Raw genomic sequence first — 115,343 nt, 5'->3', positions numbered from 1 at the left:
GGTAAATGATATTGCAAAAAAATATGCCGTGCCTTTTTATGCATTGCAAACCGGTAATGCGGTAAGTGGTGTTGATATGGGCAGCAGGAAAGTGATTGCGCTTACAAAACCATCTATCGCTATGATAACAGGCACAGGTGTTAATGCTACTGATGCAGGTGAAGTATGGCACTTATTAGATCAACGCATGAACATACCTGCAACACACCTGGAACCTTCTATGTTTAACCGTGCCGATCTTACACGATACAATACTCTGATACTGGTGGGAGGTTCTTATCCCGAATTGAATAAAGAAAAATTAAAGAGCTGGGTAAATGCTGGTGGTAATTTAATTTTACTGGAAGAAGCGGTGCAATGGGCATCGCAGAATGGCATAAATACAGTAACATTAAAAAAAGTAAAGAGCCCGGTGGATAGTGCCAAAAGAATTGCTTACGGTGAAGAAGAAGAAATAGATGGCGCACAACAAATGAGTGGTGCTATCTTTAGTGCTGATGTGGATCTGACGCATCCGCTGGCATTTGGATACAATGAAAAAACCATCAGTTTTTTTAAAGCTAACAGGGTGTACATGGAAAAAAGTAAAAATCCCTTTGCCACACCATTTTATTATAAAGAAAACCCTTTGCAAAGCGGCTGGATCAGTAAAGAAAATAGTGATGCGATAAAAAATGCAGCTGCGGTAATTGTAAATACTGCAGGTAGCGGAAGAATAATTAATATTGATAACAATCCTAACTTCCGGGCATTTTGGTTAGGTGGCACCAAACTGATGATGAACGCAATTTTCTTTGGAAAGATAATTGATGCTGCAAGTGGAAGAACGGAAGAATAAATCGTTTTCAACTTCAACTCCAATACAAGAGTGCCCGGGTAAACCGGGCACTCTTTATGTAAAAACTATTTCTTTTTCTTTATTTTTTTCTTACTTCTTCCAGCGCTTTAATATAGGCCCTCATCAATTTTGAATAATAAGCTGAGCTTTTGGTAACATATTTTTTGTCTGTTGTTCTGTCCTTAACATAAAATATATCAGATGAGGCATAGGTGGAATTATGGGATGCACCGGTTGATGTATTAACGGTTGTTTTGGTGGAATAGTTTAAATCATGATCAAAAACAAATCGGTAACTGCTTACAGGATATGCAGCAAGCTCACTGTTATTAATGATCTTGTAAGCACCGAAATAATTGTCTTTAAAATTACTCTTTAGATATTTATTATAAGCCCTGTCGTGGCTGATTACCAGTAAAGTGTCGCTGGTAGTTCCAAAGTCTGGTGGTATTTGCCCGGCCTCCTTAGTAAAGGTCATGTGCTTGGTATGAGAACTTGCAACAGCCATAAAAAAGAATACGGCTATTGTTACAACAGAGAGTGCATTTTTAATAACTGGTTTCATATGTGTAGTTTAAGGTTTTAGAAAAAAAGCTGTTAGCGAATAAGGCAATAATAGAAAATGTACAATAGGTAATAATATCTTTGATATCTCCGGTACCATTAATGATCTCCAGCGACTGCAATACCTCAAATGCAACAAATGATATCAACACTACAATAAGCCATGGAATATGTATTTGCCTGTTCCAGATAATAAGGATGCAGGATAAAAATGCATATGCCCACAGGCCGTCGGGTAAATGGTTGATAAATAATGCAGGCAATTTTTTAAAAGCGGGGAGTGCATAAATTAAAACTCCCAGTATAATCGGGAGCAGCACGTTAAGGAGAAGGTCAGTTTTGTGAGATTTACGCATTAGTTATCGCTAATAGTACTTCGGTATCAATAATACGGATTTTTAGTGAAGATTAAAATAAGATGTAAGGTTTTAATGTTATTTTAATTCGATCACTACTCTGAAAATAAGTTTTTTTTCTGATCTGCCTTTTACAACTCCGTCAGTATAAAATACTTCAAAGGGTTGATTATAACCTTGCTTTTTTAATTCCACCAAAGCATCTAATGAAAATGAAACGGGATTAAAAGTGCCCATCCCTTTACTGCTTACAAATACACGGTGTTGTTCATCTTCAACCGTCAACAGGCTGGGGCAATCGGGGCAGGGGGTATCCCTGAAATATCTTACCGTTAAAGAATCGCCGGCTTTTATGCTGTTTAACTTTATAATGATCTCGTTTGTGCCAAATTGATTGAACTCCTTGATTTTTGTCTTATTATAATACACATGCCAGAAGTCGATAGTATCTGCTTTAGTATTTTGGGAAAATACACCGAAGATTAAAAAAATAAATAATAGCTTTTTCATTTTTTTGTTTATTATGATCTGTTATTCAGTATCGATAATTTTCCTGATGATCTGCTGTTTGTTTTTCCTCGCTTTTTTTACTCTGTCAGATTTTATCTTGCCTGAAAATTTGCTTTTATCAGAATTGAAGTGCATTTCTCCGTAAGCTAACCATGAACCTTGCTTAATCATAAGGCCATTGTATGGACAATGCTCACGACCGCAATTGTGTTTTGAATAGTCACCGAAATTTCTATGCCTGATTTTTTTGTCCGCTAATATTTTTTGCTGATTTGCTTTTATCGTATTCCAGATACTTTCTTCATCGCCTTTTGTGACCTCCTGTCCAATAATTGAAACTTCAAAATAAGTTTTCGGATCTTTAAGTTGTAAGAATTCGAAGGTTTTTTTAAAAATTTTATGAGCACAGTCTCTGACTTCTATTTTATCTGTAAGTTGCAATTTTTCATTTTCTATAATAGAACGATACAATCCAAGGGTATTAAAATCACTATATTTTTTATAATTATCAATGAAGAAAAAATATTCTTCTTTAGTAAGTGTGCTGAATTTTCGTGCAATTTTCATACTTTAAATGTTGTCAATAAAAGCCAGATATAATGGAGTATCTTTTAAATTTCTCCTTTAAAAATAACTCTAAATAAAATAAGCAAAAAATAATTCTTATTCATTCCTGTAAATCATGTAAACAAAAAAGCCACACCAGGTGCAGCTTTTTGTATAAACAATTTTGTAATCAATTTATTTTCTTTCCCCTCTTCCAGAACTAAAACTTCTTCTGCCATTTCTATCCTGCGAAGCATTGCGGTTATTGCCCCCACCTCCGCCACGGCTTTTAAAATTTGGGCGCTGGTGAGGTTTTGCTGCAGGCGCAGATGGCTGTGCAGTTGGAGATAACGGGTAAGGATGCTCTGTAAACTGCGGAATAGTTTTACCGATCAGTTTTTGGATATCCCTTAATTCTGTTTTCTCATCTGCATCGCAGAAAGATAATGCAATACCTGTATTACCAGCTCTGCCTGTACGGCCGATACGGTGTACATAAGTTTCCGGCACTTCAGGTAATTCAAAATTAATTACGTGGGTTAAGTCATCAATATCAATACCTCTTGCGGCAATATCTGTTGCTACCAGCACACGCAGGTTGCCATTTTTAAAATTACTCAGTGCATTCTGTCTTGCATTCTGCGATTTATTGCCGTGTATAGCTGCAGCAGTAATGTTTTCGTGGTGCAATACTTTTACTACTTTATCAGCACCATGTTTGGTACGTGTAAAAACCAAAGCACTTACTAATGCCGGGTCTTTTAATAAATGAATGAGTAATTTATTTTTATCTTGTTTGCCTACATAAAATAATCCCTGCTCAATAGCATCAACGGTAGATGATACCGGGGTAACTTCTACTTTTGCTGGATTGGTTAACAACACATTTGCCAGTTTTTGTATTTCGGGCGGCATGGTTGCGGAGAAAAATAAGGTTTGCCTTCTTTCCGGTAAACGTACAATTACTTTTTTTACGTCGTGAATAAAACCCATGTCTAACATGCGATCGGCTTCATCCAAAACAAAAATCTGTAAATGGCGCAGGTTGATAAAACCCTGGCTCATCAGGTCTAATAATCTGCCGGGTGTGGCAATTAAAACATCCACGCCTTTTTTTAAGGCATTGGTTTGATGCAGTTGCGATACACCACCAAAAATTACCGTATGTGTAATATTGGTGTTTTGTCCGTAAGCGGCAAAGCTTTCACCTATCTGGATGGCCAACTCTCTTGTTGGTGTAAGTATCAATACTTTTATACCAGGTATATTTTGTTTTTGCTGATACAGTAATTGTAAAATAGGAATGGCAAATGCGGCCGTTTTACCGGTACCGGTTTGTGCACAACCTAAAAGATCCTGCTGCTTTAATACGATGGGTATGGCCTGCTGCTGAATAGGGGTGGGTTTGCTATAGCCTTGCTGGTCTAAAGCTTTAAGTATGGGTTCAATTAACCCGAGACTGTTAAAATCCATTAATAATGGTTTATGATGTATGGCTGAAAGGACGTTGTATTTTCTGAGATCAGCGAAGGAAATTTGTTTGTACCACCGGCTTACAACCTGCCGTATTGTTGTGTGGAGAACTGCGAAGATAGGGTATTCCGATTTAATGGGTTTTGTTTGGCAACCCTGGAGTAAATTTGCTGCTTCAAAAACAGTTGATACGTTTATGAATGAAATACAACATTGTGCCATTGATATAGCAGCCGGTTGTAATTATGATTGGGTGGTTGAAAACCTGGTGAATGGAAATTTATTAAAACCATACATCAATTTGCCCCCGGCAGCTGGTGCATTGTATTCTCATATCGCCATCAATAAAATTATTGAAGAAGAATTACTGCACGACCATTTTGAAATTACCACTGCTAACAACAAAAGCCTTAAAAGCATGAGCAGCGGCGAACAGAAAAAAGCTTTGCTGCAATACATCATTAGTAAAAAGCCGGGTTTTATAGTAATTGATAATGTACTGGATAATTTAGATACTGCCGCACAGGAAAATATTATTGCTTCTTTAAAAACAATTGCTGCCACTACTTTAATAGTCCAGGTTGTAAATCGTAAAAAAGATATACTGCCTTTTATTGAAAAAATATTTTCTATACAAAATAACATCATCATAAAAGATGAAAGTATTGTATCTTATTTAAATGCGGCAACAACAATTCATGCCAATCATTTTTTCGAAAATATTCCTCCTGCATTACATGCCTACACATTACCAGCAGGCCCGTTGGTACAATTGCATGATGTATCTGTAAGTTATGAAGAGCGGCAAATTCTTGATCAGATAAACTGGACGATCAATGCTGGTGAGTTCTGGCAACTGGCAGGACCAAATGGAAGTGGCAAAAGTACCATACTTAGTTTGATAACCGGTGATAGCCCTAAAGGCTATGGACAAGACCTGGTACTGTTTGGTATTAAAAAAGGCAGTGGCGAAGCGGTTTGGGATATTAAACAAAACATCGGGTATCTGAATGCTACCATGGCGCAGTTTTTTTCACGTTTAGATTCTGTAGAGAAAATGGTGCTATCCGGATTGTTTGATTCCATCGGATTGTATGTGGTGCCTAATGAAACACAAATTAAAACGGCACAGGCATGGCTGCAGCTGATTGGTTTGTATGAAGATCGTAATAAACCTTTTTGTTTTTTACCATTGGGAAAACAGCGTATGGTGCTGGTGGCAAGAGCTATGATAAAGCATCCGCCTTTGCTGATATTAGATGAGCCGGCATCGGGCCTGGATGATTACAATATCATGTTATTCACAACACTTATTAATAAAATTGCCGCAGAAAGTAATACGGCAATTCTCTATGTATCGCACCGGCCCGAGGCAGGTTTAACGCCCCGCTTTGTATTCAATCTTTTACCTGGTGAAAACGGATCAACAGGTGTAATTCAAAACAGTTAACTACAACTAAAAATCATCATCGGTTAAAACTGTTGCATCTTTATCGCCTAAAACAATTTCAACCGTATAGTTGCCCGAATCATCTTTCACCATCACTACGGATGCAGCATATCCTGCGGTTATTTCTTTTTTTGCAGGGAATAAAAAAGTACAGGCATTGGTTTTAATACCAGCATCGGGTTCTGTTGGGGTGCCGGTTAAACCAAAAGCACCACTGGTATTATTTAAAGTTATTTTTATTGCTGCCAGTTGTTTGCAAAGCTCATTATACTTTGCTTTGGCTTTAGCAAAATCTTTGGTGATTAAATAAGGTGCGATATAGCTTAAATAAAAAGCTTCATCATCAATGATGTAATCTTGCTTAAGTGCCAATGGAAAACTGATGATGCTTTTGTTTCTCAATGCATCGGTAGTATCATCAGATGGATTATCTATTACCTGTCCCATTAAAATGTCAAGATCAGTTGCAGACTGTTTAGCAACTAATGCAATGGCTTCGGCCAATGTTTTTGGCATAACGGAAATGGCTATACCTTTATCGTCGGTAATACTTGTTACAGTAACCGGGTATCCATCGTTCCAGGTGCCTTTTATACAATAGCCGGCGGAATTTATCCTGTATCCCTTGCCTGTAAATCTTCCTTTAAGATAATCACCATTGTATAATTCATTCTTGCCATTGGCAAACCAGGCTTTGCCGGTAAATAATCCTTTATCAGCTGTTGCGCCATAATAAATGGATTTTGTTTTCAGGTTAATGCTCAGGCAACCGGTGCCGTTTAAAAAATCATTCAGGTAATTGCCTTCATCATAAAAATCGCCTATTCTGTAATAGTAAGCATAGCCGTTAACGCCTTGCTTGGTGAGCGAGCCTATAAAGCGGCTGGAATCATCCTGCATTATAATTCCATTTTCAAATATCCCTTCTTTATAAAATCCAAAGTATCTTTTTTTAGTACCAAAGTCGTACACAAAACCAGTATCATATAAACTCTTGCTGGTTTTGTTTAATGCGCCTATTAAAATTTGTTTGCTGGTTTTTTCAGCATAAAAATCACTGCTGTTTAAAAAACTTTTATAGTTTCCGGTAGTGGCAGTTTCCCAGGTACCGTCTTTCCATCTTCCCTGGAACAATTTTTTGGTATCCAGTTCGTATTGATACCCCAACCCGTTTTTTTTATCTTCTGCATAAATATTGTCATTCACAGTTCCTGCATTACCGGGAATAAAAATACAGCGGCCATTAAACTTATCGTCTTTCCATTCTCCTTGTAACAGGGCATTGTCTTTATAAATTAATACTCCTTTACCTTCTTTTTTACCATCAACAAAATCGCCTGAAAAAATATTGCCGTTTTTACTGAGATTAGCCCCTTTGCCGTTCAGCTTTCCGTTTTTCCATTCGCCGGTTAAAAAGGCGCCTTCTTTAAACACAATAGTACCCTTACCGCTATACATTCCGTTTACAAAATTGCCTGCATAACGTAAGGCATTACCATTGCTGTAAATGGCAATGCCTGTTCCATTGGGTTGTTTGTTTTTTATTTCGCCTATATAAGTGATATCCTCTCCCCAGGCATCTTTAAGGCCGGTAATTTTTCCGGTAGAGGTTTGGGCAAATACTAAAGCGGTAACTGCAATAAGCAGGCTGGATAAAAGTAACTTTTTCATGCTGGTGTAATTTGAATGGTGGTATCGGGTACAGGTAAAACTGTTTTGTGTTGTAAAATTGCTGTTTTAAAACGATTAATGCAATACCCACCAGCACGTAAACTTGTAAATAGCATTTGATAAGGTAAAAATTCAGGGTGAGTCTTAACACTGTTTTGTATGCATATAGCCAGCTGATAAGCTCAAATCATGGCGATACCTGATTTTGGTCATAGTAAAAAAACAGGAGGCACTATAGATTTGGAGTATAAAATTTACTACAATGAAAAAGATAATAGCTCCGGTAGACTTTTCTGATGTTGCGGCTAATGCAGCCATCTTTGCCGGTAACCTGGCAGAGTTTTATGGTGCCGAATTATGGCTTTATCATAGTTACGAAATGGTTATCCCCGTAACAGAATATGGCTACTCCTATGTAAGTATTGTTGAAATGCAGGAAGCCGCCGAGCATGAACTGAACGCTTTTAAAGATAAAGTACAGGGTGCTTTAAGGCGTACTATCACTATCAATATTAAGGCAGAGAATGCTACATTAACAGAGGGCCTTACAGCATTATGTGACGAAGTAAAACCAGAGTTTGTGGTGATGGGACTGTCTGGAAAAAATGCACTCACCAGGCTGGTGGTGGGCAGCAATACCATAAGAGCTATACACCAGCTTACTTACCCTGTATTGGTGATACCACCTAAAGCTGCCTTTACACCGGTGCGTAAAATCGGTTTTGCCTGCGATTATAAAAAAGTATTGGAAACCACACCTGTACAACCGTTAAAAAAATTAGTACTTGACTTTAATGCCGAATTATATGTGCTGAATATTGAGTATAATAATACCATGACCTCTGACGAAAAGTTAAAGGAAAGCCAGCATATAAGTGAGCTGTTGTATGATTTAAAACCAGCTTACCAAACTATTATTTCCGGGGATATTACCAATGGCATCAACTGGTTTGCAGATAAAGAAAAAATAGACTGGATGGTAATGATACCCAAAAAACATAACCTGGTAGAAAAAGTTTTTGGCAGAAGCCAAACCAAAGAATTGCTGCACCACACACATTTGCCTGTGCTTTGTATGCATGAATAATTTGCCATATGAAATAGCGAAAGCCGTTCTCCACACTGTTGGGAACGGCTTTTTATTAAGTGTAAAAATCCCACAGCAAAAATGCCGTGGGACCATAGATAAGGCTGTGGTTAATGGATATTAAAGCGCACTGCCCGATCAACGTGAAATATATAGGGTTTTATCTGAGCCTTTTAAATAAATGGGGGCTGGATGAAAATCCTGCCCCGTTTAAAATCCAATATCCTATGAAAAACCGATGTAAAAGTAATACCGCCCTACCACTGTTTTAGCCCAAGTAGCTGAACTATACCTGTAAGTAGGTCAATTGTCATTTTAAGTAGACAAAGGATACCACACAATTTAAAAAGGGTTATTTTTATACCTGATTATGCCTTATCCTCTTACTTATATGCTTGCAGACGATGATGAACTGTACAGGGAGTACACCCTGCAGCAGTTGCATAATATTGCCGGACTGGAATGCCTTTGTGTTTGCGAAAATGCATTAGCTACAAGAGAGCAGTTACAGCATTTTCAACCCGACCTGCTGATACTGGATGTGGAAATGCCCGGGCTTACAGGGATACAACTGGCAAAAAGTATTAAACAGTTACCGCTTACTATTTTTATCACTTCTCACCCCAGCTATGCAGCAGATGCTTACGAACTGGATGCTGTGGATTATTTAGTAAAACCGGTGCCACCCGAAAGATTATTGCGTGCTATTGACAAAGTAAGGGTGCTGGCATCTATTAAAGCCAACACTTCTGCCGGAGAGGGGTTTCAACAAAAGGATGCAGAATCTTTTTTTATAAAAGATAAAAATACCTTTTTAAGAATTACTTATACTGATGTGCTGTATGCAGAGTCGCTGGGTGATTTTGTAAATATTTTTTTGCAAAACGGCGAAAAGAAAATTGCATTGGTAAGCATGAAAAACCTGGAACAGCAATTGCCACCCAATCTTTTCATCCGTATCAGCCGTTCTCATTTAGTGAACCGGCAAAAAGTAACTGCTGTAGATACGGATACTGTTCACATCAATAAAATACAATTGCCCATTGGTAAAACTTATGCAGAAGAAGTGATGAATGCTATTATCGGCAACCAGGCCATTAAACGTTTTATTTAATCTTGTTGTAGTAAATATGAAAAAGTTGTTGCTGATTGTTGCAGTTTTATTGTACTGGCCTTGTGCTGCACAGGTTAATAAAGAAGTGGATAGCCTGTTGAAAGTACTGGATACCGAAAAGCAGGATAGCAATATTCAACGTACACTAAATCGCATTGGTAATTATTATATCGATAACAATCCTACTAAAGCGATTGAATATTTAGAACGTTCTGCCGAGTTAGCCAGGCAATTAAATTTTTCCTTACGTTTAGCCAATAACTATTATGACATTGGTTTTTGTTATTTACTAAAAAGTGATTTTGATAAATCCCTGAACTTTTACCAGCAAAGTGCAAAGATCTATGAAACATTGAAAGATAATCATCGTCTTGCAAATGCATACATGTCGATGGGAAATGTTTTTTTTCAAAGCAAATCACTGCCTAAAGCAGATGAATATTATGATAAAGCCGAAGCTATTGTAAAACAAACAAAAGACAGCGGGCAACTGGCTTCATTATATGCAGAGCGGGGCAATATGTACGACCAGGAGCAGCACTATGATTCAGCTATAGCTTTTATGCAAAAAAGTATTGCGATAGCAAAGCTTATTAATGATGATTTTATGGTGACCAATGGCCTTAGTAATATGGGGCTTACTTATAAACATAAAAAAAATACTGCCCTGGCATTGCAGTACTTTGATACGGTATTAAAAAAATACAATGCCATGAAAGATCCGCCGGTAGATAACCTGGCCATTGTGTTTAATAATGTAGGTGCCACGCAATCGCAGGCAGGCAATTATACAAAAGCGATTGATGCATTTAATAAAAGTATCGGTTATTCAACACAAGAGGGGTTATCTGCGGTGCTTATGGAAAACTACCGCAACATGGCCGATATGTTTGCCGATATGAAAGACTATAAACAGCAAAGTATTTATCTTACTAAATACCATCAGCTTAAAGACAGCCTTTATAGTAACGACAGTAAAAACCTGCTTACACAATTAGAAGCTGATTACCAGTTAGAGAAAAAAAATATCAGCCTGGTAAAACAGGAGGCGGAAACCACTAAACAAAAAAGTCAGCGTAATATTTTTATCATCATTGCAATTGGGGCTGCATTGCTGTTAGCAGCTCTTGGTTTTTTTTACAGAAGAATAAAACAGAACAATATTTTATTGCAGGAAAAAAATATCCAGATCAACAAACAAAAAGACGAACTGCAAACACTCAATCATGTAAAAGACAGGTTGTTCTCTATTATCAGTCACGATTTGCGCAATCCATTGGTTACACTAAATGGTTATCTTTCCCTTGCAGAAAACACTTCTTTGCCCGAAGAGAAAAAAGAAAAATTCAGACAGCAGACACAGCAGGCCGTTAGCCAAACCAGCAATATGCTGGATAATCTTTTAGTATGGGCCAATATGCAGATCAAGAATACTAAACCCACTATCACAAATATAAATGTAGAAGATTGTATAGATGATGCTATTGGTGCAGCAAGGGCGCAGGCCACACAGAAAAATATTCTTATTGATAAAAATATTATCACCACTATGGCAACTGCCGATCATAATATTATAGAGATAGCACTTCGTAATATTATTACCAATGCAGTAAAGTACAGCCAGGCAAACGGGCATATTACCGTGAGCAGTTTCAGCGATCAATTCCACACTTTTATTGCTGTAAAAGACGAAGGCATTGGTATGAGTAAAGATAAAATTGAAGAACTGCTTAATAATGAAGCAGAAAGTAAAACCGGCACACATGGAGAAAAAGGCAGTGGCCTCGGACTCTTCCTGGTAAAAGAATTATTGCAAAAAATAAATGCCGTCCTTTTAATTGAAAGTGAGGAGGGTAGTGGCAGTAGCTTTATAATACAACTGGGCGCCGGATAATTTTTTTCTAAAATTTATTTTCATTTCCCTTATCTTCATAGCACTAACCGCCTAATTCAGATTGTCCTACCCTTACGTAAACTAGCTGTTTTTACCCTATTTACTGTAGAGCATTTATTTGCCCTTAACCTTAGTATTAAGCATTGCTATAGAATTCCTTAACTGGTAGTAAAATTTTTATTGCCTAAACTATTCTTATTTATGGGACATGAAAAATTAAAGAGAAAAGATTTTTTTAAGAACCTGGCTGGTTTTAAAAAGAAATTATCTGATGATGTACTTACTGAAGAGCCACCGGGAGGCCCCGATCCGCTGTTTGACAAATATGCCCGTAAAACTTTAGGGCCAAGGCAATACAGCGAAGTAGTGCAGCTACCCGTTGCCGATGATGTTGATTCTTTACGTGTGGGTAATATTACCAGTGGCCTTACACCATATGCAGGCACATGGACGGCATGGGAAGTAACGCACTTATTACGACGCACAAGTTTTGGTATTAAGAAAACCGACCTGGAGGCGTTGGTTTTATTAACACCATCTGCAGCAGTAGATGCATTGCTAAATATCAGTGCGCCTGTATTGCCTTCGCCCACACCACTCAATTACTACCAGGCTACTTTAGCAGATAGCGGCGGTATTGCCCTGGGTGCAAGCTGGACAGCTAATAATCTTACGTATGTAAATGCCAATGATGGTACTAATAATAGTTACAGGCAGATCAGCTTAACAAGCTGGAGCTGGGGATTGTGTATTGATGATGGTGCTACTATACGGGAAAAAATGACACAATTCTGGTATCATTTTATCCCGGTAAATTTTGATGATATCAGGAACCAGCAGAATAATTCTGCTACCATGTGCAGTGATTATATGAATTTATTAAGAACCAATGCACTCGGTAATTTTAAAACCTTGATTAAAGCCATTGCAAAAACACCGGCCATGCTGGTATTTTTAGGTAATCAGTATAGTACAGCATCGGTGCCTAACGAAAATTTTGCACGTGAGCTGATGGAATTATTTACATTGGGAAAAGTGCCTACGCAAAATTATACCGAGCCTGATGTTATTGCAGCATCAAAAGTTATATCAGGTTGGCGGGTGCCCAGTTTTATTGCAGCCTATCCTTTTGCGCCGGGCTTTAATGCTTCCTATCATAATCAAAGCAACAAACTGTTTTCTTCTTTTTTTGGTAATACCACTATCACTAATCAGGCCGGTGTAAATGGTGCCAATGAATTTGATCTTTTCTTTGATATGCTTTTTACGCAGCAGCAAACCACTATTGCAAAATATATCTGCCGCAGGCTCTACCGTTTTTTTGTGTATTATGATATTGATCCTAATATTGAAACAAATGTTATTGCTCCTTTATCTGCATTACTCATCAGCAATAACTGGGACATCGCTCCTGTGATGAGTACTTTATTAAAGAGCGAACATTTTTTTGACGTAGCCAACAAAGGTGTGATGATAAAGAGCCCTGTAGATTTTATTACAGGAGCATTGCGTACTTTAAATATTAATACCACAGCTGCCGCCGGTGCAACGCAGGTGGCCAATCAATATGCTATCTGGAATTATTTTCAGAATTATGCTAACAATAACCTGGAGCAGGGACTTGGCCTGGTGCCCAATGTATCGGGGTGGAAAGCCTATTACCAGGACCCTACCTATTACCAAAACTGGATCAACTCCAATTCTATACAACGCAGGGCAACATTGCTTACAAGTTTTATAAATGGTTTTACCGTAGGCGGCCTCAGCATTAAATTCGATCCTATTGCTTATGTACAGCAATTTCCCAGTGCTACCATACAGGATCCTGATTTACTGATCAATGCAATTGTACCTTACTTATTTGCAGTTGACCTGCCTGCTACGTATAAGAGTGACACTAAAATTCAAACGCTTTTAGCTGGCCAGGTAACCAATAGTTACTGGACCACGGCATGGAATAATTATGTGGCCTCGCCAACAACAGCTAATGCCAATATTGTTAAAACCAGGCTCAATTCTTTATTCACCACTTTTCTGCAACTGGCAGAATTTCAATTAATGTAGTCTTCTTAAAATAAGAAATTATGAACCGTAGAAAATTTTTAGGTAACACTGCACTCTTTACTGTGCCAATGATGATTTCTGGTATACCTGTTTTTGCCGGCGATGGTGCATTGCATCCTTTTTTACAGGCGCTGACTTTATCTAATGCCAATTGTGGCCGGGTATTAGTGATCATACAAATGAATGGTGGTAACGATGGTTTGAATATGGTGATACCATTGGACCGGTACACCGAATTGAATAATGCCAGGCCAAACCTTTTAATTCCCTCAGGTTCTGTGCTGGCGCTGAATGGTACTACCACTACAGGCCTTCATCCTGCAATGACGGGGCTTAGAGATTTATTTAATGATGGAAAAGTAAACCTGGTGCATGGCGTGTCTTATCCTAATCCCAACTTCAGTCATTTTCAGGCACAAGACATCTGGTTTACAGCAACCAGCACCTTACCTTCTCCTGATACAGGCTGGCTGGGCAGGCAATTAGATACCACTTATCCCGGATTTCCCACTGGCTATCCCAATGCTACCAGTCCTGACCCTTTGGCTATACAAATCGGTGGTGCGTTGCCGTTATCATTACAAGGCCCTAATATCAATATGGGGTACAATGCACCCAATCCTGCTGCATTGATAAATGTGGCTACTGCCACACCGGCATCTGCACCTGCAAATGATTATGGCAGGGAGCTTACATTTATACGCATGATGAAGGATCAGAGTAACGCATATGCCTCCAGCATTTCAGCTGCTTATGCGGCGCAGGTAACATTATCTACCATGTATGCTGCATCAGGCAATACCTTATCTGACCAGCTTAAAATTGTAGCCCGGCTTATAGGTGGCGGATTAAAAACGCCGGTTTATATTGTTAATCACCCTGATACTTTTGATACGCATGTGGACCAGGTGGTAGCAGGTAATACTGCAACTGGCTATCATGCAAATGTGTTATCTAAATTATCTGTTGCTATTGCTGCTTTTCAAAATGATATTACTTTAATGGGTAAGGCCAATAAAGTAACCGGGATGACCTTTAGTGAATTTGGCCGCCGTGTTATTGCTAATACCAGTGTGGGTACCGATCATGGTTCAGGTGCACCGGTGATTTTCTTTGGGGCTGTTTTAAATGGTGGCGTTACCGGAACTTCTCCTGTATTGCCCACCAATCCAACAGCAAGTACGCAGGTACCACTGCAATACGATTTCAGGCAACTATACACTACCGTTATGCAAAAATGGTTGTGCATGACAGCGGCAGAATCGCAAACTATTTTAGGAGGTACTTACGCTACTGTGCCCATCTTTAATGAAATAGTATTGCCATTAGATGGCATAGAACTGAATGCCGGATGGGACGGAGAATTTGCCAAACTGGATTTTGAAGTTTTTGAAAATGATAAATATGACACTTTTGTTGTGGAGCGTTCTGTAAACGGTACCGATTTTCAACCACTGAATACGTTGAAAAATACCAGTAATTTAAATCAGCAGAAATACGTGTATAAAGATAGCCGTATAAGCGCTCCGCAGGTTTTTTACCGTATAAAAGGTATTACCAAACAAGGTATGCCTGCCTACTCAAAAATTGTAAAACTTAAAAATACTAATAAGCAGGAGATAAGAGTATATCCAAATCCGGTAACTAATTATACTATCAACATAGAATTTTTAACACGGGTAAATGAAAATGTAGAGATTACTATTTACGGCGCCAGGGGCGAAAAATTATATTATAATCAGGTCAACCCGAGAGGCAATGTGTCCATTAGTTTTAAAGTACCCAATTTCTTTGATGTAAAGACATTGTATATTTTAAATGTTACTTACAGCGGTACAGTAATTAATGAAAAAATATTGTTTGAATAAAATAACTAACCTGAAAAACTAAACTCAAAACTGAAATCCTCTTTCTCGTTTTACATAGCGTAAAATGCGGAAAGAGGATTTTTTATTGAATGCATATTTGCTCTGTTATGGAATTAAATCCCCGGTAATTAACAACAGCTTTGTAAAAACAACTTTTTTTTTCATCCCCTATTATCTAACTTCCATAAATTAAAATAGCCTGATGAAAAAAATGCAAATCTTGGTACTAGCGCTTACACTTTGTTTTTCGTTATTGAGTGTAAAGTCTTTTGCAGGTGATGAGCCCGCAGATACGGTATACACAGGTATTTATGTAACCAGCATACATGATATCGATTTTAAACAGAAAGAATATACCGTTAACTTCTGGCTGTGGTTAAAATACAAAAACAAAAAGTTCGATTTTTTGCAAAACCTGGAAGTGCCGCAAGCCAAAAGTGTTGCCAGGTCTTTTTCTACAATAGACTCTTCCGGTGGTAAAATATATATCCTGATGAAACTCCAATGTGTGATGAAAGATTCCTGGAAGATCGGCAATTTCCCTTTCGACAGGCAAAACCTCAGGCTCTCCATTGAAAATTCACAATTTGATTCGCACGCATTGATCTTTGTACCGGATACACTAGGTAAGCATTATGATGCCAGGTTTACTTTAAGCGGATGGAAGATTGACAGCTTTAATATTTCTACCGGCACCAAAATTTACGAAACAGGATTTGGAGACGAAAGCCTCGATAAACCGCATACAGAATACAGTAACTATAAAGTTAAGATAGGCCTTGAGCGGGAGGCTACAGGCTTATTCTGGAAAATGTTTTTGGGCATGTATGTAGCCTTCCTGATTGCATATATATGTTTCTATATTCATGCTGATGGCATCGACTCCCGTTTTGGCTTAAGTGTGGGGTCTCTGTTTGCCGTAATTGGTAATAAATATATTATTGATTCTGCTTTACCTGAATCCTCCTCTTTTACTCTGGTTGATACCTTGCATGGCCTTACCCTCTTTTTTATATTTTCTGTAATTACCTGTACCGCATACACGCTAAAGTTGGTAAAGCAGGATAAAATTAAACAAGCCAGGCGGTTTGACCTGGTTGCGGCGCAGGTGTTACTGCTACTTTATGTGGTGTTCAATATCTATTTTATTTCGCAGGCTAGTGCAACATAACATAAAGTAAATAGGGGCCAGGATAAAAATCCAGCCCCGCTTTTAAATCCAATATCCTATGAAAAACCAGGTACAAAGTTAACAGGTAAAAAAGCTACAGGCGTTATACCATTTGATCATTATGTTGTATAATTCCCACATTATGTAATTTCCACTTATACGGCTACCCTGAAACCTGCTTACTTCTCCGCAATGGATACGTAAAGCTGTTCTGCCATAGTAGTATGTGACTGACAACAGCATTTTTCAACCTTACATAATTTATAGATTTACTTGTATAATTCCCACTTTGTAATGCCGTTATTTATAAAAAGAGATACCTGGTTTTTGATAAAATATCCGGATTTATTTTGTTGTAATGCAGGCTGGTACTGGTTATTAATATTGTACAGGTATTTTGGATTATTCGCAGAATGCTATACAAAAGTAGAATCACATCACTGTCATAATGCTTGGAAAAATATACATGGCATAAATGTTGACCAATATGCAATAACAAAAATTATATACAAAAATGACAAAGATTAATTTGATCCTGACAGCTGTTATTGCAGTGACGGGATTTACAGCATGTAACAATGCAAGCACAGAAACTGCAAAGCAGGATGCTGTAAATTTGAACAACTATGTTGATTCAGTAGAGAACCTTACTCCTGTTTATACAGTTGCTAACTGGTCAGCACTGGACAATGGTTACCAGGAAAAAGCCTTACAGGCAGAAAAAACAGTAGCCACCCTTGAAGCTGCAGATAAAGCTAAACTGGAAGAAAGCAAAGCAAAGTATGCTGCTTTAAAAGCAAAGTATGAAGCCAAGCTTAAAGAAAACGAAATGGCAGCTAAAACGGCAGCAACAACGCCGGATTACAGGCAGGTGTTAAGAACCAAATTATTTGGAGAAGGCAAAGTAGGTGCTGATATGAAATTTGAATCAGTAACCGCAGATAATATATTAGGTGTATACAAGAATTTTGTAAATACTGTTGCTGATAATAAAGACAGTTATACCCGTGAAGACTGGGACGAAATAAAAGTATTGTACGAAGCACTGGATACCAGGAAGAATGTGGTTGAAAAAGATCTTTCCGGTAGTGACAACTTAAAGATAGCAGGCTTAAAGATTAAGTTTGCCGCTATTAAAGCAACACACAGAGGCGGTACCAAAGGTGCAGAAAATGCCGCTGCAAAAGAACAGTAAGCAATAAGGATTATAATTTAAAAAGAACGTTTCAGTAAACTGAAGCGTTTTTTTTTTGCGTGAGACGTGAATGGTGAATCGTGAGTGTGGTTTTTGAGTTGAATAGCTTTTAGTTTATAGTACTTTTCTAATTTACGTCTCACAATTCACGATTGACAAAAAAAAGGGGCCAGGATAAAGATCCAGCCCCGGTAATAACTCCATTTTCTATAAGAATCCAATTCCCAATAAAACTCCTGCAAAGTTATCAGTACATATATAGCAAGTATTATATAATGAACTGTTTAAGTTACATAATTCACACATTTCTTATCAATCGTCAATGGTGAATCGTCAATCGTGAATTGCCAACAATTCATTAATCATGTTTCATTATTCAAGTTTCACCTTTCTGCCTTACGCTAAACATTCTCCTTTCATTAACAAACTTTAGCAATAACTACCCGTCTATAGCACAGGATTTGTATTAATTATTGTACTAAAAATCACTAAACATGAAAAATTTAAAATTTGCAATTGTACTTTTTATTGCGGTCTTGGGCTTTACGCCTGCTGCCGAGGTAAAAGCGCAATCTGTATCTGTAAACTTTTCCTTATTCCAACGGGAGCTGGGGCCTCACGGCCGATGGATGACCAATCCCCGTTTTGGAGAAGTTTGGATTTATAATGATCCGGGATTTAAACCTTACTATACCGATGGCCATTGGGAATACACTAACTATGGATGGTCGTGGGTGTCTGATTTTGATTGGGGATGGGCACCATTCCATTACGGCCGCTGGGAGTATGATCCTTCTTATGGGTGGATGTGGATACCAGGTTACGACTGGGGAGCAGCATGGGTAAGCTGGAGTGAGTATGATGATTATTATGGCTGGGCTCCTTTAGGTTATGGCGTTAATGTAAATGTTTCTTTTGGCAGCATTCCTTACGATCGCTGGACTTTTATTCCGAGAAGAAATATCTGCGACCGTGATATCAATCGTTACTACGTATCACCCGACAGAAACCGGGGTTTTAGAAATGCAGTGGTGATCAATAATTATTACGGTGGTAATGGAGACAGGGGAAGATTTATGAGAGGACCGGAAAGAAATGAAGTGGAACGTTATACGCACAACAACATACAGGAACGCAGGATTGATGACAGGGAAAGACAAGGACGCTGGACTGCAAACAACGATAACAACCGTCGGGATAACGGAAATAATAACAATGGCGGCAGAAGAAATGACCAGCAGGCAGGTGGTGCCAGTAATAACGGTAATGGCAATAATAATGGTCGTTGGGGAAACAGGGATGGCCAGGTAAGAGGTGACAATAATAACAATCCCCGGGACAATGGAAATAATAACGGCGGAAGAAGAAATGATCAAACTGTAAGAGCTGACGATCAGCAAAGAGATCAGAATTTTCCGGGAAGAAAACCCAATATTGATAATAACAATGGACAACCCAACAGGGATATCAATAATCCAAGGCAGAATGATAACAGGTTTCCAGGAAATGGTATGCCTGATGAAAAAAGAACGAACAGGGATAATAATCCACAGGGAAACTTTCCGCAACAACAGGACGCCCAGAGACAACAGCAACAACAAATAGAAAGGCAACAACAGGCACAAAGGCAACAGCAGCAGCAAATGGAAAGACAGCAACAAGATGCTCAGAGACAACAGCAACAACAAATAGAAAGACAGCAGCAGCAAGCCCAGAGGCAGCAACAACAGCAGGTAGAAAGACAACAAAGACAACAGCAACCTGCAATGGAACAACGGAGAGACCAGGGTGGACAAAGATCAAATGGCAATGGCCAGGGTGGTAATGATAATCGTGGCGGTTGGGGAAAAGGAAGACGAGGCTAATAATTTCTAAATAGTGTACAGGTAATATTCCCCGGTTGGTTAATTCCAGTCGGGGAATATTTTTATACGGTTATTCTAAAATGGTGGGCAATGATGTTCATTTTTTTGTTCAGGTAAAAGCGATGTGCATCATACCGGTGATGGGCAGAATTTAAATGAATGGTTTTAATGATTTTTTCTTTTGCGATGTTTACCAAATGATCAAACAATATTGCGGCATAACCTTTTTTTCTTGCAGACGCAAGGGTAACAAAATCATCAAAGTCAATAATCATTCCATCATATAACGTGGTGGTAAACCTGAAGCCGGCAGCACAAACAGCTATACCATCATCTTCAATATACAAAAGATGATAACCTTCTTTTTTCATTTGTACAATTGTAGTAAGAAAACTGTCGGTACTGTGGTGCGGCCTTAGTTCTTTCATTACTTCAAAGCATTGTAAAAGATCTTCCGCTGTTAGCGCTTCTTTTATTTTCATGGTGCAGCAATTTTATTAATTCATATTCCTGTACTCATTCGGAGATCTCCCCACACGTTGTTTGAACAAGCGGCTAAAATGCTGTGGGTATTTAAAGCCTAATTCATAAGCAATTTGATTAACCGATTTATTCTGGTCAAATATTTTTTCTTTTGCCACATCAATTACTTTTGATTGAATATATTCCTGTGCTGTTTTGCCTGTTTCTTTTTTTATCAGGTCGCCAAAATAGTTGGCTGATAAATTCAGTTCACCGGCACAATAACCCACGGAAGGCAAACCTGTTATTTGTGGTTTGTCCGTTTGGTAATAATCGTTCAACAGCGCTTCAAATCTTTCTAAAATACCTTTATGCACTTTGTCCCGTGTAATAAACTGGCGGTCGTAAAAACGTATGCAGTAATCTAAAAGCAGTTCAATATTAGATACAACGAGTTTTTTGCTGTGCTTGTCAATGTTTTGCTGCAATTCGTATTCAATCTTTGAAAAGCAATCCAGTATGATCTTTTTTTCACGGTCTGATAAATGCAATGCTTCATTCGATTGGTAAGTAAAAAAACTATAGTCCTGGATATGCCGCCCAAGATGAGTGCCATGTATTAAATCAGGATGAAATACCAGCGCATAACCTTTTGGCTGATAAATTTCTCCGGTATTATCCACGCTAACTACCTGCCCGGGTGCAATAAATACCAACGTACCTTCCTGGTAATCATAAGTGTTTTTGCCATACCGCAGATCGCCGCATTTTACTTCTTTTAAAAATACGGTATAGAAACCAAAATACATGTTGGAGGCCCGTCGTGGCGCTGCTTTGGATAGATCAACAACACTCACCAACGGATGCAGTGTTTCATTATTATTGAACACATTATAATCATTGATTGTTTCAAACCTTCGTATGTTATCCATATGGATGTAATTTAGTAATTCAAAATTACTGATTTATTAATCTCCCGGTTAACAACCAGACCCCAATCAGTAATGTTGGTAGATTAATCCGTAATTTATATACCATGTAAGCTGTAAAAGCCTCCCACCTTTGTGTTGAAAATGAAAATTAATTATGAAAAAGGTTACATTAAATAATGGAGTAGAAATGCCCATGCTTGGTTTTGGGGTTTTCCAGGTAACAGACCTGGCAGAATGTGAAAGAAGTGTGGTAGATGCTATTGCAACCGGCTATCGTTTGATTGATACTGCGGCATCATATATGAACGAAGAGGCAGTTGGCAGAGCTATTAAAAGTAGCGGCGTAAACAGGGAAGAATTATTTATCACCACAAAACTCTGGATACAATCAGATGGTTATGACGGAACAAAAAAAGCATTTCATAATTCACTAAAAAAATTACAATTAGATTACCTTGATCTATATCTTATACACCAGCCATATGGCGATGTGTATGGTGAATGGAGGGCTATGCAGGATTTATATAAAGAAGGAAAAGTGAGGGCAATTGGCGTAAGCAATTTTCATCCTGACCGGTTGATGGATTTGATTGTTCACAACGAAATTGTTCCTGCAGTTAACCAGCTTGAAACACATCCCTTTCATCAGCAAAATGAAACACAGGAATTCCTGGTTGAAAATAATATACAGATAGAATCATGGGGGCCATTTGCAGAAGGTAAAAACAATCTCTTTCACAATGAACTATTACTTTCTATTGGAAAAAAATACAACAAATCAATAGCACAGGTGGTGCTTAGATGGCTTACTCAACGTGGCGTTATTGCCATTCCAAAATCTGTTCGCAAAGAAAGAATGCAGGAGAATTTTAATAGCCTTGACTTTGAACTGAGTACTGAAGACATGCAAGCTATCAAAACATTGGATACAAATGCCAGCAGTTTCTTCGATCATCGTGACCCGGCAATGGTAAAATGGCTGGGGGAAAGAAAACTGGAAGTATGATCAAATACAAAATCTCTAAAATAAAAAAAATGAAAAAAGTACTGCAAGTAATGATTTTATTTTCTGTTGCTATCTTTTCAAAAGCAGTAGCACAAGATGTTACTGTATTTCCAAAAGGTGAAATATCTGCAACTGATAATCACACAGGAACTGTTTGGCTTAAAGAATTAAATGTGCCTGACAGCATATTTAATTACAGCCTTGCACATGCTACGTTTGCACCGGGCGCTAAACTCGATTGGCATATGCATCCCGGCGGGCAATACCTTTTAATTACTGAAGGCACAGGTTATTACCAGGAAAGAGGAAAGCCCATACAAATTGTTCACAAAGGAGATGTAATTAAATGTCTTCCGGGAGTAGAACATTGGCATGGTGCAACACCGGAAACCAGCTTTGGGTACATAGGCGCTACCCCCGTACAAAAAGGGAAAACAATCTGGTTAAAAAGAGTAACGGATGAAGAATACAAAAGCATAAAATTTACTCCTGCAAATGAAGAACAGGAAATTAAAGATATCTCGAAACAGAAATGGAGTTGGATGGCAGACAAGAATGTCGATTCTTTAAATGTGCTGTTTGATGAAAAATCCATGTTTATTCACATGGGAGGAAGTTGGGGAAAAACCCAGGAACTATCTACTATAAAAAGCGGTGGTATCTGGTATAAGAAAGCTGAAGTGTATTCAGTATCTGTAAATATCATTGGTAACACTGCCATACTGTTAAATGACATTGATCTGCTGGCTGTAGTTGGCGGTAATGAAGTTACCCACGCTTTCATGGTAACCGAAGTATATACTAAAGAAAACGGCAAATGGAAGATGGGTTCTCTCACTTTTTCACAATTGCTCAGGCCGGTAAAAATGAAGTAATAAATGGCCTCTTCCGTTTAAATAAAATTAGAGTCATTTCGATTAATTACAAATTCAATTAACAGAAAAAATAAGTTATGAACCGTCGGAAACTTTTTAAAAATGGATTGGCATTAGCAGGAGGTTCTTTGCTGTCAACTACCGGTATAGCACAGTCGCAAAATAAAAATTCTCAAAATGAGGCGCCAGGCAATTCTCCCAAACGCCGCAAATTGGGCGGAACGCTGGAAGCTTCCAGTATCGGGCTTGGCGTTCAGAATATGAGCCGTACCTATCAAACAACGATTCCTTCCCGTGCCGAAATGCTCAACATCATCCGGGCGGCTTTCGATCATGGTGTTACTTTGTTTGATACAGCGGAAGCATATGGCCCTTTTGAATGTGAGCGGATACTCGGTGAAGCCATTGCACCTTTTAGAAACAAAGTTGTTATCGAAACAAAGTTCGGCTGGAACATCGACCCTAAAACCGGTCAGCGTCTCCCTGGTTTGAACAGCCGTCCCGAACACATCAAAGAGGTTGTGGAAGGAATGTTGAAACGCCTCCGCACCGATCGTATTGATTTATTATATCAGCATCGGGTAGATCCGAATGTTCCGATTGAAGATGTTGCCGGAGCAATCAAGGATCTTATCAGGGAAGGAAAACTGTTGCATTATGGGCTTTCCGAACCAGGCCCACAAACAGTAAGACGAGCACATGCCATTCATCCTGTTACAGCTATCCAGAACGAATACTCGCTTTTATGGCGGGGGCCTGAAAAGACAATCATTCCGCTCTGCAAGGAACTCGGTATCGGTTTTGTCTGCTGGAGTCCTCTTGGCGTGGGATTTTTAACCGGAGCCATTGATGCAAATACAAGGTTTGCCCAGGGCGATATCCGCGGTGGGGAATCCCGTTTCTCGCCGGATAATTTACCAAATAATCTTGCACTGGTTGAGCTGGTAAAAAACTGGGCTACACGTAAACAAGCTTCCCTTGCTCAAATTTCTTTGGCATGGTTGCTGGCGCAGCAACCGTGGATAGTACCCATACCAGGCACAACACAGATGGCGCATATGCTAGACAACACCGGCGCTGATAATATTCGCTTTACCACCGCTGAACTTGATGAATTTAATACCTCACTAGCTAAGATTGAAATTAAAGGTGAGCGGCTGCCAAAATTTGTACTTGATTTTTCCGACGTAGAAGCACCACAAAAAAAGTAAAGCGCTCTCAATATGAAAAATACGCTTGTTCTATGTGCAATCTTCAGCCTGTGTATAGTGTACAGTTGTTCTGATGCACAAAGTGGGCTCTCCAAAAAAATATTGATTGTGTATTTGTCACGAACAAATAACACAAAGTAATAGCAGAAATCATTCAGCGAAATGCGGGAGGCACATTGATAGCGCTTGAAACGGAGAAAGCTTATCCTGAAAACTATCAGCAAACAGTGCAACAGGTGGTAAAAGAAAATGAAACAGGTTATTTACCTCCTTTGAAAACAAAGATTGATAGTATTGAAAACTATGATTTTGTATTTGTAGGATTTCCTACCTGGGATATGAAAATGCCACCACCAATGAAAAGCTTTTTGAAACAATACAACTTTAGTGGCAAAACGTTTATTCCCTTTAATACAAATGCCGGCTATGGCGTGGGAACTGGTTTTGAGACAGTAAAGGAACTATGCCCAAATAGTAAAGTGTTAGAAGGGTTTGAAATGAAAGCCGGTGCGGAACGGGATGGCCAATATCTTGTGATCAAAGGCGAAAAGGCTGAAGAGGCGCAGGAGAAAGTAAAAAACTGGTTGAAGAAAATAAAACTTATTCAATAGTAGGGTAGTAGTTTTATACTGTGATAAAATAGATACTTTTAACTAAATATTTTATTTTAAAGTATTCAAATTTACCTGATGTTTAAAAACCTGTTCAGCAATCCATCATTTCTTTTACTTTTAGCCGGCAATTTTTATTGTATATGGTATTACGAAAATAATCCCGGTGCATTTGCTACGGTAGTATGGATATACTGGTTCCAGAGTATCACTATCGGGTTATTTAATTTTATAGAATTACTTACCATGAAAAATTTTGATGGTAGTAGTTTTAAACTGAATGATCAACCTGTAACTGGCAGTAATCAAGGCTGTGCGGCCTGGTTCTTTTTAGTGCATTATGGATTTTTCCATTTAGGATATGCTATTTTTTTATTGATACAGATTGGTGTACGCTCAGTAAATAAAGCAGTACTGTTAATTGGCGTGGCAGTGTTTTTCCTGGAAGTTGTCCTTAATTTTATAAGACAAAAACAAATGGAAGGTAAAGTTACGTTTAATATGGGCGCTATGTTCATGCTGCCTTACCTGCGTATTATACCTATGCACCTGATGATATTGCTACCTGCTTTTTTGGGTTGGAAACCTTCCCTGATCTTTTTGTTATTAAAAATGGGAGCAGATATTTTATCTTTTCTTTTTTATCATAAGATATATGGGAAAAATAAAATTGCTGATAGCATGCAGTAATAAAATATGATCATTTTATTTTTATAGCCTGTTGTAAAGGATTTATGTTTTAACTTTCCGGCATGAAAAAATTATGCCTTATTCTTTTTATACTCTCCGTTAATTATTGTACAAAAGCCCAAACCGATCCGGTTGATTATGTAAATCCTTTAATGGGAACAGACTCTAAGCCCGATCTTAGTAATGGCAATACCTATCCTGCTATTGCTGTACCATGGGCTATGAATATGTGGACACCGCAAACCGGTAAGATGGGAGATGGCTGGCAGTATCAATACGCTGCTGATAAATTACGTGGCTTTAAACAAACACATCAACCTTCGCCCTGGATGAATGATTACGGGCAGTTTGCTATTATGCCTGTTACTGGTGCTATGCGCTTTACACAAGACGACAGGGCAAGCTGGTTCACTCATAAATCAGAAACTGTAACACCTTATTATTACAACGTATACCTTGCCGACCATGATGTAACTACAGAGATCACCACTACTGAACGTGCTGCAAGTTTTCGTTTTACTTTTCCAAAAACGGATAGTGCTTATGTGGTGCTTGATGCATTCAACAAAGGTTCTTATGTAAAGATCATTCCTTCGCAAAATAAGATCATTGGGTACAGCAGTAAATACAGCCGTGGTAAAATGCCAGGTTTCAAAAATTATTTTGTTTTGTATTTTGATAAAGCATTTACTATTTCAAGTGCATGGCATGGCAACCAGTTAGCAAAAGATACATTAGAATTACAGGCCGATCACGTTGGTGCTATTGTAGGCTTTAAAACCAGCAAAGGAGAAAAGGTAAATGTTAGAGTGGCCTCTTCATTCATCAGTATTGAACAGGCAGAATTAAATTTAAAAGAAATTGGCAATGATAATTTTGAAACCGTAAAAGCAAAAGCCAAAAAAATATGGAATCAGACTTTAGGAAAAATAAAACCTGAGGGTGGTACAGTTGACCAGTTGCGTACTTTTTATTCCTGTTTGTACAGAACATTATTTTTCCCTAATAAATTATACGAAAAAGATGCGGCAGGTAATATAGTTCATTACAGTCCTTATAATGGAAAAGTAATGCCGGGTTATTTATTTGGTGGTACAGGATTCTGGGATACCTTTCGTGCATTATATCCCTTTCTCAATTTAGTATATCCTTCTATTAATAAAGAAATGCAGGAAGGCTTAGTGAACGATTATAAAGAAGGCGGTTGGTTGCCTGAATGGAGCAGCCCGGGTTACGCAGATATCATGATCGGCAATAACTCTGCATCTGTGGTATCGGATGCCTATATGAAAGGATTGCGTGGCTATGATATCAATACTTTGTATGAAGCTTTGCAACATGGCGCTAATAACGAAGGACCGATAAGTGCAGTAGGGCGTAAAGGCGTGAGTTACTATAACAGTTTAGGTTATGTGCCTTATGATGTAAAGATTGACGAGAACACAGCAAGAACATTAGAGTATGCGTATGACGATTTTACCATTTTTCAACTGGCAAAAAAATTGAACCGTCCCGAAGAAGAGATCAGGCTGTATGCCAAACGTTCGCAGAATTATAAAAATGTTTTTGATCCGCAAACCAAATTAATGCGTGGCAAAAATGCGGATGGTAATTTTCAAACGCCATTCAATCCATTTAAATGGGGCGATGCATTTACCGAAGGCAATAGCTGGCATTACAGCTGGAGTGTGTTTCATGATGTAAATGGGTTGATCAATTTAATGGGCGGAAAAAAAATGTTTGTGCAAATGCTGGATAGTGTATTTAGTTTGCCACCCATCTTTGATGATACCTATTATGGAGATGTGATACACGAGATACGGGAAATGCAGATTGCCAATATGGGCCAGTATGCGCACGGCAACCAACCCATACAACACATGATATACCTGTATAATTATGCAGGTGAACCATGGAAAGCGCAATACTGGGTACGGGAAGCGATGAACAGGTTGTATAAAGCCACACCCGATGGGTATTGCGGCGATGAAGATAACGGGCAAACATCCGCATGGTACGTATTCAGTGCAATGGGTTTTTATCCTGTTTGTCCTGCTACCGATCAGTATGTATTGGGTGCGCCATTATTTAAAAAGATAACGATTAGTTTAGAGAATGGTAAACAGTTTATTATTAATGCACCCACAAACAGTGCCGATAATAAATATATTCAAACTGCAAAATTAAATGGCGTTGTATATGATAAAAACTGGCTCAGTCATTTTGATATTTTAAAGGGCGGCAACTTTACAGTAACGATGGGTGCAGTACCTGCTTTGGGTGGCCGTGGCACAACCGATAGCGCATTTCCATATTCGTTTAGTACAGATAAGGAAAATGAAAAGTATATAAAGTAACAAGGGTTACTTTATATACTTTTCGCCGTTTAAAATTAATGGTAATATTATGCGGTCTGCTGCTGCAGCATTTCACGCAACTGTGTACGGGAGCGGCTGAGCTGAGATTTTGAACTGCCTTCTGTGCAACCTAAGATACCGGCAATTTCACGGTGATTATAACCCTCAATTACAAACATGGTAAAAACAGTGCGGTAGCCGCTCGGTAATTTGGTCACAATTTTTACAATATCTTTTTGTGCAAGGGTATCAAATATATTCGTTTCACCATCTTCAATATACGGACTCAATTCTGTTTGATGATTGTGTGTTTTTTTTACAGTACTTCTGAAATGGCTTACCGCTGTGCGGAACATAATTTTTTTCAACCAGCCTTCAAAACTTCCTTCTCCCCGGAATTTATCCAGGTTGCCAAATATTTTTATAAAACCTTCCTGCAACAGGTCTTCTGCATCAGCTTTACTTTTAGCATAGCGAAGGCATTGTTTGTACATGGCAGGCGCAAATTGCAGGTATAATAATTCCTGCATCCTCGGGTTCCCTTTCATCGATTCGCTGATGATCAATTCCAGCGGTATTTCATTTTTATATTCTGTTTGCATGGTGCGTTCTATTAAAGCACTGTTGTTGAAATAAGCGGCCTGCATGTTCAGCGGTGATAATTTTACGCTGTATTACAATTGCGGCAGGCGGGTTAGTAAACCGGTATTTCAAAACGAAATACACAACAGCCGGTGTGAAAGTAGTAGTGTTGAAGCTAAAAAGAATATTTAGAGCGGTTTAATTTGAATAATGTGGGAATGATGTAAGATTTTATAAAATTTGTGTAAGATTTTAGTAGTATAAATGCAAATCGGTATTATTATTTTGCAATAATGCTAATGTTGCCAGGCGGCAAATAATATTTTTTTTACTTAAAGCGATATACTTTATGAGATGATCTTAGTTAAACGAATTCCTGAATTTCAGTGGTGTTACATTTGTTTTACTCTTGAATAATTTGTTGAAGGATTGTGGATATTCAAAGCCTAATTGATAAGCAATTTCGCTGACTGATAATGAAGTAGTGGTTAAAATTTCTTTTGCTTTTTCAATCAGTTTATTATGTATGTGCTGTTGTGTATTTTGCCCGGTAAGTGTGCGTAGCATATCGCTTAAATAATTGGGTGATACATGTAATTGTGCGGCAATAAATTGTACGGTGGGTAATCCTGATTGCTCTACTTTACCGCCATTAAAATAATCTGTAAGCAAATCATCCATTTGGGTAAGTAAATCGCTGCTGGCAGTTTTACGGGTAATGAATTGCCGGTTGTAAAAACGGTTGGCATAATTCAGCAATAATTCCAGATGCGATACCATCACATCCTGGCTGTAATGATCAATAGAAGAATGATATTCGAGAGCGATATTTTTGATAAGCGAATCAATCATGTTGTCTTCCTTATCCGATAAATGCAAGGCTTCATTAACATCGTAAGAAAAGAAACCATAATTTTTAATATTCTTTCCTAAAGGATAATGGCGGATCAAGTCCGGATGAAATAATAATGACCAACCCAAACAATCCCTGCTTGCATCATCGTCTACTGCAATTACCTGGCCGGGAGAAATAAAGCCCATGGTCCCTTCATCAAAGTCGTAATAATTTTTTCCATAACGCATCTTTCCTTTAAAACTTTTTTTAATGGAGATGATATAAAAGTTAACTGCAAAGGCCCTGCTATAATCGGCTGCAATATTTTTTACATCGGCATGCTGTATCAGACTGATCAGGGGATGCCCGGGTTTTGCAAACGAAAAAATACGATGCCATTCCGATATGGAATTAATGAGTTGCGGTGGTTGAGTTGCTTTTTTCATCTTGTCGTAAATGGTGAATGATGAACCGTCAGACGTGAATAGATCACTGCTTTATTTAGTATTCACTATTCACGTCTGACCATTCACGTATCACATTACAAAGTTACATCTTCCCGTCATGTGATTATTTATCAATCATTGTCATGCTAAGGGAATCATAACGATCGCCTGTTGAAACACCCAATGGTACAATGTTTTCTAATTGCTGCATTTCATCGGCATTTAAAACTACGTTGGTTGCTGCAATATTTTCCTCAATATATTTTATACGTTTGGTACCAGGTATAGCAACCGCTCCTTTTGCAATTACCCAGGCCAATGCTAATTGAGAAGCAGTGATGCTTTTAGTGTTTGCAATGCTTTGTATCGCATTCGCCAGTTCCAGGTTTTTATAAAAATTTTCTCCCTGGAATCTTGGAATTGTTTTTCTGAAATCATTCTCCGGAAAATCCTCAGGGCTTTTGATTTGCCCGTTTAAAAATCCCCGGCTTAATGGGGAATAGGCCACAAAGCCAATACCCATTTCCTGTAAGGTTTGCATAATACCTGCTTCTTCCACAGTTCTTTCAAATAAAGAGTATTCTGTTTGTACAGCGGTTAACGGATGTATGGCATGTGCTTTTTTTATGGTAGCAGAAGATACTTCAGAAAGGCCAATGTATTTTACTTTTCCTTCTTTTACCAATTCAGCCATAGCGCCAACGGTATCTTCAATGGGCGTATTGGGATCAAGGCGATGTAAATAATACAGGTCAATATAATCAGTACCTAAATTTTTTAATGAACGTTCCGCTGCTTTTTTTACATAATCCGGTCTGCCGTTTATCTGCCAGGTTAGTTGTTCATTATCATCTATTTCAAAACCAAATTTAGTAGCGATGATATAAGCATCCCTGTTTCCTTTGATGGCTTTTGCGATCAACCTTTCATTTTGTGTATTGCCATATAGATCTGCCGTATCTAAAAAATTACCACCCAGTTCCAATGAACGGTGAATGGTTGCAATGGATTCAGCTTCATTGGCTTTACCATAAATATCATTGCCTGCAATCTGGCTCATGCCCATGCAACCCAATCCCTGTAATGGAACAATAAGCCCCTGGCTTCCTAATGCTGTTGTTGTAATACTGCTCATAAATTATTGTTTGAATTTTTTATTAATAATTGATGATGCAAAGTTGATACAACGTGCAATAGAAAAAGTATCCAAACCACTTCCCGTTGTGTCCAAAACAAGGAAAGATGAAAACAAGTACCGCTCATAACAACAATACTAATTTTACTTTTTCGCCATCTTATTGAATCACTTGCTTTTATGGTATCATAAAAAATGTTCATAAATTTTTATGTAAAAAAGCTTGCATTTTTTTTTATGGAAGCTTAATTTCAACGTCCCGAAGTAAAATAACACTAACAACTCTTCTTAAACTTTAGCCAGCGGCTATAACATTGCAGCAACGGATATCTTTCAGCACGGGTTTCTATTTTCTCCTCTGCGTCCACAGTATTTTTAAATGCTTACAGGTATTTTTTTAATTGATCTTTTATTCATTGAAATAAAACGTCAAACTGTACCGGCGTGAATGGTATAGAACAATTGATCACCCAAAAACAAAAAATTTATGGAAAGAACAAACTGTAAACATGAATTGCCCGAATTATTGGAATGAAATTGTATCACTATTAAATTTTAGTAAGTATGAAACATCAACAAAGTAACGGACATGCCGATGCATTGGCAGAACCTAACTCTGCCAGTTCCGTGCCCAGTCCGTTTATTAAAAAGCCCAAAAAAACATCCCCGGAGAAAGAAGAAAAAAATGATGCTGTTACGGAAGAATATTTTGCAGTAACCGAACAGGACGAAATGAGTACCGCCATGATGCAGGAGGAAATGGAAATGAGTGCCGACGGCACCGCTGCCACATTACCAATTCCGCCTATACCCATTATTAAAAATAAAGTATTTGGCCGTTACCGCGGGCAATTGGGAAATTTTGAACTTGAACTTAGAGTGGATATTGATGGCGCTACTCCTTTACAAAAAGTAAGCGGAGATTATTACATGATCTCCGGGCAAACAAAATCTTACTTTGGCTCTTTTATAGCTGATAGTATTACCACCACCATCGTAAATGGCATTATTACCATTACGGGTAACACTGCCACTACCTGGGGCACTTCTTATACCAAACTTAAAATAGCGATCAAGCAAACCCTGGTATTTCAGCCATTGGCACCTGCTATGCTGCAATGGTTTCATGTAAGCACCGGTGCGCCAGGTGCTATGTATGTATGCAATAATTTCAGTCGTGCATTCCGGACCGTTAGATTAGAGCAGGACCGTACCTCGGGTGTGGTACCTTTTGTTAATTACAACACGGGATTATTGCCTTCCGGCGGGCCGGCAAGAGTATTAAGTATCAATGCTGCATATGGCGAAGCAGGAGTGGAAATGAATACTGCAGGTATCAGCAATGTGGTACCTATGGCATTGGCAGGGGCCGATGCTAAATGGACCAATGCCGAATTGCATAATGCCATGGTAAATCATTTCAGCCTGTACCAGAATAATCCTGCATGGGATGTTTGGTTATTACATGCTTATGAACATATAAACGGGCCAGGGTTATATGGTATCATGTTCGATCAAACCGGCTTGCAACGCCAGGGTGCTGCAGTATTTTACAGGGGTATCGGCGGCGCATCTGCAGAGCAACAACGATTGCAGTTATATACCTGTGTGCATGAGTTAGGGCATTGCTTTAACCTGTTGCACTCATGGCAAAAAAGTTTAGCTACACCGCCAAAGCCAAATATCCCAAGTTCTTTATCATGGATGAATTATCCATGGGGCTATCCAGGTGGTGCTGTAGCATTCTGGAGTCATTTTGCGTTCCGCTTTGATCCAACAGAACTCACACATATCCGCCACGGTTTCAGGAATAATGTGATCATGGGAGGTAATCCATTTACAGTGGGTTCTTCATTGCAGGATATCGGTTCATTATTTGAAGATAATATTGACAATACCACCAATCTTGAATTGCAACTGGAAGCTAAGAAAACATATATGCTGGGCGAACCTGTTGTACTGGAAACAAAATTAAAAACCACCAGTACAAAAAATAACAGGGTAAACAGCAGCCTGCATGTAAACTATGGTTTTGTAACCATCGGCATTAAAAAACCAGGTGGCGAAACATTAGTGTACGAGCCATTGGCTGAAATGTGCATCGAGCCGGAACATACTGTTTTAAACAGCAGCAACCCCGGCGTATATGAAAGTTCGTATATTGGTTTCGGTAAGCAAGGCTTTATTTTTGACCAGGCAGGTAATTACCAGGTACGTGCCGTATATTACCACGAAGACGGTTCAAGAATTGTATCAGATACTTTAACACTAAGGGTAAAATATCCTTCAGGCAAACATGATGACGAAGTGGCTGACCTGTTACTTACAGATGAAGTGGGTTATTTATTTGCTTTTATGGGTTCTGATGCACCTTACCTGAAAAAAGGTAATGATGCCATTAATACCGTAGTGGATAAATATAAAGATCATCCGTTGGCAGTATATGCACAATTTATCAAAGGTGTGAATGAACAACGCACTTTTAAAACTATTACTGCTGATAAAACAATGGAAGTAAGGATGCCTGATTTTAATGCCGGAGAAGTGTTGCTGAATGAGGTAATAGAAAAATCAAAACAAGGAAAGGGACTGGATAATATCAGCCTGAACCAGAGTATGCAGATACTGGCCAAAGCATATCAACGGGAAGGCAATATGAAAGCTGCAGAAAGTACAGTGAAAAATTTAGTGGCACATTTTAATAAACAACCTATCAAACAGGAAGTAAAAGAAATGATAGCTAAAGATGCCGCCCAAATTTTAGCACCGGAAAAAGAAGACAGAAAACGTGATACAGGGTTTGATAACCCGTAAGTGTAGTGATGTCACGAAAAAAATAAGGGCAGCTGTTACGCTGTCCTTATTTTTTCGGGCTACTTTTCTTCGGCCTTTGTAAGCACAAAAGGAGTTCCAGCCCATAACTCTTCTGGCTTTGTTTCTTTAATGGCTCCGCTGAAGATAATTTTTTTACCTGCTTTTTGTAATGCGGCGGGCAGATTGCAGGGTAACAGCGGCATCGTATTGCCTTTGTAATGAATGCCGAAATTTACATTATCTAATAAAAATATTTCGCCTTCTTTTTTATCGATGGTAGCTACTGTTTTAAGATCACTGTGGCAATCCGTTTCTTTTAATTCTCCTGCTTTGGATGCGTACTTTTTATTACTGTTGCTCATGGTACAACTGATTAAAAGCGTGAAAAATAATAAGTACCTGTACATATAGTAAAATACAAATTAATTGTTGCTTTTAAAAGTAAATGCTGATTTATCTTTTGTGTAATGCTGAAGAACTTATGCACAAAAAAAAGCTGCAACAGTCATTTAAAACTGTTGCAGCGTAAAATAAAAATTCAATTATAAACCGGCTATTAATTCAGTAGCCATTTTTACATAGTCATCGTTCTGTGCTTTAGTAGCATAATCCTTGCACAATAAAGCGGCAGCTTTTGCAGCCGTTTTATCCCCCAGTTTTTTGTGGATACGTGCTTTTAATAAATACATCCAGAAAGCATCTTTATTGGTTTCCAAAGCTTTATTCACCCAGCTTAAGGCCTGGTTTAAATCTTTGCCATTATCGTAATAATAAGACGCAGCGTTGAAATAAGGCTTGTTATCCTTATTCATGGCATTGTCTATCTGCGCCATTACATTGGCATCAGTACCGGTGGTGATAGGAAATTGAAGGTAAGTATGCTCCCACATCAATTCTACATTGCAACTGTTGCCGGTGATATTAGCAAAATTGATAGTGAAATTTTCAATAGTATAAGGCATGGTTACTACATCAGCTTCCACACGTACCACATCGTTTTCAACTTTATATAAAGATGGCTGATTTACGTTAACATCTTTTGAAATAATGATGGTCCACGTTTTTTCACCTGGAATAGTAAGCAAACCATATTTGCCTGCTTTAATAGCTTTGCCGCCAATGGTTACATCTTCACTAAAAGTAAGGGTAGTAGCACTGTTGGCACCGGTGCGCCATACTTTACCAAAGGGAACCAGGTCGCCCATTACTTTTCTTCCTTTTACTGAAGGGCGGCTGTAATTTAATTCAATAGCGCCCACACCAAAATTTTGTTTTATGGTTTGTGTGGGAGAAGGTTGTGGTGTGGTTAATGTTTGTGCATCAGCAAAATTTAATGCAAACAAAACCGTTGCGATCAATAGTATCTTTTTCATTTTTAGTTTTTTAGTGAGCAAATGTAAGTAATATGCCAATGTGAGTGGCACAAGGTTTAATAAATCGGTTAATGTTTTTCAGATAAATAATGTTGCTTCAATACATCTTCGCCATACTCATTGCCTTTCTCTCTCCATATTGCATGGATATGATTGGCCTTACCGCCAAATCCTGAATTATCAAATTCAATCAAAAACGTTGGGCCATTTAATACATAGTAATGTGCTTTGGTCTCATCGTAATCTCCGATCCAGCCAAAATAAATTTTATCAATACCGGCTTTTATAATTTTATCATATTCCGCAACAGCCTTATCATATTCTAAATTAAAAACAAATTCACGGATGATGTATTGCAATACTGCCTGTTGCTCTTTCGTCATTTCTTTTGCCTGTAAGCCCCAGTTATCAATTAATCGTTTGCCACTTTCTGCAGCTGTGATAATATCTTTTGGTACCGCCGTACTCATAGTAGCTTTTTGTTGTTGGGCAGGGGGTAATAAATGAATGAGTTTAATACCCAGGTCTTCTTCCTGCCCCAGTATGCGCAGGCCGGCATATTCCATGATCTCGTATTCTGCAGGATCGGTACCCACAAATAAAGGAGTTACCGAAAGTTTATCTTTTACAAAAGTAAAATTGAGCGAAAGATGATGGCCTTCTACTTTGTACCCCCATACATCATCTGCAGGGTTACCAAAAAATGCCAGGAAATAATTTCCGGTAGACCATTTAAGATCTTTAATAAAACCATAGGTAGAATCGGGGATCATATTTTTATAATGCAGGCTATCATAAAAACGATTCAGCAAATTATCCAGTTGCATAATACTGGTTGCTTTAAGATATCCCTGCGAACTAAGTGATGCCGACAATATGCGGTGAAATAATTTGCGCTGGCTCTCCGTCATATTCGTTACACTCATACCCGCTCTCGCACGTAAACCCACAGGTAGATTATTCCATTTCATTCTTGCAGTATCTGCAAAAGAAAGCAGCGCTTCGTGCCGGTGCATTTTATCCAATGAATTAACAAAAGCAAGTGCGGCTTGTTTTATTTCGCCATTGTAGGTGGATTGGCTTTTAGTTATTGTTGGTAACAATGACATTGCAAAGAAGGCAATTAAAAAAAGATTTTTTTGAGGCATGATAAGTTTTGGTTTGAAAAATGAAAAGAAGCGGCCAGTTTTGGGAGGGAGAAGATCGTTTGGGATAACAATATAGAACCTCTTTTGCACAAATCATAATTACAGTTGCCGGCTTCTGCATTTTCTATTATTCCGATATGAATAAAAATATTCTTGCTGTAATCCTATTTTTTTATTCAGCCCCGATTTGCTAAATTGTGTAACTCATCTATCCTCCTCCCACTGAAGCCGACTAACGAAGCTGTTATAAAGCAACAACATTTTTAAGCACTTATTTATTGTATTCAAATCTCTCTGCAACATGAAGAAAATTGTAGCTATTATTATTTTTAGTTGTATAGTCAATACTGCAAGTAGTCAATGGTCGGCAGACCCAACCATCAATGAAGAAGTGTCTTCATATACTTCTTCGGTAATACTCACTTCACCCACCAGTACCGGGGGCACTTTTATAAGTATGTACAAACCCAATGGCAGCAATTTTGATATGGTAGTACAATACATAAATGCTGCGGGGGTAAAACAATTTGGTAGTGATGGTATTATTCTTACCAGTTACCCTGCTAACAGCGCTACGTTTGTATATAATGTTATGACAGATGCACAGGATAATTTTATTATAGCTTTCCAGGATCAGCGTTCGGCAAGCTTTTCGGCGGTAGCCTATAAAATAAATACAGCCGGACAATCATTATGGGAAACCACACCCGGCACCGGAGATGGATTATTATTAGGTGTTGGCCTGGCACCTTATCCCTGCCAGCTAAGCAATGGCGATTATATTTTTGCCTGGAGTAATACTACGAATAACAAAATTGATTATCAAAAAGTGACTGCTGCAGGGGCATTAGCATGGGGTAGTGCATTAGAAATAAATCCTATTATAGCGGGAAGGCAGATCACCAGGCCACAACTGGTGGCACATACCGGCGGTAAATGGGGCATGGTGTTTCAGCAACGGAATGGCACTGTTGGTAATCCCTTACCCAGTACCTTATACGAAAAACAATTTGACAGCGATGGCAATACTTTGTGGACAAGCAATCCTTTATCTAATTATGTAACGGCTACAGTAAGATATTATTCCGTGACTTCACTGGCGGATGTTACTTATATCGGTTACTATGCTAACCCTAATTTACAAAACCGCTTTGATGGTTTTGTGCAACGTGTTGATGGTGACGGTAGTTTACCCTGGGGTATTAACGGCAGCGATTTTTCAACCGAGCAGGTAAATTATGAAATGAATATTACGATTGTATACAATGCTATACTGCAGGAAGTGTGGGCAGTGCAATCTTTTACCGATATCAACCAGGTTACTTACGGCATCTATACACAGCGATTTGCTGCAGCAACAGGAGCAAGACAACTTACAGATAATGCCAAAGAATTAATTCCGCTATCTGCCAACAGGGAACAAACCTGGCCTACCAGTATGGGCTTGTGCAGCGATGGTAGTTTAATGTTTATGTTTTACAGTGATGTTACCAATAATATTTACGCCACTAAAATAGATGCCAACGGTAATTTTATATGGCCGGTATGGCCCGTTACCCGCCTGGTAATTGCCGGCACTGCTAATACCAAAGCCAGGTACAATTTTTCTGTGGCAGCAGATATTGGCGTTGCGGTATGGCAGGAAAACAGGAGTGGTAACACCCTGGCATATGCGCAAAATGTTAATTGCATGGGAGTAATTGGCCCGCTGGCAGTACATTACGAATATTTTACCGGCACCAAAAATGGTAACAATCATATACTGAACTGGAAAGTATATGCCGAAAATTCGGCTAAGGGAACAATGATATTGCAACAAAGTGCCGATGCCCGCAATTTTAAGGATATTTACAGCATTACAGCAACGCCGGTACAAATGCTGCAATCTTTCAGTTATGCCAACACGCAATTATTAAAAGGCATTAATTACTACCGCCTTAAAATGATTGATGATAACGGAATGATTACCTATACTTCCATTGTGGCATTAAGCAATGCTGATAAAGGATTTGATGTGATCAGCATTACGCCAAATCCTGTTATGGCCGATGGTAATTTTAAATACAATATCAGTGCTGCCGAACGGTTAAAAATGACGATAGTTATTACAGATATTACCGGCCGGGTAGTACTTAAGCAAAACCAAACGCTTATTGCAGGATTTAATGCAATTGATATGAAGGTAGCAAACCTGGCAAGTGGTACTTACCAGGTGTATGGCATAACCGGAGAGGGGAGGACAAAGGTGATGGGATTTGTGAAGGAGTAAAAGAAAAAATATGGAAGCCAGAAAATTTTTGTGTTCTAAAAATTTTCAGGCTTCCACAAAATATATAATTGTGTTTTATACAAATACCCTTTGTGTTTTTTGTTAACCGGCTTGGTATGTTGCAGGTAACCAATATAACACTCTTCCTAATTAAGTCTGCAGTTACCACTTAACGCATTTAAGCGTGGGGCCTACAATATGGCCTGCGTGCTCATGAACATCATGGGTAAAATGAGCGCCATACCAGATAACCACATCTTTGTTCTCCACATTTTCACCATTAACAAAGTTATCAATGTGGGCTTTACATTGATCGGGCGTACCACCAACATTAGTAACACCATCATCAATTTCGCTGCCACCATGATACCGCAGTACCCATAGATCACCAACACCATAACTATCCAGTGTTCCATCATTAGCTCCCGGAATAATTTCATACGCCGAACCTGTTGTGGTATTCGTAATTTTCCATTTTCTCTTTCTGGCGGGATCTTTTGCCCTTCTTATTTCGTAGGTTTTTTTATGCCAGTGTGAATTGCCTACAAGTATAGGATCGTTAAATTCTTCAACAAGATTATTTGAAGGCCCTTCAATATCAAAATCGAGACGCCAGTAAGCATGATGATGATGCTTATTGCAAACGCAGCTATTTTGCACTGCCGAAAATCCAAAACGTGGACTGATAGTACCATTGGTATGTAAACGCCACTCACTGATGTAACGATACCATCCGGCTTCCATTTCGCTTACAATTACCACTTCCTGCCCCTGAACATACAAGGCCACACCTTTAAAATTGCCGGTATCATTTTCTGAATCAAGGATGGTTTTTGCCGGTGTGGGGCAAATTCTTATGCCAGGTGCTTTATCAGTACCCGTGGCAGAAAACATGCTTTCCTGCCATTGCCAGTCACGGTAAGGGCCACATGCATCATTATCGTACCGCACATTTAAAATAGGAACATGGCCCTGGTATAATACCCTCTTCTTTTTGTAGTTTACATATTTAAGCTCAACTCCCGAGCCTTTGGTTCCTGAAGAGGCAGAGGGGCGTATCACTAAAAATTTCCAGATCTCCACACCTCCCTGGGTAACCGTAATCCAGCTTTGCCCGGCAGTTCCCTTATCGGTTGTAGCCTGGTGGGCATCAGGAAGCCCGCAGGCATCATCAAGTGCACTTGCATTACCGGGTGCACCACTTTCAAAATGAATCACCTCCCGGGAAATCATATTAATGCCTGCAATTTCATTTTTTACAGTTCTTATACCTGATTTTATGCCCACCGCAATGGTTCGCTCAACTTCACCGGATGGAAGGGCTACATCTATGGTAGGGGGCATTGGCCTGTAAATGCGTATGGCGTTTTCTTTTATCCCTGATGCGATGTGTTTGTATTTTGTGGTAAGTATACTCACGGCTTCGTTAAATTCTTCATCATTGGGTTCGGGTTGAAAAGCAGATTCTGTAATAGTAACTGCAAGAGGTTTCCATGATTGTACAGTGATAAATACGCAGCAATTACGGGTATAATCATACACCGTCAACCGGTTAAAGTCAGAAAAATTACTCTGGCATTTTAAATATTTTTTCTCCTTTTCATCAACCGCAAAAAGATCAGCGCCTAATACACGGTGCCTCGATTTTGCAAGATATTTTTTTACTGTTGCCGAAGAGAGTATGCTTTGTATTGCATTTTCATTAACCTGTTTTTGTTCTTTTACAGTTATTTTAATTTCGCTGGAGGATTCTTTTTTCATTGTATTTAATTTTAAGTTGCTTACTTGATATAATATTTTATTGCTGCCGGCAAATGGATAAAACAAAATGCTATATACCGCAGATAATATTTAATTGCCTGCCGGTGTGGTTTGCCTGAATGTTCTTGATGGTGTACAGATAGTCTTTAGCTATTGCCGGAAATGTAAAGAATTGAAATGAGGTCAGGGTTTAAATGTACTCAACGTAAATAATTTATCCTATACCCTAAAGTGGGAATTTTTTAAGCAATAGATTTCTTCAGCTTTTTTTAAGTTGTAAAGCCTGCATTAATATGCGTTGTTAAAAGTTATAGCAACCTGCAGAGTTTTATTTTCTTTTTTTAGGATCGCCGAATAGTTTTACAAAGAGATCGTAAAAGTATTTTGACTGGTCTTTTGGTTTGCCCCACACCAGCCTTGAAGCCAGTAAAAACAAAGCTATCCATACAATGATCTGTAAAAAACGTGGCGGAATAATATACCAGATGAGCAATCGACCAGGTTCAGTGCTGCTGCTGTACGAAGCAATAAGGCAGATGGCAAGTGCAATACCTGCAATGATCTCTATGATACGTTTCAGCATAAGTGGTGTTTTAGATGCAGTGTATGAATATTATTGTTTTGCCAGTGCTTTAATATCTGCTATTTCCAATATTGTTTTGGCATAACCAATGGTTGCTGCATTTATCATGGCACGGCCAAGTTCCTGCATCGTAATTATTTTTGAAGGGACAAGCATTTTCATGATCCTGGCAATAAATTTATAAAGGCTCTTCCAGTTTTTTTGTTCCGGAAAAGGCAGCATTACACCCGGCCTGAAATTATATTCACCTTTAAAGCCCAGCTTTGCCAGATCATTTTCTGTTTTACCTTTAACACGTGCCCACATTACTTTACCTTTTTCGCTGCTATCGGTAAGGCTGCCCGAAACATAGGTAAATACCATATTGTTATTTACGGCCTGCACCGATTTTGCAAATGCCATGGTGGTATCATAAGTAATCTGCCTGAATTTTTCTTCCTTCATGCCTACAGAGCTTATACCGGCACAGAAAAAACAGGCATCATAACCTGTTATAGCCGCTGCAAAATTATCCAGCTTAAAAAAATCCGGAACGATCAGCTCTTTTAATTTAGGATGCTGCAATTCGTAATGCTTACGGGAAACAATGAGCACTTCCTGCACGTTGGGGTTTTGTAAACACTCCATCATCACACCTTCACCCACCATGCCTGTGGCACCGGTGATGATCACTTTTATATTGGTCATTGGTATTTGTATTTAGGGTGTAAAGGTCGGGAGAAAAACGGAGGATAGGGTGTGAGGGGTTTAAAATTTGATGGATTATTGGTATCTGGTATGTTATAGCGTTCACAGGCTTTGCAGTTTTGGCTTTACGACGTTGGTCAAAGCCCAAACGTCGGCGAAGAAAAAAATTATATTATTTCTGGTAGGATATTAACCATGTTTCGTTCATGAACTGTTACGAAGTCTTTGATGTCCTTATTAAAAGAACTAGCTGTTTCGCCAGGATAAACAATTGCTTTTCCAACTGATTGCATTACATCAATGTCATTAGTTTCATCTCCTACAAACACAACTTCGTCTAACTGGATATTATTTTTAATACAATAATTTTCCAAGACTTTGGTTTTTCCTACACTATCAGAGTTGTTATTTTGATATGCTACTCCCGACAAGAGATAGCCATGTTTATCATAAATGAATTTATTTATAAAAACTTTATCAATAAGTTGCAAAGTATTTTCATTGATAGTACTATAAATGAAAGAATCAATACCACCAGAGATAATGATAATTTTTATTCCAAGTTTAGATAATACTGTTACTACCGTATCAAAACTGTCAGCAATTTTCAACTCTCGATCATTGATAATTTTTGCAATGTCCCGTTTATGAAAATTTCGATCTGCGAAGTATTTTACACATTCATCACACCAATCTTGGAACGAATAATTTTTAGAATCTTTTTTATGTTTTTCAGCTAGACCAATTCTGATGCTTTCTTCGTAGTTCAAAGAATTCCAAATTTCTTTCCATGAATGTTTATAGTTATTCCCCTGCAATATTGTACCGTCAAAGTCAAATGCTACTAATTTGTATTTGTTATATCTTATTTTATCAAAAGCTTCATGATTGTTTTTTTGTCTAGCTAAGTTCATTTTTTTGAATCGGCTTAACAATTCTTCTCGTTCTTTTTCATATGTTTCAGTACTTACAAGCGTCTTACATATATCTTTATTTAGTCTAATGGAATTAGATAATTTGTCTATATTCTCTTTTTTAGTAACATCAATTGCTTCGTTATGTGAAATAAAATCTTGAAGACTCCCGTTTTTCATTCCTTTTACTAAAAGTGGGAATATGGCTTCTCCATTACTTAATCCCCAAATAGTTCCTAATTCATAAAGACAATATTTACTGTTATAATAAGTATTAGAGACAACAGCAATTGCAATAAATCCTTCAGTATTTTCTAATTGTTTTAATACGTAGTCATTAAAATTAACGCCAATTGGAATGTCATTACCATCCTCTGATGAACAAAATATTGAGTCAGGAAATACACCTATACCGGCTACTAAAAAGTTAACTAATATATCTGAAACATCCTTGTCAAAATTTGAATGACTTATAAATAATTTTTTCATTTTCCTTATTTTTAAATGTAGAGATTATAAGCTTAGGAGTTCTACTTTGACAAAACAATAAAAAGTATCGAGAACTAGGTTTCCATCATTATTTAAGGCTGTTTTTTATTTATCAATTCAAAAATCGGGTAGTCTCCGGGAATATTTTTTATATCATTTATTACCCCTTTACTTTCAAAATTAAAATTTGCAGATAGTCGAGAGTGAGTTGAAGACGAAACTAAAATTTGTTCATTATTTGTTCTAGCTTCGATTCTTGAAGCTAGATTTACATCTGGTCCTAATGCAGTAAATTGGTCTCGAATTTCAGTTCCTACATTTCCTACGAGACATTCGCCTGTATGAAGCCCACAGCCTAAACCAATTTCAATTACTTGAGCAGAATACAGTTTCCAATGTTTTATCCATTCAGCAAGCAATGTTTGGAATTCAATTTTTAATTCTAAAGCAGCTTCTGCTGCAAAAGCGGCGTCTTCCATACCTGCCGCATCTCTACCATTAAGTGCACCGAAAATTGCCATGATCCCATCACCGATAAATTTATCCAAAACCCCATTATGCTTAAAAATAATTGTAGATGCAAGTTGGAAATAGTCTTTTAAGAATTCAGCAATTGCTTGTGGGTGAGCTTTAAGAATTTCACATGCTTTAGAGAATCCTCGAATATCCCAAAATACTATTGTAACTGTTCGGCTTTTTAAATTTAGTACTTCGTTATTGTTTTCTACTTTACTAAAAACTCTTGGATCGAAATATCTTTTAAGAACGGCTAATTTTTTTTGTGAATCAATTTGCTCTTGGAGCATAGATCTAAAGAAAAGAGCAGTTTTTGTTTTAGCAACAATTTCGTCAGGTGTTTTCAATCCAGGAGTAGATTTAGCAATGCAATCAAAGGCTCCGTTTTCAAAGGCGGCATATCTGTCCATTTTATCTGCATATGCTGTAACAATTATAACCATTACTAAAGGATCTTTTTCTTTTGCATGATTTAAAACTCTCATTCCACTTTTGTCATCAATCATAGCTAAATCCGTGATAACTACATCAAAATTTTCATTTTGTATTAGTTGCTTAGCTTCATTCTCATCCGAAGCAGTTTTGACATTGTGAGATGGCATATTTAGCTCCAAAGCTCTTTTGTAGGCCTCTGCATTTGACGTTTCATCGTCTACAATTAATATACTTGACATAATATTTTATTTATCTTTTTCTAATATAGGTAAGAAGATTTCAAAAACTGCTCCTTCCCCTGGTTTACCAATTTCTCTTATTTTTCCCCCATGTTTTTCGACAATTATTTCACAAAAAGCGAGCCCAAGACCTGTTCCATGAATATAACTTCTTTCAAATGGTTTAAATATCTCTTTTTTCTTTTCATGCGGTACACCACATCCATTATCTGTAAATATTATCTTCAAGTACTTACGAGTCCTGTCAATTTTATCGGGTAAGTCTGTTTCTTTTGATATAGAAGTTGAAATTGATATTTGCTGATTTTTGCCTTTAACAAAATGTAATGAATTTCGGATTATCTCCTCAAAGCACTCTAGCATTTTTTGAACATCAATCGAGGTTTCTGGAGTATTTTTAAAATCAAACTTCACATTTACCTTTTTATCAATGGCTTGCTTTGCTGCATTCTTTAAAACATCATTTAATACAGAAGATTTTACATTCTCTGGTTTAATCTCATGTGCTATTGATAGATTTCGAAATTGCGCTATAATAGATTTAGCTTTTTCAATTGGTATTTCCATACTTTTTACAATTTCATCAATGACTTCAGGCTTCTTCATTGATAAAGCTAATTTTAGGTTAGAAAGTTCAGAGTCAATTGCGTCCATTGGATTTCCTAACCTATGAGCAGCCGTAAATGAGAGTAATTTCCAAGCTGCGTCCCTCTCAAGCAATTCAATCCGATTTCTTTCTGCAATTAAAGCTTCATTAATTTTTTCCAATTCTTCATACATTCCTATGTTTTGTTTATATAATTCTTCGTAGGAAAGTCTAATCCCAGATTTAGTTAGGGCTTCAGATGAAAAATATTTTCGAGCTAATTGTAAATTATTTTGGATAAGAGAAGTTATTATTTGTTCATCCCACCATCGTATTCTTATAGTAAATGGATAACGTCTTTTATCCATTCTAAAGTCTCTCTTTGAAAGGTCTTTGATTAACCTCTTAGGGTAATTTTCTTTTCCTCTTAACACAAAAAGAATTGTTACAGGGACATCTCCACGCCCTAACATTACACTACTTCTGTTCATTAAGTCAGACTCAATTAAATTTCTATAGACTCGTTCTACAAAATATTCGGGATCATGAAGAGCTATATCGAACATCTTGTCGCTAACAAATTCTTTATTGAACGAAACTAACCAAAACTCTTCATACTCAAATCCGTCAGGATCTCGTTTTCGTAAAGTTGTAATGGCGTCAATAAATTCGTCTTTAATCCGCCATTCTAATTGTTTATAGCCCAATCTTGACAATAATTCGAAACATAAATTTTCGAACTCTCTTTGTTCAAGCTTATCTAAGTCAACAACAATTTGAGAACTTACATCAGGTTCAACTATGCTACGTGGAGTAAACCTCTTTGGATTTTCTATATACTCGACAAAAAATTTCTTCAGTCTATTGGAAAGCTCATCCTTGTTGCCGTAAGCTATGAGATAACTCTGTCTAAGGAAATCAGGCAAGTCTTCTATGAATACATCTTCTGCAATAAAGATAATAGGTTTCCCGATAGCACGAGCAATCCCAATTTCAAAAAAAGAAGTTGCAGAAATATTTCTCAAATCAACTAAAATCAAGTCGCTAGAACTTATCATTCCAGCAAAATCCTTTTCTCTTTGTCTGCTATGAATTACGATATTCCTTTCAATTTGTGAATATAATTCTAATTGTATGTCTGCATCAATCTCTGCTGTTACTTCCTTTATAACTGGTTGCAAAAAATCCATCCTTTTTGGAGGCGATATTAGAAGGCATTTAATTCTTAATTTTCTTTTTGCCATTATGGCTAATTTAAAAAAAGGTTAGTAAAAGTAAGTAAATTGGTTACGAAAATTTGCTAATACTAAAAGACTATATTCCGGACGTAATATTATCTTTTCATAGCCTAAAAGTAGCATTAATTATTTGTTATTTTCTTATAGGCTATTGATTTTCAGTATAATCGTTGTAGTATTTAAACTTCCACCAACCCCTTGTTCATATTCCAAAATTCCCTACCTTTGCGGCGCTAAAAAGTACAGCAATAACGGATGGCGCAGTATTTATTTAGCATACTATGAGAGTAAAATAAATCATATCAAACCCTTCCTGATAGCTTTCGGGAATCTACAGGGTAAAGTGTGCCGGCAGGTGTAAGTGCCGGGTTTTCAAGCAAATAATCAAGGTTTTAAAGTTCAATATTCGATATAGGACAGGAATCTATTCAACAATAAAATAAACAACAATTAAATACAATGGCAGATTTACGTTATCAACGCAACTTTGGTATTGCCGCTCATATTGATGCCGGTAAAACCACTACCACCGAACGTATATTATATTATACCGGTGTGAATCATAAAATAGGTGAGGTGCATGATGGTGCCGCCACCATGGACTGGATGGCCCAGGAACAGGAAAGAGGTATCACTATTACCAGTGCTGCTACCACCTGCTTTTGGAACTTCCCGATGGTGCAAAACAAAAAAACACCGGATACCAAACAATACAAATTCAACATTATCGATACTCCCGGTCACGTGGATTTTACTGTGGAAGTAGAACGTTCTTTACGTGTACTGGATGGTTTATTAGCATTGTTCTGCGCCGTATCTGGTGTGGAACCACAATCTGAAACTGTTTGGCGCCAGGCCAACCGTTACAAAGTACCACGTATTGGTTTTGTAAACAAAATGGACAGAAGTGGTGCTGACTTTTTAAATGTGGTTAAGCAGATCAAGGAAATGCTGGGCGCTAAAGCTGTGCCTTTGCAGTTACCTATCGGTGCTGAAGACAACTTTAAAGGTGTGGTGGATCTGATTACCATGAAAGGTATGATATGGGATGAAGCAGGACAGGGTATGACTTACAACGAAGTGCCTATTCCTGAAGATATGCTGGAAGAAGTGAATGAATGGAGACAACACCTTGTAGAAGCGGTTGCCGAATACGATGATAAATTACTGGAAAAATTCTTTGACGATCCTAACAGCATTACAGAAGATGAAATGCATGAAGCGATCCGCAAAGCCACTATCGATATTTCTATCATCCCGATGATGTGTGGTTCATCTTTTAAAAATAAAGGTGTACAAACTGCATTGGATGCTATCGTTCGTTACTTACCTGGTCCTTTGGATATTGAAGCGGTAAAAGGAACTGATCCTGATACAGGAGAAGAATTATTACGCCACTCCGATCCTAAAGAACCATTCAGTGCTTTGGCATTTAAGATCATGACCGATCCATTCGTGGGCCGTTTAGCGTTCTTCCGTGCGTATAGCGGAAGGTTAGATTCTGGTTCTTACGTTTTAAATACCCGTACCGGTAAGAAAGAGCGTATCAGCCGTATCATGCAGATGCACGCCAACAAACAAAACCCGGTTGACTTTATTGAAGCTGGTGATATTGGTGCTGCTGTAGGTTTTAAAGATATCAAAACAGGAGATACTTTGTGTAATGAAGATAACCCTATCGTACTGGAAGCGATGACCTTTCCTGAACCGGTTATCAGTGTGGCAGTTGAACCAAAAACACAGGCCGACGTTGATAAAATGGGTATGGCCATTGCTAAACTGGTAGAAGAAGATCCTACCTTACGTGTAAAGACAGACGAAGAAACCGGCCAGACCATTTTAAGTGGAATGGGTGAGTTACACTTAGAGATCATTGTTGATCGTATGCGTCGTGAGTTTAAGGTTGAGATTAACCAGGGTGCACCACAGGTGGCTTATAAAGAAGCATTCCATAATACTATCGAACACCGTGAAACGTTGAAGAAACAAACGGGTGGTCGTGGTAAATTCGCTGATATCATTTTCTCTATCGGCCCTGCTGATGAAGAATTTTTGAAAGAAGGTAAATCAAACTTCCAGTTTGTAAACAGTTTGTTTGGTGGATCTATTCCTAAGGAATTTGTTCCTGCCATTCAAAAAGGTTTTGAAAGTGCGATGACAACCGGTGTGCTTGCTGGTTATCCAATGGAAAGTATGAAGGTTGTAGTTAAGGACGGATCTTTCCACCAGGTGGATAGTGATGCGATGAGCTTTGAATTGTGTGCTAAACAAGGCTACCGTGAAGCTGGCCGTAAGGCTAAACCGGTATTGTTAGAGCCTATCATGAAAGTGGAAGTGTTAACACCAGACCAGTACATGGGTGATGTAACGGGTGACCTTAACCGCCGCCGTGGTATGCTGGAAGGTATGGATAGCAAACATGGCGTACAGGTTATTAAAGCTAAAGTACCATTAAGCGAAATGTTTGGTTATGTAACGCAATTGCGTTCATTATCATCAGGCCGTGCTACTTCTACCATGGAGTTCAGTCATTACAATCCTGCACCAAATAATATTGCAGAAGAAGTGATGGCGAAAGCAAAAGGTAAAATGAAGATTGAAGAGTAATACAGACCAGCTTTTATAGAGGCCCCATTCTGAAAAGAATGGGGCTTTTTTTTTAATATCCCGCAGAGATTCGCAGAAAAAATGCAATTTGATCAATAGTATTACAATTCCTTCGCTAAGTTTCTGGGAATCTCTGCGATTTCTGCGGGAGACTTTGTATTTATCTGCTGGCTACTTTGCTTATTTTTGCAATAAACATTTACACTTGAGCGCTCCCATCTTTTTATTTACACCGCCTTTTACCCAACTGAATACGCCGTACCCGGCAACGGCGTACTTGAAAGGCTTTTTAAATACAAAGGGCATCAGTTCTTACCAGGCAGACCTGGGAATAGAAGTGACGATTGCATTGTTTTCTAAAACAGGGTTAAGCGATCTTTTTGCTGCCATTGATAAAAGCAAAGAAGTATCTGCCAATAGTAAGCGCATGATTACTTTACAGGAAGATTATATTACCACCATTGATGCAGTGATACTTTTTCTGCAGGGAAAAAATCCTGCACTTGCACCATTAATTTGTAAGCGTAATTTTTTACCCGAAGCAGAACGCTTTGCACAAACAGATGACCTGGCCTGGGCATTCGGTAGCATGGGTACACAGGATAAAGCCAAACATTTAGCCACGCTTTATTTAGAAGACCTGAGTGATTTAATTAAGGAATGTGCAGATGAACATTTTGGCTTTAGCCGGTATGCAGAAAAATTAGGCAGAAGTGCTAACAGCTTTGATGAACTGTATAACGAGTTGCAAAAGCCGTATACTTACCTTGATAAAATACTGATTACTATTGTAGAAAAGAAGATGATGAAAGTGCAACCAAAACTGGTTTGTATTTCTGTGCCTTTTCCGGGTAATTTATATACTTCTTTACGCTGCGGCCAATGGATAAAACAATATTACCCAAATGTGAAAGTGTGCACGGGCGGCGGTTTTGCTAATACAGAATTAAGATCACTTACTGATGTGAGGGTATTTGAGTTTTATGATTTTATTACTTTAGATGATGGTGAAGCACCAATAGAAAACCTGTTTGCTTTTGTAGAAGGTAAAAAAAATATTGATGAATTAAAGCGTACTTTTTTATTACAGGATGGGAAAGTAACGTATATCAACAACACGGCCTGCACAGATTATAAACAAGGCCAGGTAGGCACGCCGGATTATAGTGACTTTTTACTGGATCAATACATTTCTGCAATAGAAGTGGTGAATCCCATGCATAGCTTGTGGAGTGATGGCCGGTGGAATAAACTAACGATGGCGCATGGCTGCTATTGGGGCAAATGTACTTTTTGCGATATTAGTTTAGATTATATAAAACTATACGAACCCATCACTGCCGAATTGCTCTGCAATCGTATGGAAGAGATCATGGCGCAAACTGGCCAAAACGGTTTTCACTTTGTGGATGAAGCGGCACCGCCTGCATTAATGAGAGCATTGAGTTTGGAAATTATAAAAAGAAAATTAGTAGTAAGCTGGTGGGCCAATATACGTTTTGAAAAAAGTTTTACCCGTGACCTGTGCTTGTTGCTTAAAGCTGCCGGTTGCATTGCAGTATCAGGCGGATTGGAAGTAGCATCAGACAGGTTATTACAATTGATAGACAAAGGCATTACTGTAGCGCAGGTAGCAAGGGTAAATAAACATTTTACTGAAGCAGGCATTATGGTACATGCGTATTTAATGTATGGTTTTCCTACCCAGACTGCACAGGAAACGATTGACTCTCTGGAAATGGTGCGGCAATTATTTGAAGCCGGTGTACTACAATCTGCCTTCTGGCATTTGTTTACTATGACGGCTCACAGTCCTGTGGGATTGAACCCTGCAAAATATAAAGTACAGAAACTAACGGAAACGATTGGTAGCTTTGCGAATAATGATATTGTACATATTGATCCTACCGGAGCTGATCATGAAAGCTTTAGTTTTGGTTTGAAAAAATCTTTACTCAACTATATGCATGGGGCCTGCTTTGATGTACCCCTGCATAAATGGTTTGATTTTAAAACACCTAAAACTACTATTGCCCCTGACTATATTGCTACGCTTTTAACGGAAGAAGAATACCAAGCCGTAAAACCTAATACCAAAGTGGTATGGCTGGGTAATACGCCGGTAGTGGAAACCTATACCAAATCAAAAAAAGGGAATCACTGGGAAATGTGTTCGCTTACTTTTGAAACCAAAAAAGAAACGCTGGATATTAAAACGGATAAGGAGCAGGGGCTTTGGCTGGCTGACATGATCGCACAATTATCGGTGCATAATATAAAAACACTTTCTCTTACTGAAGTAAAAGCCTCTTACGAAAACGCCGGCCTTGGCGATTTTGAATTATTCTGGGATAATAAACCGGTGAATACTTTGTATAGGGCGGGGTTGCTGCAGTTGTAAGTTTGTCACGGAGATTCACGGAGACTTTCACAAAGTTTCACGGAGGATACTCAGTGCATCTCTGTGATTTCCTTTGTGCATCTCTGTGTTACAATTAAAAACAACAGGTGTACCTAAATCGAAAACTGCAATCACTTCATCAACTAACGATTGCCTTACCACTACTATTAAAGCATAATTAAAAGCTGCTGATAAAATCTCTTTAAAAGATTGATATAAACCTTGTTGTTTTCTCAGTTCCAATGGTCCTATCTCATCAATAATTAAATACTCAACCCCTTTGCCTGTAGCCAATAAAATGTGATTCGCTTTTGTAAATGCGGCTGTTGAAAATAAATATTTGCCAATTGTCAATTGTTCTTCATCTCCCTGCGCTTCCATTTCAAAAAATTCTTTTCCTGAAATATCATAAAACATACGTTTGCCATTTACGACCGGTGTAAGTATGCCTGCAATATTATTTTGTTGCAAACAAAACTGTTGCAGCAAAGTGGTTTTGCCGGTTTGTATGTCGCCAGTTAAAATGATGATCTTATTGCTCATGGTGCACTATCAGCAAAACCGTGTTGTTAATAAAACTTTTAAACCGCAGCCATTTACCGGGTTGTTGAGAAAGTTGCCAGCTTTGTTGTAAAATTATTTTTATCCCGGGCAATAAAGCAATTACCTGTTGCAATGCATTGCCATTTTTTTCTTTATAACGGGCCACCCATTTTTGTATTTGCAAACGCAGGAGCGGAGTGATAAAATAATTCCATACTAAAACAATGATCACGGCTCTGATAATCAGTTCAGCAATTTTTGATTTGGAAAAACTGTTGCTGAAAAAAGGCAGGTAAGAAAATACCAGCATCAATAACATGAGGCTACCAAAAATGAATGCAAACCACTTTTTTCTTTTAGCCGATCTTTCATTGGTAAAAACAGCTTCATCAACTGGTGGTAAATTATTCAGTTGCTGCAATAAAGCATTTGCCCGGTTGCCGGCTTGTACGCTTTTAATGATCTTTATATTCAGTATTCCCCCAACAATGCCTGCCACTAAATAACAACCTACATAAAATAAAATGATGTACAAAGAGTAATGCACGGCATCTTTAATAAATGACTGTGTTATTTTATTCAGAAAAATATCAATGGCCTGCCAGAAGCCTTTTCCGAAAACAATAGTTAATATCAGTAGATGCTGAAAAGCAGAATAGAGCAAAGAAAATAAAGTAAGTATAAATGCAGCAGGTTTTAAAGCGCTTCTGTTTAAAAACAACAATTCGCCAACAGCACCTTGTATCAAAACGGCCACATAAGCCATTGGAGGTGTATGCGGACTCAAAATAAATTTTACCGCAATCACTAATAATGTAGCTTTTAGTATTTCACCTTTTTTATTATTGCCTAATGCAATCAATGTAATGCACACCGATGCGACAAATGATAGTACCAGTCCTGCAAAGGGTATTTGTAAGCCATGTAAAATGCCTCCCATAAATGCCTCACTAAAAGCCCACAAGGCAGTAATACGAAGTGTTACATTGGTTTTATAAAATTCTTTATTAATTAAATTCATGAATAGGTTTGTTTTAACTGGTTGCCAAGTTTTTAAAGTGGGCAACCAGCAGATAAGTTTGTTAGATAAAAGATTGTTGTTGCCGCACTATTTTTATTTCATCCCCGATATTTATAATACCGTTTTGCTGCTGCAAAACATTTTGCCCGAAATAAATTTTATTGTTCTTCATTCTATACCCTGCCAATGTTGTTAATGGCTCTTTTCCACCTTTTCCTGTTTGCTGATTAATAGTGATTACAACACAACGGGAGCAAGGTTTAACGCCTAAAAAATTAAGTGCGTTAATTTCAAATGCTGCCAGTTCATCTTCGATATGTGCATGGCCGCCGGTAAAAACTATATTTGGCCTGAAGCGATTAACGGGCAATGCTTCTTTTAATTTTTCATTCAGGTTATCCAATGATGCCTGCCCGATCATCAGGATGGGATAGCCATCTGAAAAGGAAGTGATCTCATCATGGGTAGCATATCTTTTATCCACCTTTCGCCTGGTATCATCGGTCATATATACCAGTTTGCATTTTATGTTTAGCATTTCGCTGAACCAATCGTTATGTGCGTCACTTACTTCAATAGCATCACAAACATCGTCCCAAACCGTTACTGTAATATGCTTTTCCGATTCAGTCAAAAATGGAATATGAATTGACAGACCGGCATCATTGTATTTGGAAACTGTAAAGCCATTCAGGGATTCTGCCACATACAGCAGCACCATCTGGGGATGAGTGCGTTGCGTTAAAAACATATTTTGTTCATCCACCAGCATCCACCTCCTGTCGTATTTAAAACCCGTATCGGTAATTTCAACAGCAGGTTTTGCGATGCCGCCCAAAGATTTTATGGGATAGATAAATAATTGACTTACCTGTAACATATTGCAAATTTATCCTTTCTGATTGGGATAGTTTGTTGTATTTTTATCCTCAAAGCACTGAAATGAAACCAATCATCACCATTGAGTATTGCCCCAAATGCCACTGGCTTTTACGTGCGGCCTATATGGCCCAGGAAATTTTAACCACATTTGCCGATGAAGTAGCCGCTGTTACGCTGCAACCCAGCGAAGTGAACGGCCGCTTCACCATCCGTATTGCCGATAAAAAGGTTTTCGACAGAAAAGAATACGGTGGTTTTGCCGAAATAAAAGAGATCAAACAAATCATCAGGGATGTGGTAGCACCGGGTAAAAGCTTAGGCCATACCGACACACCTGCACATCACCAAAGCTGATAAAAGGAATTGGGAAGTAATAGTGAGTATTGAACGCTGTTTCCCAATTACCAATTACTAATTCCAAATAGAAACATATGTTGGGTATTGTACTTTGTGGCGGACAAAGCTCCCGGATGGGAAGCGATAAAGGGCTTCTGTTACACGAGGCTAAAACCTGGGCACAAACTGCCGTGGAAAAGCTAAGCGTATTACAAATACCTATGGCACTTTCTATTAATGAACAACAATTGCATGAGTATGCAAAAGTATTTCCACCGGAATCACTTATAGTAGATGATAATGCACTTGATATTAAGGGACCGTTGCTGGGCTTGTTGTCTGTTCATACAAAGAATCCAACCAAGGATATTTTTCTGCTGGCCTGCGATTTGCCATTGATGGACCCTAACCTGCTCAAAGAACTATTTTCATTACACCAGCAAAGCAAAAAATACGATGTATATATTTTTACCAACGATAAACAAGCAGAACCTCTGTGTGGCATCTATACAGCTAAGGCACTAAAAAAAATCATTACATTACAAAAACAAAATAAACTGATCAGGCACAGCATGAAATTTATTTTAAGCCAGCTGATCGTTTGTGAAATTGCAGCACATGAATCACAAAAGATCTGCTTCCGCAATTTTAATGCACACGCCGATATCAATGGCTTATAAACCCAATGCGGTTTTTTTTATTTTCCTGAAACTTTCTTTTCCTGCTTCGCAAACGGGGCATTCATAACCGGCTGGTAATATTTCAAAGGCAGTACCTGCTGCAATTGCATTTGCGGTGTCGCCAATTACAGGGTCATACACTGATTGACAACTGCTGCATTGATAAACGTATTCCTCCACTTTTTTTTCAGCAACCTGCTTTACCGGTACTACAGCTGCTTTTTTTGTAATACCTGCACGATAGTCGTAATACTTCAACACACTTCTGCGTAGTTGCTCCGGCAATACTACTTTTGGATTGCCGCTGCTGAAAATTTCTTCTGTTCTTTCATTGGGGTTAAAATCTTTCGCACATAAAATATCATACACTTTCAATAATTTAATGCCCAGGAAATCGATGAGGTATCTTTTTCTAACCAGGATGCTGCTGAATATTTCGCTTTTTTTTCTTGTTTTGATGCCAATGCAAATACCAAACGTACGGGTATCATCAATACTTAAATTCTTTACTAAAAAATTTTTAAGTGCCAGGCCTTCTTCACAATTATCTTCTACCTGAAAATTTAATTCATTAGCAGCATGGCGCATGTTGATCTGGAATTTTTCTAACAATAAATTCCAACGGGCCTTATCTTTTTCTTCAATGCCTTTTATCATGATCGTTTTCCATGCAGTACAACATATCTGCCCGAGTTTAGTATCAGAACATAATTGACAAATACTTTTTAAGAAATCGATACTGAACATTTCATCCCTTCTGTAAATGCCCAGCCAGTATTTATTGTCGTACCGGTTCAACCCTTCGTAATAAGGCAGGTTAAATTGCGGCAGGTCGGCTTTTTTTTCTGCCGGTTTAATACTTAAATTTTCAGTTGCTAACGCTGCAAATAATTTGTTGCCATCAGCTGCTGCATTATCAATATAGGCTGCCGCATTGTCTTTTATAATTTCTTCAATGGCTCTGGTAACTTTTGGAATATCATTGGTATAACACAACTGTTCCCATTCGTAAATAATATTTGTTTTGGGAAAACGAATAATTAAATGCCAGTAATGCTGCGATGTTGCCGATGCTACCCAATTGATATTACCGGTGAGCATTGGTGTAAAACTCTGGTTTGCATCGCAGATATTTACTTTTAAAGTAGGTGTATAGTCAATAGCATCAAAAATATCTTTGTACACACCTTCGCTGAGCCAGGTATTGCGTATAAAAACTTCTTCGGCAGGGAAGGAGCTGATGATGTTTGGGAAATTGCTGGTATTGATCTCAAAAGGAATATTTAATTTTTCCAGCTCTTCTGAAAAAAGAGGGATACTATAACTTTCTAAATCCACTAATAGTTGCTGTCTTAAGCCAAAGCGAACATAAAGCACTTTAATTTTTTGTGCAGCAAGAAGAATGTTATACAAATCGCCGGGAGAAATAATTCCTCCACGGAAGTTGATGAAAACAGTGTTAGCCATATAGTGAATTGTCAATCGTGAATGGAGAATATACTCCGCTTATATTTTCTACGTTATTTTGTACTTGATTTCTATTGCACTAATCCGAATTCGATAATTGCTTTAGGGAAATTTTTATTTTCATGGCCTGGCCTGCACAGTTTTAATAAGGTAAAACGTTGCAGGTTGGTAAGGCTGCTCCATTTTTCAGGTGTAATTTCCAGATCAAACTCCTTTGCTTTTTCTGCCAGCATTTCGGGAATGGTGTGCAGGTTGGCCCAATCAGGATTTGTATTGATTGTTAATTCTGTTGCTTTATTACTGGTATATTTTTCTATTAACTGAGAGAGATAATCATTATACAATTTTGCTTCTTCATCAGTAGCTGCAGGCATTAATGCCAGGTATATTCTTTCATCTCTTTTAAACTTACTCCATTCTGCCAGTTTTAATTTTATGCCGGCAGCATCCATTTTAAAACGAACGATCATTGGAATACAACGTACATTTTCCTCTACAAAATCTTCTTCGAAATTAAAATATTCAATGCCTGCAAGTTCCCTGAATTCGGAAGAAGTCAATTCTTTTTTCATACATACACTTTCTTCTAATCCTTCATACTGATCGTAATTAGGAATAATTTTATAACCTGATTTTTTATATAAGGTAGTTGCAGGAATAAAATGAATACTGGTTTCTAATATCGCATATTTAAAACCTTCTTCCATAGCCCAGTTTTCCAATTCATTTAAAACCAGTTTTGATAACCCTTTGCCACGGTGTTCTTTTACTACAAACATTCTTTTTACTTCCACTGTATCGGTATTATATTTTTTAAAACAACCACTTGCTGCAGGTTGGTCATTTATATACACTACCACCACGGTGTTAAGGTCAGGCACTTTATTGTACTGATCATATTGCGCCTGGTCTTCCTGTAATTCATTCCATAATTCATGATCCAGTTGTTTGATAAGCCACTGAAAATTACTGTCGTTAGAAGTTGTTCTCTTAATTGTTTGTTGTTCCATAACTGCTGAATAGAATCTGCCTCCGGCGGATAAGTTTTACCACAGATTACACAAATTTCACAGAAAAGCAGTAAAGTAATTTGTGGAATTTGTGTAATCTGTGGCAAACTAAGTTACTAAAATCCCGTCTTCTTTTTTAATAACATTTACCTGGCTGTCTAAAATAGCTTTTACCTCGGGCCTGCAACTGCCGCAACCCATGCCGGCACCGGTAAGCTGGCAGAGTTGCAAATGATCCTTACAGCCTTCTTTTATTTTATTGATCAAATTTCCTTCTCCAACATTATTGCAACTGCAAACCAGTTTGCCAATTACGGGCTCGGCAGTTTTGCCGCTGCGTAATAATTGCAAACGTTTTTCACTCAGCTCCAGTTTATTTTCTATAAGATTGCGGTACTCTAAAAATTCGCTTTTATCGCCAATTAAAATAGCACCTACTAACTTATCATTGTGAACGATACATTTTTTGTAATAGCGTTTGGCTTTATCTATAAAAACAATTTCTTCGTAGGTAGGATCGTTGTTGGGAATTTCTGCAAGGCCAAGGGAACAAAGATCAGTGCCATGCATTTTTAAAATGTTCATCAGCAAACTGCCGCTGTAATATTTTGAAATATCGCCGCATAAAAAACGGGCAACAATTTCTGCCTGCTGTTCTGCCGCTGCAGTAATACCATATAAAAATCCTTTGAACTCTGCAATTTCTCCAATGGCAAAAATATCTTTTTCATTGGTGCGTAAATATTCATCAACAATCACACCTCTTTTGCAATCTACGCCAGCGGCTTTTACCACTTCAATATTTGGCACAGTGCCAATAGCAATTACCAATGCCTGGCAATCGATATGCAAACCACTTTTTAAACGTACACCTGAAATGTTTTTTTCTCCAAGGAAGCGGTCGATCTCATCATTGTAAAAAATTTCAATGCCCTTGCTTACTAATTCTTCATGTAATAACTGGCTGCCTAACGGATCCAGTTGCCTGTCCATTAAACGGGAGATACGTTGAATGATGGTGACTTTTACACCCACTTCAGTAAGTGATGCTGCTAATTCAATTCCTAACAAACCACCGCCTACAATAATCACTTTACCATTAGCAGGATCAACATGGTTTTTAAAATTATCAGCATCAGTACGGCTACGCATAGTAAAAATGCCATGGAGCGATGGAATATCTTTCAGCATAAAAGCACGGCTGCCGGTTGCCAATAGCAGCACATCATAAAAATGTGTAACGCCTTTACTATCCGTTACGCTTTTGTTTTCTTTATCAATCTTTTCAATACTAACACCACGGTGTAGTTTTATACGATGATCTATTTCTTCATCATCACTCATCTTAATTAAATTATGCCAGGGTAATACACCACTGATATAATCAGGGAGCAATACCCTGTTATAAAAAGGAAAATCTTCTTTACTGAATACTTCAATATCATCTTCGGTATTTAGAGTGCGGTAACTTTTTACAAAACCACAGGCACCTGCACCGGCGCCCACTACAATAATTTTTTGTTTCGCTTTTTTGTACAATGAAACCTGCACCGCACTGAATTTAAAATCGGGCTCTTTACTTTTTGGGTCTACTAAATTATTGGTGAGATTATTCGCCCTGTTTAAATCGCTGTTTAAAATTTTACCCCAATGCATTGGTAAAAAAACTACGCCTGGTTTTATGTCTTCAGAAAATTTTGCTTTAACACGAACGTTGCCACGTTGGTTAAATATTTCAATGATATCGTTATCTTTTATTTTTCTTTTGTTGGCATCAATGGGATGAATTTCTAAAAAAGCTTCGCTGATATGTTGATTGAGCTTATTTACTTTTCCTGTTTTGCTCATGGTATGCCACTGATCACGTATGCGGCCGGTGGTGAGTATCAGCGGATGTTCCGGTGTTAAGGCTTCCGAATTATTTTCATCGCTGAAAGATTGGATGTTGGCCTTTTTATCCGGTGTAAAAAATTTGTGATCGGTAAATAGCCTTGGTGTACCATAATAACCATTTGCCTGAACCAGCATTTCGCTTTCAACTTTCAACTTTACACTTTCAACTTTCCTGTACGGCCATTGTACTGCTCTTTTTTCTTTTAAAATTGCATAGCTCAATCCGCTGATATCAATATTTGTTCCTTCTGTTAATGCAGCATGTTCCGCATATATCTCCGAAAAATTGTCATAGGCAAAACCATCGTAGCCCATTTTATTGGCGAAGCGGCAAATAATTTCGGCATCAGGTAATGCCTCACCAGGCGCATCTGTAATTTTATTCAGGTAAGAAATATAGCGGGCTGCATTGGTCATGGTGCCTTCTTTTTCTGCCCATGAAGCGGCGGGTAATACCACATCAGCATATTGTAATGTTTCCACTTTATTGCTGATATCCTGTACCACAACAAATTTTGCTTTCTTTAATCCTGCTTCTGCTACACGTACGTCTGGCAGGCTCGTTAATGGATTAGTGCATAAAATCCAGATGGCTTTTAGTGTACCATCATTCAATGCATCAAACATTTCAGTAGCAGTTAAACCAGGTTTTGGTTTGATAGTACCCAATGGAATCTGCCAGAATTTTTCTACTTCATTGCGGTGTGTTTCATTAGTAAGATCACGATGAGCAGGGAGCAAATTACTTAAGCCACCCACTTCTCTGCCACCCATGGCATTGGGTTGACCGGTTAGCGAAAATGGTCCTGCACCTGGTTTGCCAATCTGACCGGTGATTAAATTTAAGTTGATGAGGGATAAATTTTTATTGGTGCCCACTACACTTTGATTCAGTCCCATCGTCCACATAGTAATAAAACCTTTTGCATTACCAATATACAATGCAGTTAAGCGAATATCATTTTCACTCACGCCACAAATATTTGCCGCTTCTTCTACAGTTCTTTCAAAAACAGTTTCCCTGTATTTTGCAAAACCGTTAGTGTTATCATTTATAAAATCAAAATCAATTTTTCCTTCTTCAATTAAACACCTGCCAATGGCATGATGTAAAGTAATATCTGTACCTGGATTTAATTGCAGGTGCACATTAGCTAAAGAGCAGGTTTGTGTTTTGCGTGGATCGCTGACAATTATTTTTATATCCGGATTTTTTTCTCTTGCAGCTTCCACTCTTCTCCACAAAATAGGATGGCACCAGGCAGGGTTTGCACCGGCAACAAAAATTACATCACACAATTCAAGGTCATCATAACTAACCGGTACACTATCTTCTCCCAAACTCATTTTATAACCCACTACTGCACTGCTCATGCATAAGCGGCTGTTGGTATCAATATTATTACTGCCAATAAATCCTTTGATGAGTTTGTTAACTACATAATATTCTTCTGTTAAGCATTGTCCGCTTGCATAAAAAGCCACACTATCCGGGCCGTATTTATCAATGAAAGTCTTAAATACGGCAGCAGTTCTTTCCAAAGCCACATCCCAGCTTACTCTTTGGCGGGGCATGTTTTTATTGTAACGCATTTCGGGATACAACAATCTATCGCCCTGATCATTTACAGTGTGGTGCAGGTTCATGCCTTTACTGCAGAGCATACCTTTATTCACCGGATGATTTTTATCACCTTCCACAGTGATACGGTTATGATCATCTTTATTTACTACGATACCACAACCTACACCACAGTAACAGCAGGTAGTGGTATTACCTGCTGTTGTGTTCAATTGCGATATGTTTTTTTGTTCTTTCAATGCTTTTATTTTTCCGAGGTACAAATCTTAAGCTGCAAGTTTCAAGCTACAAGGGAGAAGCATAATGGCTGGCCTTGTCCCTTGCAGCTCTCCCCCTTGTAGCTATTCCCCTTGCAGCTGTTTTACTAACTAACTGCCGGTACTGCCACCATATCCTTTACTTCAGTTTTCTTTTGTGCCGTTACTGTTCTGAAAATAAAAACGGCTATTCCAATTCCTAAAATGATATATCCCAATAAAGTAAATGCTGCAGTATAATCAATCAGGTCTTTTGTTTTTGTTACGCCATTTTCAATCACTTCTTTTGTCGCATGCGTTGCTTTTGCTTTAAACATAAAGGCGATAAGCATCGCACCAATATTTCCACCAGCACCAACAATGCCCGCCACACTACCCACGGCCATCGGGCTTATAAAGGGCACCAGGCTGTAAGTAGCGCCATTAGCCATTTTCAGGCTAAGGCCAAAAAAGAACATCATAAAAATAGCCATACCGATATTACCAGATTTAGCAAACCAAACCAATCCAATGCCTTCTAACAATAACAGAATAGCCAGCAACATTGATTTACCATCGAAGCCCCATACTTTACCAATTTTATCTGCTACAATGCCACCCATTGGTCGTGCAAAAATATTTATCCAGCCAAAAATTCCGGCGCACATACCTGCAATAGCAAGAGAGGCTCCAAATGAATCCGTAAAAAATATCGGCGCAAAATTATCTACTGTAATTTCTACACCAAAGCATGCAGCATAAGCGATGGTTAATATCCAGGTGCGGTAATCTTTTATTGCAATTAAGAAGGTATTTTTTTTCGTATCAGTTTTATAACCTGTTTCATTATAATTTCCTTCTGGTGCATCTTTTGTAAAACGATAATATAAAAATGCACAAACCAATAGCATTACACCAGGAAAGATCATGGCATAACGCCAGCTATCTTCTTTGGTACAAAAACCCAGGCCAACAAAACCTGATGCGATCATCGGCATAAAGAAGTTTGCAGCGCCACCACCTGCATTACCAAAGCCACCAGCTGTTGCATTAGCAGTACCTTTTACAGCAGGTGCAAACATTACTGAAGTGTGAAATTGTGTAATTACAAATGAAGCACCAATAATGCCGATAGCTAAACGAAATAATAAGAATGAGGTATAAGAATGACTGGTACCAATGAATAAAACAGGGATGGCACATAATACTAATAACCAGGTGTATACAATTCTTGGCCCGTATTTATCTACCAGTCTGCCGATTAATAAACGGGCAACAATGGTTGCTGATACTGAAGCAATCTGAATATTACCGATCTGGTCTTTGGTAAGATGCAATTGTTCTTTAGCAATTTTCATTAAAGGAGCCATACCAAACCATGCAAAAAAGCAAAAGAAAAATGTAAGCCAGGTTACATGAAATGTTTTCATCTGTACACCTTTTAACGAAAAGATGTTGAGTTTTGGAAGTGGTTGATTGTTTATAGTGGATGACATAATTTATAATTTTAAGGGTTGCTCTGAATTAGATGCCGTTATTTTATTTAAATAAAAATTCTGGTTTAATACTGATCATTACGTAACTCCATAAGCCAGTTAGTTTTGAAGTGCCTGGTGTTATGCCCTTTGCATACTCCATACTTTTAGCAGCTGCCATACTGCAAAAACCAAACTCAACTGTAGTGATCTTGTTTAAACTATAGTTTGTTATAAGATCAAACTCACTGCCTAAATATTTATCAATGGCATTTCCATTGACATCTTTCATATCTTTTGCCAAAGAGAAATAATGATAATCTAAACCAGCGCTGAATCTTTTGTTTTTGCTACCGTATTTAATTTTAAAGAACGGGTCACTTAATCCCCCTGTCGGCGAACCTGTACCTACATAGAAATAATCCATATAACCCCAGAACTTATGTGGTGTGCCATACAAAGGATCGAAGCGATGATTGGTAGTGGAAGAAGAAAAGGCATCGTTGCCACTAACATAATCCCAACCTAAAGTGTAAGTAAATTTCTTTTTGGTAAATGCAACAGCAAGGGTAGAAGTGTAGGCACTTAAGCTTGTGCCATCTTTATCTTTACCACCCTGGTAATAAGCACCTGCAGTTAATGCCAATGATTTTGTTTTATTCAGCGGGCTGTTAACTAATATACCTGTAGTAATGCGGCTGTTCACCCCTTTCTGATTAAACCTTCTGCCATACACATATCCATTGCCATTGGTAGTAGAAGTTAATACAGAGTCTACAACATATTTTCCAAAATGGTCGGCTAAAAATAACGCACTCACTTTAGTGTTTTTAAAAGTTTTTGCTGCGTATAAATACTGTAATGCTTTATAGTTTTGATTCATACCGTTAGTAGAAGGTGCATTTACAAAAGACGGGTTACCGGTTTTGCTGCTGATGCCTGTGCCGTTCATTAAAGGAATTAATCCTGAAGGAGTGGCTACTAAAAAGCCTTTGCTGTCTTTTACTGCAGTAGAAATATTGGCTGGGGTATAATAAGTGCCATTATAATTAAACGCATCACTGTTTTGATTAAATGCAAAACCTGCATCGGCCTGTAATCCTTTGTTCAGTAATTTAAAAACTACGGCATCATGGCGGCGTGCCTGTTGCAACCAATCTAAATTACCCAGTAAACGTACATCATCATAAACCAGTTCCTGCCGGCCTAATTTTACGGCAAAATATTCTACCGCCGATTTTTTAAATGAAGTATCTTTTTTGTTAGCTAAGATAATTTCTGCCCATGCTTCGTGTACACCAAGCTTACTGCCATCTGCATTGCTGATGGTGGCAGCGTCTTGTCCCCATACCCTTACATCCTGTACAGAAGTTTGTAAAATAACCCTGTTGGTTTTGTAATTGAAAGTTAACCTGCTTCTTTGAGAAGTAAAAAAAGCGGCATCATTGGTAGCTGTTTTCAATGTGCCCACTCCATCACGGTACTCTGTACGGGTTCTCACCTGGCCGCTTACAGTAAGCTGTCCGTAAGACGTGTAGAGAGATAAAACCGTAAGAAGCAGCAGCGAAATCCTTTTCAATGCTTTTGTTTTTTTCTTCATAATTTTGTTTTGGTTTTAAGTTGTTCGCAATTTGAGATCATTGTCCCGGTCTGAGCTTCCAATTCGTTCCGGGGCTTTTTCTTTTTATGGCTTCCAGGGGATTTTGTTGGTTTTACTTTGTACTTGCCATAATGTGTTTTTAATGATTAACAATGTTGTTTCGGTCATGATTCATACAGCATAATATTTTTATTCTACCCCGATATATACTTTTGCGCCCTCTACTTTTACAGGATAGGTTTTAATTGCACATTCATCACCATTTAAACAGGCACCTGTTTTTAAAGAGAAAGTTTTTTTGTGAAACGGGCAAGCTACTTTTGGTTCATCACCTAGTGTACCTATCATGCCACGGCTTAATGCCATTTGCATACGGTGCGGACATTCATTCTGTGTAGCATACCATTCATTTCTTCTGCTGAAATGAAATAAGGCAATTTGTTTGTCGTTGTATTTTACACATACACCTCCATTAAGGGGAACATCCTGAACATTGCAGGCGTAAAACCAGGCTGTTGTTGTTGCTTCTGCTATCATTTTTTAGTTGTTTAGGAGTTTAGGGTTTAGAAGTTTAGAAATGGGAGAAATTAAGTTTGTTGTTAGCTAAACTTTCTAAACCCCTAAACCAGTATTTATTTCCAGTCTTTTGCTTTTACCTGTTCTCTCATCACTTCAAATTTTACAGTTGGGTCTTTTTCTTCCGGTGCATTTACAAAATGAGAAAAACGTTTGCGTAATTCCGGTGTTTCAATAGCTGCTTTCCATTCGCACTCGTAAGTGTTTACATGATTTTCCATATCTGCTTCCCATTGCGTATTCATACCTAAGGCATCATCAATCACTACTGTTTTTAAATACGCAATGCCACCTTCCATTTTATTCAGCCATGTGGCAGTACGTGTAAGAGGGTCTGCAGTTTTTACATAGAACATTAAAAAACGATCGAGGTATTTAATGCAGGTTTCCTCATCAATATCTGTTGCTAATAATAAAGCATGCTGCGGTTTGCTGCCTCCATTGCCACATACATAAAGATTCCAGCCTTTTTCTGTAGCGATGATGCCAAAATCTTTGCTCTGTGCTTCGGCACATTCTCTGATACAACCGCTGACACCACCTTTTAATTTATGGGGAGAACGCAGGCCCCTGTATCTTTCTTCTACTTTAATTGCAAAACTAACGCTATCGTGTAGCCCAAAACGGCACCAGGTACTGCCTACACAACTTTTTACAGTACGTAAACTTTTTCCGTAAGCATGGCCGCTTTCAAAACCGGCATCAATCAGTTCTTCCCAGATGTTGGGCAGGTCGGATAAATGAGCGCCAAATAAATCGATACGCTGGCCCCCGGTGATTTTGGTGTAGAGGTTATATTTTTTTGCAACCTGCCCGATCACAATTAATTTATCAGGCGTAATTTCTCCACCGGGGATACGTGGAACAACAGAGTACGTACCACCTTTTTGAATGTTGGCTAAGAAACGATCATTGCTATCCTGTGCCGTATCGTTGCCTTTCTTTAAAATAATTTCATTCCATAAACTTGCAAGGATTGAAGCAACAGGTGGTTTGCATAATTCGCAACCATCACCTTTACCAAACATGTTCAGTACTTCGTCGTAGGTTTTTAATTTATTTATTTTAACAAGATCAAATAATTCCTGGCGGCTGTAATTGAAATGCTCACATAATACATTGTGTACAATTTTTCCATTGGCTTTCATGGTATGTGTTACCAGGTCTTTTATCATTGGTACACAACCACCACAACCTGTTCCTGCTTTGGTACATTTTTTTATGGCATCAACAGATTCGCAACCGGCTTCGGCAACACTATTACATATCATGCCTTTGGTTACTGCTTCGCAACTGCATATCAATGCATCATCAGGTAAGCTTGTGATACCAGATCCTGCAGCTTCTTCGCCACCACGGCTTCCTAAAATCACATCTTCGGGATTGGGAGGAAGCACTACTTTATTTTTTACTGTTTGCAATAGCATATTGTATTGCTCTGCATCACCTACTAATATGCCGCCCAATAATGTTTTGCCATCGGCACTGATATTAATTCTTTTGTAAACACCTTTGTTAGTATCATTGATGGCTACGGAAGTAATGCCTTCTCCATTGGCAAACGGATCGCCAAAGCTGGCTACATCTACACCAATCAATTTTAATTTGGTGCTCATGTCGTAAGGCGAAAAATGTTTTTCACCCTTCGTTAAATTAGTAGCTACTACATCAGCCATTTCATAACCCGGTGCAACCAAACCATAGATCATGCCTTCAAACAAAGCACACTCTCCAATGGCATAAATATTTTCATCGCTGGTTTGTAATTTTTCATTTACTACAATACCGCCTCTTTGTCCAACTGTTAAGCCGCTTAATTTAGCCAGCTCGTCTCTTGGTTTAATGCCAGCAGAGATCACCAGCATATCTACATCAATTTTGCTGTCGTTGGCAAACTGCATTCCTGTTATTGCATCATCGCCTAAAATTTGCGAAGTGTTGGTATTGGTAAGAATTTTTAAACCCAGTGTTTCTAATTTTGATTTTAATACATTGCTGCCCACTTCATCAATCTGCCTTGGCATCAGGCGTGGAGCAAATTCAATAACAGAAGTATCAGTAACACCCAGGTCGATCATTGCTTTGGCGGCTTCTAACCCTAAAAGCCCACCACCGATAACGGCACCTTTTTTGGCTTTCTTTGCCCAGGCGGTCATCATTTCAAGGTCTTCAATCGTTCTATATATAAATACGCCATTTTTTTCCGTTCCCGGAATAGGGGGAACGAAAGCTGAAGAGCCGGTAGCTAAAACCAACACATCATATGGAACCGTAAGTCCTTTATGGGAGTCAACGGTCTTTTCTGTTCTGTTGATTTGTGCAATGGGATCGCCGAGATGAAGAGTAATATTGTTTTCAGCATACCAACTTGCCGGAGCCATCGTTAAATCTTCGGCAGATTTGCCGGCAAAGTATTCGCTCAGGTGTACTCTATCGTAAGCCGGACGGATCTCTTCACCAAAAACAGTGATGTTAAATTGATGGGGACTGGCTTTGGCAATTAGTTTTTCGCAAAACTTGTAACCAACCATGCCGTTGCCGATAATTAGTATGTTCATGCTGCAAATTTTAAAATGTGTTAAATGCAGCAAGCAATCGTATTATGATAAAATATATCTAATTTATTTTTGCGATATTTGAGTAAAAAAATTATTAAAATATATCTTATATCATAAAAATAAGAATAAAATTGATTAAAACAAATATATTTGTACAAATAAATTAAATAGAATTAATAATAATATAAAGAAAAAAAGCCCTTATGTTAATTGTAAAATGCTGACTGTAAATATTTTATTTATAAATTTGGGGGCTGCTGGTAAAAAAATATAAAATGATATTAAAAAAACATAAATGTGATTTAAAGAGTTGTTCACTCTGTTTGTCTTGCAGCAAGGAGTGGTTACCTGCGATTGATGCTAACCGAAAAGTGTTTCATGTAAAAAAAGGGGAGTTGTTATTTAAGGAAGGGGATGAGGTGAAAGGGATGTTTTTTATTCACTCGGGTTTGGTGAAAGTGCATAAGCGCTGGGATGAAGAGAAGGAGATGATATTGCGATTTGCGAATAAAGGTGCTATTGTTGGTCACCGTGGTTTAGGTAGTGATACTATTTATCCGGTTTCGGGAACGGCATTGGCCAGTACCGAGGTTTGTTTTGTGGATATGGATTTTTTTACGGCTACCTTAAAAGTGAATCCTGATTATATGTACGAACTGCTGATGTTTTTTGCAGCAGAATTAAAAGAATCGGAAAAACGCATGCGTAACCTGGCGCACATGAGTACCAAGGGCAGGATCGCTTATGCACTGGCGTCTTTGCATGAAAGATTTGGGACTGACGCAGACGGCTACCTGAATATTGTTTTATCCCGCCAGGACCTGGCATCTTATACCGGTACTACTTACGAGACCTTATTTAAAATGATGAATGAATTTTCGGCAGAGGATATTTTGCAATTTGCGGAAAAGAAAATTAAGGTACTTAATCTTAAAAAACTGGTGTTGGTTTATGAAGATCAGCAATAAAAAGAGAAGTCAAGTTTTTAAAACTTGACTTCTCTGCGCCGGGCCCTTTGCTTTACGCTGCATTATGTTAGGTGTCTGACGGCCTGGAGCCGTCTTGACACCTAATCTTTAGCAAGACAATTAAACATCCACTGCACGCCATACTTATCTGTACAACTACCAAAATACGCACCCCAGAACATATCCTGTAAGTCCATACTAACGGTGCCGCCTGCTGATAATGCATCAAATAATTTTTTTGTTTCTGCTTTAGTATCCGGCTCCAGGCTGATATAAATATTGTTGCCAAAGTTTACTGTAAAGCCCATTTGTTCGGGAGCATCTGTACCCATTAATACATGGCCGCCGGTAATAGGCAGCTCCACATGCATCACCAGGTTTTTTAAATCATCACTCAATGGTGGCATGCCATCCATTGGAGGCATGTCGCCCATTCGCCTTACGCCGGGAGCTGTAAATTCTCCGCCAAATACCGATTTGTAAAAGTTAAATGCTTCCTCTGTGTAGTCAGCAAAATTTAAATAAGTGCATACTCTTGCCATGGTAGTTAATTTTTATTTTTCTACAAATTGTTTTAATGATGTGCCGGTGATATAAGTCCAGCCCTCGGCAAAATTTATTTTTGCAAATGCGTTGCTGGCTGTTGCCGGGAAAGTTTCCAGCCCTGCATGGGTTAATTTTAATTTTGTTTTTTCGCCTTCGGCAGATAATTCAAATGTTACAAAGGAGTTACCTTCATAGCCTTCGTATCGCCAGCTGTAAGTTATTTTTTTTTCTTTGATAACTTCCATCACTTTGCATAAGTGTATATAATTTTCTCCCTCTTTGCCCTGGCCCGCAAAACTAAATTCAAAACCCACTTCAGGCTTAAAACCGGCAATATCAAAATACCACTTTTTCATTTCGGTATTATCGGTTAAGGCCTGCCATACTGTTGCAACAGGGGCATTGTATATTCTTTCAATTACAAATGGTTCACTGTTTAATATGGTCACAAATTCATCAAGGCGACCGATATGTTGTTGCCCGCCTTCTATAGCGCCATATTCTTTATTCAATCTTTCCAGTTCTGCAGCAGACTCAAAAACGGAATGCATGATAAGATTGGTTTTATTACCAAGATTTTCAAAAGTTACGGTTACATGAAAGTTTACAGGCTCCGTATCATTATCGCCGGAATGTTTATATACTAATTTTTTAGGTGGATCAACTTCTATAAATACGATCCTGTTCGGATAATCCCGGCCATCAGGGCCATGCATCATAAAGCGCCAGTCGCCACCGGGCTTTACCGTCATGCCTTTATCAGTAGTGGTAAACCCTGTTGGTCCCCACCATTTAATGATATGTTCCGGTTTTGTCCATGCATCCCACACCAGCGCTGCAGGAGCGTTTAATATTCTTGAGATGATAAGTTCTCTGCCTTTGATCTCTGTTGTTGTTGCAGCCATAAAATTTAATTTAAATATTGATCATTGTACTTGTGCGGCAAGATAAATTTCCAGCTTTGCAATATTTTGTTTCAATCCTTCGTCGGCTTTAAATGTTTTTACTACCTGTATAAATTGTTCTTTGCTTTCAAAAAGCATATGCCAGGTAAGCATGGTTTTGTTATCCTGTTCCTCAAATGTAATAGTGGCTACAAATTTTGGAGCGCTTACATGTTCGTAAACAATTTTTTCAGGTTTTATAATTTCGGTAAAAACACTTTTGTTTTTATAGTCGGTGCCATCAGGGCCGTGCATAATCAAATCCCATATGCCACCGGCTCTTACATCCATGGTAAAAATAGTGTTGGTAAAACCGCTAGGCCCCCACCAGTTTTTAATATGATCGGGGTTGGTCCATACTTCCCATACTAATTCTCTTGGGGCATTCAGCAAGCGGGTAAGTTTAAGTTCACGTTCAGTGGTGTCGTTAATTTGCGTTGCCATTATTTATTTATTTTTTTAGTTAGACAAATAGGTTCAGTTAATGACTGTTATTTTTGACAGTACTGCTTCAAGGCGATCAAAATTTTGTTCATTTGCAACCCGTATATAAGGTTTCACTTTGGCGCATTCTTCTGCAGATTCAAAAAGCATGTGAAAGATAACTTTCGTTTTATTTTCTTGTTCATCAAAACCTGCGGTTACTTTAAACTGGTGAACAGGTTCGATGTGATTGAATACAATCAGTTCGGGAGATACGATGTTTTCAAAAACATTTTTATTAGGATAGTCAGTTCCGTCGGGCCCTTGCATGGTAAACAACCAGGCACCACCGGGTGTAAAATCAAATTCATGAAAAGTATTAGTAAAACCTTCCGGTCCCCACCAGAGCTTTAATATTTCAGGGTCTTCCCAGGCTTTAAACACAAGCGCTCTCGGGGCATTAATGATCCTTGTGGATAATATAGTGCAATCGTTATTCATGCAGTGAGATTTATTTTCGGTTAGCAATTTTTTTATGCTTCACTTTTGGTGATTTCTTTTTTTGCAATTCATCAAGGTATAATTCCAGCGAATCTAATTTGGCATTCCAGAACTGTTTGTATTGTTCCACCCAATCAGATACTTCATTTAGTTTAGCCAGTTTAGCTTCGCAATATCTTTCACGTCCCTGCTGGTTAATTACTATCAAACCACATTCGGTTAATATTTTAATATGCTTTGAAATAGCCGGACGGCTGATATCAAATTTATCTGCTACGGCATTTAAGTTTAATTGCTGCCCGGCAATCACATTAATGATCTGCCTCCTGGTAGGGTCTGCAATGGCCTGGAACACGTCTCTTCTCATTATAGGATAATTTAATTAGGTAACCAATCGGTTACAAATATATATGTAACAATTCGGTTACGCAAATTTTTCTACATTTTTTTTAAAGAAATAAAAAAGCGCCCTGTTTAAGAGCGCTTTAAGAATTTATTTTTTATCGATCATTTTTATGATCTCTTTGATGATACGGGAGACTTCGCTTTTATTTTTTGCTGCTTCTGCTTTATCTTTAAAATATACTAACCGCCTGTCTTTATAATTGCCTTCCAATAAATTACTTTTTATTTTTACTACGGCAGGATGATGAAATACCAGCAATAGTTTGTGTGTTTTATAAGGGCCGAAAGTTAGAATATCTTCTTTGTAATAATAACTGGGAGCATTCCATTTTATTCTTTCGGCAAGTTTTGAAGAAGATGCTTTGATAATTTTTCTTACAGCTTCAATTTCTTTTTTTGATGCGGCATCTAATTTATCAATCCAATCTTTTACCTGGTCTTCATCTGAAAGTTTTGCCGTCTTCGCTTTTGTAACTACAACTTTAGCAGGTTTTTTATCCGCTATCCTTTCCAGATTTTGCGCCGCCCTGAATTTTACAATTTGCGTAATTAATTTTAAAGGCAACGGCTTATCTAATGGAAATTGTACAGAACCTTTGCCGCTTTTATAAACAGCCAGTTCGTTTTTAAATGCTTCATGACCTGTTGGTGCTGCATAAAAACCAATGTGATTTTTGTATCCCGCAAAATATACCAGCATGCCATGCAGCTTATATCCCGGCATTTTATAACTGATCAATTCCTCCGCTTTTGGCGCAGCCGCTTTTATCGTTTTACGCAGTTGCTGTAAAGCGGCCTGTACATCTTTTGGAAATTGTTTGATGTAAACATCTACGTTTGCCGGCGCTGCTGTTTTAGTCATTGCCATAAGTATTAGTTTTTTTCGCACTGATTACATGAATTGTATTATGTAACCTGTGCAATCTGCGGCTAACTTTTATTGTGCTGCTTTTTCCAATGCAGCCATATCCAGTTTATTCATTTGCATTATTGCCTGCATCACTTGTTGCCCTTTTCCGGGAGTGCTCATTAACTGGCCAATATTGTTTGGAATGATTTGCCATGATACACCAAACTTATCTGCTAACCAACCGCACCTGCTTTCTTTTCCACCATCGGCAGTAAGGGTATTCCAGAAATAATCAATCTCTTGCTGATCTTTACATTCCACTACAAATGAAATGGCTTCATTAAAAGCAAACTCATGGCTGCCAAAGCCATCCATCGCCATAAATACTTTACCATCTACAATAAACTGCGAGTGTTTTACTTTGCCTGCCTGGTCTGCACCTTCATTTTCCTGGTACAACAGAATGCCAGTAATGGATGACGAAGGAAATACTTTGGTATAATAATTTACAGCAGCTTCGGCTCTGCCATAATTATTACCCACAAATAAAAAAGTAGGTGTTATCTTCTGATTCACATCACTATACTTTCCTTTCATGATCTGCCACGAGAGGCCAAACTTATCCTGGCAAAAACCATATTTTTCACTCCAGTCGTATTTGTTAAGCGGCATCATTACCATACCGCCTTCAGATAATTTTTCCCACAGTATTGTAATCTCTTCATCAGATTCACTGATCACCATGAATGAAACAGAAGGATTGGTTTTAAACATGGGGCCTCCGTTTAAACCCATAAACTTTTGTCCGTTCAATTTAAAATTTACCACCATTGGTGTGTCGGTAGTAATTTTTGAATCAGGAAACAGGCCGCAATAAAATTCAGCAGCAGCTTTAGCGTTACCATCATACCAGATGCAGGGATGAATATTGTTGTTCATGTTATATGTTTTTAGTGTTAGATTTTTTATTATGATCTGCAGGTTTTTTGTTGCCACTAATGTCACGAATTTTCACTAATGAAATTTTCTTATCCGTGTCAATTCGTGTCATTGGTGGCAACAGTAATTCACGAAGTGAAATTCAAAAAACAATTATAAAAATTTATTGCCCCTCTACATTATTTTTCATGTTCACCAGGTTTTGCAGCATGTCTTTGCCAATTAATTTATCCATAAATAAATTCATCACATTCAGCGGAAATTTTTGCTTGCCTGTGAATACATTGCTCACTTTAGTTTGTGTAGCAGAAATAGCAGTTACATCAGTATGGGCATAATTGGTAGCTTCAAAAGGTTTTTTAAAACGAACTTCCACATCCATACTTTCGCCTTCAGCAAGTTTAATTATTTCCTGTGCACCAATGCCTACGTTCTTATCATCACTTGTCCACGAAGAAATAAAACCAACAGTACCATCAGTACCGGAGTATACTATTTTTACGTCAGGGTCTTTCATTACCCATACGCTGTATTTTTCCTGGTTCTTTATTAATTTAAGATAATTAAAAACCTCAGCTTTGGGTTTGTCAATTACGATCTGTTTTTCTATTCTGAAATCTTTTTTTGTTACCAATGCAAGTAATAAGAACAATGCAATGATGGCTCCGATAACAGACAGTATGTACAATAAAATAGTCATGTTGTGTTTTTAGTGTTGTTAAAAAGGTTCGGTAAGATAGTTATTCTTTTTTACCTTTAAACGTAGCATAAATAGCCATAGCATGCCCATGGCCCAGGCCGAAATCTTTTTTAAGCCAGGCTACAATCTCTCCGGCTTTTACACCTTCTTTCAATAAGCCTTTTTTAGTGGCTGATTTTTTAAAGTCTTCAGGCGTTTTGCCTGTTTTGGCTTTTATATTATCGATATATGCCTGGAATGACATTGGTAAAAGTTTTTATGGTGATTAATTTTTAGCGGTATTTAGTTTATGATAAAAAACATAAGACAAAATACCCAATATAAATGGCAACAGCATAAACGACATTTGCGCATTAAAAGGCATTGCTGATAGCATTGAATATACTGCGCCGATAAGATCAAAAAATAATCCTGCATAAGCCCATTCTTTTATTCTTGGATAACCAGGTATTAATATAGCAATAACACCCAGCACTTTGGCTACACCGATAAATACCGTAAAGTAATTGGGGTATCCTAATTGTTTCATAAAGGTTACCGCCTCGGCAGAAAGCATTACATCGGGTATTGCAGAAAATAGCATGAAGGCACCGAATAATGCGGTAAATACCCAGTACAAAATTTTTGTCTTTTTCATTTTTTAGTTTTTATTTTTTAAAAGATAATTAAATTTTTAAGCCCGGCTGTTTTTATTACTACTGATTTTTATCAAAATGCAATAACCATTGGTTGCCAAACTTATCTGTAAGATCGCCAAATAAAGCACCCCAAAACGAAGTTTCTAATGGATGTGTTCGTTCGCCGCCGGCTGATAATTTTGCATAAAAATGCCTGGTTTCTTCTTCGCTGCTGCAATTAAGCATTAATGAAACAGCAGTACCTTTTATTAATCCTTTATCACCCACCATATCCGATGCCATGATAATTAAGGCACCGTTAGTAAGTGTGGAATGCAAAATGCAATCTTTCATTTTTGCAGGCATCTTCTCTGCTAAAGGAGAATCACCAATCGTTTGTAAAATTAATTCTCCGCCCAGCGATTCTTTATAAAATGTCATGGCTTCCCTGCAATTGCCGTTGAAAGTTAAGTAAGAATTAATTTGTGTCATTATTTTTTATTTTGAGAATTATATTTTAATTGTCTGTCAATACTTCAGCATTACAGCCTGCGTTTTTTAGCCAGTTGATAAAACTTCTATTGATATTGCCATTGCTGCTTACCACACGTAATATCCTGTCACAATCTTCCAGGTCAAAATTGGCTTTGTAGCTGGTAAATGTTTGATGTATTTGTTCTATCAACCATTTGGCTTTATCCGCACAGGTAATATCTGTTTTAAAAACTTCAATCATTGTCATTTAGTTTTACCAGGCAAATGATATCTTTTTCATTGGGATATATTTCGAGGCAATAACCATTTATATCTAAATCCGGATGCTGCAGTAATTGCTGAAAAATTTTTCCAACAACACTTACATCCTTCATGAAATCTTTTATTGTTTCGCTGCAATAAGTGCCTTTGCCAATAATGAACGTTTCGCAGTTCAGTTGTTCTGCTTCTCCTGTATAATTTTCTTTTACCGCAGCTTTGTAAATAATATTACCAGCTTTGCCGGGAAACGAAATACCAAAGAACTTTCTGTTTTCAATAGTGGGGAGTAAAGCATGCAAAGCCTGGTGTGCTTTTAAAACCCCACCAGGAAAAGAAGTGGCCGTAACATAAAATGTTTTGATGTTGTTGGTTATAAAATATTTTTCCATGAGCTAAACTTTAATGTCAATACAAACATACGGCCCTTTGTTAAAGGCTGTAATGTGCAAAAACGACAATACAAGGGGTTGATTACGACAGAACTTTTTTCTACCTTTATTCAATCAAAATTTCTCAGACAGATAAATTGAACCAATGAAACATGTATCAATATTAGTACCGGAGTCTTCTGTTATTGAAGCCATTGCCGACCCACGGTATTTGTTTACTGCGGTAAACCAGTTTTTGCAATCAACAGGTAAAGCAGCTTTATTTGATGTAAAATTAGTTGCCGTAAAACCTGAGGTAAGAATAGAGAACAGTGCATTCTCTGTTCATGCGGATGTATTGATGAAAGAGGTAAAAAAAACAGACCTCATTTTTATTCCTGCATTATCGGGCAATATCAAAAATGCCATTGAACTGAATAAAGAAATGATTCCATGGATTCAGCAGCAATATAACAATGGGGCAGAAGTGGCCTCACTTTGCCTGGGGGCCTTTTTACTGGCATCAACCGGATTATTAACAGGTAAACAATGCAGTACCCATTGGTTGTTTGCCAATGATTTCAGAAGTATGTTTCCGGATGTGGAATTGGTGGATGGAAGTATTATTACAGAAGAGCAGGGCTTGTACAGCAGCGGCGGAGCCAATAGTTACTGGAATTTATTATTGTACCTGGTGGAAAAATATACTACCCGGGATATTGCTATCCTGGCATCTAAATTTTTTGCTATAGAAATTGATCGTACCAGCCAGAATGCTTTCATGATGTTCCAGGGACAAAAAGAACATGAAGATGAAGAAATAAAAAAAGCACAGGAGTTTATTGAAGATAATTATTCTGATAAAATTACAGTAGATACATTGGCAGATAAATTTGCTATTGGCCGGAGAAGCTTTGAACGCCGGTTTAAAAAAGCTACCAATAATACAGTGGTGGAATATATGCAGCGTGTAAAGATTGAAGCGGCAAAAAGAAGTTTTGAAAGCAGTCGCAAAAATATCAACGAAGTAATGTTTGATGTGGGCTATACCGATACCAAGGCATTTCGTACAATATTTAAAAAGATCACTGGTCTAACGCCGATTGAGTACAGGAACAAATACAACAAACAGGCAGAGCTGGAGATGGTGTGATAAGAATGAGTTTATTAAAATCTGCTTTCATTGCGAATTACTGGCTTTGATTTTTATTATACTATGGCTTAAATCCGATACGTTGCCTCGGTTCCTGCGGAGGGTTAAGCAGTTTTTTCAAATAAGAAAATATCAGCTTTATATCTTCATCATGAGCGGTTAATTTATTTTCTACTTTTTGCAATTGTAATAAAATGTCTTTATGGGTCAGAAGCATTTCTTTCATTTTAGTAAAAATTCTTATGATCTGTATATTTACATCTATTGCCCTTTCGCTGTTTAAAATACAGGATAACATAGTGACACCTTGCTCCGTAAAACAAAAAGGGGCATAACGGAGGCCCTGCAGATCTTCTTTGGAGGTCACATTTTGTGACCTCCAATTTTCAAATTCTTTTGCATTCATTTCAAACATAAAGTCACCTGGAAAGCGCCGGATATTTCTGCGTACAGCCTGTTTTAATACCTTGGTTTCAACCTGGTATAACTCTGCCAAATCACGGTCGATCATTACCTTTTGGCCTCTTACAGCATAAATTTTATTCATTATTATTTCATCAGCAATTGCAACTGACTTTGATAGTCTTGCCATAATTATTTTGATTGATGTGGCCTCGTTTTTAGACCCACTTAATTATAGTAAGATGAAGTACTATTTACTTTAGTTGCAGAAAAATAAATAAATTTTTCGATTGCGAATTTCAACCTTTGATTTATTGTAAGGGGATAGGACTAATATAACCGGATGACTCAAAATATGAATAGTGGTTGTTTAATGATTGCTCAATTTACCCAGCAAACTATTCAGTACTGATTTTAGTTTTTCAATAGCACCACTGATCGCAAGGTCATGAGTATTGCCCAAATCCTTTACCGCTATTGGTTGCCGGCCCTCTATCCTGGCTTCTATCATGCAACGTTTATCGTTCTGTCCTTCTTTGTTGCCATTCTCATCAGAAAGATGCACTTCCAGGCGGGTGATATTTTCACTATACCGGTTTAATTCCCTTGACAGCAGGCTGTGCAGTTTAGCATTAAATGATTCATGTACAGTTAAATTCTTGTCGGTGTTTATCTGGATAGTCATAATGTAGCTTCAGGGTTTAAGATTTTATAGATAAGTAAAATGAGAATAGTCAAAGATGAGTTGCTTTTAATACCCGTTTGTTACATTACTTTTTTTAAAACTTACATCATTCACACATTGTGCCGGCGTATATACTTTGAATACATCGATAACAGTATTCCAAATTCAATCAGGAAGAAGATAAAAAATAACGCAATAAAGAAACTATTTAAAAAATTTAGGAGTGCAGCAGGGCTGAAAGTATCTTCATAAAATGCGGCAACTATAACGGTCATTTGTGCAAATGCCGGAATTGCAGCAAATAATATTTTATTCCATTGCGATTTAAACATTCTTTTCTTCAATAACCAATCGAAAGATAAAAAAAGATAAGCATATGTAAGGGGGCAACAATAAATGGAGAGAACAGCACAGGTAAAGCCAGGAACATATTAATTGCCGTAACAAACAGGTAAAGTAAAAGTGAGCTGCCTTTCATTATTTAGTTCATTTAATGGTTCGTTCAATACGTTCCCTCCATGTATAAAGGCCATCAAATACGCCTCCTGTAATAAATACGCTTAAAAATTCTGCCAGGTAGTTGGTCAAGGTAACTACATTGTCCATCTTATTGTAAATAGCATAACTGTTTTTGTAACCGGCTTCAATTGATATGGTCCACATCTCGCTATACACCATGTATTCTGCAAAATGAAAATCCTGCTGTTTGATAAGGTGCCTGTCTGGTATATTGCCAATTATTTCATACAAAGGGATAATTCTGAACATAAAATCGGTACTGTCAAATCCATTACAAAAACTGTAGAAAATTCTAAAGTCATCAGGCAGTTGAATGTTTTTGGCCTTTTCAAAATGCGCTATTTCTTCGGTGGTTGCTTTTGGATTAAGTGTAATACCTAGCCTGGCCTGTTCAATTTCAATCTGAGTGATGATATCGAGTATATGCGGTACCATATGATTACTGTTGCAGGAAATAAAGAAACACTTCTTCCTTTGAATATTTTTCGGGTTGTGTAGTGAGTTGCAATTTTTTTGAGATAAGGAAATGATCTGTAGCATACATGATACTGCCATCCATAAGGAAGCCTGACAAAGCCGGACTTTTTTTATTGGGCTTTAGTGCTAAGATATTGCCGGACCGTATATACTTTCCTTTTTCAACCCAATGCCCCTTGCAGGAATATTCCGTTAAAATATATTGGTTTTTATTTTTGAGTTCAACTTTTGTACCACCCATATTCAGTTCAACCTGTTGATAATAACTTTTTTCCAAAATACCAGGATGCTCATTTTTATTTCCGGTGCTGCAGTGGTTGGGAATGATGTAATCATTTTCTCTTTTAAAAGTATTGCCGTTGATAAATTCCTTTACATTCGGACCGCAGTGAGTATCTTTCAAAATCATATTCAGTGTAATAGAACTGTCAAACATAAAGCATATAGTACTGTCTGTTAATTCACATTTTCCTTCTACCACCAGGGAATAACCTTCATTGTAATGCCTTGCCCATAATTCAACAGTTTTAAAATCAACCGTTTTTAATTGCCATTCTTCTTCTTCCGAAAAATACTGGTAGCTTTTGGCAACGGGCAAAGTCTGGCCAAATGAAGAGCCACAGTACATAAGCAATAATATCACTAATACACTAAACTTCATAAATTGATGACATAGTTATTTGAAGTTTTACTTTACAATTTACTCATGACAATCTTTTGCCAGTTTTTCTATTCGTTGCAGCGTTACGGCATCACAATTAACGCAATTCTTTTTCATGGTATTTAAAAAAGCTTTTGTCTGTTGTGCCTGGTCTTTGGGATTGTTGGTGTCAAAGCCACTGTAAGCAATAGCGCTTGTCCAGTTATCATATCTTGTTTTACTGGTATCGCTGTCAATAAATTCTAAAAATTCTTTCGGGTATTTTTCTACATAATTTATTGCCGGAGTTCCTACATGTTCTGATAACGCACCATCCGATATTTCAATTGTTTTATCGAGGCACCAGCGATAGAAGGGCCTTAATTTTTTATTTGATGTGGTGGCATATTTTAATAATTCATCCGTGGCACCATTGTCTGTTGGCCTGAAATAACCATAGTAAAATTCAAATGCAATGCTCACACATTCCGGATCATTTAAATAATAACTTACAGGCTTGCCCCAGATGCTATCCCGGTCAGGTTCATGCGTTAAATTGAAACCTGCATTGTCCTGCCAGTGCTGATCTTTATTATCAGTGATATAAATTGTATCGTGTTTTATGATGGTGTCTTTAAGCTTTGTGCCAGTACCGGTATTGCCTGCTTTGTAATGGCAGCCAACAACAGATAATGTTATTAGTAGTGATAGTAAAAGTTTCAATTTTTTACGCCTTTTTTATTTTAAATGAAGTTATAATTGAAATTGATGCTAACAATGCTATATTGATTTTAATTAATGGTATGTTTAAGTCCTTCCCTTTTCAAATCAACGATCATGGTATCAAGATCAGCTTTATCATTCATAAAGATGATCTGAATAGAATTATCCTTAATTTTTTTTACAAGCCCCTTAAAACTATTAAACTCCTTTTCTATACGGCTATTGGTGGTATCATTTGCTGCAGCGGCATTTTTATTTTCAACCCCAAACAAACCATATTGGGTAAAGGTTTCAGGAAGGTCGGGCAACTGCCACGCCGAGATAGAAAAGGAATATAACTCCTGCCATTTTTTATTTTTAAATGTTACTATATGCTAGGTGTTAACGCTCGACCAGCTGGCCCAGTTTACTACATACGATACTTCATCAGTTCCGTCACCATTTAAATCACCTTCATTTTTTAAAAAAGAAAGACCGAGTAATTGGCTGGTTGAAGATATACCTAATGTGTCAATATTTTTATTGTCTGACAAAACAAATGAGACAGGGTCTTTCTTCACAGTCAATGCAACCAGCTGGTCGTAATCTGATAAGCCTTCGTAAAATTTATTGGTTTCTTTGTTGTCCACTCCGCTAAAAAAATGTTCAATAAGTTGTTCCTTTTTACCATCACCATCAAAATCGCCTGAAATAATGAATCGGTAACCAAAAACTGGTTTGATATCTTTTGGGATGGTTTTTAAAATTTCTTCCAGTGGATTTTTTATATCGCTGCTATCATTTGTGGCAATTTTTTTTGTTGTTACAACAGGCACAGGCAATAATTTTTTCTGCTGGTGGTTGCAGGAAAAAAGCAGTAGGAGAAATACGAATGCTATAGTTGGGTGAAGTTTCATGTGTGCGATAACAAGTTCGTATTTCCGGCTTTACTTTACATCAATATGATAAAAGGTTAACAAACTTTTTTTTTCAAGGTATCATCATTTCAACCTGGTTATGGTTGTGCTACTGTAAAAAACTGGTAGAAATACCTGATACTTTCAGCATTGCCATACTGAAATCTTTTAAATGCTTTTGCGATAGGATCTGCAATATTCCCATTGGGTAATTGTATAACTATGGGCATCATGTTTACACCTTCTGGTAACTTTACTTCTTCCTGGCTGACCCATGCTCCGTTATTATTGATTATCATCACCTGGCCAACATAACAGCCTGCAACAAAAATAGTCTCTGCAAAATCATTCACCGTTAAACCTTCATTACTAAACCGTTGTAAAAACGCTTCAACAAAGTCGATCGTATCCACAGAATAGTTAAGTGTTTTATTATCGTTTTTCTTAACAGCATCAACAAATTGCTGTGCAAACTGAATCCCATTGGCAGGTGTAGTGGCAAATTGAAGGTTTAGCGGCCGTGTTGGCATAGGGCCATTACCTGGATCGGCTTGTTTACCTTTTTTGCCAAATAATTTGCTGAAAAAACTCATTGAATAATTTATTGGTGCGGTTAATTGTCTTCAGATTTTGATAAACTGTCCAGCTGGTATCGCATCGTATCTGTATTGGATTTACCATCGTAAGGATGTATGCTTTTCCATCTTTTGTAAGTCCTTGTATTGGCACGTGTATTCCACCAGATCTCTATCTTATAAAAGTAGCCCTCTTTTTCATATTGCGATATGGAGCTTGGGTATTTTTCGGCCGTAAACATTACTATAAAAATTGTTGCTATAACCGCCAGAGTAAGTAAAGGGGCAGGATAAAATATTCTTTGTGTATGATATACCTTTTTTGCCAGAAGCACAGAAGTGATAATAAGGAGGCCGATAATACCATAAGTAACGAGGTTAACAATAATATTGGAATCCGGAATACGGTAAGGCTGATTTTTATCCAGCAGTACCTGGCTGAGAGGATCGTATAATAAAGCATAAATGAGGAAAGCATTTATTAAAAGCGTACCTAAAACGATCAGCGTTTTTACCAGGTCTTTCATAAAATTTTATTGTTTCCTTTTTATGCTGTCGTTATTTTGTTTCATCACCTCGTTACTTAATCGTATCCAATACGCTTCTTCTCTTTTTATTGCGTCAGCTGATTCATAAAGCTTTTTGTTTTTGGGTAAATAAGTGTTTATAATGTCAACTATTTTAATAATCCTGGTGTCGGAAGTGTTGTCTAAAGTGAAATTAACGGTGTCTCTGCCCTGTGCAATGGCAACATAGGTAATACTTCCACTCATTATGCCCGGGTTGGTTTTGTAAATAGTGGTGTCTTTAAGGCCTTGTAGTATTTTAAGAATAGAATCAACAGAGCTTTGCCGTATTCTTCCTGTACAGATCAATTCTTTTTTTGTACTTCTTTCGCTCCAATAACTGTTTTGCTCTTTGGTGTAGGCAAAATGACGGTCGTAAATTCTTAGTGTGGGCTCAAAGCTGCCCAGGTTAGAGCCTAATCCTGCAACGCCATAGTATAAATAAAAACTGGTATCAGCTGTAAGTTTATGCTTACTTGTTTGTGCAAAGGCTTGTTGCCCCAAAAGCAATAGTAATATGATGGTAATTTTTTTGATAGCGGTAAAGTTTAAATAATTGGGGCAGTACTTGTTTTTAATCTGCAGGCCTTTCATAAAGTTCGCCATTTTTTAATAAACGGATACCATCGGTGGTCTTAAATCTGGTTTGCACAAAAGAGTTCATATCGTAGTTTAATTTTCTTTTTACTGAAAAATGAAGGTGTGGCCTTAATACAAAGCCGGTGGCACCGCTATAACCAATCAGTTGTCCCTTATTTACAAACCCTTTTTTTATCACCACGCCATCTTTTTTTAAATGCCAGTAGCATCCAAAGCTGCCATCACTATGTTTTACAATAATGAAGTTGGCTTTTTTTTCATATTCAGGAAAAGGGCCACCTTCGTTGCTGTCGTCCTTATAGTTATAAATAATACCTTCTCTTGCAGCAAATACCGGTGTGCCTGCCGGCATATCAAAATCTAAAGCAGCGATATTTTTATGAGAAAATAATCCGCCATAACCTTGCACAATGCTATGCTTTGTACCTTTTTCATAGGGCAGGTTGTAAATATAATTGTCCAGGTTTTTTGTAACACTACTGGTTAGCCTGGAAAAAATAAAAAGGCCAATGATAATTACCAGCACAATAATTACTGCCTTTTTTAGTATTGACTTCCACAATGGAACCTTTGCTTTTGGCATTTTATGGTGGCTTAACGATAATCGAACCTTAATTCACAAATCGTATTGTTGTAATGATGCCTGATTTTGCTGATGAGGTTTAGCCCGGAGTAAATATACTCATCCGTAAGGTTACCACCATCCGGACATTCGGTTCCCATGCCGGAATTTTTTACTTCAAATTTTAATAATTGCCCGTTTGTTGAATAGGTATATATTTTTTCTTCCAGCAGTTTATTATTTCTGCCGTCAATAAATTTTATATTTAATGGTTGCTGGTTGTTCAGGCTGTATCGGGTATTTACGGTAGAGAAAAGTTTTGTTTTGTCTTTTGTAATGGCGACGGAAGTATGCGTACTATCGTTATAGGTTGTGCTGGTTTGATAAAAGGAAGACGCAGTAAAGTCGTAATACAATTGCCTGGTTTCTTTTATTACCCGGCCTTTTGAATCATACTCAAAGTTGGTATAATCGCTTTTATTGTCTGGTTGTTCTGCAAATTTGCTGCCCAGTTTTTTAATTTGTTGCAGGTTGTTATCAGCATACTTATACACCCACCTGTCAACAGAAAATGTTTCATCTTTCTTTCCCGAACTATCTAAATAATGAAAAGTTCTGCTAAGTATCTTATTGTTGTTGTCTCTTACAAATTCGTTGATTGAATGAAATTGCCCCAGCCGGTTAAAAAATATTTTACTATCCACAAATCCATTAGCATTAAAAGTAAGTATCATTTCCCGGTACTCCTTATCTACTATTTTATACAGCGTATCCTTTGCATTAGCAGGCAACTGCTTTGATGTGGTATAAATAGTCAGTTGCTTAATATTGTTTTTCTTTATTAACGCAGGGTCAAAAATATGTTCAAAGTCTTCTTCGTATTGCAAAGAATAGTAGGTGCAGCAGTCACAAATGGTGTATTGCGCCCGGGTAAGGTTGGCAAAAAATAAAAAGATCAGCGTGTAAAATAATTTTCTCATTGCTATTGATGATTAATGGTATTCATAAATTACAAGTGCAACCTGTAACGTTATATTCAGACTTCAGGCCTTTATTTTCAATAGAAAAATTCCCTTTATAAATTATTTCATTATGCTCTTCAACCTGTTTTTTATAAGTGAGATTTAATTTATAGTCTTCATTTTCATACAGGCGCCTGGTTTCATTTCCAACTTCGTTGCTGCGTATTAATTTTAAAATAATTTCTTTTTTGGCAATTATAACGATGGCTATAGGAATCGGTGCCTGTTCATTGGTAGTATCTATAAAGCCCGTTTGTAACAAGATAGCATTTTCATATTTCAGCGTATTTAAATCAGTGCCAAAGATTATTTCGCAATGATTTATGTCTGATGATTGCCTGGCAATATCAATTTCAATAGCACGGGAACAGCCTGTTAACAGGCACAGTATTATACCAGCAGATAAAGCAAATCCACAAAGTTTATTCATTTGCAAAGGGATTAGTATTAAAACTCCCAACCGTTTTATAAAGGCGTTCAATCATCCTTTTACAACTGCTTTTAAAAAATGTTGCACTGCAGCTGATCTTCCCACAGGCTCTAAAAACAATATGAAAAGATTTACGGCTACTGCCAGGTAAGTGGCAGGATGTTTTAGTTTTCCATATTTCCAGGCACCAATAACAAGCATACCTATAATGAGCAGCTGGGTAAAGTAAAGGGGCGTAATAATATTTATATGGGGCCAATCTTTGCCATGCATACCAACGTATACATTTTGTATGCCACGGCCCAGAGCCGGCATCATAATAATAAATACTGTGGATATCAGCCACCAGGCATGATTTTCAAGCTCTTTGCGGTGAATGATACTTTTTATTACGGCAAATCCAAAAGCCGTCATCATTACAATTTCCACAACGGCTACTCCATAGAAGAACCAGGGTTGAAAGGGGCCAAACCTGTCTGGCATTTCCATTGCCATCCTGGAGTTTACAATATCCCTGTTCATCATACTCAATGCTGTTAAACAAACGCCACCTGCAAGGAACATTCCAATCATACCATTCGTTCTATGCCTTGCCATCTGGCCATGCGTAGCAAAGTAGGGTTGAATGATCAGGTAGATATACCAAACAGTACCCGTCCAGTAATGTATATGCACAGACCATGCATTGTCGGTAAAGTCGCCCCAGTAATCTTTAAAAATGCCAAACTGCATAAATACCATTGGTATTATCATCCATTTGTACAGGCTTTTGTACTTATTCATTGGTGAGGGTTTTATTTATTTTTAATGAGTGGTTTTATGCTGATGGAACTGTAAGTATAATTTTTTTGAGCAACGTAATTTGCCCTAAATGATAATAACTATGTTCAATGATGGCTTCAATATTTCTCCGGTAGCTGCCGTATTTTTCATCTGTAAAAGTCTGTTCTAATGCCTCCTCACTCATAGCCGCCACCTGGCGGGCAAACTTTTCTGCATTGGCCCACATGGTGTGCAACAGGTTTTCCCAATCCTGTTGCGATTGAACGGGCGGCATGTTAAAACTATATTTATCCCGTATTTCAAGGGCACCTCCTTCCAGAACATGCAGCACACCTGCTATATAATAATTGATATGAAAAGTAAGTGCGGCAATAGTATTTAAAGATCCGTTTTTTTTAACAGCCTGTTGCCAGGTAAGATTGGAAAGCTGTTCTTTATAGTTAGTATTGGCAACCCATTTACCATCTAAAAAAACTTCTTTAAAACGATTAGCCAGTTGATTTGCAGTTTCCATTTTTTTAATTGTGAATGTTTGCTTTTGCAAAAAAATGAATGCTGTTTCTGATTACAATTCCGGCATATAATGCTATAAACATCGACAGGGTAGTGGGAATAAAAATGTAGAGTAACAATACATAGGCTAACGCAACCGGAATGGCAGTTCCCCAGGAAGAAAATATGGCCAGTAATCTTTCCGTTGCATTTTTTTGAGGTTTGACCAGCCACTCTTCATAGGAACCAAAACGGTCTTCTATAATGCCGGTAATACCAATAGCCAAAACAAAAACGATACCTGCGCCAAAACAGATCCATATAAACGGCTGCTGAATTTTATCAGTGAGTTTATAACTAGTAAGAATGTATTTCAGTGTGCTGAAAAATACGATTAAGAAAACCTGGAATAGGGTGATTTTAAAAGCGGCAAGAAAAAATTTTCTCATCACACATTTTTAAATAGTATTTAAATGGCCGCAAAAAATAACCAATAGGTTAATCCTCTGCAGGGTCTTTACCACAAAGTCTTGCGGCTAAATATTTTAATATTTTTACTTCATCTTGTCCGGAAAGGTTAGTATTCCAGAAATCAGAAAGGTTCTTCCGGTCTACAATATGAAAATCTTTTGACCATGCACTTGTAGGAGCAATTCCTTTAGTGTCATTTGCTATTGCTGCATTGGCGCCTGTAAAATCTTTTTTACTTAAAGAGTGGGGTGCCGCAAGTATGTACCTGTACTTACTGGTGTCTGCATAATTCTCATCTATTTTAGTATCATAAGGTACTATTTCAAACTTGCCTGTATAATTCTCTTCCATTGCTTTGGTAAATTTTTCAACCAGTTTTTTATTGTCAAATGCAAGCTTTACCAAAAGGGTGTATTGCTTTTTCAAAATATCCTTTGGAATAGCTTCTTCATTTAATCTTTTTTTCATTTGACCTGCTGATTGAGAAAAAGACAATGTGACAAAAGCAAAGGAAAGTACAGAAAGGAATAAAGTTTTCATAAATGAGTTTTTAGAAACTGAAGATATAAAAAAAGTTAATACAAATAAAAGGCTGTACAACAAAAATACCCACTTCTTAGTAGTGTTTCAGTTTGAAGATAAGGTTGCCAACCTTTTTCTGAGCTTTACTTACAAAGAATACTATTTTAAGGTTGGCAACCTTTCAAACTGAACAATTTGATCATCGCCTAATCCTTAGGTTCCCACAATTGAATTTTATTTCCTTCAATATCCATAATATGAACAAATTTTCCATAATCATAGGTTTCAATATTGTCCAGGATAGTTACGTTTTCCTTTTTTAATTCTTCCACCAATGCTTCTAAATTATCCACCCTGTAATTTATCATAAAGTCCTTCGCAGATGGGTCATACAATTTTGCTGTTTCAGTATTCACGTTCCATTGTGTAAGCCCTTTTTTTGAAGAATCTTCAGCTTCACGCCATTCAAAACTTGCTCCGTAGGGCCCTGCATTTAAACCCAGGTGGGTGTTATACCACTCTTTTACTTTATTAGGGTCTTTACATTTAAAGAAAATGCCGCCGATTCCTGTTACTTTTTTCATGGTTGTATTTTTTTTGTTAGATAGTAATGTATTAAAAGCAAAACCCAATAGAAACGAAGTTGCCATCAGTGTTATCGTTAGTGCTATTCTTTTCATGGGTTGTAAAATTATTATTCTTTTATTAATATAGGATACCTGTTTTACGTTTATTCCTAAGTAGTTGGTATTTGTTTGGGAGTGGTTCTCTTTAGTACCAGTGCGCTGATAAGTGTAACTACTATTGCTACCGGAAGTATCTCTGCATAGGTCATCAATATAACAAACAAAGGATTTTTATACCATTCTTTCATCTGCGCCATATCTGCTGTTTTTTTTGCAAGGTCACCTGCGCTCATACCACTGGATTTTGCTTTGGCAATCATAGCTGCAGCATATTTATCCATAAAATCAGGGATAAAGAAATAGTAATTGATCAGCCAGCCTGCTACATAGATCGTTGATGCGATCAAAGACACAAAAAGGCCGGTCTTAAATGCTTTTCCAAAACTGATGGTACCGCCGTTGTGTTTATCACGAAAAGATTTAATGGCTACAAAGATCATCGAGAAAGCAATGATCATCGCAGAATAGCCATAGATCATACCGCCTTCAAAATCTCCTTTAGCACAATAATAACCAGTGGAAAAAGCCATCATACCGGTAACTATCAGCCCTGCGATAATTCCGTAAACAATTACTAATTTTTTCATTTGAATAAGTTTTTGGTTTGAGAATCCAAAAATCAAATAGAATTACCTTTTCAGGCTCATACTTTCGGCCATTTTTTTTCTTACAGCTAAGGGGGCACTTATTTTCATACTAAAGTAGTAGGGTTAGGGGATGAGGCGTAATTTTTTTGCCTTTTCAACCGCCTGTATCCTTCTTTTCACATCTAACTTTTCAAAAAGATTTTGATTGTGTGTTTTAACAGTGCTTAATGAAACAAAAAGTGTGGCGGCAATTTCCTGGTTGCTATGCCCCCGTGCCAGCAAGCCCAATATCTCCATTTCCCGTTTGCTTAGTGCAAGCTGAGCAATAAGTGCTGTATCCGGAACAAAATCTTCGTTGCTGCTTACGTACACTTCTTTTTCCACCACCAGGGTTTCAATTTTTGGTTTCGATAATTTTAAGGCAAGCCATATACCTAATGCAGTAAAGATGATTGCAATAAACCCACTGTAGATTTCAAATGAATGGTCAAATATTATAAAACGGAGTTCTAACCATTTGAGGAAAAACAGCAGAAAAGCAAGGCTGATGCCATAGATTATAGTCGCTTTATTTCGCAGCAAAAAGTTTTTGGTAGCTGTCATAGTATAAATGTACAGATTTTGCAGTTTTCTACTGACTTCCGGCATGGCCTTTCTGCAGTATTGAAGTTATGAGGCACTCTTTTTATCCGCTTTATAAACACCAGGATTAAAAAGTTCCATATACAATTCCGGTTTTGGCAATTTAGTAAAACCATACTTTTCATAAAGCCAGTCTGCTGTTGAAGTCAGTAAAATCCAACGTCTCAATCCTTGTAAGTTGGGGTGCGCCATTACAACGTCCATTAGTTTTTTCGAAAGCCCTTGCCCACGATAATCATCCAAAACATAAATATCCCCTAAATATGCAATGGTGGAAAAGTCGGATATAACTCTTGCAAAACCAATTTGCCTGTCGTTATGAAATAATCCAAAATTCAGTGAATTATCAATAGAAGTTTTTACGTTTTCAAACGGGATATTGTCGCTCCAGCCAGAGTGCTTTGATAAAAAGTTGTGAATGGCAACAATATCCAACCTTGTTTTGTCAGTGGTTATATAAAAATCTCCAAAATGTTGTTCAATAATATCCATTTTTAATAGTCATTTTTTTGCAGGAACCTAAAAAAGAACTGCACTATAAATATAATTTATGATCAGGTATTTAAGTCTGAAGTATTTGTCAGGACTGAGAAACAGGCACCCATGTTAATGGCCCCTTATCCATTCTGTGAATTTATTATCTAAGTCTTAACACCATCAGGTCTTCCGCAAAATATTTACCTTCCCATTTTATTGAATGCAGTTCAGTGCCATATTTTTCAAAACCAAATTTCTCATAAAGGCGTTTTGCGTTTACATTATCTGAAAGCACAATCAAATTAATTTGTTCAATAGCAGCAATAGTTTTTACTCTTTTAATAATCTCTTCAAGTAATTGCCCTGCAATACCATACCCACGAAATTCTTTTGAAACATACATTGTAGACAGAAGCCCCTTGTGTCTTAATTTTTCTCTGTCCTCTCCATCACGAATAAAACTTGCTATACCTGCCAAAGTATTTTTTGCATACGCTCCAAGCGTAAAATTGTCGTTTCTGTCTTTTGTAGGAAATGGAGCATTCATGTTGTCCCCGGGAGTAATAAGAAGATTTTCTGCATCATATTGCAATGCAATGTCTAAGAACATTTTGTACTGTTCACTTTGAGCAGAAAAAATTTCTTTTATTTCTATGCTGTCCATTTATTTTTATGTTTCGCTCCTTTACAATGACCGCTAATATGCTGGGCTTGCTGCATATTGGTATTCCGGCGGCTGCTGATTTAAAATATTTTTATGAAGATAAGAACTAATGATCAGCGATGTTTTTTTAACCTGAACCAACGCTTACGTTGCAATCAGCTAAAATTTGTTTGCCAAACCCAACTTGCATAAAACCATTTTACGGCTGCAGTGGCTTTAAACTGCAACTGTCTTTCCCGGGGCAATAAACTTATTAGCCTTGCCTGAAAAAAAGGTTAATAAACCAAGAGTTAAAAGAATGATTCCATTGGCCAGGTATTCTAAAATAATGTTTCCGAAAATTTCACCCGGGGTCAGAAATATATTTTTTAAAAAATTCCAGCCAAGCTGTTCATATCGGGACAGGATGAATACTAAAACAAATACAATAATAGAATTAAACCAAAACCACTTTCGTTTAATAGATATAGCCAGGGAAATGATAAAAGCTACAAGTGACCCAAACGTATTACTGAGGCTGGTCCACATAACAAAATAACTTACTTCTGTTGCCGACACTTGTTTTTTACTTAGCGCTTCGCTTAAATCTCCTTTATCCGAATGTCTTAAGATATCAATCAGATTGGTGTTGTGTAAAACAGCAAGGGTCTGAAATGAATACATAAAAAACCAGGTAGCAATAAAGTGAATTAATACTTGTCGCCAATTAAGTCTTGCTATAAATTTTTGAATTGTCATATTGCCATTACAAATAACTAAGGGCTTTGTGTGAGCGTGGTATTATAATCACGTCTGCCCATAGCCGCTGCTGATTAAATTATTTTGATGAAAACAAAAACTAATAATCAACGATGTTTATTCTGCCGCCCTTGCACCAAACTCGGTGCAGGCAAAGGTGTTGCTAAACATCTGATGATGATAACATCAATAGGTTTAAATCGTTTCGGGCTGCCACTTCCGCTAATAAATTAATCATTTTTAACTCCAACTTTAGCGTCTCCTTATCAGATTCGTCTAAATTATCCCAGATTTCTAAATAGGTCAGTATAGGTACGCCTGGATTAGCCTCAATAAATCTCAATAAGCTTGAAGTTACGCTGGCTATATCTTTTGAATGACAAAAATGATGGAATTCCCAATACGCATTAATTTGATGTGTTTTTAACTGGTCAATAGCGCCATGGATTTTTTCCTTACCATATTCAAAATGTGTCAAAAGGCTGATTTCTTCAACAGTCATAAAATCACTTAACAATAATTCCCCGGGATTCTTCCTCCGGTTATTGTCACTTAAATCTGGTATTCTGTGTTTAAGTTCTAATAATTTATAAGTAGGTACAAATCTAAAATCATAAGAGTAGGAGTGCTGGTTATCGCGGAATTCAAGAAATTCAAAATTATTTCTTAAAACTCCTGAATCTTTATCATTTATTTTGCTGTCATCATAGTCAAGTATGAAAATACGAGAAATGTCATTAATGTATCCCATTTTTGTTCGCTACTTTGTTTAAATTTTTAAGTAAATTTTTTTCGGAAATGAATTGAACCGGGTTGTGCTCAATCAAATGTAAATGGAGGTGCTCAAAAATATTTTTGTTTGAAACACCATCAAGGTTAAAGTGAAAATCCAAAGAGTAAGGCGTTGCTTTTACTTTCACTACATCGTAATTCCTGATTTTTGAAAGGGTTATTTTTGTTTTAAAATGTTTTTCCATAAAATGCAAAAACCTGGTAATATTATTGGTGGAATTATCAATAAGTATATCTAAGTCGGAAGTGGATACGTTTTTATGATAAATTAATTTTGCACACCCTCCTACAACAGCATATTGTATTTTGTTATTTTCCAGGATCCGGGTTACCTGGTTTGTAAAATTAAGTATTGTCATGATGCATCTTAATGGTTCAGATTCTTGTTAACCGGCAATTCGAATATTGTATAATGTTCAGTTCGAAACCACTGCCGGATGGTTTGCTGAAGTTTGTTTGTGCTGCACAACATGCAAAAAGCCATTTTTTACATCGTTAATGATGTAGCATAAATAAATGAACCCGAAATTCTATTCCAGACAGGTTGAAATTTGTCAAGTTTTTTCTGTTCGCAGCTCATAGTTAATACAATAGATTTTGAGTTGCTGATAAAATAATATTGTTTTGTGTGTAAACGGTATTGTTGATAGGTCAGGTTAAAATTAATTTCATAGCATTCAGTATTATTCAATTCAATTTTCTTTGCAGAAAATTCCGTTACGTCCACAGCAAGCGTTTTGATTTGCTTTTCGGAAAACGCTTCAAATTCATCAAGAGTGGCATCAGGCCTGAGATGTTGTTTCGTTAAATCCCGTACTATTAAATTTACATTGTCACTAAAGGTATCAGTGGCATCTTCTTTTGGAGAGAAGAAACTAAATTCTGCCCTGGGCATGTTAGAAGTGTCAATTCTCCATGTCTCAGGATATGCTATTGTATACTTTTCATTTGAATAGGTAGAATAATGTAAAGATGACTCCGTTTGGGAAAATCCCCAAAATGGCGTGCTTAAAAAGATTGCAATCAAAAATGGTTTCATAAAGTTGCTTATAAATAATGCATAACGGGCTGTATTTGCAAATAGTAGGGGTTCTTATATTCGTCCGCCCGAAACTGCTGCCTGTTTTTTTGATAAAGTTAAATATTACAAACTAAAGCTGGGCTTTACCTCCAGCCCAAATCAAAGTACAACACAATATTCTGGCTGTCACCAATTGCGGCAAATCACTTGTCTGCGGTTCGTTGTGTTGCTGTTAGGTCAGGCTATTTCTTTCCCGTCATTTGTTTAAATTTCTCAATGTCTAAGTATATTATACCCCAGTGATGGCCGTCTAAATCTTCAATATTTCTAACTTGCATAAATCCTTCATCAATAATAGGTGTTGGTTCCGTTCCCCCGGCTTTTAAGCCATTTTCAATAATTTCATTAACCTTTTCTAGGCTTTCTACCGGAAGCGTAAAAGTTGCAATGGTATTTTTCTTAGTATCAGGAAGATCTTTTTTATTCCCGGATTTGAACATATCGTAAGTCTGTAACATCAAATAAACCTGGTCACACCATACCATACATTTTTGATCGTCAAAAGTAAATAAGGGGTTTACTGAAAAGCCTAATTGGGTATAAAAGTTCATTGATGCGTCTACATCTTTTACTGGTAAATTGATAAAAATTTGTTTCATTGTCAATGTTGTTTCAATACTTTTCAAAATAAATTTTCTTCTTGATCATTTATGAGTGGGTAATCCGGCAATTTTAAGGGCATTTGCGTCAAAGCATTGTTTAATACAACAATGCAACAGAATTTGTTATGTTGTAATTTCACAATTACCGCTAACGAGGCAACACTTCACCCAGGTGTGGAATTAAAATTCTGCCTGCCCGATGTTGATTAAAAATATTTTAATGAAGTTAAGGATTAATGATCAGGGATGTTTGTCAAGCTGCACTTGCAGCAAAACTTTTTGTTAGCTGGAGTTTATTTAATTATTTTTATTTCGTGTGTTGAAATTTCGTCGGAAAAAGTAGATGAATTTTCTGTGATGTAGCTATTCGGCTTTATTTGAGTTATTTTAATGGTGAGAATGTATTTGCTTTCCCGGATTAAAGCTTGGTCTCCTTTAATTACTTTTTTAAGTTTTAATTCATAAACGCAATCGCTTTTCCAATTTATTGTGTATGCAAGTTTATATCCTAACAGCGTATTTTCTTCAATTTGCAACCTTTTTGTTCTTGTGATAACTGTGGTACCGTATTGCTCAGAACTTGCTGTGAAAACTCCTGTATGTAAAGCGTTGCAATTTCGTGTTTGTCCCAAAGTGGATATAGACAGAAAGAAAAAAAAGATAAATAAAAAACGAGGTTTCATAATGTGAATGTATGCGAAATTTCAGCCAACGTTGATTACTTCTTGCTGTACAGGTATTTTATATTTATCGGCCTGGCAACTGAAGCCGGGTAAATCTTATGTATGTCATAATTTATTTACTCAGCAACCGCCTTTGCGGGGGGCACGTTTATAAATTATTTTACTATCCCGTTCCACATAGTCGCCCGATACTATTGGATATGCATACTTTGGAGCGTACGATACAAAATGGCTTCGTATCAATATTTTGTCGTTAACTTTCAGGCTATGCAATTGCTGAAATTCATCAGCGTTTTCCAGCCCGAAACTAAGAATATAATCGTCACCATTAATCCTCACCATCACACCAAAACCCAAGCGTGAGCCTGGCGGAAGAGAAAGAGCCGTTACAACAGCTTCCATATTGCTGGAATCACTTACCTGTTTGCTTATTTTAGCAGCACCGGCAAGTACTTTTTTACCTTCGGGAGACGCTTCCCAGTTTTTGAACTGTATACCGGCAGGTGTAGCTTCCCACCTTTCCCTTCCGGCTTTCATTTCAGCAGCAGAGATTGGCATTGGGGTAGATTTTTTAGCAGTTCCATTTTTAAATTCACGATTGGCAAATACTAGTCCGCTTACCACCACCAGCAGTAAGATCAGCGCATAAATAACTTTTTTCATATTGTTTGTAGGTTTAATTAACATAGATACCTGTTGGTAAATCAGGTCCGTTTAAGACATTGCTGAGTCAGGCTTATACAAATACGTTATCAGGTACTAATTGACTTTATCGAACACAGTCTTCCAGGAACGCTCCTCGCCAAATAAGTCTGATTTTGCATTGGCCTGAACAGCAATAGACTTGCCATCATTGCTCAGCTTCCAAATCTCTGTTACGTAAACAAGCATTTGTTTCCGAAGATCTACATGATAAGGAGTGGGAACCACCAGGTGTACAATTGAGTTAACAGTCAAAGTTTGTCTATCAGCTGACAACTTTACGGTAAACTTTTTTCCTCTGTCCGGGCCATGATCAATCTGGTTTTCCTTACCGTCGAAGGCCAGTTTCTCCTGGCTTGTAGCCGGTGCTGCACCAGGAGCCGGGTTGGGTGTTTCTATCGTTAGAAAATCTGCCTGCTCTGCTATTTTCATTGTTTTAGAGAGCATTCGATCACCCTCGTCATACGAGCAAACAATATTTCCGCCCATACTTATCGACTCTCTGGATTTCCATTCGCCGGAAAAGTCCGCACGGTGAGTGCCATTTTTTTGCAGCGCCTGTACGGCAAAATAGATTGCACCTGTTAACAGAATAACCAGGCAGAACAAAACGTTTCTCTTATTTTTCATTTGTTTACTTTTTTGCTTTTTAATGGTGATGAAGTGATCATGATTTACCCGGCGGGTCCCGGCAAAATCATTTTGGTTTCATATCCTTTTAAAATTGTTGCAACAAAAATACTTTGATAATTTTCAGATGGAGGAACCCGGATTGTAAATAATAGTGTAAACTTTGTAAATAATATCTTCACATTATGCCTGTAATAAGAAATCTCCTGCCAGGGAAACATAAATACCTGTATGGATTATTACTATTCATGTTTATCTCTTTCATCTGCGTGGCTTTTAGTATGGCGGGCAGCGACGATTTTGATATTGCGAGGAGGGAAGTTTTACTCCGCCGGATCGGGCATGAAATACTATTACAGTCCGGCGACAGCACATCGCAGGTACTCCCGGTAAAAAAGATAGCCGAAAATGAATACCAGGTAAGTTTTGAAAAGGCTTTTACTTTTCAACCCGACTCTCTCGTAAATACTACCCAGCGTTTGTTAGCCAAAGATCCGCTTGCAAGTGACTATGTTGTTAACGTAGTTAACTGTGCCAATGCCAGTGTAGCGTATGGATATGCCATATCAAAAAATAAGAAAGATGATATTATAACCTGTATAGGAAGAAAGCAACCCATAGGCTGTTACATGATCAACATTAAATTTAAACCAACGGGCATAACTACAGCAAAGAATAAATATTTGCTTGGAGCCCTGGCATTTGTAACATTTATTGGATTTATTGTTTTTATTTTTTTGAGATCTGTTAAGCCCGGTAAGGCTTTACCTGGGAATGAAAATACTGATGTATTCACACCAGAAGGCCCACAGCCTGGTATGTTTACTTTAGGGGCAATGTCGTTTGACACCGAGGCCCGTAAGCTAATGATAGATGGAAAGGCCATCGACCTGACCAAAACCGAAACCCGTGTACTACGCATTTTCGCATTGTCACCCAACGAAGCTATAGAGCGAAGCCGCCTGCAAAAAGAGATATGGGAAGATGAAGGAGTTATAGTAGGCCGCAGTCTCGATGTGTTCATATCAAAACTTAGAAAAAAACTGGAACCTGATCCAACTATCAAAATTACTGTTATACGAGGCAAAGGATATAAGCTTGAAATTAGCTCGTAAGAATCTTACGCCTCTTCACTGGTGCTGGTAAAATTCATTTTTTTTACATTGACGTACAAAGGGCAGGTATTGGCGAAGGCGGGGAAATAGAATGCTGTCCTCCCGGAACTGCTACATGGCTTTTGGATAAAGTTAAATAGTAAGAACTAAAGCCGGGCTTTATCGTCACTTAGTTTTCAATTTCTAAATCCTGTATGTCAAAATGTTTTAGGTGCTCAATATCTTTTGCCCTGATTTTGTATCTCTTAAAATGTCCGCACTTGTACCTTTTCCGGTAAGGTATAAACAGAAAGTAAGATTTATCGTCTTTGCTGCCTTTGGTTTTTATTTTATTTATTCCGTGTGCAAAAATGTCAATAGGGATATTCTTAAACTGAATGGTATCGCCTTTATGCAAAATATTCAGCGTTTGAAAAAATGTGTTTCTGTATTGTTCCTTTACTCTTTTGTCATTTAAAGGTATTACGGCTTTGGCCGAGTCCTTGTTAAAAAACGGATTCCAGGTATAATATGAATAGGAGAGTATCGTTATTTTATTTTTGGCGTACAGGGTTACATCGTGAGTGCACCTGTTGTCTGTACCACAATTTAATGTGCCAGGGCAATATATATCAGCAACGTAGTAAGCAGAATCCCCGAGTTTGGTTTTTTTAAATGCTAATGTTGCAGACTGGCTCTTGTCATTTTTTTTCTGTGAATATCTTTCCGAAATATTCAGCCCCCGGGCATTGTATTGAGGGATATATAGCTTCATTTTATTTTGAAAGCAGCTATCTCTGCAGGCAACAACATAAAATTCATAATGCGGTTCATAACTGATTCCCTTTTTATAGTCCTTGAAACCAACATGTTTTTTCAGCCAGTTTTCTTTGGTTTTAAATTTATAGCTAAGTCTTTTTTCAATCCGTAAGCATTGGCGGTTTTTATCCCAATCGCACTTCGACATTGTCAATACATATCCTCCTTCTAATATTACTGTGGTATCGCCATTACAACCTGGTTCATTCATTTCTTTTTTTATTTCAATGACTTCCTCCCGGGGCATTTGCAAAAACAATACTACTATTTCAACTCTTCTGTTTTTTGCTTTTTCCAAGGGAGTAGTATTTGCAACAAGTGGTTGTTCTTCCCCTTTAGCCTGAACTTTTATTAAAGTTTCGTCAATTCCTTTCTCCACCAAAAAACTTTTTACTTCAAGGCTTCGTTTCAATGAAAGCTGTTGGTTATAGCTGCTGTCAGCATCACTATCTGTATGCCCGTTTATGTAAATGATATAGTTTGTCTTCCCTTTCAGGGTATCAGAAATTGTGGATATAGTTTGTTTGTTTTGGTTGGATAACTCATACTTATTTTGCTTGTATCTTATTTGATACCTTAAACTTTGCTGCTGAGCATAGTTTTTTAGTGGTACTAAAAAGAGAAATAGAATTATTAGCCGTTGAATCATAAAATTTAATCAGTATGTAAGTTCAGGTGTAGCAGAAACGTCCACAACGGTAGCTTAGTACCAGCGGGACAGTTGTCTTTTTCACGCTTTCAATAATGCATATAAAATACAAATAAATCCTTAGATGAATAAAAATCAAATATACAACGATACAGCAATTAGCTGAAGTTAGCTGGCAATGTCCAACTTGCATAAAACCTAATGTTAGCGGTATGTGCTTATTCACTTTCAAAGTCAAATTGTTTTATTTCTTGTCCTGTAATTGTTGAATAAAGCTTTCCTTCACTTGTCAGCATAAGGCTACCTTGTTTTAAAAACTTTATTTCTATCGGTTCTCCAAGGTTAATTTCTTTTTCAACGTTTCCTGTCTTAATATTTATGTAGCATAAATATTTAGGACTTCCCTTTTCATATTCCCAACGAATACCAAGTATTTTGTCAAGTTCGTTTGAGTATTCAATGTCAAGAAAATGCCCGGTTACATTTATTGTCCATAGTGTTTCAAAATTGCTCAGTGAAATTGCTTCAGTTGGGTTGGTGGAATAAGCACAAATAATTTTGTCTTTTGAAAAACAAGCATCAAGTAATGCGAAAGATTTATGTGTAAAGCGCTTAATTATTTTTCTGTCTCCTCTATTTGCAAGTGTAGAAGTTGATGATTTTTCAAATAGGTCGGTAGCTGAATATGGATTTTCTCTGATAAATTCAATACCCCTTAATTTTTCAACTGTTGCTCCGGTTTTTCTGTCAAGTAAAAACGCACCTTGATTTTCAGTGTTAATGTAAATTAGGTTTGGATAATAATTTAGAATAATTGCAGTTGCTGGCTTTTTGATGTCCTTTCTTTGCCAGATAATATCTCCGCTATCAACGTCATACAGAGTTACAGTTTTATGGTCGTAACCTGCAATTGCAATTTGTTTGCCGTCTTCTGCAATTGAGATTGCATTTGTCATACCCGAAACAATGTCGGTCGTAAATTTTGAAACAAGTCCGCTTTTAATATCCCAGATTTGAACATTACTATTCCATTCAGAAACAGCAAATCTGTCACCATTAACAGTAGCTGAAATTGCTCTTATTTTTTCGTATCGTTGTTCTGTCATTGCATTACCGCTAACGTGCAGAGCTTTATGCAGGTTGGGAATTATCCCGAATGCTTTCGGCGCTTGTGCCCACAACCACTGCTGATTTAAAATATGTTGATGAAGTTAAGTACAAAAGTTGATAGATATTCGTATGCTGAAACTGAAGCTGGGATTTGCAATTTGCTGATGTTATAAGGTTTTACCCAACTTGCATAAAACCCAATGTTGTACGTAGGCTTTATTGTTCGTATTTCCAGGTCGTGTCAATTTTTTGCAAAGTACTATAACGGAAAAGTCGCCCCAGAAAATTTGTAAGTTGCCAACTTACGATAGGGATACAAGGTTGATTTTCTTTGAAATAGTAACGCTTGTCATTTTGATATAAAATTAAAGTTATGTCAGGTGCGTCAAAACAATTTCTTTCTTTTGGCCATTCAAGAGTTTTTAATTGTGAATATTTCAAAATATTTTTTAACCTTTCCAAATCGTCATAGGATACCTTTCCAAAATAATTGTCATTTAATACACTATCTGTGCATCCACGCTTGCCACTTCCGTTGTCAGTAACTTTTAAATTTCCTGAATAGTCAAGTTCAAGATATAAATCTTTGCAACAACCAAAGCAATGGCTTGAATGATAAATAATTTTCGTAAAATAATTTGCCTGGTCGGCAAATTGATATCTCGTTTTAAAAAGAATGCTGTCTCGGTTTTTAAAATATTTCCTTGCTAATTTCGATTTTGGAGAAACCATAAAACTATCCTCTGTTTTGTAGAGGATTTTAAAAGTGTATTTTGAAATATTTCTTTTAAAAATTCGCCGCATTAACCCATACGATCTGGAACGAAACTTGAGTTTAGTATTCTTTTGTTTTAAAACAAGATTGTCTTCGATATAGTCTCGTTTATTTTCAATAACGCCATCTTTGTCATCTATAATAAAGCAGTCTTGTTGTGTAGAAAAATAGGTGCCGTCTAATTTTGTGTACTTAGAACAGGAAATCAGAAGGAGTAAAAAAATAATTGATAGTAGTCTCATAATGGTTGGTCTGCAAGTTTGCTTACAACGGGTAGGTATTGCTGCAGGTGGGATATTGTATAACGTCCAGCCCGTAACTATTGCCCAATTGAAATTATAAAGTTGAAGTTAACAACAAAAAGCCGGAACGTTTTGCCCCGGCTTTAATAATTTGTTTGTAGTGCTTAACCAATAACTCTTTTGTCTTTGGCAACAAACTTAGCAAATGCCAGCAAAGCACCTGTTACCATAATGTTTCTAAAAAAGTTTACCATTTCAAGTTCTTTTTCTCTGTCAAGGTTTGCTGTCATTGCAGTGGTGTCTAACTCGTGTCCCATTGCTCTTGGTAAGTGAACCAAAAAAGCCATCAGAATTACATAAAGAGCCATCAAACAATATGCAAGTTTATCGTACTTGCCAATTACCGCACTAACAATAAAAAACAAAATACAAACTAATGTAAAGTAGTTCCAAAAGTAGGGAAATGGAATATAGTCTGGAACAAAAGCAGCGCCAACGTCTGGCTTTCCAAGATGCAAACCGGCATACAATAAAAACGACAATGGAAAAATATATCTTCCCGAATTTAAAATTTTGTCCATAGTTTGAAGTTTTAGTTTGTTGGGAATGGGATTAACGGCCTGATCTCTACTGAACTATTTTGGTACTTTAAGATGGGGCAGGTTTTGCTCCATTCCTGCACTTCTTCCAGGTTGTCACCTTTGCAGATTAAGAATCCCGAAACTAAAACGGTGTTGGTTTCTTTGTGAGGTCCAGGTTCTACGCCTTGATTGCTTACCAATGAAGCTGCATACTCAATTGGTGCAGTGTGAACCAATTTGCCTTGCATTGCGATATTACCAATCCAGGATTGCCACTTAGGCATATCTTCAGCCATATCCTGGTTAGTTGCTAAATAACCGTTTTCGGCACTTGCATTTCTGAACAATAATAAATACTCTTTCATTTTTTAAAATTTTAATCCCGATAGTTATCGGGTGTGAATGATGATGCAAAAATGAAAAGTAAAAATTTGCTGGACGATGACAAATGTCTATGTTTTTATAACCTGGCTTTTAAGCGGCTGAAAACATCTTTGTTGATGCCTAAATAAGAAGCAATGAGTTTGCTTGAAACCCTTGTCATTAGTTTGGGTCTGAATTCCATCAGCCATTTTATTCTGTCTAATGCAGAAAGGGCAATAAAAGTGTTGATACGATAAACAGAGTTGGCGTAAGATGTTTCTAAAATTTGTTTGTAAACTTTGTCAAACTGCGGTACAGTTTCCATCATTTTTTGAAAGCCTTGCCTGTCAATAGCCAACAACTCACAAGGCTCAACAGTTCTGATATTTTCGGTAGCCGGGTTTCCACTTCCAAAACTTAATAGTTCCGAACACCAGGAGCCTTCTGTTACGATGTCTCTTGTTGTTTCATTCATATCGTTGTCGTAAACAAAAACCTGAAGGCAACCTTGGGCAATAAAATAAACTTGTTTGCAAACTTGTCCTTGCTCAACTAAGTATTGGTTTCTGTCAATGTGCAGAGATTTGAAATAACCTAAAACAGTGTCTAAATTATCAATGTCATTTCCAAGTCTGCTGATTATATGTTGTCGTAAAACTTCTATCATTTGTTATAGTCTGTTAAAGTAGGTAGGGGGTTTGGGTAGTATTACACACAACGATCAGGTATTTGCGAAGGCATCGAATAGTTGTTTGTCCAACCCGGAACAAAAGCCTGAGTGAAAATATAAAGTTGAAGTTAAAATTAAATACTGAAGGTTGAACATTCAGCCCGAACTGATGTTGATGTTTGCACTTGGTTGATGTTATATTGTCCAGCCATGTTTTTGGCAGACTACTCTTTACCTGCATGGCAATTTTATCGCTCAATTTCTTTATTTAAAAGTTTTTTGATTTCATCTCCGCTACTTGGTCTTGGCGCATCAAAATTTACAATGTTGCCTTCTTTATCTATTAAAATAAATTTGGGAATAGTGTTTGTAATATAGGATTTTGATACAATTCTATCCTTATCTATAAGTTGAAGCCATTCTGCTTTATCTTCTTCAATAGCTTTTTTCCAATCATCAAAGCCATCATCAACTGCTATGCTCAAAAAAATTATTCTATTATCATTTTTGTATTGATTATATAATTCTTTAAAACTTGGGGTTTCTGCTCTGCAAGGACTACACCAACTTGCCCACAAATCGATATAAACAACCTTGCCTTTGAAATCGACAAGGCTATATTGCTTTTTAAGATTGCTTTCTAAAGTAAATTGGGGTGCCGGGTTTCCAACTTGTGTTTTTAATAATTCTAACTCCTTTTCTGTAAATTTTGATAATATGGATTTTTTAAAATAATGATTACTAAGGTTCGTAATGTACTTAGCATATTGATCCTTAAAATAATTTAGTTGCTCAATGGAATTAATATTTCTTATAGGAAATTGCATATTCCTGTATAGGGCAAATTCTTTTACTTTTCCTTTATATGTGTCATTAATCTTTTTTAACTTATATTCTTTTTGATTTCGAAGCGATGAATCTTTTTTATAATCTAAGGTTACTAAATATTTGATGTACTCATTTGATATTAACGCATCACGGTATACATCTGAAACTAAATATTCGGAATTATATAAATTTTCTAATATTTTGCTGTCAAAATTATTTCTCACAAAGGAGATAGATTTTTCGTAAGAGTAATTATTGTTATTTACATGAGTAACTAACATATATAGCTCATAAAATAATTTATCCATTCGAGTCAAAGAACCAAAGTATTTCAAAAACTTATCCTGAATAGCTTTTCTGTCAAATACAACATGAACTATTGAGTCTGTTACTTTCCGATATTCTAGTATATAAGTCAATAAATTAGTTTCATTTAATTGAAACCAATTTGATATGCCTAATCTTAAAGGAGCAATTGAATCAAGAATGCTGTAGTACTTATTACTTTCGGCACCAACACCAGTTATTTTTTTTGTTTTAAAAAAAGTCAGATTGTCTTTGCCATTTCCTGTTATAGTTAAGTTATAACCAGGAGCAACAAAAAGATTGTCGATAGTAAAGCTATTTTTCTGAATTATAGCTTTCTGTGGTTCTTGAACTTTAAAAGTTTTCAAATAAAAATTACCAAATTCATCGAGATTAAGGGTATCAATTAAAACTTGTCCATTCTTATCACGAAAGTGGATAGGCAAAAATTTCTCTGGACAGTTTGCAATTTGCCCTTTAATTATAAATGGCTTATTGTTCAGTTTATTCTGTCCAAACAAGAGGCTGTAAGCTAATAAGATGACAAGTGAAACGGATAGCTTTTTCAAATAAAATACTGTTTATTATGCTTGCAAATACTTTTGTTGTGCGAAATTATTGAGATGTGCTTTTTCTCATGTCCCAGGTTCCAACCCCAAGTACCACGGAGAAAATTTGATCATCTTCTTTATAATATTGATGAATTTCCCAAGCGCCCTCGAATTGATTGTTTGATAAGACTCCCTCGTATTTAATTAGCGGAGCGATTGAATTTTCAAGTATTTCAATCACACCAGCTTCATTAGTCTTCCATGCTTTGGGATATTGTTTGTCAAAGCAGATGTAGTCTCCCTCAAGAAAGCCTCCAACAATGCCGTTGTCTTGAAATATGTTTCTTGTTTCATCATCACTAAAGTTTCCGTAAAATTGAATTCCATTTGCGGTTAGATTCATTTCGAATGAAACTGATTTGCCTATATAATTTTCAGGATACATTTCTCCATATGTATATTGTCCAATCCATTTGCCTTTAAGTTTCATTTGTTAGATTTAATTTTGCAAGTACTTTTGTTGGGCGCAGTTTTTCATTTAAACGGAGATTACATTTATTTGACTATTGTGAAATGATCAGTTATTCCTGATTTTTCTTCTCTTAATGAAATCTCCTGACCACGGATCGAAAACCCAAATATTGGTATAGCCGGTCCAAAATCCAACGTCTCCTACGAATTTAAAGTCAGATTTCCTCGACTGTGATATGATCAACCGCACATTACCATTGAATATAGGAGAAACGGAATTTTTATTCGTTTCCCATTCATAAGATGTCGAAGTGATTAAATCATCCCCTTTCTTCAAACCCAGAGCTTTAGCTTTTTCTAATGCTTGTTTTATAGAAAGCTTATAAAAGGGCTGCTCATTATTTGTAAATTGTTTAAATCCTTCGTTGTATAATATATCACCGGTCTGTATCAACTGACTATCTTGTATGTTTCCGCTAGTATCTATCAGCATCCTTAATTTTCCCCGCCATTCGTTTCCATTCACAATGTCATAAGTAATATAACATATGGTTGGCTTATAGGATGGATAATCTTCTCTTGTCCATGATATGTCGAAATTGGGACTACCTGAATTTCCGGCAAAATAGCAGGAATTGAAAATATTCCAGCGCATAGATGTAGCGGTAAATTGTTTCCCGAAATATATTCTCAAAACGGAGTCTGCTCTTGCCTTCACCCGAACCAGCAACGGGTAATTAGGATAGACATCAGTATCAGCATTCCAGGTAAGCCTGTCATGATCGATGGTTAATATTAGTTTTCCATTTTTATCAAATATCTTTTGAACACCAATAAAATTGCCAAGGGTGTCGTGATAGCTAATATTCTTTATGGTCAATGTATCATCAAAATAGGAAGTACTCAGTATTCGGTTGCCTTTTTCGAATCTTTCTTCTACGATCTTATAGCTTCCAGCCTTGCATACAGATTCAATAACAGAAGAGTCGGTATGAATGATAGTTGTTTTATCCTGGGCAAACAAAAAACAGAACGAGAAAAGCAATACCAATGTCAATAGTGATCTATACATAATAATTTCATTTCACAATGATGGTAATAGTTCCATAATCATATTCATGCCATCGATTTCCATGACAAGATTAACAGCGTAAATTGCATACAACGAACCGGCGCTTTGCGAAGGTGTGAAATTAGAATTTTGTCCGCCCGTAACCGCTGCCGGTCGTTGATAATTTGCTGAAGTTTGTTTGTCCTGCCACACTTTTGCAAAACGACATGTCAGTAGCAGTTTTTTACTTTGTCCATACTTATTTCGATGATACCATTTCATCTACAATTTCCCCATTTTCACGAACTACTATTTTCCGGCTTTTATTTTTTTGGGTTAAGAATTCAAATGTCAGGTCTCTTTCTTTGCTAAAAAATAAGGTTGAAGTTTCAGGGTATATAGCAAATTTCTTACCATTAATAATTTGTATCAAATACTGATTTTCTCTTTTGATAGTCATGTTGCTTACTGCAGAACTTTTATATTCTCCAGCATAAGCGTCAAGAATTGTAGTAGAAATTTTCGTAAACGTTCTTTTGTTGATATAAGGAGCAGGTTTGTGATCATAACTTAAAAGGCGTGCCATTTTCCATACTCCATTTTGCAATGTCCACGTATGAGTAAACTTTGCCCATCCATCTAAACGTTCCTTCTTACCCTTTTCTGTAATATAAAAATAATGCTCTCCACTCATAATTGCACCATATATAGTGTCCTGGTTTCTCAAAAGGAAAATTTGAATTGTACTATCAAGAGCTGCTCTTCGCAAACGAAAATTATCAGTACACAGGTTTTTTTTAAATGATGAGACAATATTTTGATTCCCTTTTGAAAGCCCGATTTTGTCATGATAAAACTCAACATCAGTAGTATAAAAACCTTCGATATTTGTGGTATCGCAAGTATTATAAGCTACCCAAAATAAACTGTCTCTTTGTACTAAAGCCCTGGTGGCTTGTTTGGTATCACTTTGGACAAACAAATTTAGTGAGCTAAAGCATAAGACAAGATAATATAGTAGAGTTCTTTTGTTATTATTCTTCAAAATTCTAGTCATATACTTTTGGTAGTTCGTTGATTGAATATTTGCTGCTAACGGGCAGGGCTTTATGCAGGTTGGGAATTATTCCGAATGCTTTCGGGACGTGTGCCCACAACCGCCGATTGTATTTCCGTCTGCCTCACTTGCAACAATACCAATGTTGTATGCCGCGTTGTCAGAGTTGTTTCATTTTCTCTCTCAGGTTACTATAAATCTGCTCGAATACTTTATCGATTACAAGTTTTTTGGCATTTCTGTAAGATGATATACCCTTAACTGTAATATCACCTTTAATATCAAGTTCATCATTAAATTGATAGGTTGTCTGTACCAGCTTATCATTTTCAAACTGAAATAGTGTTACGTTGCTGTTACATTTCGCTTTTCCATGAATGGAACCTGATTTATATAAAGGAGTCCAAATAGGGCCAAATTCCAAATCTGTGATATTTATGGTCACACCTTTACACCCGTTTGTATCGCCATACTTTTGATTCTTATAAAATATAAGTATGGGAATGTTGGCCGGGTTTCCCCGAAAATTACATTTTGAATTAATTGTCTCCGCCCAGGTTCTGTTTATTATTAAAGAAGGCCTTAAAGTTGTACTGTTTGTTTGAGAATTCCTGTTTAGCGTTATTTTAACTTCACTTAAGTATAGGTTAAGTTCCAGGAATCCCATCTCTCTCAAAAAGGTCAACCCGATTAAGATTATACATGTTAGTAGTATGATTTTTTTTCGACGAGTCATGTACATGGTATACAACGGGCAGGGCTTTATGCAGGTTGGTAATTATCCCGAATGCTTTCGGGACGTGTGCCCACAACCGCCGCTGATTGAAAATATGGTGATGAAGTTAAGTACAAAAGCTGATAGATATTCATCTGCTGGAACTGAAGCTGGGATTTGCAAATAGCTGATGTTTCAATGTCAGGCCCAACTTGCATAAAACCCAATGTTAGCTGTAGGTTTCTTCGTTCACTTTTTGTAAACCTCATCTATATATTTGCTTGCGTCAATCATTAATTTTCGTACAAATTTTGACCGCAAATTTTCAGGATTATACTCAACTAATAGTCCACTAATATTGAAGCAGTAAATTTTCCCGTTTGCTTCCAAATAAATAAAATGGTCAGAATCATGTGACATCCACATGTCTTGCTTTGTTGGATTTGTTGACACTGATTGAAGATTATTCCTAAAGTAAAAGCTAAAAATACTGTCTGATTTAATAATAGAAAAATTTATTGATTTAATACCGTAGTACGGTGCCTCATTTATAAAATTAATTCTATACTGCTTAAGAACACCTTTGTCAAGCCATAAAACTTTTCCATATCCATTAAAGCCGTTTGTGCCAAGCCAATCTCTATAGATAAGCAACGTGTCAATACCTTTTGCTTTTAAGCTGTCGGATATAAGCTTTGCTTTGATGTCAACCGGGTGGTAATGGTCAGTGCCACAAATCTTAATATTGCCATGCTTAGCTGTTACACTGTCTAGAATTATGATTTTGTCCGATGTCTTTTGAGCAAAAGAATATAAGTTAACCAGTGTAAAAACTGTAGATAAAATAATTTTCTTCATGGAATGTAGGGGCATAAAAATTACAGCTAACGTTAGAGGCTTTGTGCAGTTGGGTAATTGACCAACTGTCTGCCCGCAACTGAAAATAAATTTATAACTAAAAGCCGAACTTTAGTACTACTGCCCGGCAGAATTACGTCTGCCGAAACCAAGGCCCGGGTATGCACTGCCGATGATCGTTTCAACGTCGGGCCCCAATTGCACAAAACCTGATGTTAGCGGCAGTTATTTGTTTGAAAGTTTTTTCCTTTCTTGCACAGCTGGTTCAAAAGCAGGATTTATTCTGATTGATTCGTCTAAATCAAGAACTGCTTCCGGGTATGCATAAGCAGTCAGATCAACGGGCTTCTGAGTACTTTGGCTCATAATTATTTCTGTTTGCCTTATTTGCTTCTTTGCAATTGCCCTGTAATAAAATGCAAAATAATTATCAGGCCTTATAGTTATCTCTAAATTGAGATCTTCTATTGCGTACATACTTTCTAAAAGATCATTCAGATTTACCCTTGCAATAGCCCTATAGTAGTAAGCGGAATCAGGAGCCTTTTTTTTTATTATTAAATTTGAAAAATAAAATATTGCCCCTCTATAATAATTATCCCAACATTTTAATTTGTATTTCCCGATATCGAAATTTGGCTGAAAGTTTTTGTAATCACTTTGAGGACATTTAATAGTATCAATTGATTTAGGATAATATTTATTTTGTCCAAATGTTTTGTTTGGAGCGTAGTAGAAAGCGAATGCTGTCAGTATAATTATTTTAAACTTCATTATATGCATGTATAAAATTCTTGATGACCCTATTTGTTTTTTATATACCTGTTATCCTTGACCTGTAAATATTCGCCATCTAATAGTATTAAACTACTATTTTTGATAAGTAATTTACAATTGTTCATAAAAATATCTTCCGTGTTAATTTCTCTCTTTAGTGAAATAGTGAAATAATTAGAGTTCTTATTTTTTGGCGAGTAATACCACTCCATCTGATAAGGACTACAGCAACTAATAAAGATATCCTTAATATCCAATGCGGCACAATAGACTGTATCTTTTATTTTAAATTCACCAATAAGCCTATCGTTGAGTTTAAGATCAAATCCATTTATAAATGTTTCTGGAGATAAGATATTATTTGGATAGTGGGTCACAATCATTATTTTACCATTTGCAATGCTGTCAATTATTTGTTCTGTTACAGTACAAAAGTCTGTCTGTTTGTATGTACTGGTTAAGTATAAAGTATCCTTGTTTATCTTGTATTTTCCTGTACAATTTCTTAGTGACGCCCTGGCTGCACAAGGTTCCCCTCTTTCCAAATATTCAAAAACATAAACGCCATTTGATTTTAGTACAAGTCTTTTTTCACCATCCCACTCAACTTTTTGAAATGTTGTCCATTTTGATGTTTTGCCATTTACTATTGTATCTTTTTCGGTAACTTGTTTGTATCTCTCATTTTTTTGAGTGAATAATCCTTTGTATTCTCCTTTAATTTGTGAGAATAATTTGTCGCAAAACAAGAAAGTAAAAATTACAAGTACGTACTTTTTCATTTTAGGGTGTTTACCATTGCCACTAACGAGCAGGGCTTTATGCAGGTTGGGAATTATCCCGAATGCTTTCGGGACGTCCGCTCACAACCGCTGCTGATTGAAAATATAAAGTTGAATTTAAGAACTAAAGTTGAAACTTGTTTACCCTTCCGGACCCTAGCTGTTGTTTGTTAAGATTCACAGGCACAAAACTCGATGTTGGCTTAAGTTTTATTGAACGATCAGGTATTCATTGGTTGAAATTTTACCAGAAAAATCAGAAGATTGTTCTGTGCTGTAGCTATTTTTTTTGATTTGTTTTATTCGCACTTTTATCTTGTATTTATTGTCTTTCATCCAGGCCGGATCGCCTTTAATAACCTCTTTAAGTGTTAATTCATACGTGCAATCATCTATCCATGTAATGTTAAAAGCCAATTTATATCCCAGGTAATCATTTTCTTCGATTTGCAAATTTCCTTCCCTTTTGATTACTGTTATCCCTATATCTTTTTTCAGGCTGCTCTTAAACGTTCCTATATGTAATGATTTGCAAGTTCTAACCTGCCCATGTAATACCAGGCCCGATGTCATTACAATGAAAAAAATAATTATTGATCTCATTACTTTCTGATTAATTAATATTACAGCCAACGGGTAGTGCTTAATGCAGTTTGAGAATTATCCCAAATGCTTTCGGGACGTCCGCCCACAATCGCTGCTGATTGAAAATATTTTGATGAAGTTAAAACTAATGCTCAACATTGTTTATCAAGCCCCGAACCAATGCCAGGATCTGCAATTTGCTTAACATTAGTTTGTCAAGCTCAATTTGCATAAACCCCCATGTTGGCTGCAGCTTTGTCTTCACAACTCAATTTAAATATTGTGCCAATGCTAAATTCAATTCATTAATCCAATCTTTAGTAGTCGAATCATTCATTTGCAAATCGTGGCTTTTTAATTTTTCGTTGTACTCGTTAAGTCTCATAAAAAGCACAGAGGTCTTTAAATAAATTTCGGGAAAGTCTCTATAATAAAATTCAAAACATTGAAAAGCAAATAACTTACTCAATATAGATGCGGTTAAATCGGAAATTTTTGCATTCTGTTGTAACTCATATCTGGTCAAGTCTAAGCAAATTAATAAAGCCAATTCAAATTCATGAAGACTTTTAACGCTGAAACTATTATTGTCATTTTTGGATTTGATTATTTGGATAGTTTTATCCAGTAGTTTCAGATCTGTTTCTATCATTAAAAGTTTATTTTGAATCGCTTAGGAAAAGTTGTAGCCAACGGGCAGGGCTTTATGCAGGTTGGGAATTGTTATTCGCCTGCCCACAACCGCTGCTGATTGAAAACATAAAGTTGAAATTAAGAACTAAAGTTGAAACTTGTTTGTCCAGCCTGAACCACAGCCTGGATTTGTAATTAGCTGATGTTTGCTGGTCATGCCCAACTTGCATAAAACCCAATGTTGTATGTAGGGCACTATCTAAGAAACGATGTCTGTTAACTGTATAAAAAAATTCTTGTCACCTTTTATATAATAAGTTCGTCCACCCCAAATACCGGGCCTGTAATATCTTGTTTCTTTCACTCTGATAATCTCGGTTTGAGTGTTATTATTTAGATCTTTTACCACACAATTATTGGTTTCGATTTGTTCAATTAAGTACCTGTCAAATGGGATTATTTCTACAGAGTCGAATGTATTTTGAGTTAGATAAACTGTGTCCGACTTTGTTATGTCAGAATTAAGTTTTTTAAGAGTTGCTTCATAAGTACTCTTTCTATAAGGTTGATATCCTTTAAGTCTGTCAACTACAACCTGCTTAAAAGAAACATAGTCTACATAGAATACTATGGAATGATATTGATACGCAACGGTTTTAGTGAATGTTTTTTCAAATAACCTTAATGTATCTGATTGATATCGGTCAATTTGAGATGCGTCTTGCGATTTTACTTGAGTAAAGAAGCAAAACTGAATTAGAATAAATGTAACTTTTAAAAGGAGTTGCTTCATTTTTTTCCTGTCTAGATGAAAGTGAAGTGTCGATTACACAACTTATGCTAAACTTTATTTTGCTGCTGACGTCCTGCCTTGCATACAACCCAATGTTGTAAGCCGTGTTTTTTTTCACTCCCAACCTGCCAGCGATAATATTTTTGTCTTTAAGTTGTATGTCATAATGGGCAAGTTGCTTAAAAGCTGTTCACCTGCAATAGTAAAATATTTGATTTTATGAGGGTCAAACCGAATAAGAACGATATTCTCCCCGAGGTCATTTAAGTAACCGAATAAATACCGGTCATATTTATCCAGGTCATTCTCCTGTACTTTTTTAAAAGCTTTTAGCATTTTAGGTCTTTGTTCTTTATGTTGCTTTACAGCCAGGTCCCAATCATAAGCTTCTTTATATGATTTCATTTGTGCCCATTGGCTGTCCAGTTGTCTGACATTTGCATTAGTGTATTGTGTCCTTATTGCAATTTCAGTTAATTTAAGTTGAAATGTATCAGGCGTAAATCTCCTGTCAACCGAAATCTTTCTCCCAATAAAGTTGATGTCAAAATCCTTTGAAACAATAAAGCTTTTGTACCTGACTAATGAAATAGAGTCTAAATAGTTTTTGTCAATTTGAAAAGTCTTTTGAGCTTTTAATATTGTCAAACTGAAAGAGAACAGAATTGCTAATGATATTTTGATGGTCTGTCTTAACATGGATTATAACGGTAAGGGCTTGGCGATGTTGGGACTTTGAAAACCGTCCGCCCGGAACCAAAACTAAATTTATAATTAAAAGTTGATTTTAAGAACCAAAGTTCAACAAAGAACGTATAACTGGTACAAAAGCTGACAGCGATAAAATGTTGAAGCTAACAACGTCCGGCCCCAATATTGTCAAACCCCATGTTGCCTGCAGGCTTTTTCTCACTCATTCAAGTTGAATTTCAATATTCTTTTTTACTGTGTCAATATTAAACCAATTTTCAAATTGTGATTTAGGAATACAATCAAAAACATCTAAGTCTCTTGCATATTTGCTTAATGCTTTTTTCCCAAACTTGAATATTACATTGTAGTCATCTTGACCATCTTTTCCAACATAGGCTCTCAAATAAGTCTGCCTGTTGTCGTTAATATATTTTTTTGAGTAGTAATTATCAGGAGCAGTTAATTCGCATCCGTCGCACCAAAAACCTTTAGTCAATTCATCCCAAGTATTTTCGAGAGCATCACAAATAATATATTCAAGTTTATTACAAAAATTCTGGTCTAACATTATCAAGTGTATTTAAAGAATCGCATTGTCGTCAAACTTTTCTTCCACATTGGCAAGCACCTCACAATCACAATAACCTCCATTTTCTTTCAGCCATTCAGCAATAGCTTCTATGTTATCAAGTTTGAAAGATTGTAGAAACCTTACTGAAAGTATAAGAGTATGGTCACATTCATTGTCCGTAAGCTGTTCGTCCAGATTGTCAAACAATGCTTTAAAATTTTCCCGGCTCGTCGGCAGACTATCTTCAAACGCTTGTTTTGCTTTGAACCTTAAGTCTTTTGCAATTTGCTTGCGTCTTTCAATTTCGTTTTTGTCAGGCATAAATTATTAGAGAGTTTCGGTTTAAGCTTGCCACCAACGGTCAGGGCTTTATGCAGGTTGGGAATTATCCCGAATGCTTTCGGGATAATTCCCATAACCGTGGCTGATTGAAAATATGTTGATCAAGTTAAGTACAAAAGCTGATAGCTATTCGTTTGCTGGAACCGAAGCAGGGATTTGCAATTAGCTGATGTTACAATGTCCTGCTCAACTTGCATAAAACCCAATGTTATGCGAATTTGCTAAGACTTACCCTTAATTTCTTATTCTAAAACACCTTGGCTTTCAAAAAATTCTTGCAATCTATTGTATTTAATGTTACTCATTGTAGGAGTCAAGGGAAATCCAACTACATCTAATCCTTTGCATTCAAAACAAACATCAATGTAATAGATGAGACTATTTCTGTATGCTAAAATTGTATTTCTCGGAATAAAGCAGTGGGCATAGCTCACATCATCCACCACATCTTCGTCTAAAAGATTTCCAAGCATGAGAACTTCCAGAGATGATAACTTTTTAGCTTTTGTAACTAATTTATTATTTAGTTTATTCTTGAAAAAAAGCAGAGAACTAGAATCTATTTGTCCTGTTTTGGGATTGGGTGGCGAAATAATTAATTCGATGTGACTAATAAGTACGATAGAGTCACTTTTTCTCATAAACTCCTGTAATGTGTCACCGGTTATTTTTGGAGTAGTAATTTTTGCAACTTTTTTGGGTGTATTATTGTGACATGCTGCGAAGCACAATAAACAAATTATTAGTATGATTGATTTATTTCGCATAACGTCAGGGCTTTATACAGGTTGGGAATTATCCCGAATGCTTTCGGGACGTCTGCCGATAACCGCTGCTGATTGAAAATATGTTGATGAAGTTAAGCACAAAAGCTGATAGCTATTCGCTTGCTGGAACTGAAGCTGGGATTTGCAAATAGCTGATGTTACAATGTCGAGCCCAACTTGCATAAAACCCAATGTTGGTTGCTGTTTTTTGTTATGAGATGTTATTGCAATTCTATTCTTAAACTGTCAAACTTTAAGAGGCCTGGTGGCACATTAAAGTTAATTTGTCTGTCTTTATATAAAAGATGTGGATTAAAGTTAAATCCTTTCATGTCGTCTTGAAAAAGGGCAAAGATACCCCCCGTTTCGCTTTGAAATAAGTGACCAAATATAATGTCATAGTCATCCTTAGTTGTTGCAATTGGTCTTCCAATCCATTTGTCCTTTAAATTAATTTCAAAATACTTCAGCATACCGTCACTGTCAAACTCTTTCAAATTAACTATGTAATTGTTTGCTATATCAGCTGATTTCCAGTACTTTTCTGAATGATATACTTTGATGTCATTGTTAACTTGCCCATTTGTATATACAGTCGCCCTAATTGGCTTCCCAATATGCATGGCAGAACCTGCGAGCCACTTTAAAAAGATTGGATGACTAATTGAGGTCAAGCCAATAGCAACTGCAATTACTGAAAGCAGTCCAATAAAAATCTTTAAAAGTTTACGGAGTGTCATTTTAAAATAGCAACCAACGAGCAGGGCTTTGTGCAGGTTGGGAATTATCCCGAATGCTTTCGGGACGTCTGCCGATAACCGCCGCTGATTGAAAATATAAAGTTGAATGTAAGAACTAAAGTTGAAAGTTGTTTGTCCAGCCCGAAACCAAGCTTGGATTTGCAATTAGCTGATGTTATAAGGGCAAGCCCAACTTGCATAAAACCCTTTATTGTGCGTTCGCTTTTCGTCACTCGTAAAGTGTCACTTTTATTTTTTCGTAGTCACTACCAACTTCGTCAAACTGTTTTCCGAAATATCGCTTTGTTAAACGGAATGTTGTTCTTATACTTATTTCCTGGTCTAATATTTTTTTCACTTGCTCTTTTGAATTGTCAGCTTTGATTTCCTTTAATTCTTCTTCATCAAAGATTTTTTCTTTTGATAGAGAAATTTCTTCTGGAAGTTGTTGGCCGTAGTCAACATAAAGGTCTAAGTCTGCACCCGACTTTACTCGCTGTCGCTTACCATTTTTGATAATGTTGTAACCGTATAAATCAACAGTTCCGTTTAGTGTCAATATTGCGATTTCAGAATTCGGGAAAGCTTCACAAATTTTTTTCTCAAAGTCTGAAGGTGTCTTATCGTAAAACTTAAAAACTAAGTCTTCACTTACGATAAAGATTTTGTCGCCATACTTGCCAATAGAAGTTCCTTTAGCATATTGAGCTTCGTGAATTGAAATTTCCTTTGTCTGCTTAACATTGTCAAGCCCAATTTTTTGGGGAATGTCTGCTGTGTTGATGTTAGCAGCATTATTAATGATGATTAGATAAATTTTCCAACTCATAGTTATAATTGTAAGGTCTGTTTAAAGTGGCGCACAACGAGCAGGGCTTTATGCAGGTTGGGAATTATCCCGAATGCTTTCGGGACGTCTGCCCATAACCGCTGCTGATTGAAAATATGTTGCTAAAGTTATTTACAAAAGCTGATAGTTATTTGTCTGCTGGAACTGAAGTTGGGATTTGCAATTTGTTGATGTTTGATGGTCAAGCCCAACTTGCATAAAACCGAATGTTAGCCGCAGTTTTAACTGCCTCGATATGCCTCAATTAAAGCAGACAATGTCCTTTCGTTTAGATTAAACTCAAGTAAGTTATTCATATGATATCTGTCCAAAAATCCATTTTTTAAGCCAATTACAAAATAAATTGTCCTGTTTTTTCCATTGGGGCGATAAACCAAAAACGTTTCCTGTATTTCTGTCCATTGATAGAACTTACCATCTATTTCAATTCCTTTTTTCGACAATTGTATTTCAAAGTTTAAATCCTTTACGGTCAAGTTTTTAAAAAGTACATAATATATTAGCGAAAGTAATATTGTCGAAACAAGCAATGCACCTGTACTGAATTTTGTCAATAAAATATAACCAAATATAAAAGTAAAAATCCCAGCCATTAACACTGAGAGTGCTGTCTGTAATTTTCTTTTCCGCTTAATTAAGTAATTCTCTGGCAGAGGATATTTTAGTTTAGCCGCATCTGCAATTTCTCTGGTTGTCTTAATAGCAGAATGGATTTTAAAAAGTTTGTCGTCCCAGGCTAAAGCAGAATTTTCTTCCTGAATTAATTGTTCTAATAAAATATTTGTCGGAATGATTGTCAAAGCAGACTATTTTAGAAATTGCGGCTAATGTTCAGTGCTTGGCGATGTTGGTATTTTGAAAAACGTCTGCCCAGAACCGAAGCTAAATTAATAATTAAAAGTTGATGTTAGGCACCAAAGCTCAACAAAGAACGTCCAGCGGGTACAAACGCTGATAGCGATAAAATGTTGAAGCTAACAATGTCCAGCCCCAATATTGCCAAACCCCATCCTATGTTTACAATTCAATAAATTTATAGTGCAATAAAAAAATCAATTTCGAAAGAACAAAAGGCGGAATAAGATGGTAAAACCCAATTGGCATAAAGCCATTCTAACATGATT

Annotated in this window: 123 protein-coding genes (1 of these 123 running past the window's edge); 25 read left to right on the top strand and 98 right to left on the bottom strand. The window is 37.2% G+C overall.

Annotated elements, in window-relative coordinates; all coding sequences use genetic code 11:
- Positions 1–838, top strand: partial view of a M14 metallopeptidase family protein gene (locus ACQ334_RS06520; protein WP_430987372.1) — the final stretch only. 1,742 nt of this gene lie to the left of the window's left edge; the window shows 838 of its 2,580 coding nt (coding positions 1,743–2,580); the start codon falls outside the window, past its left edge; it ends in the stop codon at positions 836–838.
- Between the two features lie 79 nt (positions 839–917).
- Here the strand turns inward: ACQ334_RS06520 and ACQ334_RS06515 are convergent, their stop codons facing one another.
- From ACQ334_RS06515 to ACQ334_RS06495, 5 genes are all read right to left on the bottom strand, one after another.
- Entirely contained in the window at positions 918–1,403 is a 486-nt protein-coding gene (locus ACQ334_RS06515; protein WP_430987371.1) for a hypothetical protein, read from the bottom strand.
- The gene (locus ACQ334_RS06510; protein ID WP_430987370.1) at positions 1,387–1,665 is read right to left on the bottom strand and encodes a hypothetical protein; all 279 of its coding nucleotides are present in this window, start codon (positions 1,663–1,665) and stop codon (positions 1,387–1,389) included. The genes ACQ334_RS06515 and ACQ334_RS06510 overlap by 17 nt, the downstream gene beginning before the upstream one ends.
- Before the next feature lie 171 nt (positions 1,666–1,836).
- Complete coding sequence (locus ACQ334_RS06505; RefSeq protein WP_430987369.1) at positions 1,837–2,268, bottom strand: hypothetical protein; 432 nt, start codon at positions 2,266–2,268, stop codon at positions 1,837–1,839.
- Positions 2,269–2,289: 21 nt separating this feature from the next.
- On the bottom strand, positions 2,290–2,835 hold the full coding sequence (locus tag ACQ334_RS06500) for a hypothetical protein (RefSeq protein ID WP_430987368.1): 546 nt from the start codon (positions 2,833–2,835) through the stop codon (positions 2,290–2,292).
- A gap of 174 nt (positions 2,836–3,009) precedes the next feature.
- Positions 3,010–4,287 (bottom strand): DEAD/DEAH box helicase, encoded by a 1,278-nt coding sequence (locus ACQ334_RS06495; RefSeq protein WP_430987367.1) that lies wholly within the window; start codon positions 4,285–4,287, stop codon positions 3,010–3,012.
- A gap of 196 nt (positions 4,288–4,483) precedes the next feature.
- Between ACQ334_RS06495 and ACQ334_RS06490 the strand changes: the two genes are divergently transcribed.
- On the top strand, positions 4,484–5,737 hold the full coding sequence (locus tag ACQ334_RS06490; protein ID WP_430987366.1) for an ATP-binding cassette domain-containing protein: 1,254 nt from the start codon (positions 4,484–4,486) through the stop codon (positions 5,735–5,737).
- A 6-nt stretch (positions 5,738–5,743) separates the two neighbouring features.
- On the opposite strand, the gene ACQ334_RS06485 is transcribed toward ACQ334_RS06490, so the two are convergent.
- Positions 5,744–7,408, bottom strand: a complete 1,665-nt coding sequence (locus ACQ334_RS06485) for a hypothetical protein (protein ID WP_430987365.1) — start codon at positions 7,406–7,408, stop codon at positions 5,744–5,746.
- Positions 7,409–7,670: 262 nt separating this feature from the next.
- Here ACQ334_RS06485 and ACQ334_RS06480 point away from each other — a divergent pair, with 262 nt between their 5' ends.
- The 8 genes from ACQ334_RS06480 (at position 7,671) to ACQ334_RS06445 (ending at position 19,666) form a co-directional block, all read left to right on the top strand.
- Complete coding sequence (locus tag ACQ334_RS06480; protein ID WP_430987364.1) at positions 7,671–8,495, top strand: universal stress protein; 825 nt, start codon at positions 7,671–7,673, stop codon at positions 8,493–8,495.
- A gap of 370 nt (positions 8,496–8,865) precedes the next feature.
- Complete coding sequence (locus ACQ334_RS06475) at positions 8,866–9,609, top strand: LytR/AlgR family response regulator transcription factor (RefSeq protein ID WP_430987363.1); 744 nt, start codon at positions 8,866–8,868, stop codon at positions 9,607–9,609.
- A gap of 16 nt (positions 9,610–9,625) precedes the next feature.
- Positions 9,626–11,503: a tetratricopeptide repeat protein gene (locus tag ACQ334_RS06470; RefSeq protein ID WP_430987362.1), complete on the top strand. Its 1,878-nt coding sequence runs from the start codon at positions 9,626–9,628 to the stop codon at positions 11,501–11,503.
- 201 nt (positions 11,504–11,704) lie between these two features.
- Positions 11,705–13,567, top strand: a complete 1,863-nt coding sequence (locus ACQ334_RS06465) for a DUF1800 domain-containing protein (RefSeq protein ID WP_430987361.1) — start codon at positions 11,705–11,707, stop codon at positions 13,565–13,567.
- Between the two features lie 20 nt (positions 13,568–13,587).
- Complete coding sequence (locus ACQ334_RS06460) at positions 13,588–15,435, top strand: DUF1501 domain-containing protein (RefSeq protein WP_430987360.1); 1,848 nt, start codon at positions 13,588–13,590, stop codon at positions 15,433–15,435.
- 202 nt (positions 15,436–15,637) lie between these two features.
- On the top strand, positions 15,638–16,606 hold the full coding sequence (locus ACQ334_RS06455) for a hypothetical protein (protein WP_430987359.1): 969 nt from the start codon (positions 15,638–15,640) through the stop codon (positions 16,604–16,606).
- A gap of 514 nt (positions 16,607–17,120) precedes the next feature.
- The gene (locus tag ACQ334_RS06450; protein WP_430987358.1) at positions 17,121–17,801 is read left to right on the top strand and encodes a hypothetical protein; all 681 of its coding nucleotides are present in this window, start codon (positions 17,121–17,123) and stop codon (positions 17,799–17,801) included.
- Positions 17,802–18,295: 494 nt separating this feature from the next.
- Positions 18,296–19,666, top strand: a complete 1,371-nt coding sequence (locus ACQ334_RS06445; RefSeq protein WP_430987357.1) for a DUF6600 domain-containing protein — start codon at positions 18,296–18,298, stop codon at positions 19,664–19,666.
- Between the two features lie 62 nt (positions 19,667–19,728).
- Here the strand turns inward: ACQ334_RS06445 and ACQ334_RS06440 are convergent, their stop codons facing one another.
- Together ACQ334_RS06440 and ACQ334_RS06435 are read right to left on the bottom strand one after the other, a co-directional pair.
- A complete protein-coding gene (locus ACQ334_RS06440) occupies positions 19,729–20,148 on the bottom strand; it encodes a GNAT family N-acetyltransferase (protein ID WP_430987356.1) in 420 nt (139 codons plus the stop codon).
- 15 nt (positions 20,149–20,163) lie between these two features.
- Positions 20,164–21,060 carry a helix-turn-helix domain-containing protein gene (locus ACQ334_RS06435; RefSeq protein ID WP_430987355.1) on the bottom strand — a complete coding sequence of 299 codons (897 nt, stop codon included), beginning with the start codon at positions 21,058–21,060 and terminating at the stop codon, positions 20,164–20,166.
- 154 nt (positions 21,061–21,214) lie between these two features.
- Between ACQ334_RS06435 and ACQ334_RS06430 the strand changes: the two genes are divergently transcribed.
- The 6 genes from ACQ334_RS06430 to ACQ334_RS06405 all read left to right on the top strand — a co-directional run bounded on the left by ACQ334_RS06430 (position 21,215) and on the right by ACQ334_RS06405 (position 27,810).
- A complete protein-coding gene (locus tag ACQ334_RS06430; protein WP_430987354.1) occupies positions 21,215–22,066 on the top strand; it encodes an aldo/keto reductase in 852 nt (283 codons plus the stop codon).
- 29 nt (positions 22,067–22,095) lie between these two features.
- The gene (locus ACQ334_RS06425) at positions 22,096–22,941 is read left to right on the top strand and encodes a DUF4440 domain-containing protein (RefSeq protein ID WP_430987353.1); all 846 of its coding nucleotides are present in this window, start codon (positions 22,096–22,098) and stop codon (positions 22,939–22,941) included.
- 77 nt (positions 22,942–23,018) lie between these two features.
- Positions 23,019–24,152: an aldo/keto reductase gene (locus ACQ334_RS06420; protein WP_430987352.1), complete on the top strand. Its 1,134-nt coding sequence runs from the start codon at positions 23,019–23,021 to the stop codon at positions 24,150–24,152.
- Between the two features lie 176 nt (positions 24,153–24,328).
- Complete coding sequence (locus ACQ334_RS06415; RefSeq protein WP_430987351.1) at positions 24,329–24,763, top strand: flavodoxin; 435 nt, start codon at positions 24,329–24,331, stop codon at positions 24,761–24,763.
- 78 nt (positions 24,764–24,841) lie between these two features.
- Complete coding sequence (locus ACQ334_RS06410; protein WP_430987350.1) at positions 24,842–25,453, top strand: DUF6498-containing protein; 612 nt, start codon at positions 24,842–24,844, stop codon at positions 25,451–25,453.
- A gap of 62 nt (positions 25,454–25,515) precedes the next feature.
- Positions 25,516–27,810, top strand: coding sequence for a GH92 family glycosyl hydrolase (locus tag ACQ334_RS06405; protein ID WP_430987349.1), 2,295 nt, complete (start codon positions 25,516–25,518; stop codon positions 27,808–27,810).
- Between the two features lie 47 nt (positions 27,811–27,857).
- On the opposite strand, the gene ACQ334_RS06400 is transcribed toward ACQ334_RS06405, so the two are convergent.
- The 3 genes from ACQ334_RS06400 to ACQ334_RS06390 all read right to left on the bottom strand — a co-directional run bounded on the left by ACQ334_RS06400 (position 27,858) and on the right by ACQ334_RS06390 (position 30,808).
- Complete coding sequence (locus ACQ334_RS06400) at positions 27,858–28,457, bottom strand: RNA polymerase sigma factor (protein ID WP_430987348.1); 600 nt, start codon at positions 28,455–28,457, stop codon at positions 27,858–27,860.
- A gap of 295 nt (positions 28,458–28,752) precedes the next feature.
- A complete protein-coding gene (locus ACQ334_RS06395; RefSeq protein ID WP_430987347.1) occupies positions 28,753–29,673 on the bottom strand; it encodes a helix-turn-helix domain-containing protein in 921 nt (306 codons plus the stop codon).
- A gap of 124 nt (positions 29,674–29,797) precedes the next feature.
- Positions 29,798–30,808 carry an aldo/keto reductase gene (locus tag ACQ334_RS06390; protein ID WP_430987346.1) on the bottom strand — a complete coding sequence of 337 codons (1,011 nt, stop codon included), beginning with the start codon at positions 30,806–30,808 and terminating at the stop codon, positions 29,798–29,800.
- Positions 30,809–31,372: 564 nt separating this feature from the next.
- On the opposite strand from ACQ334_RS06390, the gene ACQ334_RS06385 reads away from it, so the two are divergent.
- Positions 31,373–33,622 (top strand): hypothetical protein, encoded by a 2,250-nt coding sequence (locus ACQ334_RS06385; protein WP_430987345.1) that lies wholly within the window; start codon positions 31,373–31,375, stop codon positions 33,620–33,622.
- 59 nt (positions 33,623–33,681) lie between these two features.
- On the opposite strand, the gene ACQ334_RS06380 is transcribed toward ACQ334_RS06385, so the two are convergent.
- The 3 genes from ACQ334_RS06380 to ACQ334_RS06370 all read right to left on the bottom strand — a co-directional run bounded on the left by ACQ334_RS06380 (position 33,682) and on the right by ACQ334_RS06370 (position 36,143).
- Positions 33,682–33,984 carry a hypothetical protein gene (locus ACQ334_RS06380; RefSeq protein WP_430987344.1) on the bottom strand — a complete coding sequence of 101 codons (303 nt, stop codon included), beginning with the start codon at positions 33,982–33,984 and terminating at the stop codon, positions 33,682–33,684.
- 180 nt (positions 33,985–34,164) lie between these two features.
- Positions 34,165–34,995 carry a DUF2911 domain-containing protein gene (locus tag ACQ334_RS06375; protein ID WP_430987343.1) on the bottom strand — a complete coding sequence of 277 codons (831 nt, stop codon included), beginning with the start codon at positions 34,993–34,995 and terminating at the stop codon, positions 34,165–34,167.
- A 68-nt stretch (positions 34,996–35,063) separates the two neighbouring features.
- Positions 35,064–36,143, bottom strand: coding sequence for a DUF3500 domain-containing protein (locus ACQ334_RS06370; RefSeq protein WP_430987342.1), 1,080 nt, complete (start codon positions 36,141–36,143; stop codon positions 35,064–35,066).
- 301 nt (positions 36,144–36,444) lie between these two features.
- Here ACQ334_RS06370 and ACQ334_RS06365 point away from each other — a divergent pair, with 301 nt between their 5' ends.
- Positions 36,445–38,412, top strand: a complete 1,968-nt coding sequence (locus ACQ334_RS06365) for a T9SS type A sorting domain-containing protein (RefSeq protein WP_430987341.1) — start codon at positions 36,445–36,447, stop codon at positions 38,410–38,412.
- 162 nt (positions 38,413–38,574) lie between these two features.
- Here ACQ334_RS06365 and ACQ334_RS06360 read toward each other — a convergent pair whose 3' ends face one another.
- From ACQ334_RS06360 to ACQ334_RS06335, 6 genes are all read right to left on the bottom strand, one after another.
- The gene (locus ACQ334_RS06360) at positions 38,575–40,173 is read right to left on the bottom strand and encodes a hypothetical protein (protein WP_430987340.1); all 1,599 of its coding nucleotides are present in this window, start codon (positions 40,171–40,173) and stop codon (positions 38,575–38,577) included.
- Positions 40,174–40,501: 328 nt separating this feature from the next.
- Positions 40,502–40,756 carry a hypothetical protein gene (locus ACQ334_RS06355; protein WP_430987339.1) on the bottom strand — a complete coding sequence of 85 codons (255 nt, stop codon included), beginning with the start codon at positions 40,754–40,756 and terminating at the stop codon, positions 40,502–40,504.
- 30 nt (positions 40,757–40,786) lie between these two features.
- A complete protein-coding gene (locus ACQ334_RS06350) occupies positions 40,787–41,443 on the bottom strand; it encodes an NAD-dependent epimerase/dehydratase family protein (RefSeq protein ID WP_430987338.1) in 657 nt (218 codons plus the stop codon).
- A gap of 167 nt (positions 41,444–41,610) precedes the next feature.
- Positions 41,611–42,846 carry an HAD-IB family phosphatase gene (locus ACQ334_RS06345; RefSeq protein WP_430987337.1) on the bottom strand — a complete coding sequence of 412 codons (1,236 nt, stop codon included), beginning with the start codon at positions 42,844–42,846 and terminating at the stop codon, positions 41,611–41,613.
- Between the two features lie 92 nt (positions 42,847–42,938).
- The gene (locus ACQ334_RS06340; protein ID WP_430987336.1) at positions 42,939–44,036 is read right to left on the bottom strand and encodes an adenylate/guanylate cyclase domain-containing protein; all 1,098 of its coding nucleotides are present in this window, start codon (positions 44,034–44,036) and stop codon (positions 42,939–42,941) included.
- A 6-nt stretch (positions 44,037–44,042) separates the two neighbouring features.
- Positions 44,043–45,866 (bottom strand): ATP-binding protein, encoded by a 1,824-nt coding sequence (locus ACQ334_RS06335; protein WP_430987335.1) that lies wholly within the window; start codon positions 45,864–45,866, stop codon positions 44,043–44,045.
- Between the two features lie 453 nt (positions 45,867–46,319).
- On the opposite strand from ACQ334_RS06335, the gene fusA reads away from it, so the two are divergent.
- Complete coding sequence (fusA, locus tag ACQ334_RS06330) at positions 46,320–48,467, top strand: elongation factor G (protein WP_430987334.1); 2,148 nt, start codon at positions 46,320–46,322, stop codon at positions 48,465–48,467.
- Positions 48,468–48,672: 205 nt separating this feature from the next.
- Complete coding sequence (locus ACQ334_RS06325; RefSeq protein ID WP_430987333.1) at positions 48,673–50,868, top strand: B12-binding domain-containing radical SAM protein; 2,196 nt, start codon at positions 48,673–48,675, stop codon at positions 50,866–50,868.
- A gap of 27 nt (positions 50,869–50,895) precedes the next feature.
- Here the strand turns inward: ACQ334_RS06325 and ACQ334_RS06320 are convergent, their stop codons facing one another.
- The 3 genes from ACQ334_RS06320 to ACQ334_RS06310 all read right to left on the bottom strand — a co-directional run bounded on the left by ACQ334_RS06320 (position 50,896) and on the right by ACQ334_RS06310 (position 53,312).
- Positions 50,896–51,411: a nucleoside-triphosphatase gene (locus tag ACQ334_RS06320; protein ID WP_430987332.1), complete on the bottom strand. Its 516-nt coding sequence runs from the start codon at positions 51,409–51,411 to the stop codon at positions 50,896–50,898.
- The gene (locus tag ACQ334_RS06315; RefSeq protein ID WP_430987331.1) at positions 51,401–52,432 is read right to left on the bottom strand and encodes a hypothetical protein; all 1,032 of its coding nucleotides are present in this window, start codon (positions 52,430–52,432) and stop codon (positions 51,401–51,403) included. Before ACQ334_RS06315 ends, ACQ334_RS06320 begins: the two co-directional genes overlap by 11 nt.
- Positions 52,433–52,493: 61 nt before the next feature.
- Positions 52,494–53,312: an MOSC domain-containing protein gene (locus ACQ334_RS06310; RefSeq protein WP_430987330.1), complete on the bottom strand. Its 819-nt coding sequence runs from the start codon at positions 53,310–53,312 to the stop codon at positions 52,494–52,496.
- Between the two features lie 62 nt (positions 53,313–53,374).
- On the opposite strand from ACQ334_RS06310, the gene ACQ334_RS06305 reads away from it, so the two are divergent.
- On the top strand, positions 53,375–53,668 hold the full coding sequence (locus ACQ334_RS06305) for a SelT/SelW/SelH family protein (RefSeq protein ID WP_430987329.1): 294 nt from the start codon (positions 53,375–53,377) through the stop codon (positions 53,666–53,668).
- A gap of 77 nt (positions 53,669–53,745) precedes the next feature.
- A complete protein-coding gene (locus tag ACQ334_RS06300; RefSeq protein WP_430987328.1) occupies positions 53,746–54,330 on the top strand; it encodes a molybdenum cofactor guanylyltransferase in 585 nt (194 codons plus the stop codon).
- Here ACQ334_RS06300 and ACQ334_RS06295 read toward each other — a convergent pair.
- From ACQ334_RS06295 to nirB, 7 genes are all read right to left on the bottom strand, one after another.
- On the bottom strand, positions 54,325–55,797 hold the full coding sequence (locus ACQ334_RS06295) for a rubredoxin (RefSeq protein ID WP_430987327.1): 1,473 nt from the start codon (positions 55,795–55,797) through the stop codon (positions 54,325–54,327). The genes ACQ334_RS06300 and ACQ334_RS06295 overlap by 6 nt on opposite strands.
- A gap of 71 nt (positions 55,798–55,868) precedes the next feature.
- Positions 55,869–56,807 (bottom strand): nitrate reductase associated protein, encoded by a 939-nt coding sequence (locus ACQ334_RS06290; protein ID WP_430987326.1) that lies wholly within the window; start codon positions 56,805–56,807, stop codon positions 55,869–55,871.
- 108 nt (positions 56,808–56,915) lie between these two features.
- Positions 56,916–60,521 carry a molybdopterin-dependent oxidoreductase gene (locus tag ACQ334_RS06285; protein WP_430987325.1) on the bottom strand — a complete coding sequence of 1,202 codons (3,606 nt, stop codon included), beginning with the start codon at positions 60,519–60,521 and terminating at the stop codon, positions 56,916–56,918.
- Between the two features lie 125 nt (positions 60,522–60,646).
- Complete coding sequence (locus ACQ334_RS06280) at positions 60,647–62,014, bottom strand: MFS transporter (protein WP_430987324.1); 1,368 nt, start codon at positions 62,012–62,014, stop codon at positions 60,647–60,649.
- A 43-nt stretch (positions 62,015–62,057) separates the two neighbouring features.
- The gene (locus tag ACQ334_RS06275) at positions 62,058–63,593 is read right to left on the bottom strand and encodes an alginate export family protein (RefSeq protein ID WP_430987323.1); all 1,536 of its coding nucleotides are present in this window, start codon (positions 63,591–63,593) and stop codon (positions 62,058–62,060) included.
- Between the two features lie 189 nt (positions 63,594–63,782).
- Complete coding sequence (nirD, locus tag ACQ334_RS06270; RefSeq protein ID WP_430987322.1) at positions 63,783–64,130, bottom strand: nitrite reductase small subunit NirD; 348 nt, start codon at positions 64,128–64,130, stop codon at positions 63,783–63,785.
- Positions 64,131–64,225: 95 nt separating this feature from the next.
- Positions 64,226–66,727 (bottom strand): nitrite reductase large subunit NirB, encoded by a 2,502-nt coding sequence (gene nirB / locus ACQ334_RS06265; protein ID WP_430987321.1) that lies wholly within the window; start codon positions 66,725–66,727, stop codon positions 64,226–64,228.
- Between the two features lie 275 nt (positions 66,728–67,002).
- On the opposite strand from nirB, the gene ACQ334_RS06260 reads away from it, so the two are divergent.
- Positions 67,003–67,695 carry a Crp/Fnr family transcriptional regulator gene (locus tag ACQ334_RS06260; protein WP_430987320.1) on the top strand — a complete coding sequence of 231 codons (693 nt, stop codon included), beginning with the start codon at positions 67,003–67,005 and terminating at the stop codon, positions 67,693–67,695.
- A gap of 101 nt (positions 67,696–67,796) precedes the next feature.
- Here ACQ334_RS06260 and ACQ334_RS06255 read toward each other — a convergent pair whose 3' ends face one another.
- The 13 genes from ACQ334_RS06255 to ACQ334_RS06195 all read right to left on the bottom strand — a co-directional run bounded on the left by ACQ334_RS06255 (position 67,797) and on the right by ACQ334_RS06195 (position 74,765).
- Complete coding sequence (locus ACQ334_RS06255; RefSeq protein WP_430987319.1) at positions 67,797–68,237, bottom strand: VOC family protein; 441 nt, start codon at positions 68,235–68,237, stop codon at positions 67,797–67,799.
- A 12-nt stretch (positions 68,238–68,249) separates the two neighbouring features.
- Positions 68,250–69,146, bottom strand: a complete 897-nt coding sequence (locus ACQ334_RS06250) for an SRPBCC domain-containing protein (RefSeq protein WP_430987318.1) — start codon at positions 69,144–69,146, stop codon at positions 68,250–68,252.
- Positions 69,147–69,167: 21 nt separating this feature from the next.
- A complete protein-coding gene (locus ACQ334_RS06245) occupies positions 69,168–69,629 on the bottom strand; it encodes an SRPBCC family protein (RefSeq protein WP_430987317.1) in 462 nt (153 codons plus the stop codon).
- A gap of 33 nt (positions 69,630–69,662) precedes the next feature.
- On the bottom strand, positions 69,663–70,109 hold the full coding sequence (locus ACQ334_RS06240; RefSeq protein WP_430987316.1) for an SRPBCC family protein: 447 nt from the start codon (positions 70,107–70,109) through the stop codon (positions 69,663–69,665).
- A gap of 10 nt (positions 70,110–70,119) precedes the next feature.
- Positions 70,120–70,476: an ArsR/SmtB family transcription factor gene (locus tag ACQ334_RS06235; protein WP_430987315.1), complete on the bottom strand. Its 357-nt coding sequence runs from the start codon at positions 70,474–70,476 to the stop codon at positions 70,120–70,122.
- 126 nt (positions 70,477–70,602) lie between these two features.
- Positions 70,603–71,382: a DUF1801 domain-containing protein gene (locus tag ACQ334_RS06230; protein WP_430987314.1), complete on the bottom strand. Its 780-nt coding sequence runs from the start codon at positions 71,380–71,382 to the stop codon at positions 70,603–70,605.
- A gap of 69 nt (positions 71,383–71,451) precedes the next feature.
- On the bottom strand, positions 71,452–72,303 hold the full coding sequence (locus tag ACQ334_RS06225) for a VOC family protein (RefSeq protein WP_430987313.1): 852 nt from the start codon (positions 72,301–72,303) through the stop codon (positions 71,452–71,454).
- A gap of 163 nt (positions 72,304–72,466) precedes the next feature.
- Positions 72,467–73,003, bottom strand: a complete 537-nt coding sequence (locus ACQ334_RS06220) for an SRPBCC family protein (protein WP_430987312.1) — start codon at positions 73,001–73,003, stop codon at positions 72,467–72,469.
- Between the two features lie 40 nt (positions 73,004–73,043).
- On the bottom strand, positions 73,044–73,247 hold the full coding sequence (locus tag ACQ334_RS06215) for a DUF4287 domain-containing protein (protein WP_430987311.1): 204 nt from the start codon (positions 73,245–73,247) through the stop codon (positions 73,044–73,046).
- 21 nt (positions 73,248–73,268) lie between these two features.
- Positions 73,269–73,640, bottom strand: a complete 372-nt coding sequence (locus tag ACQ334_RS06210; RefSeq protein WP_430987310.1) for a DoxX family protein — start codon at positions 73,638–73,640, stop codon at positions 73,269–73,271.
- Positions 73,641–73,698: 58 nt separating this feature from the next.
- Entirely contained in the window at positions 73,699–74,112 is a 414-nt protein-coding gene (locus ACQ334_RS06205; protein ID WP_430987309.1) for a VOC family protein, read from the bottom strand.
- Between the two features lie 25 nt (positions 74,113–74,137).
- Positions 74,138–74,356 (bottom strand): hypothetical protein, encoded by a 219-nt coding sequence (locus ACQ334_RS06200; protein ID WP_430987308.1) that lies wholly within the window; start codon positions 74,354–74,356, stop codon positions 74,138–74,140.
- Positions 74,349–74,765, bottom strand: a complete 417-nt coding sequence (locus ACQ334_RS06195; RefSeq protein WP_430987307.1) for a hypothetical protein — start codon at positions 74,763–74,765, stop codon at positions 74,349–74,351. Before ACQ334_RS06195 ends, ACQ334_RS06200 begins: the two co-directional genes overlap by 8 nt.
- A 145-nt stretch (positions 74,766–74,910) precedes the next feature.
- Here ACQ334_RS06195 and ACQ334_RS06190 point away from each other — a divergent pair, with 145 nt between their 5' ends.
- On the top strand, positions 74,911–75,897 hold the full coding sequence (locus tag ACQ334_RS06190; protein ID WP_430987306.1) for a GlxA family transcriptional regulator: 987 nt from the start codon (positions 74,911–74,913) through the stop codon (positions 75,895–75,897).
- Positions 75,898–75,958: 61 nt separating this feature from the next.
- Here the strand turns inward: ACQ334_RS06190 and ACQ334_RS06185 are convergent, their stop codons facing one another.
- The 31 genes from ACQ334_RS06185 to ACQ334_RS06035 all read right to left on the bottom strand — a co-directional run bounded on the left by ACQ334_RS06185 (position 75,959) and on the right by ACQ334_RS06035 (position 94,546).
- A complete protein-coding gene (locus tag ACQ334_RS06185) occupies positions 75,959–76,489 on the bottom strand; it encodes an ORF6N domain-containing protein (RefSeq protein ID WP_430987305.1) in 531 nt (176 codons plus the stop codon).
- A 180-nt stretch (positions 76,490–76,669) separates the two neighbouring features.
- Positions 76,670–76,984, bottom strand: a complete 315-nt coding sequence (locus tag ACQ334_RS06180) for an HPF/RaiA family ribosome-associated protein (RefSeq protein WP_430987304.1) — start codon at positions 76,982–76,984, stop codon at positions 76,670–76,672.
- Positions 76,985–77,094: 110 nt separating this feature from the next.
- Positions 77,095–77,316, bottom strand: a complete 222-nt coding sequence (locus ACQ334_RS06175) for a hypothetical protein (RefSeq protein ID WP_430987303.1) — start codon at positions 77,314–77,316, stop codon at positions 77,095–77,097.
- A gap of 154 nt (positions 77,317–77,470) precedes the next feature.
- Positions 77,471–77,938: an SMI1/KNR4 family protein gene (locus ACQ334_RS06170; protein ID WP_430987302.1), complete on the bottom strand. Its 468-nt coding sequence runs from the start codon at positions 77,936–77,938 to the stop codon at positions 77,471–77,473.
- 4 nt (positions 77,939–77,942) lie between these two features.
- Positions 77,943–78,641 (bottom strand): hypothetical protein, encoded by a 699-nt coding sequence (locus tag ACQ334_RS06165; RefSeq protein ID WP_430987301.1) that lies wholly within the window; start codon positions 78,639–78,641, stop codon positions 77,943–77,945.
- Positions 78,642–78,680: 39 nt separating this feature from the next.
- Positions 78,681–79,343, bottom strand: a complete 663-nt coding sequence (locus ACQ334_RS06160) for a hypothetical protein (protein ID WP_430987300.1) — start codon at positions 79,341–79,343, stop codon at positions 78,681–78,683.
- A 68-nt stretch (positions 79,344–79,411) separates the two neighbouring features.
- On the bottom strand, positions 79,412–79,651 hold the full coding sequence (locus ACQ334_RS06155) for a hypothetical protein (RefSeq protein WP_430987299.1): 240 nt from the start codon (positions 79,649–79,651) through the stop codon (positions 79,412–79,414).
- 66 nt (positions 79,652–79,717) lie between these two features.
- Positions 79,718–80,239 (bottom strand): hypothetical protein, encoded by a 522-nt coding sequence (locus ACQ334_RS06150; RefSeq protein ID WP_430987298.1) that lies wholly within the window; start codon positions 80,237–80,239, stop codon positions 79,718–79,720.
- A 98-nt stretch (positions 80,240–80,337) separates the two neighbouring features.
- Positions 80,338–80,832 carry a hypothetical protein gene (locus ACQ334_RS06145; RefSeq protein ID WP_430987297.1) on the bottom strand — a complete coding sequence of 165 codons (495 nt, stop codon included), beginning with the start codon at positions 80,830–80,832 and terminating at the stop codon, positions 80,338–80,340.
- 20 nt (positions 80,833–80,852) lie between these two features.
- The gene (locus ACQ334_RS06140; RefSeq protein WP_430987296.1) at positions 80,853–81,341 is read right to left on the bottom strand and encodes a hypothetical protein; all 489 of its coding nucleotides are present in this window, start codon (positions 81,339–81,341) and stop codon (positions 80,853–80,855) included.
- Positions 81,342–81,347: 6 nt separating this feature from the next.
- A complete protein-coding gene (locus ACQ334_RS06135) occupies positions 81,348–81,974 on the bottom strand; it encodes a hypothetical protein (protein WP_430987295.1) in 627 nt (208 codons plus the stop codon).
- On the bottom strand, positions 81,955–82,563 hold the full coding sequence (locus ACQ334_RS06130; protein WP_430987294.1) for a M23 family metallopeptidase: 609 nt from the start codon (positions 82,561–82,563) through the stop codon (positions 81,955–81,957). The genes ACQ334_RS06135 and ACQ334_RS06130 overlap by 20 nt, the downstream gene beginning before the upstream one ends.
- A gap of 11 nt (positions 82,564–82,574) precedes the next feature.
- Entirely contained in the window at positions 82,575–83,522 is a 948-nt protein-coding gene (locus ACQ334_RS06125) for a hypothetical protein (RefSeq protein WP_430987293.1), read from the bottom strand.
- A 22-nt stretch (positions 83,523–83,544) separates the two neighbouring features.
- Complete coding sequence (locus ACQ334_RS06120) at positions 83,545–83,994, bottom strand: hypothetical protein (protein WP_430987292.1); 450 nt, start codon at positions 83,992–83,994, stop codon at positions 83,545–83,547.
- Between the two features lie 51 nt (positions 83,995–84,045).
- Positions 84,046–84,777 carry a hypothetical protein gene (locus tag ACQ334_RS06115; RefSeq protein WP_430987291.1) on the bottom strand — a complete coding sequence of 244 codons (732 nt, stop codon included), beginning with the start codon at positions 84,775–84,777 and terminating at the stop codon, positions 84,046–84,048.
- A gap of 34 nt (positions 84,778–84,811) precedes the next feature.
- Positions 84,812–85,291: a DinB family protein gene (locus ACQ334_RS06110; protein WP_430987290.1), complete on the bottom strand. Its 480-nt coding sequence runs from the start codon at positions 85,289–85,291 to the stop codon at positions 84,812–84,814.
- Between the two features lie 4 nt (positions 85,292–85,295).
- On the bottom strand, positions 85,296–85,718 hold the full coding sequence (locus ACQ334_RS06105) for a hypothetical protein (RefSeq protein WP_430987289.1): 423 nt from the start codon (positions 85,716–85,718) through the stop codon (positions 85,296–85,298).
- Between the two features lie 49 nt (positions 85,719–85,767).
- Positions 85,768–86,280 (bottom strand): hypothetical protein, encoded by a 513-nt coding sequence (locus tag ACQ334_RS06100; RefSeq protein WP_430987288.1) that lies wholly within the window; start codon positions 86,278–86,280, stop codon positions 85,768–85,770.
- Between the two features lie 188 nt (positions 86,281–86,468).
- Positions 86,469–86,942 (bottom strand): VOC family protein, encoded by a 474-nt coding sequence (locus ACQ334_RS06095; protein WP_430987287.1) that lies wholly within the window; start codon positions 86,940–86,942, stop codon positions 86,469–86,471.
- A 56-nt stretch (positions 86,943–86,998) separates the two neighbouring features.
- Entirely contained in the window at positions 86,999–87,535 is a 537-nt protein-coding gene (locus ACQ334_RS06090; protein ID WP_430987286.1) for a DUF4199 domain-containing protein, read from the bottom strand.
- 123 nt (positions 87,536–87,658) lie between these two features.
- Positions 87,659–88,138: a response regulator transcription factor gene (locus ACQ334_RS06085; protein WP_430987285.1), complete on the bottom strand. Its 480-nt coding sequence runs from the start codon at positions 88,136–88,138 to the stop codon at positions 87,659–87,661.
- Positions 88,139–88,204: 66 nt separating this feature from the next.
- Positions 88,205–88,669, bottom strand: a complete 465-nt coding sequence (locus ACQ334_RS06080) for a GNAT family N-acetyltransferase (protein ID WP_430987284.1) — start codon at positions 88,667–88,669, stop codon at positions 88,205–88,207.
- A 145-nt stretch (positions 88,670–88,814) separates the two neighbouring features.
- On the bottom strand, positions 88,815–89,318 hold the full coding sequence (locus tag ACQ334_RS06075; RefSeq protein ID WP_430987283.1) for a GNAT family N-acetyltransferase: 504 nt from the start codon (positions 89,316–89,318) through the stop codon (positions 88,815–88,817).
- A gap of 216 nt (positions 89,319–89,534) precedes the next feature.
- Complete coding sequence (locus ACQ334_RS06070; protein WP_430987282.1) at positions 89,535–90,056, bottom strand: hypothetical protein; 522 nt, start codon at positions 90,054–90,056, stop codon at positions 89,535–89,537.
- 163 nt (positions 90,057–90,219) lie between these two features.
- Positions 90,220–90,807 carry a hypothetical protein gene (locus ACQ334_RS06065; RefSeq protein ID WP_430987281.1) on the bottom strand — a complete coding sequence of 196 codons (588 nt, stop codon included), beginning with the start codon at positions 90,805–90,807 and terminating at the stop codon, positions 90,220–90,222.
- Positions 90,794–91,207 (bottom strand): hypothetical protein, encoded by a 414-nt coding sequence (locus tag ACQ334_RS06060; RefSeq protein ID WP_430987280.1) that lies wholly within the window; start codon positions 91,205–91,207, stop codon positions 90,794–90,796. The genes ACQ334_RS06065 and ACQ334_RS06060 overlap by 14 nt, the downstream gene beginning before the upstream one ends.
- A gap of 128 nt (positions 91,208–91,335) precedes the next feature.
- The gene (locus ACQ334_RS06055) at positions 91,336–91,887 is read right to left on the bottom strand and encodes a PsbP-related protein (RefSeq protein WP_430987279.1); all 552 of its coding nucleotides are present in this window, start codon (positions 91,885–91,887) and stop codon (positions 91,336–91,338) included.
- Positions 91,888–92,111: 224 nt separating this feature from the next.
- Positions 92,112–92,528, bottom strand: a complete 417-nt coding sequence (locus ACQ334_RS06050) for a VOC family protein (RefSeq protein WP_430987278.1) — start codon at positions 92,526–92,528, stop codon at positions 92,112–92,114.
- A 296-nt stretch (positions 92,529–92,824) separates the two neighbouring features.
- The gene (locus tag ACQ334_RS06045) at positions 92,825–93,214 is read right to left on the bottom strand and encodes a hypothetical protein (RefSeq protein ID WP_430987277.1); all 390 of its coding nucleotides are present in this window, start codon (positions 93,212–93,214) and stop codon (positions 92,825–92,827) included.
- A gap of 120 nt (positions 93,215–93,334) precedes the next feature.
- Positions 93,335–93,877, bottom strand: a complete 543-nt coding sequence (locus ACQ334_RS06040; RefSeq protein ID WP_430987276.1) for a hypothetical protein — start codon at positions 93,875–93,877, stop codon at positions 93,335–93,337.
- Positions 93,878–93,973: 96 nt separating this feature from the next.
- On the bottom strand, positions 93,974–94,546 hold the full coding sequence (locus ACQ334_RS06035) for a hypothetical protein (RefSeq protein ID WP_430987275.1): 573 nt from the start codon (positions 94,544–94,546) through the stop codon (positions 93,974–93,976).
- 185 nt (positions 94,547–94,731) lie between these two features.
- On the opposite strand from ACQ334_RS06035, the gene ACQ334_RS06030 reads away from it, so the two are divergent.
- Positions 94,732–95,661 (top strand): winged helix-turn-helix domain-containing protein, encoded by a 930-nt coding sequence (locus ACQ334_RS06030; RefSeq protein ID WP_430987274.1) that lies wholly within the window; start codon positions 94,732–94,734, stop codon positions 95,659–95,661.
- 169 nt (positions 95,662–95,830) lie between these two features.
- Here the strand turns inward: ACQ334_RS06030 and ACQ334_RS06025 are convergent, their stop codons facing one another.
- The 24 genes from ACQ334_RS06025 to ACQ334_RS05910 form a co-directional block, all read right to left on the bottom strand.
- A complete protein-coding gene (locus tag ACQ334_RS06025; RefSeq protein WP_430987273.1) occupies positions 95,831–97,108 on the bottom strand; it encodes an OmpA family protein in 1,278 nt (425 codons plus the stop codon).
- 218 nt (positions 97,109–97,326) lie between these two features.
- Entirely contained in the window at positions 97,327–98,214 is an 888-nt protein-coding gene (locus ACQ334_RS06020) for a WD40 repeat domain-containing protein (RefSeq protein ID WP_430987272.1), read from the bottom strand.
- Between the two features lie 220 nt (positions 98,215–98,434).
- The gene (locus ACQ334_RS06015) at positions 98,435–99,235 is read right to left on the bottom strand and encodes a hypothetical protein (RefSeq protein WP_430987271.1); all 801 of its coding nucleotides are present in this window, start codon (positions 99,233–99,235) and stop codon (positions 98,435–98,437) included.
- Positions 99,236–99,399: 164 nt separating this feature from the next.
- Entirely contained in the window at positions 99,400–99,816 is a 417-nt protein-coding gene (locus tag ACQ334_RS06010; protein ID WP_430987270.1) for a hypothetical protein, read from the bottom strand.
- A gap of 11 nt (positions 99,817–99,827) precedes the next feature.
- On the bottom strand, positions 99,828–100,181 hold the full coding sequence (locus ACQ334_RS06005; RefSeq protein ID WP_430987269.1) for a YciI family protein: 354 nt from the start codon (positions 100,179–100,181) through the stop codon (positions 99,828–99,830).
- 95 nt (positions 100,182–100,276) lie between these two features.
- Positions 100,277–100,846 carry a Crp/Fnr family transcriptional regulator gene (locus ACQ334_RS06000; RefSeq protein WP_430987268.1) on the bottom strand — a complete coding sequence of 190 codons (570 nt, stop codon included), beginning with the start codon at positions 100,844–100,846 and terminating at the stop codon, positions 100,277–100,279.
- A 251-nt stretch (positions 100,847–101,097) separates the two neighbouring features.
- Positions 101,098–102,552: a TlpA family protein disulfide reductase gene (locus ACQ334_RS05995; RefSeq protein WP_430987267.1), complete on the bottom strand. Its 1,455-nt coding sequence runs from the start codon at positions 102,550–102,552 to the stop codon at positions 101,098–101,100.
- A gap of 46 nt (positions 102,553–102,598) precedes the next feature.
- Positions 102,599–103,024, bottom strand: a complete 426-nt coding sequence (locus tag ACQ334_RS05990; protein ID WP_430987266.1) for a hypothetical protein — start codon at positions 103,022–103,024, stop codon at positions 102,599–102,601.
- Positions 103,025–103,111: 87 nt separating this feature from the next.
- Positions 103,112–104,077, bottom strand: coding sequence for a hypothetical protein (locus tag ACQ334_RS05985; RefSeq protein WP_430987265.1), 966 nt, complete (start codon positions 104,075–104,077; stop codon positions 103,112–103,114).
- Between the two features lie 238 nt (positions 104,078–104,315).
- The gene (locus ACQ334_RS05980) at positions 104,316–105,113 is read right to left on the bottom strand and encodes a hypothetical protein (RefSeq protein WP_430987264.1); all 798 of its coding nucleotides are present in this window, start codon (positions 105,111–105,113) and stop codon (positions 104,316–104,318) included.
- A 160-nt stretch (positions 105,114–105,273) separates the two neighbouring features.
- A complete protein-coding gene (locus tag ACQ334_RS05975; RefSeq protein WP_430987263.1) occupies positions 105,274–105,789 on the bottom strand; it encodes a hypothetical protein in 516 nt (171 codons plus the stop codon).
- 288 nt (positions 105,790–106,077) lie between these two features.
- Entirely contained in the window at positions 106,078–106,686 is a 609-nt protein-coding gene (locus tag ACQ334_RS05970; protein ID WP_430987262.1) for a hypothetical protein, read from the bottom strand.
- Positions 106,687–106,911: 225 nt separating this feature from the next.
- The gene (locus ACQ334_RS05965; protein ID WP_430987261.1) at positions 106,912–107,460 is read right to left on the bottom strand and encodes a hypothetical protein; all 549 of its coding nucleotides are present in this window, start codon (positions 107,458–107,460) and stop codon (positions 106,912–106,914) included.
- A 29-nt stretch (positions 107,461–107,489) separates the two neighbouring features.
- A complete protein-coding gene (locus ACQ334_RS05960) occupies positions 107,490–108,245 on the bottom strand; it encodes a hypothetical protein (protein ID WP_430987260.1) in 756 nt (251 codons plus the stop codon).
- Between the two features lie 210 nt (positions 108,246–108,455).
- Positions 108,456–108,848 carry a hypothetical protein gene (locus ACQ334_RS05955; protein ID WP_430987259.1) on the bottom strand — a complete coding sequence of 131 codons (393 nt, stop codon included), beginning with the start codon at positions 108,846–108,848 and terminating at the stop codon, positions 108,456–108,458.
- Positions 108,849–109,098: 250 nt separating this feature from the next.
- Positions 109,099–109,482: a hypothetical protein gene (locus ACQ334_RS05950; protein WP_430987258.1), complete on the bottom strand. Its 384-nt coding sequence runs from the start codon at positions 109,480–109,482 to the stop codon at positions 109,099–109,101.
- Positions 109,483–109,722: 240 nt separating this feature from the next.
- A complete protein-coding gene (locus ACQ334_RS05945; RefSeq protein WP_430987257.1) occupies positions 109,723–110,256 on the bottom strand; it encodes a hypothetical protein in 534 nt (177 codons plus the stop codon).
- Positions 110,257–110,370: 114 nt separating this feature from the next.
- Complete coding sequence (locus tag ACQ334_RS05940) at positions 110,371–110,661, bottom strand: hypothetical protein (protein WP_430987256.1); 291 nt, start codon at positions 110,659–110,661, stop codon at positions 110,371–110,373.
- A 508-nt stretch (positions 110,662–111,169) separates the two neighbouring features.
- Positions 111,170–111,517: a hypothetical protein gene (locus ACQ334_RS05935; protein ID WP_430987255.1), complete on the bottom strand. Its 348-nt coding sequence runs from the start codon at positions 111,515–111,517 to the stop codon at positions 111,170–111,172.
- A 12-nt stretch (positions 111,518–111,529) separates the two neighbouring features.
- A complete protein-coding gene (locus tag ACQ334_RS05930; RefSeq protein WP_430987254.1) occupies positions 111,530–111,841 on the bottom strand; it encodes a DUF2695 domain-containing protein in 312 nt (103 codons plus the stop codon).
- A gap of 263 nt (positions 111,842–112,104) precedes the next feature.
- A complete protein-coding gene (locus ACQ334_RS05925; RefSeq protein WP_430987253.1) occupies positions 112,105–112,629 on the bottom strand; it encodes a hypothetical protein in 525 nt (174 codons plus the stop codon).
- Between the two features lie 221 nt (positions 112,630–112,850).
- Positions 112,851–113,534, bottom strand: coding sequence for a hypothetical protein (locus ACQ334_RS05920; RefSeq protein WP_430987252.1), 684 nt, complete (start codon positions 113,532–113,534; stop codon positions 112,851–112,853).
- Positions 113,535–113,598: 64 nt separating this feature from the next.
- Positions 113,599–114,198, bottom strand: a complete 600-nt coding sequence (locus tag ACQ334_RS05915; RefSeq protein ID WP_430987251.1) for a hypothetical protein — start codon at positions 114,196–114,198, stop codon at positions 113,599–113,601.
- A gap of 242 nt (positions 114,199–114,440) precedes the next feature.
- Complete coding sequence (locus ACQ334_RS05910) at positions 114,441–115,019, bottom strand: hypothetical protein (RefSeq protein WP_430987250.1); 579 nt, start codon at positions 115,017–115,019, stop codon at positions 114,441–114,443.
- Positions 115,020–115,343: the final 324 nt, after the last annotated feature.

Origin of the sequence: Ferruginibacter sp. SUN106 (genome assembly GCF_050611765.1) — a bacterium.
Taxonomy (GTDB): Bacteria; Bacteroidota; Bacteroidia; order Chitinophagales; family Chitinophagaceae; genus Ferruginibacter.
The sequence above is the reverse complement of the archived record's forward strand: the minus strand, read 5'-3'. Positions and strand labels throughout refer to the sequence as shown.

Coding starts and splice junctions, on each gene's coding strand:
- ACQ334_RS06515 (WP_430987371.1), bottom strand. CDS start 1,403: ATGAAACCAGTTATTAAAAATGCACTCTCTGTTGTAACAATAGCCGTA.
- ACQ334_RS06505 (WP_430987369.1), bottom strand. CDS start 2,268: ATGAAAAAGCTATTATTTATTTTTTTAATCTTCGGTGTATTTTCCCAA.
- ACQ334_RS06500 (WP_430987368.1), bottom strand. CDS start 2,835: ATGAAAATTGCACGAAAATTCAGCACACTTACTAAAGAAGAATATTTT.
- ACQ334_RS06495 (WP_430987367.1), bottom strand. CDS start 4,287: ATGGATTTTAACAGTCTCGGGTTAATTGAACCCATACTTAAAGCTTTA.
- ACQ334_RS06490 (WP_430987366.1), top strand. CDS start 4,484: ATGAATGAAATACAACATTGTGCCATTGATATAGCAGCCGGTTGTAAT.
- ACQ334_RS06485 (WP_430987365.1), bottom strand. CDS start 7,408: ATGAAAAAGTTACTTTTATCCAGCCTGCTTATTGCAGTTACCGCTTTA.
- ACQ334_RS06480 (WP_430987364.1), top strand. CDS start 7,671: ATGAAAAAGATAATAGCTCCGGTAGACTTTTCTGATGTTGCGGCTAAT.
- ACQ334_RS06475 (WP_430987363.1), top strand. CDS start 8,866: ATGCCTTATCCTCTTACTTATATGCTTGCAGACGATGATGAACTGTAC.
- ACQ334_RS06470 (WP_430987362.1), top strand. CDS start 9,626: ATGAAAAAGTTGTTGCTGATTGTTGCAGTTTTATTGTACTGGCCTTGT.
- ACQ334_RS06465 (WP_430987361.1), top strand. CDS start 11,705: ATGGGACATGAAAAATTAAAGAGAAAAGATTTTTTTAAGAACCTGGCT.
- ACQ334_RS06460 (WP_430987360.1), top strand. CDS start 13,588: ATGAACCGTAGAAAATTTTTAGGTAACACTGCACTCTTTACTGTGCCA.
- ACQ334_RS06455 (WP_430987359.1), top strand. CDS start 15,638: ATGAAAAAAATGCAAATCTTGGTACTAGCGCTTACACTTTGTTTTTCG.
- ACQ334_RS06450 (WP_430987358.1), top strand. CDS start 17,121: ATGACAAAGATTAATTTGATCCTGACAGCTGTTATTGCAGTGACGGGA.
- ACQ334_RS06445 (WP_430987357.1), top strand. CDS start 18,296: ATGAAAAATTTAAAATTTGCAATTGTACTTTTTATTGCGGTCTTGGGC.
- ACQ334_RS06440 (WP_430987356.1), bottom strand. CDS start 20,148: ATGAAAATAAAAGAAGCGCTAACAGCGGAAGATCTTTTACAATGCTTT.
- ACQ334_RS06435 (WP_430987355.1), bottom strand. CDS start 21,060: ATGGATAACATACGAAGGTTTGAAACAATCAATGATTATAATGTGTTC.
- ACQ334_RS06430 (WP_430987354.1), top strand. CDS start 21,215: ATGAAAAAGGTTACATTAAATAATGGAGTAGAAATGCCCATGCTTGGT.
- ACQ334_RS06425 (WP_430987353.1), top strand. CDS start 22,096: ATGAAAAAAGTACTGCAAGTAATGATTTTATTTTCTGTTGCTATCTTT.
- ACQ334_RS06420 (WP_430987352.1), top strand. CDS start 23,019: ATGAACCGTCGGAAACTTTTTAAAAATGGATTGGCATTAGCAGGAGGT.
- ACQ334_RS06410 (WP_430987350.1), top strand. CDS start 24,842: ATGTTTAAAAACCTGTTCAGCAATCCATCATTTCTTTTACTTTTAGCC.
- ACQ334_RS06405 (WP_430987349.1), top strand. CDS start 25,516: ATGAAAAAATTATGCCTTATTCTTTTTATACTCTCCGTTAATTATTGT.
- ACQ334_RS06400 (WP_430987348.1), bottom strand. CDS start 28,457: ATGCAGGCCGCTTATTTCAACAACAGTGCTTTAATAGAACGCACCATG.
- ACQ334_RS06395 (WP_430987347.1), bottom strand. CDS start 29,673: ATGAAAAAAGCAACTCAACCACCGCAACTCATTAATTCCATATCGGAA.
- ACQ334_RS06390 (WP_430987346.1), bottom strand. CDS start 30,808: ATGAGCAGTATTACAACAACAGCATTAGGAAGCCAGGGGCTTATTGTT.
- ACQ334_RS06385 (WP_430987345.1), top strand. CDS start 31,373: ATGAAACATCAACAAAGTAACGGACATGCCGATGCATTGGCAGAACCT.
- ACQ334_RS06380 (WP_430987344.1), bottom strand. CDS start 33,984: ATGAGCAACAGTAATAAAAAGTACGCATCCAAAGCAGGAGAATTAAAA.
- ACQ334_RS06375 (WP_430987343.1), bottom strand. CDS start 34,995: ATGAAAAAGATACTATTGATCGCAACGGTTTTGTTTGCATTAAATTTT.
- ACQ334_RS06370 (WP_430987342.1), bottom strand. CDS start 36,143: ATGCCTCAAAAAAATCTTTTTTTAATTGCCTTCTTTGCAATGTCATTG.
- ACQ334_RS06365 (WP_430987341.1), top strand. CDS start 36,445: ATGAAGAAAATTGTAGCTATTATTATTTTTAGTTGTATAGTCAATACT.
- ACQ334_RS06360 (WP_430987340.1), bottom strand. CDS start 40,173: ATGAAAAAAGAATCCTCCAGCGAAATTAAAATAACTGTAAAAGAACAA.
- ACQ334_RS06355 (WP_430987339.1), bottom strand. CDS start 40,756: ATGCTGAAACGTATCATAGAGATCATTGCAGGTATTGCACTTGCCATC.
- ACQ334_RS06350 (WP_430987338.1), bottom strand. CDS start 41,443: ATGACCAATATAAAAGTGATCATCACCGGTGCCACAGGCATGGTGGGT.
- ACQ334_RS06345 (WP_430987337.1), bottom strand. CDS start 42,846: ATGAAAAAATTATTTATAAGTCATTCAAATTTTGACAAGGATGTTTCA.
- ACQ334_RS06340 (WP_430987336.1), bottom strand. CDS start 44,036: ATGTCAAGTATATTAATTGTAGACGATGAAACGTCAAATGCAGAGGCC.
- ACQ334_RS06335 (WP_430987335.1), bottom strand. CDS start 45,866: ATGGCAAAAAGAAAATTAAGAATTAAATGCCTTCTAATATCGCCTCCA.
- fusA (WP_430987334.1), top strand. CDS start 46,320: ATGGCAGATTTACGTTATCAACGCAACTTTGGTATTGCCGCTCATATT.
- ACQ334_RS06320 (WP_430987332.1), bottom strand. CDS start 51,411: ATGAGCAATAAGATCATCATTTTAACTGGCGACATACAAACCGGCAAA.
- ACQ334_RS06315 (WP_430987331.1), bottom strand. CDS start 52,432: ATGAATTTAATTAATAAAGAATTTTATAAAACCAATGTAACACTTCGT.
- ACQ334_RS06310 (WP_430987330.1), bottom strand. CDS start 53,312: ATGTTACAGGTAAGTCAATTATTTATCTATCCCATAAAATCTTTGGGC.
- ACQ334_RS06305 (WP_430987329.1), top strand. CDS start 53,375: ATGAAACCAATCATCACCATTGAGTATTGCCCCAAATGCCACTGGCTT.
- ACQ334_RS06300 (WP_430987328.1), top strand. CDS start 53,746: ATGTTGGGTATTGTACTTTGTGGCGGACAAAGCTCCCGGATGGGAAGC.
- ACQ334_RS06295 (WP_430987327.1), bottom strand. CDS start 55,797: ATGGCTAACACTGTTTTCATCAACTTCCGTGGAGGAATTATTTCTCCC.
- ACQ334_RS06290 (WP_430987326.1), bottom strand. CDS start 56,807: ATGGAACAACAAACAATTAAGAGAACAACTTCTAACGACAGTAATTTT.
- ACQ334_RS06280 (WP_430987324.1), bottom strand. CDS start 62,014: ATGTCATCCACTATAAACAATCAACCACTTCCAAAACTCAACATCTTT.
- ACQ334_RS06275 (WP_430987323.1), bottom strand. CDS start 63,593: ATGAAGAAAAAAACAAAAGCATTGAAAAGGATTTCGCTGCTGCTTCTT.
- nirD (WP_430987322.1), bottom strand. CDS start 64,130: ATGATAGCAGAAGCAACAACAACAGCCTGGTTTTACGCCTGCAATGTT.
- nirB (WP_430987321.1), bottom strand. CDS start 66,727: ATGAACATACTAATTATCGGCAACGGCATGGTTGGTTACAAGTTTTGC.
- ACQ334_RS06260 (WP_430987320.1), top strand. CDS start 67,003: ATGATATTAAAAAAACATAAATGTGATTTAAAGAGTTGTTCACTCTGT.
- ACQ334_RS06255 (WP_430987319.1), bottom strand. CDS start 68,237: ATGGCAAGAGTATGCACTTATTTAAATTTTGCTGACTACACAGAGGAA.
- ACQ334_RS06250 (WP_430987318.1), bottom strand. CDS start 69,146: ATGGCTGCAACAACAACAGAGATCAAAGGCAGAGAACTTATCATCTCA.
- ACQ334_RS06245 (WP_430987317.1), bottom strand. CDS start 69,629: ATGGCAACGCAAATTAACGACACCACTGAACGTGAACTTAAACTTACC.
- ACQ334_RS06240 (WP_430987316.1), bottom strand. CDS start 70,109: ATGAATAACGATTGCACTATATTATCCACAAGGATCATTAATGCCCCG.
- ACQ334_RS06235 (WP_430987315.1), bottom strand. CDS start 70,476: ATGAGAAGAGACGTGTTCCAGGCCATTGCAGACCCTACCAGGAGGCAG.
- ACQ334_RS06230 (WP_430987314.1), bottom strand. CDS start 71,382: ATGGCAATGACTAAAACAGCAGCGCCGGCAAACGTAGATGTTTACATC.
- ACQ334_RS06225 (WP_430987313.1), bottom strand. CDS start 72,303: ATGAACAACAATATTCATCCCTGCATCTGGTATGATGGTAACGCTAAA.
- ACQ334_RS06220 (WP_430987312.1), bottom strand. CDS start 73,003: ATGACTATTTTATTGTACATACTGTCTGTTATCGGAGCCATCATTGCA.
- ACQ334_RS06215 (WP_430987311.1), bottom strand. CDS start 73,247: ATGTCATTCCAGGCATATATCGATAATATAAAAGCCAAAACAGGCAAA.
- ACQ334_RS06210 (WP_430987310.1), bottom strand. CDS start 73,640: ATGAAAAAGACAAAAATTTTGTACTGGGTATTTACCGCATTATTCGGT.
- ACQ334_RS06205 (WP_430987309.1), bottom strand. CDS start 74,112: ATGACACAAATTAATTCTTACTTAACTTTCAACGGCAATTGCAGGGAA.
- ACQ334_RS06200 (WP_430987308.1), bottom strand. CDS start 74,356: ATGATTGAAGTTTTTAAAACAGATATTACCTGTGCGGATAAAGCCAAA.
- ACQ334_RS06195 (WP_430987307.1), bottom strand. CDS start 74,765: ATGGAAAAATATTTTATAACCAACAACATCAAAACATTTTATGTTACG.
- ACQ334_RS06190 (WP_430987306.1), top strand. CDS start 74,911: ATGAAACATGTATCAATATTAGTACCGGAGTCTTCTGTTATTGAAGCC.
- ACQ334_RS06185 (WP_430987305.1), bottom strand. CDS start 76,489: ATGGCAAGACTATCAAAGTCAGTTGCAATTGCTGATGAAATAATAATG.
- ACQ334_RS06180 (WP_430987304.1), bottom strand. CDS start 76,984: ATGACTATCCAGATAAACACCGACAAGAATTTAACTGTACATGAATCA.
- ACQ334_RS06175 (WP_430987303.1), bottom strand. CDS start 77,316: ATGTTTAAATCGCAATGGAATAAAATATTATTTGCTGCAATTCCGGCA.
- ACQ334_RS06170 (WP_430987302.1), bottom strand. CDS start 77,938: ATGGTACCGCATATACTCGATATCATCACTCAGATTGAAATTGAACAG.
- ACQ334_RS06165 (WP_430987301.1), bottom strand. CDS start 78,641: ATGAAGTTTAGTGTATTAGTGATATTATTGCTTATGTACTGTGGCTCT.
- ACQ334_RS06150 (WP_430987298.1), bottom strand. CDS start 80,239: ATGAAACTTCACCCAACTATAGCATTCGTATTTCTCCTACTGCTTTTT.
- ACQ334_RS06145 (WP_430987297.1), bottom strand. CDS start 80,832: ATGAGTTTTTTCAGCAAATTATTTGGCAAAAAAGGTAAACAAGCCGAT.
- ACQ334_RS06140 (WP_430987296.1), bottom strand. CDS start 81,341: ATGAAAGACCTGGTAAAAACGCTGATCGTTTTAGGTACGCTTTTAATA.
- ACQ334_RS06135 (WP_430987295.1), bottom strand. CDS start 81,974: ATGAAAGGCCTGCAGATTAAAAACAAGTACTGCCCCAATTATTTAAAC.
- ACQ334_RS06130 (WP_430987294.1), bottom strand. CDS start 82,563: ATGCCAAAAGCAAAGGTTCCATTGTGGAAGTCAATACTAAAAAAGGCA.
- ACQ334_RS06125 (WP_430987293.1), bottom strand. CDS start 83,522: ATGAGAAAATTATTTTACACGCTGATCTTTTTATTTTTTGCCAACCTT.
- ACQ334_RS06120 (WP_430987292.1), bottom strand. CDS start 83,994: ATGAATAAACTTTGTGGATTTGCTTTATCTGCTGGTATAATACTGTGC.
- ACQ334_RS06115 (WP_430987291.1), bottom strand. CDS start 84,777: ATGAATAAGTACAAAAGCCTGTACAAATGGATGATAATACCAATGGTA.
- ACQ334_RS06110 (WP_430987290.1), bottom strand. CDS start 85,291: ATGGAAACTGCAAATCAACTGGCTAATCGTTTTAAAGAAGTTTTTTTA.
- ACQ334_RS06105 (WP_430987289.1), bottom strand. CDS start 85,718: ATGAGAAAATTTTTTCTTGCCGCTTTTAAAATCACCCTATTCCAGGTT.
- ACQ334_RS06100 (WP_430987288.1), bottom strand. CDS start 86,280: ATGAAAACTTTATTCCTTTCTGTACTTTCCTTTGCTTTTGTCACATTG.
- ACQ334_RS06095 (WP_430987287.1), bottom strand. CDS start 86,942: ATGAAAAGAATAGCACTAACGATAACACTGATGGCAACTTCGTTTCTA.
- ACQ334_RS06090 (WP_430987286.1), bottom strand. CDS start 87,535: ATGAAAAAATTAGTAATTGTTTACGGAATTATCGCAGGGCTGATAGTT.
- ACQ334_RS06085 (WP_430987285.1), bottom strand. CDS start 88,138: ATGACAGCTACCAAAAACTTTTTGCTGCGAAATAAAGCGACTATAATC.
- ACQ334_RS06080 (WP_430987284.1), bottom strand. CDS start 88,669: ATGGATATTATTGAACAACATTTTGGAGATTTTTATATAACCACTGAC.
- ACQ334_RS06075 (WP_430987283.1), bottom strand. CDS start 89,318: ATGGACAGCATAGAAATAAAAGAAATTTTTTCTGCTCAAAGTGAACAG.
- ACQ334_RS06070 (WP_430987282.1), bottom strand. CDS start 90,056: ATGACAATTCAAAAATTTATAGCAAGACTTAATTGGCGACAAGTATTA.
- ACQ334_RS06065 (WP_430987281.1), bottom strand. CDS start 90,807: ATGGGATACATTAATGACATTTCTCGTATTTTCATACTTGACTATGAT.
- ACQ334_RS06060 (WP_430987280.1), bottom strand. CDS start 91,207: ATGACAATACTTAATTTTACAAACCAGGTAACCCGGATCCTGGAAAAT.
- ACQ334_RS06055 (WP_430987279.1), bottom strand. CDS start 91,887: ATGAAACCATTTTTGATTGCAATCTTTTTAAGCACGCCATTTTGGGGA.
- ACQ334_RS06050 (WP_430987278.1), bottom strand. CDS start 92,528: ATGAAACAAATTTTTATCAATTTACCAGTAAAAGATGTAGACGCATCA.
- ACQ334_RS06045 (WP_430987277.1), bottom strand. CDS start 93,214: ATGAAACCTCGTTTTTTATTTATCTTTTTTTTCTTTCTGTCTATATCC.
- ACQ334_RS06040 (WP_430987276.1), bottom strand. CDS start 93,877: ATGAAAAAAGTTATTTATGCGCTGATCTTACTGCTGGTGGTGGTAAGC.
- ACQ334_RS06035 (WP_430987275.1), bottom strand. CDS start 94,546: ATGAAAAATAAGAGAAACGTTTTGTTCTGCCTGGTTATTCTGTTAACA.
- ACQ334_RS06030 (WP_430987274.1), top strand. CDS start 94,732: ATGCCTGTAATAAGAAATCTCCTGCCAGGGAAACATAAATACCTGTAT.
- ACQ334_RS06025 (WP_430987273.1), bottom strand. CDS start 97,108: ATGATTCAACGGCTAATAATTCTATTTCTCTTTTTAGTACCACTAAAA.
- ACQ334_RS06020 (WP_430987272.1), bottom strand. CDS start 98,214: ATGACAGAACAACGATACGAAAAAATAAGAGCAATTTCAGCTACTGTT.
- ACQ334_RS06015 (WP_430987271.1), bottom strand. CDS start 99,235: ATGAGACTACTATCAATTATTTTTTTACTCCTTCTGATTTCCTGTTCT.
- ACQ334_RS06010 (WP_430987270.1), bottom strand. CDS start 99,816: ATGGACAAAATTTTAAATTCGGGAAGATATATTTTTCCATTGTCGTTT.
- ACQ334_RS06005 (WP_430987269.1), bottom strand. CDS start 100,181: ATGAAAGAGTATTTATTATTGTTCAGAAATGCAAGTGCCGAAAACGGT.
- ACQ334_RS06000 (WP_430987268.1), bottom strand. CDS start 100,846: ATGATAGAAGTTTTACGACAACATATAATCAGCAGACTTGGAAATGAC.
- ACQ334_RS05990 (WP_430987266.1), bottom strand. CDS start 103,024: ATGAAACTTAAAGGCAAATGGATTGGACAATATACATATGGAGAAATG.
- ACQ334_RS05985 (WP_430987265.1), bottom strand. CDS start 104,077: ATGTATAGATCACTATTGACATTGGTATTGCTTTTCTCGTTCTGTTTT.
- ACQ334_RS05980 (WP_430987264.1), bottom strand. CDS start 105,113: ATGACTAGAATTTTGAAGAATAATAACAAAAGAACTCTACTATATTAT.
- ACQ334_RS05970 (WP_430987262.1), bottom strand. CDS start 106,686: ATGAAGAAAATTATTTTATCTACAGTTTTTACACTGGTTAACTTATAT.
- ACQ334_RS05965 (WP_430987261.1), bottom strand. CDS start 107,460: ATGAAGTTTAAAATAATTATACTGACAGCATTCGCTTTCTACTACGCT.
- ACQ334_RS05960 (WP_430987260.1), bottom strand. CDS start 108,245: ATGAAAAAGTACGTACTTGTAATTTTTACTTTCTTGTTTTGCGACAAA.
- ACQ334_RS05955 (WP_430987259.1), bottom strand. CDS start 108,848: ATGAGATCAATAATTATTTTTTTCATTGTAATGACATCGGGCCTGGTA.
- ACQ334_RS05950 (WP_430987258.1), bottom strand. CDS start 109,482: ATGATAGAAACAGATCTGAAACTACTGGATAAAACTATCCAAATAATC.
- ACQ334_RS05945 (WP_430987257.1), bottom strand. CDS start 110,256: ATGAAGCAACTCCTTTTAAAAGTTACATTTATTCTAATTCAGTTTTGC.
- ACQ334_RS05940 (WP_430987256.1), bottom strand. CDS start 110,661: ATGAAATCATATAAAGAAGCTTATGATTGGGACCTGGCTGTAAAGCAA.
- ACQ334_RS05935 (WP_430987255.1), bottom strand. CDS start 111,517: ATGTTAGACCAGAATTTTTGTAATAAACTTGAATATATTATTTGTGAT.
- ACQ334_RS05930 (WP_430987254.1), bottom strand. CDS start 111,841: ATGCCTGACAAAAACGAAATTGAAAGACGCAAGCAAATTGCAAAAGAC.
- ACQ334_RS05925 (WP_430987253.1), bottom strand. CDS start 112,629: ATGCGAAATAAATCAATCATACTAATAATTTGTTTATTGTGCTTCGCA.
- ACQ334_RS05915 (WP_430987251.1), bottom strand. CDS start 114,198: ATGAGTTGGAAAATTTATCTAATCATCATTAATAATGCTGCTAACATC.